This is a genomic window from Pseudoalteromonas sp. 2CM37A (assembly GCF_023161885.1).
Taxonomy (GTDB): Bacteria; Pseudomonadota; Gammaproteobacteria; order Enterobacterales; family Alteromonadaceae; genus Pseudoalteromonas; species Pseudoalteromonas atlantica.
The window spans coordinates 461,372-576,714 of record NZ_JALNTJ010000003.1 but is presented as its reverse complement, the minus strand read 5'-3'; the positions used below and the strand labels follow the sequence as shown (position 1 = coordinate 576,714).

106 protein-coding genes and 1 tRNA gene (2 of these 107 running past the window's edge) are annotated in these 115,343 nt (G+C 41.2%); 34 read left to right on the top strand and 73 right to left on the bottom strand.

What is annotated here, in order from left to right; genetic code table 11:
• A protein-coding gene (gene rlmD / locus MTF68_RS09995; RefSeq protein ID WP_248462368.1) for a 23S rRNA (uracil(1939)-C(5))-methyltransferase RlmD crosses the window boundary here: on the bottom strand, positions 1–63 show its beginning. 1,263 nt of this gene lie to the left of the window's left edge; the window shows 63 of its 1,326 coding nt (coding positions 1–63); it begins with the start codon at positions 61–63; its stop codon lies beyond the left edge, outside the window.
• A 111-nt stretch (positions 64–174) separates the two neighbouring features.
• On the opposite strand from rlmD, the gene barA reads away from it, so the two are divergent.
• Positions 175–2,949 carry a two-component sensor histidine kinase BarA gene (barA, locus tag MTF68_RS09990; protein ID WP_248462367.1) on the top strand — a complete coding sequence of 925 codons (2,775 nt, stop codon included), beginning with the start codon at positions 175–177 and terminating at the stop codon, positions 2,947–2,949.
• Between the two features lie 104 nt (positions 2,950–3,053).
• Here the strand turns inward: barA and pdxJ are convergent, their stop codons facing one another.
• The 10 genes from pdxJ to rpoE form a co-directional block, all read right to left on the bottom strand.
• Positions 3,054–3,785 carry a pyridoxine 5'-phosphate synthase gene (pdxJ, locus tag MTF68_RS09985; RefSeq protein WP_064385222.1) on the bottom strand — a complete coding sequence of 244 codons (732 nt, stop codon included), beginning with the start codon at positions 3,783–3,785 and terminating at the stop codon, positions 3,054–3,056.
• A gap of 21 nt (positions 3,786–3,806) precedes the next feature.
• Positions 3,807–4,499 (bottom strand): DNA repair protein RecO, encoded by a 693-nt coding sequence (gene recO / locus MTF68_RS09980; protein ID WP_024033080.1) that lies wholly within the window; start codon positions 4,497–4,499, stop codon positions 3,807–3,809.
• 20 nt (positions 4,500–4,519) lie between these two features.
• The gene (gene era, locus MTF68_RS09975) at positions 4,520–5,452 is read right to left on the bottom strand and encodes a GTPase Era (RefSeq protein WP_004586229.1); all 933 of its coding nucleotides are present in this window, start codon (positions 5,450–5,452) and stop codon (positions 4,520–4,522) included.
• Complete coding sequence (gene rnc / locus MTF68_RS09970) at positions 5,442–6,119, bottom strand: ribonuclease III (RefSeq protein WP_004586228.1); 678 nt, start codon at positions 6,117–6,119, stop codon at positions 5,442–5,444. The genes era and rnc overlap by 11 nt, the downstream gene beginning before the upstream one ends.
• A 2-nt stretch (positions 6,120–6,121) precedes the next feature.
• Positions 6,122–7,057 (bottom strand): signal peptidase I, encoded by a 936-nt coding sequence (gene lepB / locus MTF68_RS09965; protein ID WP_004586227.1) that lies wholly within the window; start codon positions 7,055–7,057, stop codon positions 6,122–6,124.
• A gap of 16 nt (positions 7,058–7,073) precedes the next feature.
• Positions 7,074–8,861: a translation elongation factor 4 gene (lepA, locus tag MTF68_RS09960; protein WP_029771928.1), complete on the bottom strand. Its 1,788-nt coding sequence runs from the start codon at positions 8,859–8,861 to the stop codon at positions 7,074–7,076.
• 188 nt (positions 8,862–9,049) lie between these two features.
• Positions 9,050–9,499: a SoxR reducing system RseC family protein gene (locus tag MTF68_RS09955; RefSeq protein ID WP_248462365.1), complete on the bottom strand. Its 450-nt coding sequence runs from the start codon at positions 9,497–9,499 to the stop codon at positions 9,050–9,052.
• A gap of 19 nt (positions 9,500–9,518) precedes the next feature.
• Positions 9,519–10,469 (bottom strand): MucB/RseB C-terminal domain-containing protein, encoded by a 951-nt coding sequence (locus MTF68_RS09950; RefSeq protein ID WP_029771929.1) that lies wholly within the window; start codon positions 10,467–10,469, stop codon positions 9,519–9,521.
• Positions 10,470–10,473: 4 nt separating this feature from the next.
• Entirely contained in the window at positions 10,474–11,100 is a 627-nt protein-coding gene (locus MTF68_RS09945) for an RseA family anti-sigma factor (RefSeq protein WP_024033083.1), read from the bottom strand.
• Between the two features lies 1 nt (position 11,101).
• A complete protein-coding gene (gene rpoE, locus MTF68_RS09940) occupies positions 11,102–11,683 on the bottom strand; it encodes an RNA polymerase sigma factor RpoE (RefSeq protein WP_004586222.1) in 582 nt (193 codons plus the stop codon).
• 245 nt (positions 11,684–11,928) lie between these two features.
• Between rpoE and nadB the strand changes: the two genes are divergently transcribed.
• Positions 11,929–13,539: an L-aspartate oxidase gene (gene nadB, locus MTF68_RS09935; RefSeq protein WP_024033085.1), complete on the top strand. Its 1,611-nt coding sequence runs from the start codon at positions 11,929–11,931 to the stop codon at positions 13,537–13,539.
• On the opposite strand, the gene MTF68_RS09930 is transcribed toward nadB, so the two are convergent.
• Both MTF68_RS09930 and MTF68_RS09925 read right to left on the bottom strand, forming a co-directional pair.
• The gene (locus MTF68_RS09930; RefSeq protein WP_248462363.1) at positions 13,514–13,933 is read right to left on the bottom strand and encodes a hypothetical protein; all 420 of its coding nucleotides are present in this window, start codon (positions 13,931–13,933) and stop codon (positions 13,514–13,516) included. The two genes, nadB and MTF68_RS09930, sit on opposite strands and share 26 nt — an antisense overlap.
• Positions 13,926–14,177, bottom strand: coding sequence for a succinate dehydrogenase assembly factor 2 (locus MTF68_RS09925; RefSeq protein ID WP_004586219.1), 252 nt, complete (start codon positions 14,175–14,177; stop codon positions 13,926–13,928). The genes MTF68_RS09930 and MTF68_RS09925 overlap by 8 nt, the downstream gene beginning before the upstream one ends.
• A 162-nt stretch (positions 14,178–14,339) precedes the next feature.
• On the opposite strand from MTF68_RS09925, the gene MTF68_RS09920 reads away from it, so the two are divergent.
• Positions 14,340–15,251, top strand: coding sequence for a transcriptional regulator (locus MTF68_RS09920; protein ID WP_248462361.1), 912 nt, complete (start codon positions 14,340–14,342; stop codon positions 15,249–15,251).
• Positions 15,252–15,263: 12 nt separating this feature from the next.
• Positions 15,264–15,749, top strand: a complete 486-nt coding sequence (locus MTF68_RS09915) for a peptidylprolyl isomerase (RefSeq protein WP_004586217.1) — start codon at positions 15,264–15,266, stop codon at positions 15,747–15,749.
• 40 nt (positions 15,750–15,789) lie between these two features.
• Here the strand turns inward: MTF68_RS09915 and MTF68_RS09910 are convergent, their stop codons facing one another.
• From MTF68_RS09910 to MTF68_RS09900, 3 genes are read right to left on the bottom strand one after another with little or no spacing between them, the layout of a single operon-like run.
• Positions 15,790–16,278 (bottom strand): hypothetical protein, encoded by a 489-nt coding sequence (locus MTF68_RS09910; RefSeq protein WP_248462359.1) that lies wholly within the window; start codon positions 16,276–16,278, stop codon positions 15,790–15,792.
• A 16-nt stretch (positions 16,279–16,294) separates the two neighbouring features.
• Positions 16,295–17,107 carry a DUF481 domain-containing protein gene (locus tag MTF68_RS09905; protein WP_004586215.1) on the bottom strand — a complete coding sequence of 271 codons (813 nt, stop codon included), beginning with the start codon at positions 17,105–17,107 and terminating at the stop codon, positions 16,295–16,297.
• 33 nt (positions 17,108–17,140) lie between these two features.
• A complete protein-coding gene (locus MTF68_RS09900; RefSeq protein WP_029771932.1) occupies positions 17,141–17,470 on the bottom strand; it encodes an HI1450 family dsDNA-mimic protein in 330 nt (109 codons plus the stop codon).
• Positions 17,471–17,719: 249 nt separating this feature from the next.
• On the opposite strand from MTF68_RS09900, the gene MTF68_RS09895 reads away from it, so the two are divergent.
• The 4 genes from MTF68_RS09895 (at position 17,720) to MTF68_RS09880 (ending at position 20,520) form a co-directional block, all read left to right on the top strand.
• The gene (locus tag MTF68_RS09895) at positions 17,720–18,511 is read left to right on the top strand and encodes a crotonase/enoyl-CoA hydratase family protein (RefSeq protein WP_248462357.1); all 792 of its coding nucleotides are present in this window, start codon (positions 17,720–17,722) and stop codon (positions 18,509–18,511) included.
• Positions 18,512–18,583: 72 nt separating this feature from the next.
• The gene (locus MTF68_RS09890) at positions 18,584–18,937 is read left to right on the top strand and encodes a CidA/LrgA family protein (protein ID WP_004586211.1); all 354 of its coding nucleotides are present in this window, start codon (positions 18,584–18,586) and stop codon (positions 18,935–18,937) included.
• A complete protein-coding gene (locus tag MTF68_RS09885) occupies positions 18,930–19,649 on the top strand; it encodes an LrgB family protein (protein ID WP_121637848.1) in 720 nt (239 codons plus the stop codon). The genes MTF68_RS09890 and MTF68_RS09885 overlap by 8 nt, the downstream gene beginning before the upstream one ends.
• 37 nt (positions 19,650–19,686) lie before the next feature.
• Positions 19,687–20,520, top strand: a complete 834-nt coding sequence (locus tag MTF68_RS09880; RefSeq protein ID WP_029774567.1) for a mechanosensitive ion channel family protein — start codon at positions 19,687–19,689, stop codon at positions 20,518–20,520.
• Positions 20,521–20,562: 42 nt separating this feature from the next.
• Here MTF68_RS09880 and MTF68_RS09875 read toward each other — a convergent pair whose 3' ends face one another.
• From MTF68_RS09875 to MTF68_RS09860, 4 genes are all read right to left on the bottom strand, one after another.
• Positions 20,563–21,915, bottom strand: a complete 1,353-nt coding sequence (locus tag MTF68_RS09875) for a magnesium transporter (protein ID WP_024033089.1) — start codon at positions 21,913–21,915, stop codon at positions 20,563–20,565.
• Positions 21,916–22,185: 270 nt separating this feature from the next.
• On the bottom strand, positions 22,186–22,935 hold the full coding sequence (locus tag MTF68_RS09870) for a serine/threonine protein kinase (RefSeq protein ID WP_096041278.1): 750 nt from the start codon (positions 22,933–22,935) through the stop codon (positions 22,186–22,188).
• Positions 22,936–23,081: 146 nt separating this feature from the next.
• Positions 23,082–23,555 (bottom strand): MarR family transcriptional regulator, encoded by a 474-nt coding sequence (locus tag MTF68_RS09865; RefSeq protein ID WP_052026274.1) that lies wholly within the window; start codon positions 23,553–23,555, stop codon positions 23,082–23,084.
• 304 nt (positions 23,556–23,859) lie between these two features.
• Positions 23,860–25,527 (bottom strand): methyl-accepting chemotaxis protein, encoded by a 1,668-nt coding sequence (locus tag MTF68_RS09860; RefSeq protein ID WP_029774564.1) that lies wholly within the window; start codon positions 25,525–25,527, stop codon positions 23,860–23,862.
• A 386-nt stretch (positions 25,528–25,913) separates the two neighbouring features.
• Here MTF68_RS09860 and MTF68_RS09855 point away from each other — a divergent pair, with 386 nt between their 5' ends.
• Positions 25,914–26,231 (top strand): hypothetical protein, encoded by a 318-nt coding sequence (locus tag MTF68_RS09855; RefSeq protein ID WP_138579026.1) that lies wholly within the window; start codon positions 25,914–25,916, stop codon positions 26,229–26,231.
• A 103-nt stretch (positions 26,232–26,334) separates the two neighbouring features.
• Here the strand turns inward: MTF68_RS09855 and MTF68_RS09850 are convergent, their stop codons facing one another.
• The 3 genes from MTF68_RS09850 to MTF68_RS09840 all read right to left on the bottom strand — a co-directional run bounded on the left by MTF68_RS09850 (position 26,335) and on the right by MTF68_RS09840 (position 29,857).
• Positions 26,335–27,336: a D-Ala-D-Ala carboxypeptidase family metallohydrolase gene (locus tag MTF68_RS09850; protein WP_248462356.1), complete on the bottom strand. Its 1,002-nt coding sequence runs from the start codon at positions 27,334–27,336 to the stop codon at positions 26,335–26,337.
• Positions 27,337–27,351: 15 nt separating this feature from the next.
• Complete coding sequence (locus MTF68_RS09845; protein WP_248462354.1) at positions 27,352–28,668, bottom strand: L,D-transpeptidase family protein; 1,317 nt, start codon at positions 28,666–28,668, stop codon at positions 27,352–27,354.
• A gap of 211 nt (positions 28,669–28,879) precedes the next feature.
• Complete coding sequence (locus tag MTF68_RS09840) at positions 28,880–29,857, bottom strand: DNA topoisomerase IB (RefSeq protein WP_138684452.1); 978 nt, start codon at positions 29,855–29,857, stop codon at positions 28,880–28,882.
• Between the two features lie 344 nt (positions 29,858–30,201).
• On the opposite strand from MTF68_RS09840, the gene MTF68_RS09835 reads away from it, so the two are divergent.
• The gene (locus MTF68_RS09835; protein ID WP_248462352.1) at positions 30,202–32,088 is read left to right on the top strand and encodes a hypothetical protein; all 1,887 of its coding nucleotides are present in this window, start codon (positions 30,202–30,204) and stop codon (positions 32,086–32,088) included.
• Positions 32,089–32,385: 297 nt separating this feature from the next.
• Positions 32,386–33,216, top strand: coding sequence for a formyltetrahydrofolate deformylase (gene purU, locus MTF68_RS09830; protein ID WP_248462350.1), 831 nt, complete (start codon positions 32,386–32,388; stop codon positions 33,214–33,216).
• A 144-nt stretch (positions 33,217–33,360) separates the two neighbouring features.
• Here purU and MTF68_RS09825 read toward each other — a convergent pair whose 3' ends face one another.
• From MTF68_RS09825 to acs, 3 genes are all read right to left on the bottom strand, one after another.
• Positions 33,361–34,956 carry an AbgT family transporter gene (locus MTF68_RS09825; RefSeq protein ID WP_054982716.1) on the bottom strand — a complete coding sequence of 532 codons (1,596 nt, stop codon included), beginning with the start codon at positions 34,954–34,956 and terminating at the stop codon, positions 33,361–33,363.
• Positions 34,957–35,264: 308 nt separating this feature from the next.
• Entirely contained in the window at positions 35,265–35,915 is a 651-nt protein-coding gene (locus MTF68_RS09820; protein ID WP_004586197.1) for a response regulator transcription factor, read from the bottom strand.
• A 104-nt stretch (positions 35,916–36,019) separates the two neighbouring features.
• Positions 36,020–37,960 (bottom strand): acetate--CoA ligase, encoded by a 1,941-nt coding sequence (acs, locus tag MTF68_RS09815; RefSeq protein WP_248462348.1) that lies wholly within the window; start codon positions 37,958–37,960, stop codon positions 36,020–36,022.
• 418 nt (positions 37,961–38,378) lie between these two features.
• Here acs and MTF68_RS09810 point away from each other — a divergent pair, with 418 nt between their 5' ends.
• On the top strand, positions 38,379–39,548 hold the full coding sequence (locus MTF68_RS09810) for a DcaP family trimeric outer membrane transporter (RefSeq protein ID WP_004586195.1): 1,170 nt from the start codon (positions 38,379–38,381) through the stop codon (positions 39,546–39,548).
• Between the two features lie 405 nt (positions 39,549–39,953).
• The gene (locus MTF68_RS09805) at positions 39,954–42,080 is read left to right on the top strand and encodes a TonB-dependent siderophore receptor (protein WP_096739201.1); all 2,127 of its coding nucleotides are present in this window, start codon (positions 39,954–39,956) and stop codon (positions 42,078–42,080) included.
• Positions 42,081–42,416: 336 nt separating this feature from the next.
• On the opposite strand, the gene recA is transcribed toward MTF68_RS09805, so the two are convergent.
• Both recA and MTF68_RS09795 read right to left on the bottom strand, forming a co-directional pair.
• A complete protein-coding gene (gene recA, locus MTF68_RS09800; RefSeq protein WP_004586193.1) occupies positions 42,417–43,460 on the bottom strand; it encodes a recombinase RecA in 1,044 nt (347 codons plus the stop codon).
• A gap of 65 nt (positions 43,461–43,525) precedes the next feature.
• Complete coding sequence (locus MTF68_RS09795; protein ID WP_248462346.1) at positions 43,526–44,017, bottom strand: nicotinamide-nucleotide amidohydrolase family protein; 492 nt, start codon at positions 44,015–44,017, stop codon at positions 43,526–43,528.
• A 21-nt stretch (positions 44,018–44,038) separates the two neighbouring features.
• Between MTF68_RS09795 and mutS the strand changes: the two genes are divergently transcribed.
• On the top strand, positions 44,039–46,624 hold the full coding sequence (gene mutS, locus MTF68_RS09790; RefSeq protein WP_248462345.1) for a DNA mismatch repair protein MutS: 2,586 nt from the start codon (positions 44,039–44,041) through the stop codon (positions 46,622–46,624).
• A gap of 132 nt (positions 46,625–46,756) precedes the next feature.
• Here the strand turns inward: mutS and rpoS are convergent, their stop codons facing one another.
• From rpoS to MTF68_RS09735, 11 genes are all read right to left on the bottom strand, one after another.
• Positions 46,757–47,731 (bottom strand): RNA polymerase sigma factor RpoS, encoded by a 975-nt coding sequence (gene rpoS, locus MTF68_RS09785; protein WP_024033114.1) that lies wholly within the window; start codon positions 47,729–47,731, stop codon positions 46,757–46,759.
• Between the two features lie 35 nt (positions 47,732–47,766).
• Complete coding sequence (locus tag MTF68_RS09780) at positions 47,767–48,591, bottom strand: peptidoglycan DD-metalloendopeptidase family protein (protein ID WP_248462344.1); 825 nt, start codon at positions 48,589–48,591, stop codon at positions 47,767–47,769.
• 41 nt (positions 48,592–48,632) lie between these two features.
• On the bottom strand, positions 48,633–49,211 hold the full coding sequence (locus MTF68_RS09775; protein WP_004586188.1) for a YqaA family protein: 579 nt from the start codon (positions 49,209–49,211) through the stop codon (positions 48,633–48,635).
• Positions 49,212–49,220: 9 nt separating this feature from the next.
• Complete coding sequence (locus MTF68_RS09770) at positions 49,221–49,859, bottom strand: protein-L-isoaspartate(D-aspartate) O-methyltransferase (protein WP_004586187.1); 639 nt, start codon at positions 49,857–49,859, stop codon at positions 49,221–49,223.
• Positions 49,849–50,613 carry a 5'/3'-nucleotidase SurE gene (gene surE / locus MTF68_RS09765; protein ID WP_248462343.1) on the bottom strand — a complete coding sequence of 255 codons (765 nt, stop codon included), beginning with the start codon at positions 50,611–50,613 and terminating at the stop codon, positions 49,849–49,851. Before surE ends, MTF68_RS09770 begins: the two co-directional genes overlap by 11 nt.
• A complete protein-coding gene (locus MTF68_RS09760; RefSeq protein WP_248462342.1) occupies positions 50,594–51,643 on the bottom strand; it encodes a tRNA pseudouridine(13) synthase TruD in 1,050 nt (349 codons plus the stop codon). Before MTF68_RS09760 ends, surE begins: the two co-directional genes overlap by 20 nt.
• On the bottom strand, positions 51,640–52,137 hold the full coding sequence (ispF, locus tag MTF68_RS09755) for a 2-C-methyl-D-erythritol 2,4-cyclodiphosphate synthase (RefSeq protein ID WP_248462341.1): 498 nt from the start codon (positions 52,135–52,137) through the stop codon (positions 51,640–51,642). The genes MTF68_RS09760 and ispF overlap by 4 nt, the downstream gene beginning before the upstream one ends.
• Positions 52,134–52,835: a 2-C-methyl-D-erythritol 4-phosphate cytidylyltransferase gene (ispD, locus tag MTF68_RS09750; protein ID WP_248462340.1), complete on the bottom strand. Its 702-nt coding sequence runs from the start codon at positions 52,833–52,835 to the stop codon at positions 52,134–52,136. The genes ispF and ispD overlap by 4 nt, the downstream gene beginning before the upstream one ends.
• A complete protein-coding gene (ftsB, locus tag MTF68_RS09745) occupies positions 52,825–53,112 on the bottom strand; it encodes a cell division protein FtsB (RefSeq protein ID WP_004586182.1) in 288 nt (95 codons plus the stop codon). Before ftsB ends, ispD begins: the two co-directional genes overlap by 11 nt.
• 30 nt (positions 53,113–53,142) lie before the next feature.
• Entirely contained in the window at positions 53,143–53,772 is a 630-nt protein-coding gene (locus tag MTF68_RS09740; RefSeq protein WP_096739193.1) for a hypothetical protein, read from the bottom strand.
• Between the two features lie 75 nt (positions 53,773–53,847).
• Positions 53,848–54,327: a DUF2947 domain-containing protein gene (locus MTF68_RS09735; protein WP_248462339.1), complete on the bottom strand. Its 480-nt coding sequence runs from the start codon at positions 54,325–54,327 to the stop codon at positions 53,848–53,850.
• 60 nt (positions 54,328–54,387) lie between these two features.
• Between MTF68_RS09735 and MTF68_RS09730 the strand changes: the two genes are divergently transcribed.
• From MTF68_RS09730 to MTF68_RS09715, 4 genes are all read left to right on the top strand, one after another.
• A complete protein-coding gene (locus MTF68_RS09730; protein ID WP_029774266.1) occupies positions 54,388–54,627 on the top strand; it encodes a DUF1653 domain-containing protein in 240 nt (79 codons plus the stop codon).
• Between the two features lie 52 nt (positions 54,628–54,679).
• Positions 54,680–55,528 carry a MoxR family ATPase gene (locus MTF68_RS09725; protein ID WP_248462337.1) on the top strand — a complete coding sequence of 283 codons (849 nt, stop codon included), beginning with the start codon at positions 54,680–54,682 and terminating at the stop codon, positions 55,526–55,528.
• Between the two features lies 1 nt (position 55,529).
• Positions 55,530–56,717, top strand: a complete 1,188-nt coding sequence (locus MTF68_RS09720; protein ID WP_248462336.1) for a VWA domain-containing protein — start codon at positions 55,530–55,532, stop codon at positions 56,715–56,717.
• 149 nt (positions 56,718–56,866) lie between these two features.
• Positions 56,867–57,892 (top strand): HEPN domain-containing protein, encoded by a 1,026-nt coding sequence (locus MTF68_RS09715; RefSeq protein WP_248462335.1) that lies wholly within the window; start codon positions 56,867–56,869, stop codon positions 57,890–57,892.
• Between the two features lie 204 nt (positions 57,893–58,096).
• Here MTF68_RS09715 and MTF68_RS09710 read toward each other — a convergent pair whose 3' ends face one another.
• The 5 genes from MTF68_RS09710 to tkt form a co-directional block, all read right to left on the bottom strand.
• The gene (locus MTF68_RS09710) at positions 58,097–58,552 is read right to left on the bottom strand and encodes a GNAT family N-acetyltransferase (RefSeq protein ID WP_248462334.1); all 456 of its coding nucleotides are present in this window, start codon (positions 58,550–58,552) and stop codon (positions 58,097–58,099) included.
• A gap of 71 nt (positions 58,553–58,623) precedes the next feature.
• A complete protein-coding gene (locus MTF68_RS09705) occupies positions 58,624–59,859 on the bottom strand; it encodes a divalent metal cation transporter (RefSeq protein ID WP_248462333.1) in 1,236 nt (411 codons plus the stop codon).
• 142 nt (positions 59,860–60,001) lie between these two features.
• Positions 60,002–60,358, bottom strand: coding sequence for a ribosome-associated translation inhibitor RaiA (raiA, locus tag MTF68_RS09700; RefSeq protein WP_024033129.1), 357 nt, complete (start codon positions 60,356–60,358; stop codon positions 60,002–60,004).
• A gap of 178 nt (positions 60,359–60,536) precedes the next feature.
• On the bottom strand, positions 60,537–60,851 hold the full coding sequence (locus tag MTF68_RS09695; RefSeq protein WP_024033130.1) for a pyrimidine/purine nucleoside phosphorylase: 315 nt from the start codon (positions 60,849–60,851) through the stop codon (positions 60,537–60,539).
• Between the two features lie 257 nt (positions 60,852–61,108).
• Positions 61,109–63,100 carry a transketolase gene (gene tkt / locus MTF68_RS09690; protein WP_029774273.1) on the bottom strand — a complete coding sequence of 664 codons (1,992 nt, stop codon included), beginning with the start codon at positions 63,098–63,100 and terminating at the stop codon, positions 61,109–61,111.
• Between the two features lie 304 nt (positions 63,101–63,404).
• Here tkt and metK point away from each other — a divergent pair, with 304 nt between their 5' ends.
• The 5 genes from metK to serA all read left to right on the top strand — a co-directional run bounded on the left by metK (position 63,405) and on the right by serA (position 67,953).
• Positions 63,405–64,556: a methionine adenosyltransferase gene (metK, locus tag MTF68_RS09685; protein WP_004586168.1), complete on the top strand. Its 1,152-nt coding sequence runs from the start codon at positions 63,405–63,407 to the stop codon at positions 64,554–64,556.
• 308 nt (positions 64,557–64,864) lie between these two features.
• Positions 64,865–65,407, top strand: a complete 543-nt coding sequence (locus tag MTF68_RS09680; RefSeq protein ID WP_248462332.1) for a hypothetical protein — start codon at positions 64,865–64,867, stop codon at positions 65,405–65,407.
• A gap of 19 nt (positions 65,408–65,426) precedes the next feature.
• Positions 65,427–66,023 (top strand): 5-formyltetrahydrofolate cyclo-ligase, encoded by a 597-nt coding sequence (locus MTF68_RS09675; RefSeq protein WP_004586166.1) that lies wholly within the window; start codon positions 65,427–65,429, stop codon positions 66,021–66,023.
• A 37-nt stretch (positions 66,024–66,060) separates the two neighbouring features.
• On the top strand, positions 66,061–66,714 hold the full coding sequence (rpiA, locus tag MTF68_RS09670; protein ID WP_004586165.1) for a ribose-5-phosphate isomerase RpiA: 654 nt from the start codon (positions 66,061–66,063) through the stop codon (positions 66,712–66,714).
• A gap of 9 nt (positions 66,715–66,723) precedes the next feature.
• Positions 66,724–67,953: a phosphoglycerate dehydrogenase gene (serA, locus tag MTF68_RS09665; RefSeq protein ID WP_004586164.1), complete on the top strand. Its 1,230-nt coding sequence runs from the start codon at positions 66,724–66,726 to the stop codon at positions 67,951–67,953.
• A gap of 86 nt (positions 67,954–68,039) precedes the next feature.
• Here serA and MTF68_RS09660 read toward each other — a convergent pair whose 3' ends face one another.
• Together MTF68_RS09660 and radA are read right to left on the bottom strand one after the other, a co-directional pair.
• The gene (locus MTF68_RS09660; protein WP_248462331.1) at positions 68,040–68,972 is read right to left on the bottom strand and encodes a hypothetical protein; all 933 of its coding nucleotides are present in this window, start codon (positions 68,970–68,972) and stop codon (positions 68,040–68,042) included.
• Positions 68,973–69,047: 75 nt separating this feature from the next.
• Positions 69,048–70,433, bottom strand: a complete 1,386-nt coding sequence (gene radA, locus MTF68_RS09655) for a DNA repair protein RadA (protein ID WP_004586161.1) — start codon at positions 70,431–70,433, stop codon at positions 69,048–69,050.
• A gap of 359 nt (positions 70,434–70,792) precedes the next feature.
• On the opposite strand from radA, the gene MTF68_RS09650 reads away from it, so the two are divergent.
• Positions 70,793–73,270, top strand: coding sequence for a PilZ domain-containing protein (locus MTF68_RS09650; RefSeq protein WP_248462330.1), 2,478 nt, complete (start codon positions 70,793–70,795; stop codon positions 73,268–73,270).
• A gap of 190 nt (positions 73,271–73,460) precedes the next feature.
• Here the strand turns inward: MTF68_RS09650 and serB are convergent, their stop codons facing one another.
• The gene (gene serB, locus MTF68_RS09645; RefSeq protein ID WP_024033140.1) at positions 73,461–74,477 is read right to left on the bottom strand and encodes a phosphoserine phosphatase SerB; all 1,017 of its coding nucleotides are present in this window, start codon (positions 74,475–74,477) and stop codon (positions 73,461–73,463) included.
• Between the two features lie 151 nt (positions 74,478–74,628).
• On the opposite strand from serB, the gene MTF68_RS09640 reads away from it, so the two are divergent.
• Positions 74,629–75,249, top strand: coding sequence for an AhpA/YtjB family protein (locus MTF68_RS09640; protein ID WP_004586158.1), 621 nt, complete (start codon positions 74,629–74,631; stop codon positions 75,247–75,249).
• Here MTF68_RS09640 and MTF68_RS09635 read toward each other — a convergent pair.
• The 7 genes from MTF68_RS09635 to MTF68_RS09605 form a co-directional block, all read right to left on the bottom strand.
• Complete coding sequence (locus tag MTF68_RS09635) at positions 75,216–75,983, bottom strand: TatD family hydrolase (protein WP_248462329.1); 768 nt, start codon at positions 75,981–75,983, stop codon at positions 75,216–75,218. The two genes, MTF68_RS09640 and MTF68_RS09635, sit on opposite strands and share 34 nt — an antisense overlap.
• Positions 75,984–75,995: 12 nt before the next feature.
• Complete coding sequence (gene pdxH, locus MTF68_RS09630; RefSeq protein ID WP_004586156.1) at positions 75,996–76,634, bottom strand: pyridoxamine 5'-phosphate oxidase; 639 nt, start codon at positions 76,632–76,634, stop codon at positions 75,996–75,998.
• 405 nt (positions 76,635–77,039) lie between these two features.
• Complete coding sequence (gene argS / locus MTF68_RS09625; protein WP_054982738.1) at positions 77,040–78,782, bottom strand: arginine--tRNA ligase; 1,743 nt, start codon at positions 78,780–78,782, stop codon at positions 77,040–77,042.
• 62 nt (positions 78,783–78,844) lie between these two features.
• Positions 78,845–80,434 carry a peptide chain release factor 3 gene (gene prfC, locus MTF68_RS09620; RefSeq protein ID WP_248462328.1) on the bottom strand — a complete coding sequence of 530 codons (1,590 nt, stop codon included), beginning with the start codon at positions 80,432–80,434 and terminating at the stop codon, positions 78,845–78,847.
• 288 nt (positions 80,435–80,722) lie between these two features.
• On the bottom strand, positions 80,723–81,757 hold the full coding sequence (locus MTF68_RS09615; protein ID WP_248462327.1) for an HlyD family secretion protein: 1,035 nt from the start codon (positions 81,755–81,757) through the stop codon (positions 80,723–80,725).
• 24 nt (positions 81,758–81,781) lie between these two features.
• Positions 81,782–83,326: an MFS transporter gene (locus tag MTF68_RS09610; protein WP_248462326.1), complete on the bottom strand. Its 1,545-nt coding sequence runs from the start codon at positions 83,324–83,326 to the stop codon at positions 81,782–81,784.
• A complete protein-coding gene (locus tag MTF68_RS09605) occupies positions 83,326–84,834 on the bottom strand; it encodes an efflux transporter outer membrane subunit (protein ID WP_248462325.1) in 1,509 nt (502 codons plus the stop codon). The genes MTF68_RS09610 and MTF68_RS09605 overlap by 1 nt, the downstream gene beginning before the upstream one ends.
• A 239-nt stretch (positions 84,835–85,073) precedes the next feature.
• On the opposite strand from MTF68_RS09605, the gene MTF68_RS09600 reads away from it, so the two are divergent.
• Together MTF68_RS09600 and MTF68_RS09595 are read left to right on the top strand one after the other, a co-directional pair.
• Positions 85,074–85,742, top strand: coding sequence for a TetR/AcrR family transcriptional regulator (locus MTF68_RS09600; RefSeq protein WP_064385289.1), 669 nt, complete (start codon positions 85,074–85,076; stop codon positions 85,740–85,742).
• A gap of 428 nt (positions 85,743–86,170) precedes the next feature.
• The gene (locus MTF68_RS09595; RefSeq protein WP_096041250.1) at positions 86,171–88,843 is read left to right on the top strand and encodes an ATP-binding protein; all 2,673 of its coding nucleotides are present in this window, start codon (positions 86,171–86,173) and stop codon (positions 88,841–88,843) included.
• 48 nt (positions 88,844–88,891) lie between these two features.
• On the opposite strand, the gene rimI is transcribed toward MTF68_RS09595, so the two are convergent.
• The 3 genes from rimI to MTF68_RS09580 form a co-directional block, all read right to left on the bottom strand.
• Positions 88,892–89,359, bottom strand: a complete 468-nt coding sequence (rimI, locus tag MTF68_RS09590) for a ribosomal protein S18-alanine N-acetyltransferase (RefSeq protein WP_248462324.1) — start codon at positions 89,357–89,359, stop codon at positions 88,892–88,894.
• Positions 89,346–89,651 (bottom strand): hypothetical protein, encoded by a 306-nt coding sequence (locus MTF68_RS09585; protein ID WP_248462323.1) that lies wholly within the window; start codon positions 89,649–89,651, stop codon positions 89,346–89,348. The genes rimI and MTF68_RS09585 overlap by 14 nt, the downstream gene beginning before the upstream one ends.
• A gap of 64 nt (positions 89,652–89,715) precedes the next feature.
• Positions 89,716–89,792: transfer RNA gene (locus tag MTF68_RS09580), tRNA-Trp, on the bottom strand.
• 543 nt (positions 89,793–90,335) lie between these two features.
• On the opposite strand from MTF68_RS09580, the gene MTF68_RS09575 reads away from it, so the two are divergent.
• The gene (locus tag MTF68_RS09575) at positions 90,336–91,934 is read left to right on the top strand and encodes a BCCT family transporter (RefSeq protein ID WP_248462322.1); all 1,599 of its coding nucleotides are present in this window, start codon (positions 90,336–90,338) and stop codon (positions 91,932–91,934) included.
• A gap of 153 nt (positions 91,935–92,087) precedes the next feature.
• Here MTF68_RS09575 and guaA read toward each other — a convergent pair whose 3' ends face one another.
• Both guaA and guaB read right to left on the bottom strand, forming a co-directional pair.
• Entirely contained in the window at positions 92,088–93,665 is a 1,578-nt protein-coding gene (guaA, locus tag MTF68_RS09570; RefSeq protein WP_024033152.1) for a glutamine-hydrolyzing GMP synthase, read from the bottom strand.
• Between the two features lie 96 nt (positions 93,666–93,761).
• Positions 93,762–95,231: an IMP dehydrogenase gene (guaB, locus tag MTF68_RS09565; protein WP_004586134.1), complete on the bottom strand. Its 1,470-nt coding sequence runs from the start codon at positions 95,229–95,231 to the stop codon at positions 93,762–93,764.
• A gap of 146 nt (positions 95,232–95,377) precedes the next feature.
• Between guaB and xseA the strand changes: the two genes are divergently transcribed.
• Entirely contained in the window at positions 95,378–96,709 is a 1,332-nt protein-coding gene (gene xseA / locus MTF68_RS09560) for an exodeoxyribonuclease VII large subunit (RefSeq protein ID WP_248462321.1), read from the top strand.
• 11 nt (positions 96,710–96,720) lie between these two features.
• On the opposite strand, the gene MTF68_RS09555 is transcribed toward xseA, so the two are convergent.
• The 3 genes from MTF68_RS09555 to MTF68_RS09545 all read right to left on the bottom strand — a co-directional run bounded on the left by MTF68_RS09555 (position 96,721) and on the right by MTF68_RS09545 (position 99,316).
• On the bottom strand, positions 96,721–97,401 hold the full coding sequence (locus MTF68_RS09555) for a hypothetical protein (RefSeq protein ID WP_248462320.1): 681 nt from the start codon (positions 97,399–97,401) through the stop codon (positions 96,721–96,723).
• A gap of 42 nt (positions 97,402–97,443) precedes the next feature.
• Positions 97,444–98,262, bottom strand: coding sequence for a serine O-acetyltransferase (gene cysE / locus MTF68_RS09550; protein ID WP_004586131.1), 819 nt, complete (start codon positions 98,260–98,262; stop codon positions 97,444–97,446).
• Positions 98,263–98,386: 124 nt separating this feature from the next.
• The gene (locus MTF68_RS09545; protein ID WP_126008007.1) at positions 98,387–99,316 is read right to left on the bottom strand and encodes a diguanylate cyclase; all 930 of its coding nucleotides are present in this window, start codon (positions 99,314–99,316) and stop codon (positions 98,387–98,389) included.
• Between the two features lie 296 nt (positions 99,317–99,612).
• Here MTF68_RS09545 and MTF68_RS09540 point away from each other — a divergent pair, with 296 nt between their 5' ends.
• Both MTF68_RS09540 and MTF68_RS09535 read left to right on the top strand, forming a co-directional pair.
• Positions 99,613–100,020: a hypothetical protein gene (locus MTF68_RS09540; protein ID WP_024033156.1), complete on the top strand. Its 408-nt coding sequence runs from the start codon at positions 99,613–99,615 to the stop codon at positions 100,018–100,020.
• A gap of 1 nt (position 100,021) precedes the next feature.
• The gene (locus MTF68_RS09535) at positions 100,022–100,336 is read left to right on the top strand and encodes a helix-turn-helix transcriptional regulator (RefSeq protein WP_248462319.1); all 315 of its coding nucleotides are present in this window, start codon (positions 100,022–100,024) and stop codon (positions 100,334–100,336) included.
• 87 nt (positions 100,337–100,423) lie between these two features.
• On the opposite strand, the gene MTF68_RS09530 is transcribed toward MTF68_RS09535, so the two are convergent.
• On the bottom strand, positions 100,424–103,303 hold the full coding sequence (locus MTF68_RS09530) for a pitrilysin family protein (protein WP_248462318.1): 2,880 nt from the start codon (positions 103,301–103,303) through the stop codon (positions 100,424–100,426).
• 259 nt (positions 103,304–103,562) lie between these two features.
• Here MTF68_RS09530 and MTF68_RS09525 point away from each other — a divergent pair, with 259 nt between their 5' ends.
• A complete protein-coding gene (locus tag MTF68_RS09525; protein WP_024033159.1) occupies positions 103,563–104,519 on the top strand; it encodes a methylenetetrahydrofolate reductase in 957 nt (318 codons plus the stop codon).
• 77 nt (positions 104,520–104,596) lie between these two features.
• On the opposite strand, the gene MTF68_RS09520 is transcribed toward MTF68_RS09525, so the two are convergent.
• The 3 genes from MTF68_RS09520 to MTF68_RS09510 all read right to left on the bottom strand — a co-directional run bounded on the left by MTF68_RS09520 (position 104,597) and on the right by MTF68_RS09510 (position 107,908).
• Complete coding sequence (locus tag MTF68_RS09520; RefSeq protein ID WP_054982752.1) at positions 104,597–105,574, bottom strand: sensor domain-containing diguanylate cyclase; 978 nt, start codon at positions 105,572–105,574, stop codon at positions 104,597–104,599.
• 55 nt (positions 105,575–105,629) lie between these two features.
• The gene (locus MTF68_RS09515) at positions 105,630–106,880 is read right to left on the bottom strand and encodes a DEAD/DEAH box helicase (protein ID WP_004586123.1); all 1,251 of its coding nucleotides are present in this window, start codon (positions 106,878–106,880) and stop codon (positions 105,630–105,632) included.
• 326 nt (positions 106,881–107,206) lie between these two features.
• A complete protein-coding gene (locus MTF68_RS09510; protein ID WP_096739166.1) occupies positions 107,207–107,908 on the bottom strand; it encodes a DUF3581 domain-containing protein in 702 nt (233 codons plus the stop codon).
• Between the two features lie 167 nt (positions 107,909–108,075).
• Here MTF68_RS09510 and MTF68_RS09505 point away from each other — a divergent pair, with 167 nt between their 5' ends.
• Positions 108,076–108,468, top strand: a complete 393-nt coding sequence (locus tag MTF68_RS09505; protein ID WP_248462317.1) for a hypothetical protein — start codon at positions 108,076–108,078, stop codon at positions 108,466–108,468.
• 4 nt (positions 108,469–108,472) lie between these two features.
• Here the strand turns inward: MTF68_RS09505 and MTF68_RS09500 are convergent, their stop codons facing one another.
• The 5 genes from MTF68_RS09500 to proB form a co-directional block, all read right to left on the bottom strand.
• Complete coding sequence (locus tag MTF68_RS09500) at positions 108,473–108,772, bottom strand: hypothetical protein (RefSeq protein ID WP_024033163.1); 300 nt, start codon at positions 108,770–108,772, stop codon at positions 108,473–108,475.
• Positions 108,773–108,933: 161 nt separating this feature from the next.
• Positions 108,934–110,418: a glutamate--tRNA ligase gene (gene gltX / locus MTF68_RS09495; protein WP_248462316.1), complete on the bottom strand. Its 1,485-nt coding sequence runs from the start codon at positions 110,416–110,418 to the stop codon at positions 108,934–108,936.
• 45 nt (positions 110,419–110,463) lie between these two features.
• A complete protein-coding gene (locus MTF68_RS09490) occupies positions 110,464–110,823 on the bottom strand; it encodes a glutaredoxin domain-containing protein (RefSeq protein WP_004586118.1) in 360 nt (119 codons plus the stop codon).
• A gap of 55 nt (positions 110,824–110,878) precedes the next feature.
• Complete coding sequence (locus MTF68_RS09485) at positions 110,879–111,853, bottom strand: GGDEF domain-containing protein (protein ID WP_248462315.1); 975 nt, start codon at positions 111,851–111,853, stop codon at positions 110,879–110,881.
• Between the two features lie 352 nt (positions 111,854–112,205).
• On the bottom strand, positions 112,206–113,309 hold the full coding sequence (gene proB, locus MTF68_RS09480) for a glutamate 5-kinase (protein ID WP_248462314.1): 1,104 nt from the start codon (positions 113,307–113,309) through the stop codon (positions 112,206–112,208).
• A gap of 116 nt (positions 113,310–113,425) precedes the next feature.
• On the opposite strand from proB, the gene MTF68_RS09475 reads away from it, so the two are divergent.
• Positions 113,426–114,391 carry a DMT family transporter gene (locus MTF68_RS09475; RefSeq protein ID WP_004586115.1) on the top strand — a complete coding sequence of 322 codons (966 nt, stop codon included), beginning with the start codon at positions 113,426–113,428 and terminating at the stop codon, positions 114,389–114,391.
• On the opposite strand, the gene MTF68_RS09470 is transcribed toward MTF68_RS09475, so the two are convergent.
• A complete protein-coding gene (locus MTF68_RS09470) occupies positions 114,280–114,879 on the bottom strand; it encodes a class GN sortase (protein ID WP_248462313.1) in 600 nt (199 codons plus the stop codon). The genes MTF68_RS09475 and MTF68_RS09470 overlap by 112 nt on opposite strands.
• On the bottom strand, positions 114,876–115,343 hold the final stretch of the coding sequence (locus MTF68_RS09465; RefSeq protein WP_248462312.1) for a marine proteobacterial sortase target protein. 1,515 nt of this gene lie beyond the right edge of the window; the window shows 468 of its 1,983 coding nt (coding positions 1,516–1,983); its start codon lies beyond the right edge, outside the window; it ends in the stop codon at positions 114,876–114,878. Before MTF68_RS09465 ends, MTF68_RS09470 begins: the two co-directional genes overlap by 4 nt.

Sequence of the window (115,343 nt, the reverse complement as noted above, 5' to 3'; positions counted from 1 at the left end):
AATATTAAGTGTGAGTGTTTGCTGTTTAAGTGGTTTTTTCTTTGCTTTAAAAATTTGCGCCATGCGGCATTACCTTAAATTTTGTATTACGTATAAGCAAATCAGATGCTTTGAGAATAGCCGATGAACCGTATATACTCGATCCATACTAATAATGATAATAACGCTTCCATTATGACCAAATTAGGCTTACGTGATTCTGTTTTAACCTTAACCTTGATCCCCACAGTGATCATTGGTTTGTTACTTGGCGGCTATTTTACAATAAATCGTTACATTGAGCTTGATGAAATTTTATATCAACAAGGCAGCTCAATATCTGAACCCTTAGCAATTGCTTTAGAGCAGCCTTTACTTGAAAAAAATAAAAAGCTGCTCAACCGTCTGATTAGTTACACACACAATAAGCACTCCCCAACCATTAAATCGATTGCTATTTTTGATACCAGCAATCAGCTTATTATGACCAGCAACTATCATCGCTCGTTTGATGAACTAACTCAAAAAGAACAAATTGAAAATCTTCACACAACAAAAATTAATAAATCAGAAGAGTTAATCACGTTCTACACCCCAATTTTTAATCACTCTGCGCCGGTATCAAAATGGGATATTAATGATTTTCAAACCCCGCTTGGCACCGTTATTTTACAACTTAATAAAGACCAAGCGATTATAGGCCAGCAGCGAGCGGTTTTAATTAGCGGCATTGTTATTTTATTTTCAATAATATTGGCATCTATTTTAGCGCTTAAGCTTAGCCGTATGTTTATGAACCCACTTAATAAGTTAGTACTTGCCACCGACAAACTAGTTGAAGGTAAAAGAGACACGGGTTTAAACGACACCATGATGGGCGAATTTGAACTTTTGCGTGAAGGGCTTAATACCATTGCCCACACTATGGTTATGCAAAAAGACGAAATGCAAAAAAATATTGATCAGGCCACGAGTGATTACCGCGAAACCCTAGAGCAATACGAAACCTCAAATATTCAGCTAACCATGGCCAAAAAAGAGGCGCAAGATGCTAACCGCGTTAAGTCCGACTTTTTAGCTAAAATGAGTCACGAGTTACGCACCCCGCTTAATGGGGTTATTGGCTTTACGCGCCAATTGTATAAAACACCTTTAAATAAACATCAAAAAGATTACCTCGATACCATAGAGCTTTCTGCCAATAGCTTATTGACGATTATTAGCGATATTTTAGATTTTTCTAAACTTGAAGCAGGCGCAATGGAGCTTGAATCAATCCAGTTTCAACTACGCGATAGCGTAAACGAGGTTATGACATTATTAGCTCCCTCGGCGCATGAAAAACAACTTGAGCTATCTATTTATATCAACCCACAAGTGCCTGATGATTTAACCGGTGACCCCACTCGCCTTAAACAAGTACTCATTAACTTGTTAAGTAATGCCATTAAGTTTACTGAAAAAGGCTCTATAAAAGTTGATATAAGCTACCGCTTATTAGATGAAGACCGCGCCTCTATTTTAGTATCAGTAACCGATACCGGTGTGGGTATTCCAATGGATAAGCAAGATGCGTTATTTACAGCATTTGGCCAAGCAGATTCATCCATCACCCGAAAATTTGGCGGCACTGGTTTGGGTCTCATTATTACTAAACATATTGTAGAGGCTATGAATGGCCGAATAACGCTAAATTCAGCCCCAGGAAGCGGCACCTGTTTTACCTTTAATGGTGTGTTTAGGTTGCCTGATCATACCTTTAGTAACGACTTACCTTCTAAATCGCTCATTGGTAAACGCATATTATACTTAGAGCCACACGAGCATACGCATCACTCAGTGCTTTCTGTATTAAACGAGTGGGAAACTGTAGTAACCGCTTGTTTTAATGAAGGTGCATTTCGAGACGCTATTAAACATAAAATGTTTAAATACGATATTTGTATTATTGGTGATATGGCATCGGTAGATGACATGCAACGTTTAAAGGGTTATATAAATAGTGTACGTGAGTCAACTGATTATTTATATTTAATGCTTAATACTATTTCTCATAGTATGAGAGAGTCTTTCATTGGTAGTGGTGCAGATGTATGTTTAAGTAAGCCGCTTAATCATCGTAAATTATGTGAAGTACTGGCTGCGCCTTATCGCCTTGATCATCCTACCTTAAATATTGAACCAAGCGATCAAACATTATTGCCATTAAAAGTACTGGTGGTAGATGACAACGATGCAAACTTAAAACTTATTTGCACCTTGTTAAAAGAGCAAGTTGAATTTATAGACACCGCTTATAATGGCTCGCAAGCCTACAGCTTAAGTAAAAGCCATAAGTACGATGTTATTTTTATGGACATACAAATGCCGATTATGGATGGCATTACCGCGTGTAAACTTATTAAGGAGTCTTCTTTAAACGAAGACACACCTATTATTGCGGTAACCGCGCATGCACTGCACAGCGAAAAAGAGCAGCTATTAAAAGATGGCTTTAAAGGCTATTTAACTAAGCCTATTGATGAGGACATGCTGAGCCAAATTATATGCGATCATAGTCCGCAATCGCCCGTAAGCCGCGACAAAATTAAAAGTGTAACGTCACAAAGCCCAGCTCCATTTGAAAGTAACTGCTTAGATTGGTCGCTTGCGCTACAACGTGCAGGGGGCAAAGGTGAGCTGGCGCTGGAAATGCTCAATATGCTATTACAAAGTGTGCCAGAGACGCTCTCGCAGCTCAACGAAGCTATTGAGCAAAACGATTGCCAAACGGTATTAAGTGTTATCCACAAATTCCATGGCGCGTGCTGTTATACCGGTGTGCCTAAGCTTAAATCACTGGCAGAAACCATAGAAACCTCACTTAAAAGTGATTGCGTGCTAGATAACGTTGAGCCTGAACTATTTGAGCTTCAGGATGAGCTGGAAAACCTCATGGCAGATGCAAGTGCTACCGAGCATCAACGCTAAAAAACACGTAATAAAAAAGCGCAGACAATGCGCTTTTAACAGGTTTTAATACCATTTTACTTAATTAAGTATTTCTATGAAATGGTGCCACCGTGGGGTTAAATTTATAACCTTGCCTCAATCATGAGGCGTTTCATGTCGCGTACTGCTTTTTCAAGGCCATCAATAGCTGCGCGCGCAATAATAGCGTGGCCAATGTTAAGCTCATAAATTTCAGGCATTGCAGCAATTGGTTTTACGTTATGATAATGAAGGCCATGCCCTGCATTTACAATTAAGCCTAAGCTCGCCGCGTATTTTACACCCTCTCGTATGTGCTCAAGCTCTTTGTGTAAATCTTCATCATTAGTGGCATCTGCATACGCGCCGGTATGAATTTCTACATACGGTGCACCACACGCTTTAGCTGCATCTAACTGTGCTTTATCGGCATCAATAAATAATGACACTTTAATACCCGCATCAGTCAATGTTTTAGTGGCCGCTTTAATTTTATCTACATTAGCGGCCACATCTAGGCCGCCTTCGGTCGTAAGCTCTTCACGTTTTTCAGGTACTAAACATACGTACTCAGGCTTTACTTCAAGGGCAATATTAATCATTTCATCTGTAACCGCTGTTTCAAGATTCATACGCGTTTGAATCGTTTTAGCCATTACGTATACATCGCGGTCTTGAATATGGCGACGGTCTTCACGCAAGTGAATAGTAATACCATCTGCACCGGCATGCTCTGCCACACTGGCCGCATGTGCTGGGTCTGGGTATGATGTACCACGCGCTTGGCGAAGCGTTGCAATATGATCAACGTTTACGCCTAAAAGAATGTCTTTCATTTTGTTACCTGTAAAATATGTTTATTGAGAGGCCATAAATAATTCACGGCTTTTTAATGGTTTATTACCCAGTAAAGGTTTTAGTAAATAACGGCTTAATTGTTTTGCCATATAGAGTACATCGCTTTGGCTAAAATCATGATTAGCAATCGCTTTGAGCTGCGCGCCGCTAAACCCTGAGCGCGTATCTTGTTGCATCAAAAAACCCAACTCAGGAAAGTAACTATACGTTTGCCTTTCATCAATTGGCTCACCACTGGCATCAAAGCTGAAGTCGACGCCATAGCCCAACAACTCTAATAGTTGAAATTCGTATGAGCGCAGCACCGACTGTAAATCGACATCGCTATTTAAGTTCTCTAAGTGAGTTTTGTAGAGCTCAAACACTTGTTCAAGTGGCTCGTTTACCGGCACAATGCGGTTAGTCAGCTCATTTAAATAAAAGCCACAGTAAAGCTTATCCTTTGTTAAATATAAAGGATTACCATGTAGCTCAAATTTATTAATGTATTTTAAATCGTACTTGCCACTGTAATGAACAAGCAGTGCCTGAAAAGGCTGTAATTGTGCTTTGTGTTTAGTGGCCTGGCGACCACTCACTCTGGCTAGCATTCTAAGCTGGCCTACGCCTTCTACCAGCATATCGAGCATTACTTGGGAGTCGCTATAAGGACGCCGATGTAATAGGTACGCTGTGTAGAAGTCGCTATCCATATTAGTTGGTTAAATGCAGGTTAATCTTCGCCATAGCCTAAACTTCTTAAGGCACGTTCATCATCTGCCCAACCCGATTTAACTTTAACCCAAAGCTCTAAAAACACTTTGTTATCGAGCATTTCTTCAAGGTCTTTACGGGCTTCACGGCCAATCACTTTAAGCTTTTCGCCTTTGTTACCTATTACCATGCGTTTTTGGGTTTCACGCTCAACAAGAATTAACCCGTTGATATGCCAAACACCGTTTTCTTGCCATTTAAACTGCTCAATTTCTACAGTAACAGAATACGGCAGCTCTTCGCCCATAAAGCGCATTAGCTTTTCACGAATAACTTCTGCCGCCATAAAACGCATTGAGCGGTCGGTTACATAGTCATCAGGAAAGTAAAATTCGCACGGTGGTAAGCGTTTAGTTACTTCGGCTTTAATTAAATCAACGTTTTTACCTTGTGTTGCCGATACCGGCATTATGCCCACAAAATCAAATTTGTCGCCAAGCATCTTCATATGCGGTAATACTAAATCGCGGTCTTTTACTTGGTCTATTTTATTAATAACAAGTAAAACAGGCTTACCACTTTGCGATACTTTATTAAGTACCATTTCGTCATCGGCATTCCAGTGAGTGCCCTCAACAACAAAAATAATAAGCTCGACATCACCAATTGAACTCGATGCAGCACGGTTCATCAAGCGGTTAATAGCGCGCTTTTCTTCAACGTGTAAGCCCGGCGTATCAATATAAACAGCTTGGTGTTGCCCTTCGGTATGAATACCCATAATACGGTGGCGAGTTGTTTGTGGCTTGCGCGAGGTAATACTTACTTTTTGCTCAATGATTTCATTAAGCAATGTTGATTTACCTACATTAGGGCGGCCAACAATGGCAACCATGCCACAAAACGTATCAATATCACCTTCATGAGGCTGTATTAAGGTATCAAGATTCATTTTTTAGTATCTTCAATGCTTTTTCGGCAGCTTTTTGTTCGGCTTTACGGCGCGAGCTACCAACAGAAATAATGCTATCCATACCTTCAACTATACATTCAACCGTGAACGTTTGATTGTGCGCTTGACCTTTGGTATCAACAACGGTGTAGCCCGGTAAAGATAACTTACGCGCTTGTAGATACTCTTGCAGCAAGGTCTTAGGATCTTTTTGATTAAGCCCTGGTGAAATAGCATCAAGTCGAGATTCGTACCACGCTAAAATTAGCTCGCCACAGCGGTCTATGTTTGAGTCTAAAAACACAGCCCCTATAATGGCTTCTACAGCATCAGCTAATGTTGATTCACGACGAAAACCACCGCTTTTTAACTCACCCGGCCCAAGGCGCAAGTAGTCACCTAAACCAAACTCTAGCCCAAATTCAGCAAGTGTTTGGCCACGCACAAGCGTAGAGCGCATACGGCTTAAATCGCCTTCACGCGCTTTTGGAAATTTGTCGTACAAAGCATTGGCAATAACAAAGCTCAAAATTGAATCGCCTAAAAACTCTAAGCGTTCGTTGTGTTGACCTTTATGACTGCGGTGCGTCATTGCCTGTTCAAGTAAACCTTGATCAGCAAATTCGTAGCCAATTCGTTTATATAATTCTGTTACATTTTTTTTCATTGTTACTGAATATTACCTAGGCGTTCAAAACGAACACCAGTTGGAACCCATCCTGGTAAAACATCATCTGGGCCATTCTCAAATTCAAAACTCATCCATATAAAGACAGCTTTACCCACCAAGTTTTCTTTTGGTACAAAGCCCCAAAAGCGACTATCTTGGCTGTTGTCGCGGTTATCACCCATCATAAAATAATGATCAGCTGGTACAGTCCATTCATCCGAAGGAGTACCTGGTTGCTGATAGTAACGCCCTTTACGTTCAGGTGCGCGTGGGTTGATTAAAATGTCGTGCTTGAGTGTCGTTAAATCTTCATTTACTCGGGCAAGCGACATTTGGCCTTGTTTAAACTCATTATCGTTAATTAATTTAAAATCAATTTTATTAAACTCATTACAAAGTAGGTCACCCTGCTGGGTCTCGCCTTCTTTACAATTAGGTTGAATATATAAACGTTTATCACGATAAACAATTTTATCGCCCGGTAAACCAATAGCACGTTTTATATAATCTACTCGCTCATCTAACGGGTATTTAAAAACAACAATATCGCCGCGTTCAGGCTCGCCTACATCTACAAGCTGGCTACGCCATACTGGGTCTTTAATCCCGTACGAGTACTTTTGTACTAAAATAAAGTCGCCCACCAACAGGGTTGGCATCATTGAACCTGACGGTATTTGAAAAGGCTCAAAAATAAACGACCTAAAAATAGTAATAGCTGCAATCATCGGAAAAATCGATTTTGCAGTTTCTGTAATTGCCGGCTCAGGTGCTATTAACGCCGCTGTTTCCTCATCAAGCTGGCCACCGGCAGATGTTTGGGCAAGCGCCAAACGCTCTTGCCTTTTTGGCGCATACATTAGGTGGTCAATTAACCATATTAAACCTGAGCCTAACGTTAATAACACCAATAAAACTGAGAAATAACCAGCCATCTATAATCCTTTGTTTTTATTTACCAACTTTCAAAATAGCTAGAAACGCTTCTTGCGGTACTTCTACGTTACCCAATTGCTTCATTCGTTTTTTACCATCTTTTTGCTTTTGCAATAGCTTTTTCTTACGACTCACGTCACCACCGTAACACTTAGCGATTACATTTTTACGTAATTGCTTAACTGTGGTGCGGGCAATAACATGTTGTCCTATTGCAGCTTGAATCGCAATATCAAACATTTGACGCGGAATAAGCTCTTTTAACGCATCAGCAAGTTGGCGGCCGCGTGATTGTGCACTGTCGCGGTGAACAATTATAGCGAGCGCATCAACACGTTCACCATTGATAAGTATATCAACACGTACCATGTCTGATGTTTGAAAGTGCTTAAAGTTGTAATCAAGCGATGCAAAACCACGACTGGTTGACTTTAATTTATCAAAAAAGTCCATAACCACTTCAGCCATAGGTAGCTCATAGGTTACAGCGACTTGCTTGCCGTGATAACTCATTTTAGTTTGCATACCACGCTTTTCTACACACAGAGTAATAACGCTACCTAAAAACTCTTGCGGTACAAGTATGTTTGCCTCTACCACTGGTTCGCGTATTTCAACAATATCATTTACCGCCGGTAAGTCAGACGGGTTATCAATTTGACTCGTACCTTCTTTGGTTACTACTTCGTAGATTACAGTAGGTGCCGTGGTAATTAAATCAATATCGTATTCACGCTCTAAACGCTCTTGAATAATTTCCATGTGTAGCATACCTAAAAAGCCACAGCGGAAACCAAAACCCAGTGCTGTTGAATTTTCAGGTTCAAAAAATAACGACGCATCATTTAAGCTTAGTTTATTAAGTGCATCGCGAAACGATTCATAATCATCAGAGGCAATTGGGAACATACCTGCATATACTTGCGGCTTAATTTTTTGAAAGCCTGGTAAACGCACTGGTGCCGCATTTTTTTGATGCGTAATCGTATCGCCCACTGGGGCGCCGTGTATTTCTTTAATACCGGCAATAACAAACCCTACTTCGCCGGTACGTAAAATACCCGTGTTGGTTTGCTTAGGGGTAAAAATACCCACGTGATCAGCTGTATGTACTTGCTCGTTCGACATTATTTTTATTTTGTCGCCGGCACGTAGTTCACCGTGCTTAATACGCACTAGTGATACAACACCTTGGTATGGGTCAAACCATGAGTCAATAATAAGCGCCTGCAAAGGTTGATCTTTTTCACCTACCGGTGGTGGAATATCCTTTACAATCATTTCAAGTACTTCAGCAATACCAACACCAGTTTTTGCACTACATTGCACAGCGTCTAGGGCATCAATACCAATAATGTCTTCAATTTCTTCTGCTACACGAAGCGGATCGGCTTGCGGTAAATCTATTTTATTTAAAACAGGGATTACTTCTAAATCCATTTCGATGGCGGTATAACAGTTTGCCAGTGTTTGTGCTTCAACACCTTGTCCGGCATCAACAACTAAAAGCGCACCTTCACATGCCGCTAAAGAGCGAGAAACTTCATAAGTAAAGTCAACGTGCCCTGGTGTATCGATAAAGTTAAGTTGGTAGGTCTCGCCATCGTTAGCTGTGTAGTTAAGCGTTACACTTTGCGCTTTAATGGTAATACCGCGCTCACGCTCAATGTCCATTGAATCTAACACTTGCTTTTGCATTTCGCGGTCTGTTAAGCCACCACAAACCTGGATCAAACGATCTGAAAGGGTCGATTTACCATGGTCAATATGGGCGATGATCGAAAAATTACGGATATGCTTCATAAACTGGATTCTAAACTTCTATTTTAATAGGCTAAGTACGAACACCTGAGTGACTTGAAAATACTTATTGGGTATAAGTGCTATATAAGTGGCTAAATGCGCTTTAGATAATCAAATTTTGATTGCCTTTTTACCCTGTATTTCCAAGTTACTCTGGTATAAAACGGCAATTTTACATTTAATTGGCCTTAATCACCATCTATTTGCGTTAAAGGAAGGCTAATTGGATGAATTTTTATCACTTTTACATCATGCCTGAGTGTTTTTACTTTGCTTTTAGCTAAAAAGTAACCACCTACACCGCCCAAAGCGGCGAATAATATTTGCCATCCCTGCGCTAAAAGTAGTAATTCGGCACTAATAAATGCAAGCGTTAATCCTAAAAATAAAGGCAGCATGTATACAGCAAAAGCATGTTTGACTAGATGCGAATCATCTAATGAGAGCGTTACTTTTTGGCCCACTTCTACAGGAGTATCAAATTGATATGGAAAGGTTTTTTTATCGCTACCAAAGAGTTTGGCAAAGACTTGCGAGCCACAGCGACCATTACACCCTTCGCAGGCTTTTTGTTGCTGGGCTTCTAAGTGGGCAGTGGTGCCATCTAGGGCAACCACTGTAAGTGTTTGTTCAATCATAACAACCCTTACGAATTGTTTATAATGCGCGAGTCACTGACTCAGCAATTGCCTTTGCGGTTTGGCTTGGCACATTACCAACAACGGATACATCAAAGTTTCCGCCATTATGCACATAAATTGTCGTTGCGCCAGAAGTTAATGATCCGCTTAAGCGGCGACCTGGTAAGGGGCGCTGTACAAAAACTGAAATTTCAACAAACCCATCAGAATATAAATAATAGTCAGTAAGTTCGTTATTTAAATCAAGTTTATGGCGGTCTGACTTTAGTAATTTAAAGCCATTAGGTAACCAACCAATGCGCCAGTTTGTGGCATTGCTTTTTTCACCTTTCAGTGCGTTACCTGGTAATGGCGTTGGAAAATTACGATTGAGCACTTCTAAAATCATCGGTGCTGGTTGCTCTGTTACGCTAATATGGGTTAACTGTAGCTGCTCTAATGCTTCACCTTGGTGGTTAACATAAGCGGCTTTTAATAACAGCGATGACTCTGTATCAAGCCAAATCCAATAGTTATATTTGTATTCATCTTTTGATTCTATTCTCACCAGTTGCGCCGCTCGCCCTGCAATACGGCCTTTACCACCTAGCACAAAATCATATTGGCTGCTTAATGCTTCAATATCTTTAAATAATACTTCAGGTATTGGCCCAGCAATGGAGTCTGTATTTATAGAATATGGCTGCGATTGCGGTTCAAAGTAGGTTACTTGGTCGTTAATTCTCACCATTTCTAAGCCCGCGCCATTAAGTAAACTTAAATGCTCAAGCTCTGTTTCACCTTGCTTTGCATGCACCCAACGGTAGGGTTCCATGGCTTTACCCTTTACCACCACAAAAGAGGCGTCAAAATTACGGGTATGCACTGCATTCGCCATGTTTAGTAATAAATCTTTGGCGGGATTTGTGTCGTTAGCAAAAACATTAAAGCTTAATACCAACGACAGAACAAAAGTGATTACTTTCATTTAATTAGTTTTTTTCCTCTTGCGCTTTGTCACTATTTTGCGCTGTTTGCAAAGAGTGTGCAACACGTGCTTGACGTTGATGCTCTAAAACTAACGCGCCAATGCGTTGTTGCTGTAATTCGCGTAAACCTTGCTCAGCGTTTTCAAGAGCAGGTTCTGATGAATAACTCACCGGCGACGCCATACCTGTTAATGGGGTAGTTTGTAAAAGCGGAATTTCGCTTTCTTGCTCGCCCGCACCTTGCGGCAAGGTATTTACGCCAACAATGGCAAACATAGCTACGCTTGCAGCAATAGCAAGTTGTGCAACCGGCTTACGCCAATTAAACGCCACTACTTTGTTGTCTTGCTGCGCTTCACTGTGCTCGGTATCTGGAGCTTTGTTTGCTGTCGATTGGGTGAAATCGGCATACACAGGCTCACTTTCAAGTGCTAAGGCGATGTTATCGCTTATATCGATGTGTATGTCGTTGTTATTTTTTTGAGCACGCATCGCATCACCAATTAGCGCATATCGACCAAACGTAGCAACATCCTGATCAGAAATTTTACCCTCTGCAAGGTGTTGTTCGCCGTCAAGTAATGCTGATAACGTTTCGCTATCCAACTTGTTAACGTGTGCTTTTGTCATACTAAGACTCGCCTATTAATGGGTTTAATTTATTATCTATTGCTTCTCGGGCTCTAAAAATACGCGAACGTACTGTCCCAACAGGGCAATCCATTACCACGGCTATTTCTTCATAGCTCATCCCTTCGATTTCTCTTAGGGTAATCGCGGTTTTAAGGTCTTCAGGCAAACTATCAATCGTATTAAAAATAACAGCGCGTACTTCGTCGCTTAACAGTAAGTTTTCAGGCGATGCGTTTGAACGCATCGAATCCGCACCGTCATAAAACTCGGCATCTTCAGCGTCTATATCGTTTGCTGGCGGTTTACGGCCCTGAGCTACTAAATAATTTTTAGCACAATTAACGGCAATACGGTATAACCACGTATAAAAGGCACTATCACCTCTAAAGTTTGGAAGTGCACGGTAGGCCTTAATAAATGCCTCTTGTGCTACATCTGCAATATCGCCTTGGTTAGACACATAACGTGAAATTAACCCTGCAATTTTGTTCTGATACTTCTTTACTAATAGGTTGAAGGCGTTTTTATCTCCTTGCTGGACCCTTTTTACAAGCGCTAAATCTAATTCCTGCTCGCTCATTCGAGCCGGTACTCCTCTGTTTGATTCTTGCTGGTTATTCATAGTGTCGCCATTGTTCACAAATACTCTGACCTCTTTATGAATAAAAAGTTCTGCTTAATATTATTTTTTTATAAAATAGTCGTAAATAACGGCGCTAAGCCATTAAAATCACTACGTAGTAATATGACAAATATGATACAACTACACTATTAAAAACAAATATTGCTCTAATTTGAGCATTGTAACCGCAAAGTACCTCTGACATGAACCAAAATAAACATCATATTGCTGATGTCGCTATTATCGGTAGCGGCGCGGCGGGCTTATCTCTTGCATTGTCTTTAGCTAACTATTGTAATGTTACTGTGATCAGTAAAGGTGCCCTTACCGAAGGCTCTACACTGTATGCACAAGGCGGGATTGCCGCAGTATTTGATAAAAAAAACGACAGCATAGAATCACATGTTGAAGATACCCTTGATGCCGGCGGTGGTTTATGTGACCGAGAAGCTGTGCATTATACTGCAAGTAATGCGCATCAGTGTTTACAATGGCTCATTGAGCAAGGCGTTCCTTTTGATATGGAGTTTGATAGCAAAGGAAAAGAGCGCTTTCATTTAACCCGCGAAGGCGGACACAGCCATCGCCGTATTTTACATGCAGCCGATGCCACTGGTAAGGCCGTACAAACCACGTTAATTAGCCAAGTTAAAGCGCATAAAAACATTACCCTGCTCGAGCAATACAACGCCATCGACTTGATTAGTGATAAAAGCTTAGGTAAGCCGGGTTCGCATATTCATGGCATGTACGTGTGGAATAAAAAAGCAAAAAAAGTAGAAACTATTTCCGCTAAATTTGTAGCGCTCGCAACGGGGGGGGCAAGCAAGGTGTATTTGTACACTTCAAACCCTGATGTATCTAGCGGTGACGGTATTGCCATGGCGTGGCGTGCAGGCTGTAGGGTAGCCAATATGGAATTTAACCAATTTCACCCCACTAGCCTTTATCATCCAGAGCTACAAAACTTCTTAATTACCGAAGCTATGCGCGGTGAAGGAGCGTATTTAAAGCGCCCCGACGGCACTCGCTTTATGAAAGACTTTGACGATAGAGAAGAGCTGGCACCGCGCGACATAGTAGCCCGTGCTATCGACTTTGAAATGAAGCGTTTAGGTGCAAATTGTGTATACCTAGATATTAGCCACAAAGATAAAGACTTTATTATTGAGCACTTCCCTACTATTTACGCAAAGTGTTTAAGTGTAGGGCTTGATATAACCAAAGAAGCCATCCCGGTTGTTCCTGCCGCGCATTATACGTGTGGCGGTGTAATGAGCGACTTTAATGGTAAAACCGATTTAGATAACTTATACGCTGTAGGCGAAGTAGCCTACACAGGTTTGCACGGCGCTAACCGTATGGCGAGCAATTCATTATTAGAGTGCATTGTGTTTGCTCACGCTGCCGCTAAAGATATTTTAAGTAAACTTGAGCATGCGCCAGCACCACTTGCGCTGCCAAGTTGGGATGAAAGCCGAGTCAGTAATTCTGATGAAGAAATTGTTATTACCCATAACTGGCACGAACTGCGGTTATTTATGTGGGATTATGTAGGCATTGTGCGCTCAACTAAACGCCTAGAACGAGCACTGCACCGTGTTGAGTTATTACAACAAGAAATACATGATTATTACGCAAACTTTAGAGTAAGTAATAACTTATTGGAGCTTCGTAATTTAGTACAAGTAGCCGAGCTTATAATTAGAAGTGCAATGCAGCGTAAAGAAAGCCGTGGCCTTCACTATACAATTGACTACCCTGAGCAAAATGAAAACCCAACACCCACTATTTTGATTCCACCTCGCCATTAATGGCAATCAATGCTGCGCGCTTTAAACGTGCGTAGCTTTGCTTATTTACGCCATTAGCTGAAATAATAAGCCATTGGTGTTTATTAAAACCTTTAATGTGTAACCACACACTGGTATTTAATATTTTTGTTTTAGGGGTTATTTGCCCCTGAACTTTTAAACTTTCGTTTTCGAAGCGTATTTGCTTAGGCTCTAAAATAATAACGCCACTTTCAGGGTGAATGGCCACTATTTTTTGCCATACCCAGCATAGCGCAATTGCATTTACAGTTATACAAACAACAATGCTAAAAAAAGAGCTTAAATAAAGCCCCAATACCACACTTAATAAGCAGAAAAACAGCACCACTGGCCGCTGTTCTGCTTTATTATTTACTACTGTAAACCTATACACGAACTCGGTCTAAAATTAGCGATACCATGGTATTAAGCTCAGCATCTTTACATTCTTCATGGCCCATAAACCATGCAAATAAATCAGGGTCTTCTTGGGTTAGCAAACGCTGAAATACAGCCTGTTGCTGTGCATTTAACGAATCATACGCCTGCTCTACAAATGGCATAAACAAAACATCTAACTCTAACATGCCGCGGCGACAAGCCCAGCGTATACGTGCTTTACTATGAATTTCAGTCATTTTAAACCTCATACTTAATTGTCCCGAGTTTAACAAATACCCGCCTAATTAGCAGCTATTAATCTGTGTTCAAATAATAAAAAACTGCCCGCCTTCGTTGCTGTACCCTAGGTTATAACTGCGTTATTATGTCTACTCATTTGTATTGCACAGAAGGTTTTTATGTCGAGCGTTTATGCATGTCCGTTATCTCACCAACTTATTAGCCTAACCGGTGCGGATAAATTGTCTTATCTTCACGGACAAATCACTCAAGATCTCAATAAACTATCTAACAGCAATTATTTATGGGCTGGTCACTGCAGTGCCAAAGGCAAGTTGTGGGGTGTGTTTAAATTATTTTCTCACCAAGATAGCTACTACTTAGCAGGTTCACAGCCTGAGGTAGAGAAGTCGCTCAGTGAGCTAAAAAAATACGCTGTGTTTGCCAAAGTAGATATTGATGTTTCTACGAACAGATTAATCGGGTTGATCAGTGACGATTTAACCCCAGTACTAGAAAAACTTGATATTCGTTTTTCTGATGACCAAACGGCCTGTGACTTCCCAAGTGGTAAAGCCCTTAAGTTAGCGCCAAATCGCGTTTTACTAATGGTTGATAGCCAATTTAGTATGCCAGATGATGTGTCTACATTAGATAACTGCGCACTATGGCAAGAAGCCGCTATAAAAGCGGGCGAGCCACAATTAAATAGTGACGCCATTGGCGAATACGTACCACAAATGGTAAACCTTCAAGCGATTAACGGCATTAGTTTTAAAAAAGGCTGTTACACCGGCCAAGAAACGGTTGCCCGTATGAAGTACCTAGGTAAAAACAAACGCGCTATGTATATTGTTACAGGTAAAAGCGATGGCCTACTTGAAGAGCCTGAGCTTGAAACCCAAGTGGGCGAAAACTGGCGCCGCGCTGGTAAACTAATTGCCCAAAGCTATAACGAAAATAGCCAAACCATATTTGGCCTTGTTGTGCTGCCAAACGATACACCAAGTACACACGTACTTCGTGCAAAGCACATCCCTCAGGTAGAGCTAAGCATTCTGCCTCTACCTTACTCTCTTGAAGATGAATAAATAGGAATGACTATGATCGTTGCACCAAACACAGTAGTAAAAATGCATTATTCAGTACTGGATAACGATGGCAATACCATTGATAACTCTTTTGATGGCGAGCCACTGGTTTTTATTATTGGCACAGGCTACTTAATCCCAGGGCTTGAAAATGCACTCCAAGGCAAGCAAGCCGGTGATACATTAAATGTAAAAGTAGAACCTGAAGAAGGCTACGGCGAACGTCACGATAACCTAATGCAAGCGGTGCCTAAGTCGATGTTTGATGGCATGGAGATTGAAGTGGGTATGCAATTTAGAGCGTCAACTGATGATGGTGATCAATCTGTGATGATTATCGAGATTCAAGATGAAGACGTTATAGTTGATGGCAACCACCCGCTTTCGGGTATTACCCTTAACTTTGATGTAGAAATTTTAGAGGTGCGCGAAGCAACCGAAGAAGAGCTTGCGCACGGCCACGTGCACGGTGAAGGCGGTTGTGGTCACGATCACTAATCATACCGCCGTTTATAAAAAAGCGCCTAAGGCGCTTTTTTTATAACATATTGTTGTAGGTCGCGGTTTTTATTGGCGCCGGTTCCTCTAAAGGGGTTTCACTGGGTGTTATTTTACCCTCAAGCGCACGTAATAAGCCTTGCTGATCGTTTGTTCCCACTCGGTACTTAGTACCGTCTTTTAAGGTTAACTGTAGCGCACTAAACCCTGATACAGAATACACCCACCCATCATGCGTAATACGAATACCAATGCCATGGCGGTAAGAGTTTTGCACCGCTTTAGCCTCTACTATGTCAGTTAGTGCTAATCGTTGCCCCGCAACGCCAGGGCCAAAAGCCCAACTAATTGTTTGCTCGTCAACTTTTACAGTTAAGCCATGAAACAAAAAACCGACTAAAACCAATACACCGGCAAATACCATTAATGGCACATCGGCGCCCATTAAGTTCCAGGCTAAGGCTACAAAGCCGCCTATCCATGCTAAAACAAAAAATATAAACACCGCATATTGTTTATGCTGATACATAACGCTCTCTTTATTATTAAAAACTGTACACCAACGTGGCGCTTAATTCTGAGTCGTATTTAAGGTTATCGTCTTCAGGTTTTGAATTATAACGATACATGTAGGCAAACTTTAACGATACCGCTCCTATGACTTGGCTAATCAAAGCGGTTTCTGACTTCAAACGCGAATTTAACCCCGACAAAGACTGCTCAATACTCACATCTTGATTAAAGCGCGTGCGCTTTGATACCAAACGCTCCCACTGCATTGCAATACGAACTAAATAACCGGTTTTGTTTTCATCTTCTTCGCTTACCTCTGATTCATCATCAGCGACAGAGCGATATAAGCCTGGGCCAATATCAATATCTACTTTATTTTTTACACCTTGGTAAACTCTGGCACCATAGCCGGTAGCCACCGTACTTTTGTAATCTAGGCCACTAAATTTATCTTCTTCGTAGTCACCGTAAATAAAAAATGAAGAGTTTTTAACGCCCACTTTGTAGTTACCCTGTGCAGAGACAAAAATACGGTCTGCCGTTACATCGGTTTGCCCTGTATCTTCGTTTTGATCTCGTTTATACAAGGTGTCTAATTTAAATTGGTTACGCCAATTTTCGAAGTCTTGGTATAAATTTCCTCTAAACTTAAAGCTGGTAGAGTTAGTATTACCCTTACTTAAAATCAAGCCAAATTCCGTATCGCCATAGAGCATTTCGCCTTTATGTAGCTCGTGAATTTCTTCATCAGAGAGTTGTCCATATTCATGAAAGTCTTCAAATGGATCAACAGCCCAACAGCGGCTGCTCATTATTAAAAACACGAATAGTAAATACTTATGCACGGTAAACTCTCTTGCACATACAAACAAAACTGCTTACTCAGCGTGCTCTGTTTCTTTCCACAAAATATGACAAAACGGCGCGTCTTTATCACGGCTAATTAAAATTTTTGCAAATAACACATCTTCGTTTTCAAACTCTAACCCCACTAGCACTTGCACAAATAACTCCGGCTCTATTTCAAGTGCTACAAAGTTTTGCCATTGCTCATCAGGCTCGCCTTCTTCAATAAACCCAAGTTCTTCTCGGTATTCGTTAAAGTCTTCAACATCTTGTTCGCTAAGATTATTTGGCGCCAGCTCTAAAAAAATATCGTACGCTTGATGGGTAACTTCTTCTTCGCTATATAAACGTGGGCCTGACATGGGTAAAACCTCAATGCATTTTAAGTGCGCACATAATATCAAAACTCATCTGTGTTTTGAGAAAAAACAGCTAAAAATAATGACTTTTTTGTTACCAGCTCATGCGCAGTTAAGCTTAAATAAGATTCAAAGTGCTTTGACTAAAAAAGTTAAAAATAATTCAATTTATTTTTTATTATAAAACAAACCGTTACTTTACTTAGTAAGGCGTACATCATAAGCTCAAACACATAATAATAGGAGAGCGCAATGATAAAACTAGAAATACAACAAGGCATTGCTAACGTTATTTTAAGCCGCGCAGAAAAACAAAATGCACTTAGCTTTGATATGTTCATGCAATTAAACAGCACTATTAAACGTATAAAAAAAGATAAAAGTGTTCGCGCCGTAGTAATAAAAGGTGATGGTGAGCATTTTTGCTCAGGGCTTGATGTGGCTGCAGTGATGGCCTCACCATTAAACATTGTTAGGCTGTTGCTAAAATGGCTACCTGGCAATCAAAACCTAGCTCAAAAAGTGGTACTGGGCTGGCAATCGTTAAGCGTACCTGTGATTGCGCAAATAAACGGAAATTGTTTAGGGGGTGGGCTACAAATAGCATTGGGCGCCGACTATAGAGTTGTTGATACCCAAGCAAAACTGGCCATTATGGAAGCACGTTGGGGGCTATGCCCCGATATGGGCGCTAATGTAGTGCTTGCTGGTTTATTAAAGCGCGACCAAGCGCTGTGGCTGGCAAGCCACGCCAACCCTATTAGTGCACACACGGCCTACGAGCTGGGGTTAGTCACAGAGCTTACAGACAATACCGAACAGGCCACACAGCGCATGTTAAATATATTACGTGAACGCTCCCCCGATACACTGGCAGCGATAAAGCGCGTTACTCAGCAAAGCTACACAACAAACCAACGACAAATTTTAGCTAAAGAAACGTTTAGCCAAATTCGCTTGTTACTCAATCCTAATACTAAAAAAGCAATTGCCAAAGCAAAAGGGAAAACAGATATAAGCTATGCAAATTCAAAGCGCTGGTAAGACTAAATTAGCATTTAATAATAGTGCGTATTTGCTAACGTTAATTTCTTTCTATATTAATGAGCCATTATCATGAAGTACTTGCTTAGCAGTGCAATTATTTTACTGTGCTTAGGGTGTGCTAAATTAATAATGCACTTAATTGGTGGCAGCTTCCCTGCACCGCTCCTTGGCATGGTTATTTTACTGAGTTTATTACTGTTAGGTGTAGTGAAAGAGCACCATATTAAACCCTCGGCCTCCCCTATTTTAAATATTATGCCAATATTTTTTATACCCGCGGGGGTAGGATTTATCGAGCACATTGCACTTATTAAGCTACATTGGCCCTATTTGGTTTTGGTTATTTTGCTCGTCCCTGCCAGTACGCTTTTACTGGTAAGCAGCGTTGTTGGCTATGTTAAAGGTAAAAATAACAATGACTGAGCTGCACCTTACACTATGGTACTTAACAACTCCCGCTATTATTTTGCTGTTTTTATTATTAAGAGCGTTTAATAAACACTGGCAGCACAGCATAGTAAAGTCGCTCACCAACCCGGTGTTTTTAAGTATTGCGATTATTGCCTTAGTTCTTGTTAATTTAAAATTACCTTATGCTGATTTTTCCACGCATAGCCAACTACTTAGTTGGCTATTAGAGCCTGCTATAGTGGCACTGGCCTTACCTTTGTATCAGCAGTTTATACATGTCAGAAAAAATCTACTGTTAATAGTAAGCACGTGTAGCTTAGGCATTATTAACGCCACTGTGGTGGCTTTTATTTTAAGTATTTTATTTGATGTACCCGCCAATTTAAGCGCCTCCGTAGCTGCATTAAGTGTAACTACGCCTATTTCGTTAATAGTTACTGAGTCCTTAGGGGGGATTAGCTCTCTTGCCGCAGCATTAGTTATATTTATTGGCTTACTAGGTGCACTCTTTGGGTTAATGCTCATTAAGTGGATAGGTGTTAATAACCAGCAAGCTCAAGGAATAGCAATGGGAACTGCGTGCCATGCTATAGGCACCGCAGCAGCACTAGACGAGCACCCAAAAATAGGCGCGTTTTCCTCGGTTGCGATGGCTTTAAGCGCATTATTAACCGCCATAATAGTCCCCGTGCTATATCCTTTTTTAGTCAACACTTTGCTATAGTTAGCAAAAAATAATTACGCAATATAAAGAGCCCACTATGATCAGTTCTGAAATAGAACAATTTGAAAAATACTACACCATGCTCACTGAGTATTTAGTTACCTACAGCATGCAAATTGTGGGTGCCGTTTTTATTCTTATACTGGGTTTGTGGGTGGCTAAAAAACTCTCAAATTTAGTCGCTAAATTGATGGCTCGTCACAATGTCGATATCACGCTTACCAGCTTTGTCAGTAACGTGGTAAAAGTATTGCTTATTGTGATGGTTGTAGTGATAGCGCTTGGCAAAATAGGCATTAGTGTTACCCCCTTTGTAGCGGCTATAGGTGCTGCTTCTCTGGGTGCGGGTTTAGCCTTACAAGGAATGCTTTCAAACTATGGCGCAGGCCTTGCTATTATTGCCACGCGCCCTTTTGTGGTAGGCGATACCATTGAAGTAAAAGGAGTCAGCGGCCAAGTAAAAACAATTGAGCTGGGTTACACCATTTTAATTGATGAAGAAAAAGTAGAAATCACTATTCCTAACAAGCACATAGTGGGTGAAATTATTCACAACTCGTTTAGCTACTCGTTAGTTAAAGGAGAAATAGACATAGCTTATACTGCCTGCGCTGATACCGCTGTTAGCCTTATTGAAGAAGTGTTAAAGGCTCATGATCAGGTGGCTCAAAACCCTATTTCTCAAGTAGGCATAGAGCGCTTTGCCGATAGCGGCGTAACCATTAGTTATCGCTATTGGGTGCCTACAACCAAAATAATAGAAACCAAGCTTGCTATTAACGCAGGCGTTTATAAAGCCATTAATAGCGCTGAGATAGAAATACCCTTTCCGCAGCGGGTGGTTACTATTAAAGAACGCGACCTTTCTTAATAAAAAACAAAGCCGCTTAATGCGGCTTTGTTGTTTTATAGCTTAAAGCAGTAATAAACTGCCTAACCCTAAAAAGGTCACAAACCCAACTATATCGGTAACCGTGGTTAATATTACCGAGCCAGAAAGCGCAGGGTCTATTTTCATTTTGTCTAAAATAGACGGTATAACAACCCCAGCTAACGACGCAGCCACTAAGTTAAGCAATATAGCAACGGTAATTGTAATGCTTAGCATTATGTCGCTAAACCAAACAAAGGTGAGCGCGCCAATCACTAATGCCCACACTAAGCCGTTCACCGCACCCACCCGTAGCTCCTTTTTTAAAAGTGCATTGCGGTTAGAGTCGGTTACCTGGCCAAGCGCTAAACCGCGCACTATTACTGTTAAAGTTTGACTCCCGGCGATTCCGCCCATAGAGGCCACCACAGGCATAAGTACCGCCAGTGCCACAACTTGCTCTATTGTTGCGCCAAATAAGCCAATAAACCAAGATGCTAAAAACGCAGTAGCTAAATTTATACCCAGCCAAATTCCCCGGTTTTTAGCACTTTTTCTTACACTGGCAAACAGGTCTTCGTCTTCGCGTAAACCACCAGCTTTGGCCGCAGCTTCGTCGGCAATTTCTTGGCGTAGTTCGTATGCCGAGCTAATGGTTAAACGCCCGACTAATTTGTTATCGGTATTAACCACCGGCATGGCCATTTTTTCACTGTGAATAACCACTTCTGCCGCTTCGTATAAATCATCATCTGCATGTAATGATGAAAAATCATAGTTTGCCAGCGCCAATAGGTTATCGCCCTCATCGGCTTTTATTAAATCATTTACTGCAAGTTCACCTATTAGGCTGCCTTGGCGGCTAACTAAATACACAACTTCGCTGTATTGCGGCAAACCTTTGTGCAGTAATTTTTTAACGCCTGCAATTGTTGCTTTTTCAGTTATTTTTAGAAAGTCGAAACCAACCCAGTGACCTAATTGCTCAGGCGGATACTGCTGAGCAAGATCGTATTGTTTCGTTTGTGCTTCATCGAGTTGCTTTTTAGCATAATCAACAAAGCGCTCAGGAATAACCTCTTCAAGCTCAAGTAATTCTTCAACATTCACTTCATCTAATAGCGCGTATGCCTCGCTATCATCTAAGGTTTGTAGTAACCATAAGCAGCTGTCATCACTCAGGGTGACAAATATTTCATGCTGCGTGTCTTTATCTAATAACTGCCAAATTTCTAGACGCTGTTCTTTTGGGATGGCCTCAAAAAGTAGCGATAGGTGCTCAGTAGATAAATTAAGCTGTGCATCGGCTAAAAGCTGGCTTTTTTGCGTGTGTGTTTCGCATTGTAATAAATCGTTTATTAGCTGCGGTAGTTGGTCGACTGGATACTCAATCATCTTGAAACCTTAAATTTAAAAATGCACATTGCTTATAGTTTACTTGAACAATAAAAAATTGCAGAAAAAACCTAAACTTATTAAGACGCTTTAAGCTTTGATGGTTGAAACTGCGCTCATTATTTTTGCGCATTGTAGGGGTAAAAACACCAGCGATACTACTGTTTATTTTAAAAATTAAAATAAGAAATTATTGGCCTTATTTTTAACCAAAAAAAAGCCCATAACGCTAAGCTGTTATGGGCAAAGTCACACAATGAAAAAGGGGAATTAAAATCTATCGGTTAAGTTACGTATTAGGTCAGAGTCCACAAACTGCGTGACCATTGCAGCACCCCATGCATATGCACGTTGTATTGGGTAGCCTTTAAATATCCAGCGTTTACGAACATGGTTAAAACGCTGCAAATACTGCTGCTTAGCACGCGGCAAAGGTGTACTACTTAGCTTATCCCACGCTTTATATACGCCCGACATGTCAGAGCCGCGCATAAAACGTTGCAACCAACGCGAAAAGCGCGAAAAGCTAATGGTTGACTGAAAATCAATGATATAAGGCTTGCCATCGCTACCACATAATATATTGCCCATATTACGTAAATCTAAATGCACAATGCCTAGGCGGTGCATTTTTGCAACTTGGCGTTCAAGCTCAATAAAAAATTCAACAGGCAACGTCTCACCCTGGTGTATTAAGCTTCTAAGCGGCGTGCCTTCTATGTAGTCATACGCCACCGCTATCGGCGATAAACGACTAAACCGATTAGCAACTGCATCAAGCTGTGCTAAGCGGCTCAACCCTTTAAATTCTTGATTTACAGAAAGCTTGGCAAAGGTTTTACGAATAAACCACGGGCTTTGGCTAAAGTCTTTTACTATTAAGTCAAACGTATCATCTTTGTACCTGTATACAATTGCGTTCGCAAAACGCCCTTTATGAACAACACTAAAATACTGTTGCATAAATACATGCTCAGGAAACTGCTGCTGTAATTGTGATAACAACTTATTTTCAATCATAACAAACCTAACAAGATGATAACTTTAATTGCCTAGGCAACTATATTAGCAAAGTTGGATTTGCCGCACAAATAGATCTAGTACTTAGCAGGCTAAGTTTTTATTGAAACAGTATCGCTAAAATGTTGATAATCTTTTTTAGAGATTTATGAAGGTGTATCTAGGTTGTTTATTGCTCGGTTTAGTAAGTCCATAACGCTGTGTTTTTCATTTTCAGAAAAGCCGCTAAGTGCTTTTTCGTACACTTGATTTACTAAGGGCATTATTTGCGGATAAAGCGCTTTGCCTTTATCACTTAAACTTAAAAGTGTAGAGCGCTTATCAAACTCACATTGTGTTTTTTCAATTAAGTCTTTTTCTTCTAAACGCTTTAACAAACGGCTCATCGCGCCTTTATCGTACACCATATGATCGCTCAGTCCGGCTAATGTGTTTACTGAGCCACGCGCTAATAGCACTACCACAATATATTGCGCAGAGGTTAAGTCCATACAATCGAGTTGGGCATCAATGTGTGTAGCAATTTTTGAACGTAAAAACGATATCAACCGGCCTAGGTCTTGCTCTGCTACGAGCGTTTCGGGGTCGGCGTTTTGTACTGAAGGCATACTTTGTTGCATATAAGGGTTACTCTGTTTATTCAAAATGCGTGTAATAGACTACACATAATTAATAAAATTCCCTAGGGTTAGCGTACTTTCAAAAATAAAAATTTGTTCTAGCTAGGGTCTGACATGTTTGGCGTTAATACGCCTATGCCTTTGCAGCAACCTTAAAATATAAGCACAGCTTTACCAAGTAAAGGTACCTTGCTAAAAATTCAACTTCAAAAAGTAAACAGGCCCTAAACTATTTTGTATTTAAAATAAAAAGCCGCAACATAAGTTGCGGCTAGTAGTGGTTTATGCAATGACGTTTTAAATTTTAAACCTTAAACTGCCCTATTAATTGTCCTAAGTTCTCGCCGCGCCCAGCTAAATGCTGGCTAACCTCAGAGGTGGCCTTACTTGCTTGGGTTAGTTCATTAACAATTTCTTGAATGGCAAACACATTACGGTTTATCTCTTCTGTCACTGAGCTTTGCTCTGTTGCAGCGGTTGCAATTTGCGTACTCATGTCGTTAATGGTGGTAACCGACGTAGTCACAGCACCTAAACTTTGCGATATATCGCGCGATGACTCAACTGAGCGATTACAACTTGCTTGGCTCGCCTGCATGGCATTTACCGCGGCGCCTACTAAGTTATGTAATTCACTTAGCATTTCACTAATTTCATGGGTACTAAGTTGTGTACGACTCGCTAAGCTCCTTACTTCATCAGCCACCACGGCAAAACCCCTACCCTGCTCGCCGGCACGTGCGGCTTCTATGGCGGCGTTAAGTGCAAGCAAATTAGTTTGCTCGGCAATGCCACCTATTACACTAAGTACACTGTCTATTTTTTTAGATTGCTCACTTAAAGAGTTTACCTGATCAGCAGCTAGGTTAATTTCGCCCATAAGGTTGGAAACTTCACTTAGTGAAATATCTACGCACTCTTGCGCTTTTGCCACTTCTAGCGTTGCCGTATGAGTAGACTCAGCAACTTGCGTGGTATTTTTAGCCACTTCGTGAGAGGTAGCCGACATTTCGGTAATCGCTGTGGCAACTAGGTCTGTTTCGTGGTTATGATTGAGCAGTTTATTTTCAAACAGTTTTGTTTGCGAATTGATATCGCTTGAGGCATTTTTTACATCATTAGTAACATCAGCCACATTACTTATAATGCTTTGCAGCTTGCTAACAAACACATTAAACGATTCGCCCAACTGCCCTATTTCATCGTGCGTATGTATAGCTAGGCGTTTTGTTAAGTCGCCTTCACCTTTAGCAATATCATCTAAGCTTTGGCCCATTATTTGGATAGGTTTAACCATAGCGTTAGACGCTAAAAGTGCGCCCACTACGCTAACCACAACCCAAAATAAGGCAATTAATAACAAGGTGGTTATTTTTTCGCGAGTATGTGATTGCATAGTCTGTTTATAATTTGCAAGCTCTGTTTGTATATCATCCATATAGGCACCCGTACCAATCATCCAATCGGTACCTGGTATCATTACGGCATACCCTATTTTCTCTACTAACCCGTTGGTATTTGGCTTTTGAAAATGGTAATTAAATGCCCCGCCACCTTTACGTGCTTGCTCTAATAATCCAACAATTATTTTTTTACCATTTGGGTCTGTCATCCCTATTTTATTTTGCCCTTCAATAGCACTTCCTAACAAGGCATGGAACACACTAACGCCGCGTGTGTCGTAAATAAAAAAGTAACCGTCGTCACCAAAAGTAAGCTCCCTAAGGACATTTTTAACACTTTGTGTTGATCCGTTATCTAACTGATGGCGTACCAACTTGCTTGCTATTTCCACTTCGGTGGCAAGTAGCGTGTGTTTGTCTTTAATGAGTTTAGATTTAATTGTTTCAAAATTTTGTTGCTGGTTTTGCGATTCTAAATAGTACGAGCTGGCCATTAAGCTAATTAATAACAAGCTCAACGGTAAAATAGCCAGTAGTAAAAGTTTATTTCTCAAGCTCAAATTACTCATTAACTCTCCGGTGTAAATGCGTAAAGCATTAAATTTAGTAACTTTAATAAATACTTATAGAACAGGTTTAATAAGGTTAAACCCACTATATGGATATAATATTAACGCCCACATATAGTTTTGATAGAAGTGAAGTGTTGCCAAGTTAATGGCGTTATTAGATATATTATAATTTTTATATAAATCTTTGAACATACTAATGATGCGCTACATTAGTCTAATGCTAACTATTTTTATCTATAAAATCAGATTTAATAACCTAAGGTTTTATCAAAACAATTTGAAGAGCTTGAGTACGAAACTTTTATGCTGCAGTAGAACCGTTGTACCATTAATGGTAACTTACAAAAGTAAAGCTAACTTTAATTAAAAAGGACATATCTTTAATGAAAAAAGGAATTACCACGCGCTTTAATATCTTTGCAACCATAGCTTTGTGGGCTATTAGCTTGTTGTGTACGTTAATGACGTTTGATGTAGGGAGTACATATCAAACGAATAGCCTTATTGATATTTATATACAAACATTCACAGTAAAAATGGCGCTATTGCTAGCAATGTGGATTATAAGCGCCTGTATTTTGTCGGCACTATTTAAAGAAGTTTGGAACCGTTTAATTTCAGACATCTTCAACCTTCGCTTAATTGGTTTGAACGAGTCTTATACCTTATGTGTTTTAATAACATGGCTGTTATTGAGTTGAATCTTTGCACTTTAATTTTGAGTAAAGTGACCTGCTTAGTATTGGCAATAAAAAATTGCCAATACTTTTTATGCTAACGTGATTACTAACCATGAAACATATATTACTTACTCACCCAGCGCGCTTTAAAACCACGCGTATCAACATGTATAAATGCACCGCGATGCGATTTTGGCCCGTAAACACCTAAACCGCCAAGTAAGCCTTTAAATGATTCTCGCTTAGCGAGCGACTCCACTATACTAGCCATAGCTTGTGCATCACCAATAGAGTGCTTGCCGTCTTTGTTTATATCATCCATACGGTAGTCGCCGTCGTTATCTATAAATATATCGGCAGCGTCGCCAAACACATGGCGGCTAAGCTTTACGTTACCAATGGCTTTGTTGTAATAAGGGGTGCGGTAGCCGCTCATTACCACCATATTTTTAACCGGTATGTTTTCTAAAATCAGCTCTTTGCGTATTTTTTCAAGTTTAAGTAACAACTTGTTTTGTAAAAATAAGTATTTAGGGTGCTTACTTCGTTGCTTACTCACAAATTCTTTAAGAGAAAAATGCGGTGATATTTTTATATTTTCGTTCTCTGGGGTCACCTTTACAAAACCATCGGGCACTATGTAATGCTTACTATCTTTAATTTGTGAGGGCGTTGGGTAATGGCCAATGTGGTAATATTTAAGCTTTCCACCTTGTACTTCATCTGCAGGTACTTTAACAAACACATTAATTGTCATACGTTGCTTTTTGTCGGGGGATTCAATAATTACCCGTGTTAAGCCAGGCTTTTTAGGCGCCTGCCACTGCCAGCGGTTTGTATCAGTTAAGGTGGCGTTGCTATGGTTATTAAGTAATGAATAGGGTCGTTTTGATTGTGCGTAAAGCACTTCAAATTCAACTGCCTCATTAGGCATCACAAATACAGAAAACACCGAATACGGCATTACTATGTCGTTAATTTTTAGGCTAAACTCTGCATCTTCAAAATTTGCTTTATTTTGAATATCAACGCTTGGGTGTGCTTTTTTCACGGGCTCGGCGGCATAACTACCTACGCTTACGCAAAGCGCTAATATGCAGCCTAAAATACTCGGTATAAACGGCATAAATCCTCTCATAGTCTATTTTATCAATGCAGCAATGACTGACTGATCTTCGTTTTTAAGTAATGCTTTTGCGTCGTGTTGATAAATATCGTCTCTAAAATTAACGAGCATGTCTTCATCAACCCACGCCGTCCAATACACTAAATGAATCGGTAAGGGCTCATTTAAATAAAAAGTTTGAGTGGTATCGGTATCTCTAGCTTTATCCACTTGCTTAAGAGTGCGCTCTTCACCTTGGTGCTTAATTATTTCACGCGCCAATGAAAATGGCTCTTCAACCCTTATACAACCATGTGATAACGCACGCTGCGCTTGGTTAAAACGCTGCTTTGCTGGAGTATCGTGAACATAAATGGCTTCAGGATTTGGAAACAGATATTTCACTTCGCCAAGTGGGTTTTCATCCCCTGCCCGCTTAACTAAAAAGTGATCAAACTGATAGGGCTTAATAGACTGCCAATCAATATTACTGGGGTTAACTGTTTTAGAATCTAGGTAGCTGCTTTTTCTAACTTCGATATTATTTTTAGCAAGGTACTGAGGATCTTTTGCCATCTTTGGTGCTATTTCTTTGGTTGCAATAGAGGTTGGTATACGCCACTCAGGGTTTACTACAAATTTTTCAATTTCGTCACTAAAGGCAGGTGTTTCCCAACTCGGCTTACCCACAATAACGTTATTTTGTAGTTTTACTTCGCCTGCTTTTACATAGCGCAATGTGTACTCAGGTATGTTTACATACACATACTGCGAATCACTTGAGCCTGCGAAGTTAGTTATGCGGTAAAAGTTAAGCTTTAATTTAGCCAATTTTTTCTTAGCGGGTACATTAAGCTTAGCTAAGGTACGCTTTCCTACTCGCCCATCAACCTTTAAACCGTGGCGACGCTGAAACTGCTGCACAGCCTGCTCAATGGTTTTATCAAATGTGCACATTGCGGTGTCACATACATTGCTGGTTAAGTCACGCTCTTGATACAAACGCAGCGCCAACTGACTCACCGCTTTACTAGTGCTGCCAAGTTCAAGCAACTCATTAGTGTATAAAGGGGTAAACCCGCCACTGTTAACTATTTCTGTGTACCAGTTAATTGCTTTTTCGGTGCGCGCTATTAACTGTGCTGCATTTTGATCAAAATAATAATCGCCATTTTGCAATTGTTGTTGCGAGTTGTAAGTGGTCAATGAAGAGTTGGCAAGTGCCACACTTTCAAGATCTGCACTGCCTAGCGCTTGCCCTGTTAGGATGGCGCTAACGCAGCCTGCAAGCGTAGCGTGTAACGTAATGTGCTTTACCTTTGTAGACAATGCCTTTGAAAATAACCCCTTCACTTTGTACCTCCTCGCTAAATATCATTGATAAATGCTTTTGTACTTACTGCTTAACAGTAATTTGAAGGTGCAATGCAGGTGCCAAAATAAAATAAAAACACAAAACACTGAAATTTAATAACTTTTTAAACTTTTACATGGTAATTAAAAAACACTTCAACTACGCAATTATGTAATTTGGTTGCTGTAGTGTGTAAAGTTGCTATAGCAATTAGTCTTTTAAAAAGGCTAAAAAGCCACGCTCATAACGACTCAAGTATTTTGTTTTTCGCGGTAAAGAAAGCGACTCTCGCCACGCTGTTTGGGTTTGTTCATCCTCTTTACACAAGGCAATTAAATCCGGGTGAACATACGATTTACGGGCAATAGCGGGCGTATTACCTAGCTGCTCAGACACGCTCTCGAGCATACTTTTTAAACTAAGTGCGCCTTTTGCTTTTACAAGCTGCTTAAAGGCAATAACACTGGCTCGCCAGGTTCTAAAGTGCTTAGCGCTAAAGTCCTCGCCCATAATTTGTTGAATATACTGGTTAATTTCACTAGAGGTTACGTTTGTGCGCTCTCCATCGCTTATATATTGAAACAAATGCTGACCGGGTAAATCTTGTAGGTCTTTAATTACATGGCTAAGCACTCTGTCGGTTATGTTTACCTCGCGCTCTTTGCCCGATTTAGCCCGATACCGTAGCTGTATATTTTTACCCGTAAGCTTAGCATGGCGATTGCGCAGGGTTGTGGCGCCAAAACTTTTGTTTTGCTTTACATTTCGCTCGTTACCTACCCGCAATGCACCTAAGTCCATAAGCCTAACTACCGCAGCTAATGTGCGCTCTACGCTGAGCTCATCCCCTTGTAAATCGTTTTCTAAACGGGCGCGCAGTAATGGCAGCTTATTGCCAAACACCCCACAGGCTTGGTATTTTTTCGCCTCTTGTTGGGCTCTAAAGTCTTCATGGTAGCGGTATTGCTTACGGCCTTTACTATCTATCCCGGTTGCTAAAATATGGCCATTTTCTTCAGGGCAAAACCAAGCATTTTTGTAGGCGGGCGGAAACGCTAACGCATTTAAACGATCAATCACTTTTTGATCGGTAATTTGCTTTCCTATTGGGTCAAAGTACAGCCACGTTTTGTTTTTACGCTTACGGGTTATACCGGGTAAATTATCATCGACGTAGATTAGTTTCATTTATGCTCCTAGCAACTTAAACCACCATCAATAAATGTATCACTGTAAAATAACCTTAAACTGAACAACGTTATTGATATATAATCAAAAATTGAACAATAATATAAAAATCCGTTTAGTTTAATTACCTGCTTAAGTATATAAACTGCACCTTTTGGTACCGTTTAGCTATGCTCATTTTGGCCAAAATATACACGGATAATAATACCAACTCGCTTAATTAATTAGTCTATTTGAGCCCGGAAAAACATAGCTAACACTAGGTTTGGGCCCGCAAATGATTAAGTATTATTGCAAAACTGGTAACCCCCCTTAAATAATGTGCTGTTTACAAGGAGCATACAATGGCATTTGATTATGGTTCTATTGATCTTGGGTTAAAAAACCCCTTTAAGTTGGAAGGTAAAGTAACCGCGCTAAGAGGTATTATCGAGTCGGTAGCAGGCGTAAGTTTACTTGTTATAGCTGCAAGCTCGGTGAAAGAAAGTACCACCGCAGGCTGGATTTTAATGCTATTTGGCATGTTTATTTTAGCGCTGGGTATTCGATCTTTATCGTCAGGTATTTATGCCACCTTAAAATACTTTGTAGGCAGAAACCACCCTACATCGCTTGCGTATAATTTTAGTAAGTCTGAGAGCTCTACGGCGCAAGAAGAAAAAAAAGAAGTAGCCTATAACGCCCAATCACTCGAAGAAATGCTGGTTGGTCGTAAAAACAGTACCTTTAAAGAGCCTAACGGATTTTTATCTCGTTTGTTACACAGCTTAATTCCCAAACTGTTATTTTTACCTTACCCAATTCGAAATGTAGCGCAGCGATTATTTGGCTCATGGGTGAGCACGCTTGTTGCTTTAGTTGCTTATGGGCTTGTAGCGTTTGTTTCGCTGTCGGGCTTTACTGGGGAAGCTGGCGAATTGGCCTTTCCGGTTTACAGTGCTATTTTAATGTTTTATGTGCTTTTTTCTTGGCGCTCAAGTAGCAAACCTATCTCTCGCAATGCTGAAAGAAACATTGAAGCGCTGGGAGGCGGTACATTAGCTAAAATTATTTCGTTGTCATTTATTTTGCCTATTGTTATTGGCCTTTCTATGTCGTGGCTAATGCAAGAGCAACATATCAGCAAACAAGAAATAGACGCGTGGCTGGCACAACTGCCAAACTTGCATGCTGGCATATACCTCATTGCCATTATTATATTAGCAACGTTAAGCTGCGCATTAGTATTTACAATGATCAAAGCACGCTTAAACGCAGTGACCCCTACCGCCGAAGTGTCAGAATTACGTGAAAACTGGCAAGAGTCTGTTCACCCTGATGAAGTATTTATAAACCTTGATAATCTTGTCATGGCAAATAGACGCTACAAAGAAGTGCCTAATAGAGTTTACCGCGAGCTAGACCCAAAATTGCAAGAGCAAATAGAGGGTAAAGGCGGTTTTAAAGGCGAAATGATTCAAGAGGTTCAGCCTAAACTACACGCTATGGAGCTAGGTAAAAACTTTACCCTAGCCAGGTTAGTCGCGCTAATCAGTGCTAATTTACTTTATATTGTGGCGTTAGCATTAACGGTGTGGTTAGCCTATTCATTAATAGATATTTATTACTACATAGATAGCGCTAATATTAATAATTTACAGCAAGCGTTTAATAACCAAAATGTTATACAGTTTAGTAGCTTACTAATGAGCAGTGTTCATATTTTAATAATAGCAGTGATTATTAAAGCCTTTGCTCGTTTATTGGCTAACTGTGCTCATTTATTTTTTGCCGAAATGCAGTTTGAATCATTACTTGTGTACTTTAAGTGCGAAGGTACATTTACCGAATCTAAAATTTCAACGGGGACAGGTATTCACGACAGCACCCGCTCAGAAAACACCTTAGTGCGCAGCAGTATCACGCCATGGGTCATTGTCTCTCGTGTTATTACGAGCACGTTTGCTGCCACCGGTATGAAAAACCTTGAGCATCCTCGCCATATAATGGAAATGCACAAAGATGAAGGTCAATTACAAGCCATTAAAAATGATGTAATTGCCTTTCTAAAAGACCGCGAATCGATTGCTTCAATTACCAGTGAGCGCGATTTAGGCAATGCATCGCAAATACATCAATTAAACCAACAAACCCGTGCAATACCTACTCAGCAAGCAATAACAAAAGAGGATGAAGAGGCCGCTGGTTACCTAAGGCAAGAAGAGAACTTAACACCAGAGCCTAAAGCTTAATAATCGCTTTGCTATATTTGTAAAAGCTAAACTGCGCCACGGTTTGTCATCTAGGCAACTAGGTTACAAACCGTGTGCGCACTAAATACTTACCGCTAAACCTTTTTTAAATACCAGCTTGTTAAAATTTATGGTGTTTATCTGCCTTATTATTAACGTATTTTTAATTGTCCTTCACTTTATTGAATCATTTATACCTATTTGACCGATTAATTCTAAATTTACGCATAAACCCCTTGCTTTATGCGTTAAAAACCAAATAATGAAGCAATTATAAACTGGGTAAGAATGAGGAAAATGAGCTATATACTAACCACCCAATGTGCCGACGATGTAGGCCTAATTGCCAAAATTACAGGGCTTTGCCACGCGCACAATTTAAATATTACACGTAATAACGAATTTGTAGATAAAGACGCCAAGCGCTTTTTTATGCGCACTGAACTAACCGGCGAGCCACAAAGTGACTTTTTATCGCAATTACGCGCTTTATTACCTGAGGGTGCACAACTTGCTCTACATGATGATACAAAAACTAAAGTGGTACTGCTTGCAACAAAAGAAGCACATTGCTTAGGGTCTGTATTACTTAAACAGTTTGAGCAAGCGTTAAATATTGAAGTATTAGCTGTGATTGCCAACTACCCAGATTTAGAGCCATTAGCAAAAGGCTTTGATGTGCCTTTTCATGTTGTTTCGCACATAGGCCTAAGTCGCGCCGAGCATGATGAAAAAGTAGGTGATTTAATTGCCTCTTATAACCCTGACATTATTGGCTTGGCAAAATACATGCGCATACTAAGTCCTGAGTTTGTGGGTCGCTTTGAGAACAAAATTATTAATATTCACCACTCGTTTTTACCGGCCTTTATTGGCGCTAAACCGTATCATCAAGCATTTGAGCGCGGCGTAAAAATTATTGGTGCTACGGCTCACTTTGTAAATAATGAGCTAGATGAAGGCCCTATTATTTTACAAGACGTTACCAGCGTAACGCACGCTAACACCGCTGAAATGATGGCTAAAATGGGTAAAGACGTAGAAAAAACCGTGTTTAGTAAAGCCTTACAACTAGCTTCTGAACACAAACTATTTATTAACGGTAATAAAACCGTGGTATTTAGCTAAGACCCCTTTTTACATACTATAAAGCCAGCAACAGGGTTTCCCCCTTTTGCTGGCTTTTTATGCCTAACAGCTTAATTAGAGTCAGATATTAGCTGTGCTGTGTTTTATCCGACACCGTATTTAATTGTAAATTGGCATCCACCATTAAGGTGTGTAATAAATAGGTGACTCAGGCCCTACTGGCAAGCCTAAAGCAAACACCCATACGTAAAATAAAATGACCCAACCGATAAAAAACACAATACTGTATGGCAGCATAGTGGCCACTAACGTTCCTATACCCATGTCTTTTTTATATTTAACTGCCACCGCTAAAATTAAGCCAAAATAGCTCATCATTGGGGTGATTAAGTTAGTCACAGAGTCACCAATACGATACGCCGCTTGAATGGTTTCTGGCGCGTAACCAATAAGCATAAGCATAGGCACAAAAATAGGGGCTGTAATCGCCCACTGCGCCGATGACGAGCCTAAACTCAAGTTAACCATTGCACACATTAATATAAACAATACAAATACTTCTGGGCCAGTAAGGTTTAACGCTTGTAATAGTGCTGCACCATTAATTGCCAAAATAGTGCCTAAATTAGTCCATTTAAAAAAGGCCACAAACTGGGCTGCAAAAAATACTAATACTATATATAAACCCATTGAGCTCATGCTTTTGCTCATTGCGTTAATAATGTCTTTATCATTTTTCATGCTGCCAACAACACGCCCGTAAACAAAGCCTGGCACACTAAAAGTTACAAATATAATTGCGACTATTCCTTTTAAAAAAGGCGAGCCTGCCACTTGGCCTGTTTCTGGGTGGCGTAAAATGCCATCGGCAGGAATAATCGTCCAAGCAAATAACGACAGCACCACTAATAGAGCAACGCCCGCCCATTTTAGACCGGTTTTTTCTAACGCGGTAAGTGTATCAATATTGTTTTGTGACAAGTCGATACTGGCTTCATCGGGGTTATATTTACCTAAACGCGGCTCTACTATTTTTTCGGTTACGAGTGTACCCAGTGCGGCAATAAGTAATACTGATATCATCATGAAATACCAGTTAGCCTCGGCGCCAACCTCGTACGTTGGGTCAATCATTTGTGCTGCAGGCGTAGTTATACCTGCTAATAATGGGTCTATTGTGCCAAGTAGTAAATTAGCGCTATAGCCGCCAGAAACACCGGCAAAGGCAGCCGCTAAGCCAGCTAAAGGGTGGCGCCCCAAACTATGAAATATCATGGCTGCAAGCGGAATTAACACCACATAGCCAAGCTCAGAAGCTGTGTTAGACATTATGGCCGCAAACACCACCATAAAGGTAACTAAACGCTTTGACGCGCCCATAACCATGCCTCGCATAGCAGCAGAGAGTAGCCCTGAATGCTCTGCAACACTTACCCCAAGTAGTGCCACTAAAACAGTGCCTAAAGGCGCAAAACCGGTAAAGTTAGTAACCAGGCCAGCCATAATACGCTGTAGCCCCTCAGCACTGAGTAAACTAACAACTTCAATTACTCCATCAGGCGCACGCCCTGCTGCCCCAATCGGTCTTGGGTCAATTGCGCTTAGCCCAAACCAATCGGCAATACCACTTATTAGCACAATTGAAACCGCAAATATCGCAAATAAAGTAATGGGATGAGGAAGCATATTTCCTAAAAACTCAACGGTTGCTAAAAAGCGATTAAATAAGCCGTTATTGTCTTTAGGTTGGTTATTAGGTGAGTGTGTGGAGTCTGTCATACTTGGCTCTATAAATTACAAAATTGCGCTAACCTAGCATTGTTTGCAAAAGAGATCATGTATAAAAGGTAAATGACGTGTAGGTTTTAAGTTTAAAAAGCGCTGCTTGAGTGTATTGGCTTTTGTGGATTGAAGTTTTTTCAGTCTTGCCATATCACCGAGAGCAGCGCATATCTGGTATTTGTAAGCGCTTATCACCTATTAACAGGCAATAAGCTCATTAGCTAGGCATGGCTTTGCCTAAACACCAAACATACGGCTATAAATTTATTTTTAAACGATAAACAAATTCTAGCGCTTTTAATATTTTAAGCTTGCTCTATTGGTTCTAGCTGTAATTTAGCTGCAATAAGAACGGCTTGGGTACGGTTATAAACGCCAAGTTTTCTAAAAATTGCGGTAATGTGTGCTTTGACTGTTGCCTCAGAAATATGTAGTTCGTACGCTATTTGCTTATTTAGTAACCCTTCATGAAGGTATTGCAATACACGATATTGCTGCGGCGTTAACGATGCAACCTGCGCGGCAATTTCTCTGTCTTCTCCTTCTATTTCGGCTACTTTATTTTTTAACTCTTTTGGAAGCCACGTATCGCCTTCTAGTATTTGGTTTATAGCATTAGCAATATCATCTGAAGATGATGACTTAGGAATAAAGCCCATTGCGCCATAACCCATTACCTTAGACACTATGTTTATGTCTTCACTTCCTGAGACAACCGCTATGGGTAAGCTTGGGTAGTCTTCGCGAATGCGGATCAGGCCATATAAATCACCATTACCTGGCATGTGTAAATCTAGCAGTAATATATCAAGATCTTCTTGTTCGCTAAGTACTTGCAGTGTGCTGTCAAAATCTGATGATTCAAATACCTCTAAATCGTCAAACTTAGCACTTAATGCTCCTTTTAGTGCCTCGCGAAATAACGGATGATCATCCGCTATTAAAAACTGACTCATGGTTCGCTCCTAATAAATTCGGCTGCCAATAAGGTATAAGGTACTTACTGACAGCCGATATACTACGTTTAGAATCAACTTGTAATCAAGTTTTTAACGCGCATTTAACGATTTAATCGGTTTTCTATGAGCTCATCTACCACGGTTGGGTCTGCAAGTGTTGATGTATCCCCTAGCTGTTGATGTTCATTTGCGGCTATTTTACGTAAAATTCGACGCATAATCTTACCTGAACGCGTTTTTGGTAGGCCTGGCGACCATTGAATCATATCAGGGGAAGCTATTGGGCTTAGCTCTTTACGTACCCAATTACGTACTTGAGTTGTCAGCTCATCACTTACAGTAACGCCCTCATTTGGCGTAATGTAAACATAAATACCTTGGCCTTTAATATCATGCGGATAACCGACTACGGCGGCCTCTGCTACAGCTTCGTGAGCTACTAGCGCGCTTTCTATTTCAGCGGTGCCTAAGCGATGCCCTGATACATTAAGCACGTCATCAACACGCCCTGTGATCCAGTAATAGCCATCTTCATCACGACGACAGCCGTCACCTGTAAAGTAAACACCGGGGTAAGCACTAAAATAGGTTTGTTCAAAACGTTCGTGGTCGCCATAAACAGTACGCGCTTGTGAAGGCCAGCTATCTAATATCACTAAATTACCGTCAACGGCACCTTCTAGTGTATTACCCTCTGCATCAAATAGAGCCGGCGCAATACCAAAAAACGGATGCGTTGCTGAGCCTGGTTTAGTTTGGGTGGCACCAGGAAGCGGGGTGATCATAATGCCGCCCGTTTCGGTTTGCCACCACGTATCTACGATTGGGCAGTTAGCATTACCAATATTTTCGTAATACCACATCCATGCTTCAGGGTTGATGGGTTCACCCACTGAGCCTAAAATGCGTAAACTTTGACGATTAGATGACGCGGTTGGCTCATCGCCTTTGGCCATTAACGCTCGAATAGCGGTTGGTGCAGTGTATAAAATGGTTACGCCGTGCTTATCAATCACCTCCCCCATGCGCCCTGCGGTTGGGTAGGTAGGCACGCCTTCAAATACCACTTGCGTACAGCCATTAACCAGTGGGCCATAAGCTATATAGCTGTGGCCGGTGATCCAACCTACATCGGCGCTACACCAATATACGTCGTCTTCTTGTAAATCAAATACGTATTCGTGGGTCATTGATGAGTAAACTAAGTAACCCCCTGTAGTATGCACAACCCCTTTTGGTTGGCCGGTAGAGCCCGAAGTATATAAAATAAAGAGTGGATCTTCTGCATTCATTGGCTCCGGTTCGCACTGCGCCGGTTGGTCGGCAACAAGCTCATGCCACCAAATATCGTGCTCGTTCCAATCAACTTCGCCACCGGTTAGCTGATGTACAATAACGTGTTCAATGCTTGTCACCGACTCTTGTGCTACGGCTTCATCAACATTCGCTTTCAAAGGAACACAATTACCAGCTCGGCGGCCTTCATCGGATGTGATCACCACTTTAGCGCCAGAGTCTTTAATTCGATCTGCAATGGCAGAGGGAGAAAAACCACCAAATACAACCGAGTGAATAGCACCTATACGTGCACAGGCCTGCATGGCGTAAATGGCTTGCGGCGTCATCGGCATATAAATAGCAACTCGGTCACCTTTTTGTACGCCCAGTTTTTTTAAACCATTAGCAAAGCGCGCCACTTCATCATGTAATTGTTGGTAGGTAATGTTTTCACTTTGGTTTGGGTTGTCTCCTTCCCAAATAAGCGCAACTTTATCGGCTTTGGTTTTTAAATGGCGGTCAATACAGTTATAAGAGGCATTTAAAGCTCCATCTTCGTACCATTTTATATCGATATGGCCTTTATCAAATGAGGTGTTTTTTACTTTAGTATACGGAGTAAACCAATCTAAGCGCTGGCCATGTTCACGCCAAAACCCTTGTGGGTCATCAATCGACTGTTTGTAGAGTGTATTATATTTTTCGTTATCAACTAACGTCGTTTTTTCAATATGTGCAGGAACAGGATAGATACTTTGTGACATCTCAGTCTCCATTTTAATAACTTGCCATGATTAAAGGATTACTCAGCAGTACTTTATTAAGTATTAGACCTTAGTTGTACAACCCTTCTAATTAACATTTTGTGGTTTATAATCTCGCCGCTCATGACTTTTTTACATAGAAATACAGTATGTTAAATATAAGTAAATGGCCATTGAATTACTCTTAAACCTTCGTCTTATAGACCAATAGGTAATTGAGTAAATTTTGCACATATTTAAAAGTGGTTTTCGGACATTAAAATAATGATGCAGCCATGCAAGTTAAACACTTATTTAACGAACTCATAGCGTGATGCAAGATAAATAAATTTTTATTCGTAAGTAATACCTGTAGCAAGTAATACATTTGAACGTTTAAAAAGCAACAAACAACAAGTAGCCTTTAAAGGACACCACAATGAAATTTACCCCATTAAAAACTCTTGCAGCGAGTGCTGTATTATGTGCTTTAACAAGCACAGCTTATGCGGCAACTGCAGCTAAAGTAGGTAACACCGAATTTACTTACGGCGGATACATTAAGCTAGATACAATGTGGAGTGATTACTCTGCAGGCGCTCCTGATGGTTCAAATGTAGGGCGTGATTTTTACGTACCAAGCACACTGCCAGTAGGCGATGACGATGATTCGGATGCCGTATTTGATATGCATGCACGTGAGTCACGTTTTAACTTTGGTACGTCAACGTTAATGGATAACGGTAAAACAGTTAAAACTAAAATTGAGTTAGACTTTTTAGCATCAGCACCTGGCGGTAACGAGCGCGTATCAAACTCTTATGCACCACGTATTCGCCATGCATTTGTAACTTACGATGGCTGGTTATTTGGTCAAACATGGTCAAACTTTCAAAACGTGGGTGCACTTGCAGAAACACTTGATTTTGTAGGCCCTGCTGAAGGCACTGTTTTTGTTCGCCAAACGCAAATTAAGTACACAACCGGTGCTTGGTCGTTCTCACTAGAAAACCCAGAAAGCACAATTACCACACAAGGTGGCGCACGTGTAGAAACAGATGATGCGTCACTTCCTGATTTTACTGCGCGCTACACACACAATGCCGATTGGGGTAACTTTGTAGTTGCAGCACTTGCTCGCCAACTTACTTATAAAGTAGGCGATGTTGACGCTGATGAAACCTCGTTTGGTATTAGCGCTTCGGGCCGTGTAAATTTTGGCGAAGATTACCTTAAATTTATGCTTACTCAAGGTAAAGGCCTTGGTCGTTACGTGGGCTTAAATGTTGCCCATGGTGCAGTGCTTAATGGCGATGAGCTTGATGCAATAGACTCAACATCTGGTTTTGTTGCTTATCAACATAAATGGACAAGCCAGTGGCGCTCAACTTTCTTATATTCTTTCTTTAGTGCTGACAACAACACCGATCTATTAACAATATCAGGTGACCCTGTTGAATCAAGCCAAAGCTTTAGTGCAAACATTTTATACTCACCGGTTAAGCGTTTAACATTTGGTGCAGAGTTTAAACATGCCGAGCGCGAAACAGAAAGTGGTATTGACGGCGATTTAGAGCGCTTACAATTTTCTGTAAAATACAATTTTTAATTAAACATAATGATCACAATAAAGCGGCTTAGGCCGCTTTTTTTAGCTATACAACGTGAACTCTGCTTAAAAGGTTTAATAGTACTGTGATAGTAATAGTATTTAAGGGTGCTTTTTTGTCTGAGATTTTCGGTAAATAAAATACGGTTAGCACTTAAACAAGCTTAAATAACAGCATTTGGAAGAGCTCAGATAAAAGTTTGTACAGAAATAACACCCTCTTTGCGATTAAGGAATATTACCTTAGCGCTAAACTAAGCGGCTATTTAGTTGCTAAAATCCACTAAATTCCCACAATTTCGGATAACTATTAATTATTTTGCACAAACTACAAGCATGTTATTGAAAATCACTCTCATTTAGATTATGTTATGCACTTCTTTTTTGAACCTATTGGAAAAACACATGTCGTCCCAACAAATTTTGCGTTTATCTAAGCTAAGCCTTATTACTTCACTTGTTTTATCTGGTCATGCATTTGCACAAGAAACTACAACAAATACAGATGACTCATTAGAAAAAATAGCAGTATATGGCCAGCATCATAAAAACTACATCACCGAAGATGCGCAATCTGCTACAAAATTAGGCCTAACAATCAAAGAAACCCCACAAAGTATTTCTGTTGTTTCTCGCGCTTTAATGGATGATTTTTCATTAGATGATATTAACTCAGTGCTAGAGAGCACCCCCGGTGTAACTGTAGAACAAATAGAAACTGACCGTACTTATTTTAAAGCCCGTGGTTTTGAAATAACAAACTTTCAGGTTGATGGTTTAGGCATCCCACAAAGCTCAGGCTCTATTCAGGGCACTTTAGATACGTCTATTTACGACCGTGTAGAAATTGTACGTGGTGCAAACGGCCTTATGACTGGCGCAGGTAACCCATCTGCAACCGTAAATATGGTATTAAAAAAACCAACTTACATAACTCAAGCGCATGCATCTGCATCGTATGGTTCATGGAACAACAAGCGTTTAGAAGTAGATGTTTCAACGCCAATTAACGACGACCACGCTGTACGCGCCGTATTTACCAAGCAAAAAGCGGAGTCATACCTAGATCGTTACGAAACAGATAAAACAATTGCTTATCTTGCTTACGAAGGCAAGCTAACCGACGACACGACATTAAGCATCAACTATGTTAACCAACAAAAAGATGCCGATAGCCCACTTTGGGGCGCACTCCCTCTTTATTACACCGATGGCACAGCAACAAACTACGACGCCTCTACAAGTACGGCATCTGATTGGTCTTACTGGGATAACAGCGCAGAGCAAGTATATGTAACACTTGAGCAAAACCTATCGGCTACGTGGGTTGCAACAGCGCGTTACGCACACATAGAAAACGAGCAAGACTCAGAACTATTTTACGTATATGGCACACCAGATAGCGAAACTGGCCTTGGTTTAACAGGTTACGCAAGCCGTTACGACTACGAAGATAAGCACGATTTATTTGATTTATACGCCAGCGGTAAATTTGATTTATTTGGCCAAGAACACGACCTGTCATTTGGTGTTAGCCAAGCAAAAATGGATTACAACGAGCAGTCGCTTTACGATTACACCACGGGCAACGGCTTCCCAGCCATGCCTTCGCTTGATACGTGGGATGGCGTAGTACCTGAAGCAACCCTTGCTGATGGCTTAAATGGCAGTGATATAGAAAACAAACAGCAATCAGCTTATATGTCTACTCGCATTAAATTAAGCGCTCCGCTAAGCGTATTAGCAGGTGTACGTTACACTGATTGGGAAACATCCGGCACTGCTTATGGTGTAGAACAAACACGTAACGACAGCGAAGTTATCCCGTATGTGGGGGCTGTGTATGACTTTAATGAATCGCTTTCAGCCTATGCAAGTTACACAGAGACCTTTGTGCCACAAAAAGAGCTTGATATTAATGCCGAGCAATTGGCGCCAATTACAGGTAAAAGTAGCGAAATTGGTTTAAAAGCACAGCTTTTAGACGATCAAGTATTTGTAACCTTTGCTTACTTTGATGCAAAACAAGAAAACCTAGCGGTTGCATTACCTGATTCATTACCAAGCGATACTCGTTATTATGGTGCTGATGGTATCACCAGCGACGGTTTTGAAATTGAATTAAGTGGTAAAGTAACCGAGGATTTAAGTGCAAGCATCAGCTTTAGTAATTTAAGTATTGATGGTGATGATTTAGTTGAAGATTACACGCCAGAGAATCAGCTAAAACTGGCTGCAACTTACCAAGTACCTTTTGTTGAAGGCTTAACTTTTGGTGCAAATTATCGTTGGCAAGACTCGGTTAGCCGCGTACAAGTTGAAGATGCAACCGGCGCTGCACTTGTAACCACGAACCAAGATGCTTACGGTATTCTTGATTTAATGGCTAACTACAAAATTACAGAAAACGTTGGGGTTACTTTTAACGTTAATAACACCACAGATGAAAAATACCTACACAGCCTATACTGGGCTCAAGGTTATTACGGTGCGCCGCGTAACTACGCGCTATCTGTAAACTGGCAGCTATAAGTCGCTTTTTTAAAGTACGGCTTTTAAAATTAAACGGCACTTTTTAGTGCCGTTTTTGTTTTAAGCCCCTTTAAGTTAAAGCGCATATCCCCCCTCCTTGCGCTATCTACCTTATGCAAAGTACTAGCAATACCATGCTTTTATTATGCGCCTCAATTAAAACGCGAACTTGTTAGCCAGCCTCACTATAGATATGGCTAAGCGCTATTTAAACTACATCTGTTAAAGCTTGTAAGGTTATAGTTTTAGCGTGCTTTAAACACAAAAAGGCGCTAACCATTGCTGGTTAGCGCCTTTTAAAGCTCGGGTCAAATCAAGCTTAGAGAACGTTTACACTTAAAGGTCAGACTCAGCGCCTAATACGTCTTCGCCATCTTCTGGCTCAACCGTTGCTTTTAATAGCAACATATCACGTAACTTACCTTCAATTTCATCTGCAATTTCTACGTTTTCTTTCAAAAACTTAATAGAGTTTGATTTACCTTGGCCTACTTTATTGCCGTTGTAGCTGTACCAAGCACCTGCTTTTTCAACAATTTTGTGCTTAACACCTAAATCAATTAACTCACCTTGTTTAGAAATACCTTCACCATACATAATGATGAATTCAGCTTGTTTAAACGGTGGTGCAACTTTGTTTTTAACTACTTTAACGCGGGTTTCGTTACCGACTACCTCATCGCCTTCTTTAACAGAGCCAATACGACGAATATCAATACGCACTGATGCGTAAAACTTAAGTGCATTACCACCTGTTGTTGTTTCAGGGTTACCAAACATTACACCAATTTTCATACGAATTTGGTTAATGAAAATACATAGCGTATTTGAGCGTTTAATATTACCTGTAAGCTTACGTAGTGCTTGCGACATTAAACGTGCTTGTAAGCCCATGTGCGAGTCACCCATGTCGCCTTCAATTTCAGCTTTTGGTGTAAGCGCAGCAACAGAATCGACAATAACAACATCTACAGCACTTGAACGTACTAACATGTCACAAATTTCTAGCGCTTGCTCACCGGTATCTGGCTGAGAAACTAACAGCTCATCAATGTTAACACCTAACTTTTGTGCGTATACCGGATCAAGAGCATGCTCAGCATCAACAAAAGCACATGTTTTGCCTTCTTTTTGAGCCTGCGCGATAACTTGCAAAGTAAGCGTTGTTTTACCTGAAGACTCAGGGCCATACACTTCAACAATACGCCCCATAGGCAAACCACCTATGCCTAAAGCAATATCAATCCCAAGTGAGCCTGTAGATACAGCATCAATATTTAGGGCTTTGTTATCGCCCAGTTTCATAATTGATCCTTTACCAAATTGACGCTCAATTTGTGATAGTGCAGCGTCCAGCGCTTTTTGTTTATTATCGTTCATTCTGTTCTCCAAATCCGGCTAATGCGAACAAGTATACTGTATGAAATCACAGTATCAAGTGAAATTTATAAATTTATCTTCTCGATAGTGCTTTTCAATGCAAATTCAATAGCTTGCATTCTAACTTGCGCTCTATCGCCGTTAAATATTTGCTTAAACGTAAATTGTTCATTGGCAATTTGTATGCAAAACCACACAAAGCCAACTGGTTTATCGGACGTAGCGCCACCTGGCCCAGCAATGCCCGAAATTGCCACGGCAACATCAGCTTTGGCAACGCTTGCGGCACCAAAAGCCATCTCTTTTACTGTTTGCTCACTCACCGCACCAAATTGCTCTAGCGTAGTATTGGCCACATTAAGCAGTTCATGCTTAGCTTCATTACTATAAGTAACAAATGCGCGGCCCAAATAACCTGAGCTACCTGGCGTATCTGTAAGCGCATAACTCACTCCGCCACCAGTACATGATTCAGCGGTAGTGATCCATAAGCGTTTATCCGTTAAAATAACGCCCAATTGCGCAGCAAGTGTTTTAATCTCTTGATGTAATTCCATATTCAGCCTTTGGGTAAATACATGTCGTTTGATCTTTATGCACCGCACACTATAAAACAACAAACCCCTATGATGCAGCAGTATCTAAAAATAAAATCAGAGCATCGCGATATTTTATTGTTTTATCGTATGGGGGATTTTTATGAACTCTTTTTTGACGACGCTAAACGCGCGGCCCAACTACTCGATATTTCGCAAACGCATCGCGGTAAAGCCGGCGGCGATCCTATCCCTATGGCGGGTGTCCCTTATCATGCAGTAGAAAACTATTTAGCTCGTTTAGTGCAAATGGGCGAATCGGTTGCTATATGTGAGCAAGTTGGCGATCCTGCAACCAGTAAAGGGCCAGTAGAGCGCAAAGTCGTACGTATCGTTACTCCGGGTACTATTTCAGATGAAGCGCTATTGCAAGAACGCCAAGATAACTTACTCACTAGCGTATGGCAAAATAAAAAAGGGCTATACGGCATTGCCTACCTTGATATAAATTCAGGGCGTTTCAACGTAGTTGAAGTTAACACCGACGAAGCATTTACTTCAACCCTACAGCGCTTAGCACCCGCTGAGCTTTTATACTGTGAAAGCTTTGAAAACACACATTTAATTGAGCATATAAAAGGGGCACGCCGACGCCCTGAGTGGGAGTTTGACCTAGACACCGCGCAACACTTACTGTGCGAGCAGTTTGGCACCAAAGATTTAGTTGGTTTTGGTGTAGATAAAGCGCATGCTGCTTTGGTCGCTGCGGGTTGTTTAATGCAATACGTAAAAGATACACAACGTATTGCGCTACCCCACATTCGCGCTATTACGCTTGAGCATAACGAGCACGCAGTTATATTAGATGCGGCAACACGCAAAAATTTAGAACTAACCGTTAATTTATCGGGCGGCTTTGAAAACACTTTAGCGCAGGTACTTGATAAAACCGCTACGGCCATGGGGTCGCGTTTACTTAAACGCCGCATTCATACACCTGTGCGTAATAAAAATGAGCTTAACTCACGTTTAAATGCCATTAGCGCTATTTTAGATGTGCAGTTATATGGCGAGTTACACGATTCATTAAAAGAAATTGGTGATATAGAGCGCGTAATAGCACGGCTTGCTTTATGCACGGCACGCCCGCGCGATTTAACCCGACTGCGCTGTGCCCTACAAGCACTCGCACCACTGCACGCATTATTAAACGATGCTAATGATGAGCGTATCGCTAGCATTGTTCGCCACTCTCCAGAGCTGCCTGAACTACAAGCTTTACTTGAGCGTGCTGTTATTGATAACCCACCAGTACTAATTCGCGATGGGGGCGTTATTGCACCAGGCTACAACAGCGAACTCGATGAATGGCGAAATTTGAGTAAAGGCGCTACCGATATACTTGAGCAACTAGAACTTAGAGAGCGCGAGCGCACCGGGATCAGCACATTAAAAATTGGCTATAACAAGGTGCATGGCTTTTTTATCGAGGTAAGTCGTGCAAATTCACACTTAGTACCTGCTGATTATATTCGCCGCCAAACGCTTAAAAATAATGAACGCTACATAATACCTGAATTAAAAGAGCACGAAGACAAAGTGCTTGGCAGCCAATCAAAAGCTCTTGCGCTTGAAAAACAATTATATGAAGAGCTATTTGAGTTTATAGCCCCGCATATTGAACAGCTTCAAATGATGGCTGGCGCATTAGCTGATTTAGATGTATTGAATAACTTAGCAGAGCGAGCACAAACGCTTAACTATGCTAAACCACAGCTATGCGATGATGACAATATAAGCATTAAACAAGGTCGCCACCCTGTGGTAGAGCAAGTAATGAAAGAACCTTTTATTGCCAACCCTGTGGAGCTAAATAGCCAGCGTAAAATGTTGATTATCACCGGTCCAAACATGGGTGGTAAATCAACCTATATGCGCCAAACAGCACTTATCGTATTGATGGCGCATATTGGCTGTTATGTCCCTGCTGATAGTGCAAAAATTGGTAATATTGACCGTATATTTACTCGCATTGGTGCAAGCGACGATTTAGCCTCTGGTCGCTCTACTTTTATGGTAGAAATGACCGAAACTGCCACAATATTAAATAATGCAACTGCGCAATCTTTGGTATTAATGGATGAAATTGGCAGAGGCACCAGTACCTACGATGGCTTGTCACTTGCTTATGCAACGGCTGATCATCTGGCACAAAAAATATCTGCTAAAACATTATTTGCTACGCACTACTTTGAATTAACGGAACTTGCCGAGCAAAAAACCGGGCTGGTGAATGTACACCTAGATGCCATAGAGCACAACGACACCATTGCATTTATGCATACTGTGCTTGATGGTGCAGCAAGTAAAAGCTTTGGCTTACAGGTCGCAGCGCTTGCCGGCGTGCCTAAAGCCGTGATAGCCCAAGCAAAACAAAAGCTTAAACTGCTCGAAAACCACCAAAGTGTAACAGCGCCTAATGCTGAGCAGCAGGCGTTTTCATTTGCTAATGAGTTACCTGCGCCTGAGCCTTCAGAGGTTGAGGAGCAGCTCGGTGCCATTGACCCTGATAACCTATCGCCGCGTCAAGCACACGAACTTCTTTATAAATTAAAAGCACTACTTTGAATATAGGTAACTTGAGCGGTGGTTAAGAGGCTGATAACACTGTAAATAGTATTTCTTGGGGGTCGTAAGACATAAAAAAAGCTGAAGGTTTTATCCTTCAGCTTTTAAACACATAGACAGTATAAAAGGGAGCTACGAGAACTGGTCAAACAAACTTTCTGTGCTTAACCCTTCTTGTTGTAAAATATCTTTTAAACGACGTAATGCTTCTACCTGAATTTGTCTTACGCGCTCTCGTGTTAAACCAATTTCGCGGCCAACATCTTCAAGTGTTGATGGCTCATAGCCAAGTAAACCAAAGCGACGCGCTAATACTTCACGTTGTTTAGGGTTTAACTCACCTAACCAATCAACAATATGTTTGTTAATATCATTGTTTTGAACTTCGCCCTCAGGGCCTGCGCTTTTTTCATCGGCAATAATGTCTAACAGTGCGCTGTCGTTCTCACCGCCAATTGGCATATCAACTGAGGCAATTTTTTCGTTTAAGCGTAGCATTTTAGTTACGTCTTCTACGGGTCTACCTAAGCTTTCAGCAATTTCTTCAGCAGTTGGCTCATGGTCTAGCTTTTGTGTCAGCTCGCGTGCTGTACGCAAGTAAACATTTAATTCTTTAACTACATGTATTGGCAGGCGAATTGTGCGCGTTTGATTCATAATGGCGCGTTCAATTGTTTGGCGTATCCACCACGTTGCATAAGTCGAAAATCTAAAACCGCGTTCTGGGTCAAACTTTTCAACAGCGCGAATTAAACCTAGGTTACCTTCTTCAATTAAATCTAGAAGTGCTAAGCCTCGGTTGTTATAACGGCGGGCAATTTTTACAACTAAACGTAGGTTACTTTCAATCATACGCTTGCGAGATGCTTCACATCCACGTAGCGATTTGCGGGCAAAAAAGACTTCTTCTTCAGCGCTAAGTAGGGGAGAAAAACCAATTTCTCCTAAATAAAGTTGGGTTGCATCAAGGTTTTTAGTTACTTCCTCTTTTGCAAATATCTCTTCTTCGTTATCAACCTCTTCAAGTAATGCTGCAGTTTCTTCTACTGCGGTGTCATCAAATTTTTCGTCGGTGGTGTTTTTGTCAAGTTTTGCTGCGTTAGCCATAAGCCTTCTCCCGAGCAATTATCAATACCTAAAAATTAGGGAAGGTATTTAGCAGGATTGACAGCTTGCCCACGGTAGCGAATTTCAAAACGAAGCGCAGTGACCGAAGATTCTGACTTGCCCATTTCTGCTATTTTTTGTCCTGCCTTAACTTTCTGCTTTTCTCTAACAAGTAGTTTCGAGTTATGTGCATAAGCACTTAGGTAATCATCATTATGTTTCAAAATGATTAAATTACCGTACCCTCGAAGCGCATTACCCGCATACACCACCGTTCCTTGTGCTGCGGCTAAAACTGAAGCCCCTGTACGGTTAGTAATCTGTAAACCCTTGTAACCGTTTTCCTTATTAGAAAAGCGTTTAGTCACTTTGCCCTTTGCAGGCCAAAACCACTTTACTTTACTGCTCGACGAAGGTTTAGCATTACTAACTATTTTATTGGCTTGTTTTCGAACATACTCTCGTTGTTTCGGCTGATCAAGATTTTTCTTTAATTTTTTGTTAGTTTTTTGTTTTATTTTAGTGGATGTTATTTTTTGTTTAACGGGTGAATTGCTAGCAAGCGCATGGCTAGTGGTGGCTACAAGCGAAATAACTTGCCCAGGATAAATAACATAAGGTGATGGAATTGAATTGTTTTTTGCAAGTATTTTAAAATCTTTGCCTGCACTAAAGGCAATGGAATATAATGTATCACCCTTTTGTACTGTGTATTTATTGCCATTAATGTTAATAGCTTTTTTAAAATCATTAACATTAGTATTGAGGCTGCTAACAGGAGCAGGAATATGGCGAGATGAACAGCCCGAAATAAAAACAGCAATAAATACAATTACATATAATACGTACTGACTATTCAAGGTGTTTTGCTCCGAAATTTGAAAAGTACTACTTTTGTTTGTTAGCGTAATAAAAAGTAAGCAACCGCTATTAATATAACTAAACCCCAGCCAAGTACTTCAACATATTGACGTAATTTTTGCTCCATTTTAACCCCGCCCCATTTCATTAAAGCAGAAACTAAAAAGAAACGCGCACCACGGCCAACGGCAGACGCTATTAAAAATGGTAAAAATGCCATTTGTAATACCCCTGCACCAATAGTAAATACCTTATATGGTATAGGTGAAAAGCCCGCTAAAAATACCACCCATACGCCGTACTCTTTAAACCATGTAAGCGCTGTTTCAAACTTTTCTTGCCAGTGCATCTGCTCAATAAAGGGCTGTACAACAGGCTCAAATAACCAGTAACCTAAAAAGTAACCTACAATCCCCCCAAGCACTGAGGCAACTGTAGCAAAGCTTGCAAAGCGCCACGCTTTACTTGGCTGAGCAAGCGACATAGGAGCAAGCATTACATCCGGTGGTACCGGAAAAAAAACGGACTCAGCAAAGCTCATGGCTGCTAAATAGCGCTCAGCAAAGCGGTGTTTTGCCCACACTAGGGCCATATCGTATAACTTAGTAAACAATTTCAACGTGAATTCCTATTCAATATCACCAGGGACGAGAGGGACAAACCGAACTGGTGCAATAACATGCTCTGTGAAGCTATCGCCTTGGCGAATAACCATGGTTAATTTTTGTTCTTGCTCTCCAATGGGAGCAAGGAGTACACCGCCATCAGCTAGTTGTGCAAGTAAGTCTTGAGGCACTTTTGATGCGGCCGCGGTAACTATAATACCATTAAACGGGGCCTGCGATTGCCAGCCTTGCCAGCCATCTGCGTGTTTCATGGTTACATTGTATAAATCTAGTTGATGTAAACGGCGTTTAGCCTGCCATTGCAGTGCTTTTATACGCTCGACCGAATACACCTTATTAAAACACTTGGCTAACACTGCGGTTTGATAACCAGAGCCTGTGCCTATTTCTAACACTTTGTCGCGTACACCAGCCAAATGAAGCAGCTCGGTCATACGCGCCACAATATAAGGCTGCGAAATAGTTTGCCCTTGCCCTATTGGCAACGCCGTGTTTTCGTACGCCTTATGTTTTAGTACATCATCAATAAAGGCATGACGAGGTATATCTGCAATGGCTTTTAATACCTGTTTGTCTTCTACCCCTTCTTGCTCTAATAGCTTAGAAAGCGCAATTGCACTGCGCGAGTAATTAGCCAGCACGGTTTATCTCCATTTCAGCTAACCACTGCCCAACCGCTTCAATACTTTCTTTTGCTGTCATATCAACGCTTAACGGTGTAACTGAAGCATAGCCATTATTAACAGCGTAAAAATCAGTGCCCTCACCGGCATCGCTTTCAATACCAAGTGAGCCATACCAAAAAATATCACGCCCCCATGGGTCCGTTTGTTTGGTCATGGTTTCGGCTTTATGTCGAGCGCCTAAACGCGTAACTTGCACCCCTTTTAGCTCATTTAGAGGAATATCGGGTACATTTACGTTGATAATTTGATCTTTAGGCAGGGGGTGCGATGCCAGCCCTTTAATTATATTAACGGTCACAGCTGCTGCGGTTTCAAAGTGCTCACCATGGTGCGAGCAAAGCGACACGGCAATAGCAGGCAAGCCTAAATGGCGCCCTTCGGTCGCCGCTGCCACAGTGCCTGAATACAATGTATCATCGCCCAAATTAGCGCCGTGGTTAATACCTGCTACGACTAAATCAGGCGTTTCATCAACTAACTGATTAACCCCTAAATGAACACAATCAGTAGGTGTGCCATTAACCGATATAAAGCCGTTTTCAAGCGTGGTAGAGCGCAGTGGGTTTATTAACGTTAACGAGTTACTGGCACCACTACAGTTACGATCAGGGGCTACAAGGGTTACATCGGCAATTTGCGTAAGAGCCTGGTATAAAACAGCAATCCCTTTAGCGTTTACACCGTCGTCGTTACTTAGCAGTATCTTCATTTTGACTATCCTTTTCTTTTCGCTCATTAGGGCTTGCATCGGTGTAATCCACCAGCTCACGTAAAAGTGCGGTAGCAAAACACCCTTTAGGCAATCCAAAGCTTAATTTTAAAGTCGTTTCGTCTAGTGTTTCTATGGTTAAATCTTGCGGAATGAGGCGCAGCATACGGCGCTCATTTTTAAGGCCTAATTCGCCTAAGCCCTCACACCATGCTTGGTATGGTTTTAGCCATAATTTTTCTTGTTCAGTTAAGCCCTTTTCGCTTTTACCAACCATAGGAGCCGACATCATAATATCGCCAGAGGCTAAACGTGCTATGTTTTCATCGCTTATTGCATCTTCAAAAAATGCGTTACTACCGCTTAGCATAAATACTTCACGGTGCATGGTTTTAGCTAACCCATGCTCTTTAACACGTAAGCTCACTATTTGATTAAATACATGTGAACGGGCAGCGGAGATAATAATACCGCGTAGTTTTTTATCGCGAATGCGCTCGCCGGCGAACATTTTTTCGGCCATAACTAAATTATGCCCATCGCGGCCAAAGCGCTGCTCGCCAAAGTAGTTAGGCACACCCGCACGTACGGCATTAATGCGGCATAAAATATCAAGCGGCTGGGTTACATTACGAAGCGTAATTGTGAATCGGTTTCCTTTATGGCAACCGGTGCGTAATTTACGTTCGTGGCGCTGTTGCGAAACCACAAAAATGCTGTCGCTATTGAGTTCACTAAAATCAATGTGCTTTTTAATGGGTACTTTTACGCTAAACCATTGGCTACACACGCCGTGGCGGTCTTTCATGCCGGCATAGCTTACTTCGCGCGGTGACACTCCAGCCTTTTGTGCTATTAACTTGGCCACGTACTGCGTGTTTTCACCTTTTTTAACGACCTGTAAGCATACATGCTCACCACTGCCGGTAAATTCTATGCCGAGGTCTTCATCAACCATAAAATCTTCAGTAACGGTTTTAAAGTCTGCTTTTGAAAGCGGTGCACCGTATAGGTAATTTAAATCGCTCATGCGCTTGCTGTACTCTCAGGCGCTTTGCTCATAATAACTACCGCATGGCTAGAAATACCTTCTTTACGCCCTTCAAAGCCGAGCTTTTCGGTGGTGGTCGCTTTAACATTGATTTTTGAAAGCTCGCAATTTAAATCGCTGGCTAAATTAGTGCGCATAGCGTGAATGTGTGGCAACATTTTAGGAGCCTGCGCCACAATAGTGACATCGCCATTGCCCAGTACATAACCTTGCTCTTTGGCAAGGCCTACAACATGGCGAAGTAAAATACGGCTGTCGATATTTTCATATTCGCTCGCCGTATCCGGAAAATGCTTACCAATATCGCCCATTGCCAACGCGCCTAAAATAGCATCGCATAATGCATGAATAGCAACATCGCCATCTGAGTGTGCTAAAAAGCCCTGCGGGTAATCTATTTTTTCGCCGCAAATTGTTATTGGGCCTTCGCCACCAAATTTGTGTACGTCAAAACCATGGCCAATTCGAATCATAATGCTTGCTCGTTTTGTTGTTTGTTTAATAAAAACCCCGCTAGGTCTAAATCCTCCGGCGTGGTTATTTTAATATTGTCGCTGCGCCCTGTAATTAGCTTAACGGGTTTATTTGCCCACTCAATGGCACTGGCTTCATCGGTAATAGTTACGCCCTCACAAAGCGCACGTTGCAACGCATTTTTAAGCTCGTCATATTTAAAAAACTGCGGTGTAAGCGCTTGCCATAAATCATCACGAGGCACGGTTTGCTCGCTATGCGTGTTACCACGCTTTATGGTGTCTTTTACCTTGCTTGCTAAAATACCGCCTTCGTCGTCGGCTATACAATGCGCTATTAAGGTTTCAATATCGTTAATAGTGACTAAGGGCCGGGCTGCGTCGTGCACCAGCACCCATTCAGGAGGGTTATTTTCTAAAAATAATAGGCTATTAAGTACTGAGTGTGCTCGCTCTTGCCCGCCGCTGGCGCGTAAAATTCGCGAGTCTATATGCGCAAGCGAGTCAAAATAAGGGTCAGTTTGACTAACGGCTACAACTATTTGGCTTAAGCTTTGTAATTGCGAAAGCTTACAGAGCGTATGCTCTAAAATAGTTTTTCCTGCCAATTTAATATACTGCTTAGGTGCACTGTGCTGCATTCTGCTGCCTACGCCGGCAGCGGGTACAATGGCAGCTATTGAATTATTATTTTTCATGTTGTTTGCCCGGTAAAACACGTATAAATGTTTCATCCGGTTTAATCATTCCTAATTCGTTACGAGCGCGCTCTTCTATGCCTTCTTGGCCAAGCTTTAAATCTTCTATGTCGGCGGTAAGTACTTTATTGCGCTTAATTAGTTTTTCATTAGTTTGTTGATGAGAAGCCACGGCTGCTTTTAAACGCGTATAGTCTTGCACCCCGTTATGACCAAACCAAAGTCGGTATTGTATAAACAGTGCTAAGCACAACAGGCCAAGCTGAAAAAACCGCATTTAACACTCCCTATTCGTTTTTAAATAAAATTAGGCTCGTGGGCGTTTTATATTACGCCAATTAATATTACCCGCTAATAGCATTTCTCTAAGTGAAAGCAACCTAGGTGCGCAGCGTTTTGAAAATTGCCACTGATGCCCGCAACACGCCGCTGTTAAACTCATTTTACTGGGTTTTACCAACTGCGTATTTGCTTGCTCTAGGCCCTTGCCAAAAAAATCAAACCAGCCTAGTTCATTACAGTGCAGTTTATTGTCGCTTACTTGATCTATGCTGTCTATTCTTAGCCTCACTTGGTCATGGCTATTTATTAACACCGGCACTATTAGCCCCACTTGGGCATATTTTTTATAAAAAAGTTCATTTGCCTGAGCGTTAACCTCTGGCGGTGTTGGCTTTTGTTTTTCAAGCCAAGAGCCATTTTGTGAGTCGAGCGTAAACGGCGAACTCCCATTGGCAACCAAAGTGGCCGCCCGTTCTATATAATACGGTAAGCTTTTTAATTGGCGGCGTAGTTTATCGGCATTAGGCTCAGCAACTAAGCGCTGTACCTCTCGCTGATAAAACGCATTGCACAATTGTGCATACAGCACTTTTTGCGCATCACTTTGCCATATTTCTTGCTGCTGAGCTGCAAGTGGCTGACTCTTCGCTACCAATAGTTATACTCAAAAAACAATTAGGTAGCTGTTTTATAGCACAATAGCGGCTATTTTTTAAGCGCACCAGGCAATTTAAGCGCTTGGCTTTTCACCTAATTTAGCAATGCCGCTTTCTAAAAATTGCACCACGGTATTACGCTTTTTACCAATTAATAAACTGCCATCAGCTAAAAACATAAAGTTTTGCCAATTACGTTTAAATACATCAAAGGTGGTTTCTATAACGTTATCGCGTGCCATACAAAAATAAATGGTGGTATTAGCCTGCCAATCTAAATGATCCAAAATAGCTTGCGGTAAGCTTTCGTCGCCATTTTCCCACGCATCTTCCCAATTTACTTCATCGCTAAAGCTTTCTTCTTTACCGCACCAATCGGTTTTATCAAAAAAATCGGGGTGGTCGAATTCGCGGCTCACCATAGTGCTCCAAAGCACCGCAGCACGTTCGCTGGTCATTGGCTTAATACGCGCAGCGTCTTCTTCAGATACAGGGAGGTCTTTATGACGAAAAACCCAGGCTTTTTTGTGATCATCGAGCGAAATATAATTCATAGTGTTGGTGTATTCTTTGGCATAATAAAAAGCAAACGCAATTATACAAGAGATCAAAACATGACTACAGCAATAAAACCGCTTTCCCTCAAACCAGGCATATATCAACACTACAAAGGCCCACAATACAAAGTATTTTACGTAGCAACACACAGCGAAACCGACGAACAACTAGTTATATACCAAGCCCTGTATGGCGAGTACGGCATGTGGGCACGCCCACTAAGTATGTTTTTAGAAACCGTTGAAAAAGATGGACACACTATTCCACGCTTTGCCTACCTTGGAGCTGCAGATTAACTATGGCATTATAATCACATACAACACTGATCAGACCAGGCAAGGGGAACCCGTGCAATTTAATTCTACCGACAACTACATCGCTAGCAGCTCGCTTAAACAGGCTGTAAATGCCGCTATTATGCTTGAAAAGCCCTTATTAATTAAAGGTGAGCCAGGTACAGGTAAAACCATGCTGGCTGAAGAGCTTGCTAAAAGCTTAGATACCGAGCTTATTCAGTGGCACATTAAATCAACCACTAAAGCACAACAGGGCTTGTACGAATACGACGCGGTATCGCGCCTACGCGACAGCCAATTAGGCGATGAGCGCGTACATAACATTGGCAACTACATTGTTAAAGGTAAGCTGTGGCAAGCGTTTAACTACGCTGAACTTAACGGCAAACGCCCAGTGCTTTTAATCGACGAAATAGACAAAGCCGACATCGAGTTCCCGAACGACTTACTGCTCGAACTTGATAAAATGGAGTTTCATGTTTACGAAACTAACGAGCGCATTGTAGCGAAAGAACGCCCTATTGTGATCATCACGTCAAACAACGAAAAAGAACTACCAGATGCCTTTTTACGCCGCTGCTTTTTTCACTATATTGATTTTCCAAGCAGAGAAGAAATGCAGCAAATTGTTGATGTGCACTACCCTAACGTTAAACAAGATTTAGTACGCCAAGCACTCGAAGTATTTTTTAACTTACGTGAAGCCAACGGTCTTAAAAAGAAACCTTCCACCAGCGAACTGCTGGATTGGTTAAAGCTTTTAATGGCCGAAGATATAGACGCTAAAACACTGCACGATAAAGCCCAAAAAGGCGGCTTAATGCCGATGTTTGGCGCACTGCTTAAAAATGAGCAAGACATAAGCCTCATCGAAAAACTTGCGTTTATGAGCCGTCGCTAACATGTTAGTACAGCTTTTTTTCACGCTACGTAAATACCGTTTACCGGTAAGCCTGCGCGAGCTACTCGATTTAATAAACGCCTTAAAAAAAGGCGTTATATTTGCCGATGTAGATGGCTTTTACCATTTAGCGCGCACCATAATGGTAAAAGACGAAACCCATTTTGACAGGTTCGACAAAGCCTTCAGCGACTATTTTAGCGGTATTGCCGACCTTGATTTGCTCGAAAGTTTAAAACAACAGCACAGCTTACCTAAAGACTGGTTGCGCAAAGAGTTTGAAAAACACCTAAGCGATGAAGAAAAAGCCCAGCTAAAAGCCATGGGTGGGCTCGACGAGCTAATGAAAACCCTAAAAGAGCGTTTAGAAGAGCAACAAAAACGCCACGCTGGCGGCAATAAATGGGTAGGCACTGGTGGTACATCACCTTTTGGTGCATATGGGTATAACCCAGAGGGCGTGCGTATAGGGCAAGAGGGTAACCGTAATCGCCAAGCGGTAAAAGTGTGGGATAAACGTGAATACCGTAATTTAGATTCAGATCGTGAAATAGGCTCACGCACCATAAAACTTGCCCTTAAAAAATTACGTAAATTTGCCCGCACAGGCGCAAGTGACACCCTTGATTTAAACGAGACCATTCGCGCTACCGCCAAACAAGGCGGCATGCTGGATGTAAAAATGGCACCCGAGCACCACAATGCCGTTAAAGTATTAATGCTGTTTGATATTGGCGGCTCAATGGATGACTACATTCATACCTGCGAAGAGCTATTTAGCGCCGCCCACAGCGAGTTTAAACATTTAGAGTTTTACTACTTTCATAACTGCTTATACGAGCACGTTTGGCAAGACAATGCGCGGCGCCATTCAAACATCATCGACACCATGACGCTGATTAATAAATTTACCAGCGACTACAAGGTCATATTTGTAGGTGATGCCACTATGGGCCCATACGAAATAGCGTACCCCGGCGGCTCGGTAGAACATTACAACGAAGAGCCCGGCAGTGCATGGTTGCAACGTATAACAAATCACTTTGATAAAGTCGCCTGGCTCAACCCACAACCTGTTGAACACTGGCCTTACTATCAATCAATTGATTTTATTAAGCAGCTGATGGATAACAGAATGTACCCGCTGAGTTTAGATGGAATAAGTAAGGCAATAAAAGAGCTGAGCTAGTTTGGAATGACAGTTACAGCAGAAGCCTTAAATTATTTACACAGAAGTAAGTCAAGTGTGATTACAAGCTTACCCAAACGATTTCAGCTACTCGACACATTTAGACTAGTTAAGTCAAACTTGGTTTTTAATGCATAAAGGATTAAACAATGCAAAGCAACGGTAAGAGTAAAAAATACAATACTTGTGTTTTAGTAGCCCCTCTATTTGGAATTAAACTTTCAAAAGATGTAAATCACGAATTTGAAATAGAAGGGGTGACTCTAATATCTAAATCGAAGCTAATGAATAGCAGAGTAAGCAAAAGGTTAGGATTACAAAAAAAATTTAAAGAGTATCGTTGTTTTCACGAAGATACAGAGACATTTGCAGTATATAAAAAAAACATTCCAGCATTACAAGATAAAGTAAATGTTATAAACCAATTTAAAGTACTAACTTTAGAATTAACATATATCTTATGTGCTACGCAGATAAGCATCCCTGATATAAAAAGGAGGTCTGTTTTACAGTTATATTATGGGAACGCGGATATTAGAGTTGATACGCTAATAGATAATTTAGATGTTCCTGCTGAAAGTATGACACGTAGCACAAGACCTCGATATTACAACTATTTAACCATTAATAAAAAATTATTAAAAAAAGAAAGTGAACATGGCTTTTTAACAGCATTCATGGGTTTAGCTAAAAGTGATATGAGCCCCAAAATGCGTGCATCAATTAGAAGCTGTATAGTTTTTCTTGGCCATTCTCAAAACTCAATAGAACCATATGTACGCTTCCTGAACAATATGATTGCAATTGATTCAATACTAACTACCTCTGACGCAAAACATAAGGAAACAGCCCAACAAAACTTAGAGTCTTTTTTCGGGTGGAGTGATCTTTGGAATAACGAGTTTCATAGAGAGAAAGTTAATGAAATTTATCGTTTAAGAAGTGGTTTAGTCCACGATGGAAAAATAAGCTGTATAACAGAAAGTGACGTCATTTATACCGAATTTTTACTTAAAAATCTTTTATATAACTTTTGCCGATTTCCAGAAGTATTTAAAAACAAAGAAGTATTATCAATTTTTATCAAGAATATCCAGGCAGAGAGAACACTTGGAATACCTAGTACCAAGTCAAAGTTTTTGCCAAAAAAGTTTAGATACTTTCACACATTTTGACCATAGAACTCCGCCGCGAATGAAAAAGCACGATGACTTTTTACCTAAACAAGATACATGAAGTTCGCGGCTTAACAATATGATTTAGTCTTTCAGGGTATCATCGTTGTAGCAGCTTAAATAAAGTAAACTCTTACTCAGTAAATTCATCCTGTGCTGGAGCTTTCAGTTCAACGTTATAAACCATAATATCCCCTACTCACTTTAAAGCACTTTACTCATAAACAAGCTATACGGATCTTGCTCATAATTCCCAAATGGCTCGCACTCTTTAAAACCAAACTGAGTGTAAAGCTTTTGCGCAGGTAAAAATGCTTTTGCTGTTCCAGTTTCTAGGCTTAACTTTTTATACCCTCGCAGTGTTGCTTGCTCAATAATATGCGTGAGTAACTTAGCGGCTATGCCTTGGCGTAAATAGTTGTTTGAGGTGCGCATTGATTTAATTTCGCCATGCGTTGTATTTAGCACTTTTAATGCGCCAACACCCGCTAAATTATTATCAATCCATAAGCTATAAAAAGTTATATCGGGCTTTGTGAGATTAGTTAAATCAAGTGCATGTACGCTTTCAACAGGTGAGTGTTTTAGCATATCGTCATGATGCGCTTGTAGTAACTTGATAATGTGTGGGTTTGAAAGCGCGTCTGTTCTAATATCCATTTACACCCCATTTAACCCTTGAACTTAATGCTTTAGGGCTTTAATTAAAGCCCTAAAATAAACAGCTATTTTTAGGCTGCTAATTTCCAAACCACAAACGCAACAGCAAAACCAACCAAGTACACTAAGCCTAACCACGTTAAGCTGCGTAATAGTACGCTGTGTTTAATGGCGGTCTCTGAGCGCACTAGGCTAAAGTTAAGCCATGCAAAAACGGGGGTGGTGACAAAAGCAAGTGTCATGGCAAAGGTAAGCATTGGCCCCAGGGCCGATTTAAAAAATAAAATAACGGCCATGCCAGCTAGTGCTTGCAGTACAAGCCAAATATTTAAGCTGTGTTTAGATTGCTTAAAACCAAGTAATTTATGTGACTCGTTAAGTGTACGTGCGTAGCCATCAAGCACGGTGAGTGTAGTGCCAAACATACATAAAAAAGCAATGGCTGATACAAGCGGCCTCGCCCACTCGCCAATAGTCAGTGCATACATATCAATAAGCTGTTTAGCAAAGGCAACACCGCCAAGCTCAATACTGCTGCTTTGCCCGTATTGCACCAGCACACCTAAGCTAAAAAATACCAATGCTAAACAGGCTGTTAGCCAATAGCCTACGTTAAAATCGAATAAGCCTTGTCTTTTAGTAACCGTTTGCTGAGTTTGTTTTTCTTTGAGCCATAGCGAGCTAAGGGCTGAAATTTCAATGGGTGCCGGCATCCAGCCCATTAACGCGACCATAAAGCTCAGCATAGCCAGCTCGTACGGAGACGGGCCAACATAATCAGCTGGCGCCATTGGGCCGTTACTAAACGCGATAACCAGTGCAATAACAGTAGCAAGCGTTAATAGTCCCATAATGCCTTTAGCAACGCTGTCGAGCGCTTTAAAGTGCCCAAGTAATAAAATAGCTAAACACACACCGAGCAATATCCAACACAGTAGCGTGACTTCTATCACTATTGGCAGTGCATAATGAAGCAAGCTTGCAGTCAGTAATAGCACCCCTGCGGTATTAACTATGGCGGCAAGTATATTTAAGCCAATAAAACTATAAAAATAGACAGGGCCTTTATTTTTATAGCCTTCTACTAAACTGTTTTTGGTTGCTAGGGTGTATTCCATACCAAAGCGAAAAAACGGGTACTTTAATACGTTAACAACGAGAATTAGCCAAAACAGTTGCCAGCCAAATAGCGCGCCAGCTTGAGTAGATGCAACTAAGTGAGAGCCGCCAATTGCTGCGGTTGCCATTAAGATACCAGGGCCTAGTGCGCCCAATCGAGATTTCCAAGAAGTGTGTGTTTGCTGCATTAATTTCTCAAATTATGTGTGTTATTCGCTCTGGTTATTAATTTTCATAATTAATAACACCGAAGGCTGCATAACTTACCTAAATTAAAGGCAATAAAAAAGAGCCGTAAGGCTCTTTTTTATTGTACTTTGGGACTAAATCTTATTTTAGTTCCATCTCTTGGATGATTTCGTGCGCTATTTCTGGCGTTGTGCTTACAGGCTTTTCGTGTAAATTTGCTTTTATTTGCCCTTTTCGATGTTTTAGTGCTGCATCGAGTTTTTTAGCTGCGCTTGCAATCGCCGGGTACATAACTTCGTTTTCCCCTTTTACCGATATACGCGCACCTTCGTAATTTGTGCTAATTTCTGCTTGGATTTTGTGATGCTCTTTAGACAAAATAATGTCGAGTGCGATAAGTGATGGAAAGTGGCTCTCGATTTTTGAAAACTTCTCGTTGATATGCTCTCTAATAGAGTTAGTAACGTCTACATGGTGACCAGAAAGATTAATTTTCATAGGGTATCCTTTTATTTGTTACCTCATAAATAGTATTGGGGGCTATTTAGATTAACACAAGGAAAAAGCACTGATTTTTGAAATTAATTTGTTACTTAAACTGATTTAAATTATAAGTTGTGCAAAGTTTATGCAAAGCCCATAAAGTATGGGCTTTCAGACGTCTAGCCTTTAGCGTTTAGTCTGTGTACGAACAGCAATAGTCAGCAAAATCACTCACTTTTACTTTAAAGCTAACATTGGCATCAACGTTAAATGATTCGCCCGCGATAAATGTTTTCCACTGCGTTTCGCCAGGTAATAAAATATCCCATTGGCCGCCTAACAGCTCCATGAGTTCTTTTTTGCTTGTATCAAATACAAATTCGCCTGGTTGCATAAAGCCTAGCGTTTTGGTTGTGCCATCGTTAAATACCACGGTACGGCTTGATACTTTACCGTCAAAATACACGTTCGCTTTTTTAATTACGCTTACATTTTCAAACTGAGACATCCTCACTCCTGTTGTATTATTTTATTTAATCGGCCACCACCTTGCCTGATAGGTCATAGCCTTGCAAGAAAAGCGCTGTGAAAATTACTCATCTGAAATTCAAGCTCAAAAGGCTTTAAGCCAAAAAAGTACTACGTATTACAAGCAGTGTGATTGAAGTATCTTAAGGCTACTACGCCACTTTATAACTCAGTCAGCAAACAAAAAAGCCCGCCCTGTTTTACACAGGGCGGGCTTTTAAATATTAAAGCTAACGGTTAAAACAACGCGTTTGCTTTATTTACAATGTTCTCTACTGTAAAGCCAAAGTACTCAAACAGCTCACCAGCAGGTGCCGACTCACCAAAGGTAGTCATACCTACTACTGCACCATTTAGGCCTACGTACTTGTACCAGTAATCAGCAATACCTGCTTCTACTGCTACGCGGCGTGTAACGGCTGCCGGTAGTACGCTTTCTTTGTACTGTGCGCTTTGCTCTTCAAATACATCAGTACATGGCATAGATACAACACGTACCTTTTTACCTTGGCTGCGTAGCTCTGTTGCAGAGTCTTGTGCTAGTTGCACCTCAGAACCTGTTGCAATAATAATTAGCTCTGGCTCGCCGTCACAGCTAAGGATGTAACCACCCTTTTTAACATCTGCTAATTGCTGAGCGTCACGCGCTTGTTGCTCAAGGCCTTGGCGAGTAAAGATAAGTGATGTAGGACCATCTTTACGCTCAATAGCTTGTTGCCATGCAATTGCCGACTCAACTTGGTCACACGGGCGCCAGTTGTATAAGTTTGGCGTTAAACGCATGCTAGCAATTTGCTCTACCGGTTGGTGAGTTGGACCATCTTCACCTAGGCCGATTGAATCGTGCGTGTAAACAAAAATGCTTGGTTGCTTCATTAGTGCAGCCATACGTACCGCATTTTTTGCGTATTCAACAAACATTAAGAACGTTGCACCGTAAGGAATAAAGCCTTTATGAAGGGCAATACCATTCATAATTGCCGACATACCAAACTCACGTACACCGTAGTAAACGTAGTTACCGCTTGCATCGTCTGCAGTTAGCCCTTTAGAGCCATCCCAAATTGTTAAGTTTGAGCCAGCTAAATCGGCTGAGCCACCCATGAATTCTGGTAATAACGGGCCAAATGCATTTAATGCATTTTGCGACGCTTTACGAGATGCAGGATTTGCAGGGTTTGCTTGTAGTTGCTCTATGTATGCTTGAGATTTTTCAGCCCAATCGCCTGGAAGTTCGTTGTTAATACGGCGCTTATATTCAGCTGCAAGCTCTGGGTATGCTTTTGCGTATGCTGCAAATTTTTCGTCCCAGCTAGATTCAAGCTGTTGACCTTTTTCTTTGCTATCCCACTGTGCGTAAATATCATCAGGGATTTCAAATGCACCACCAGACCAGCCTAAAAATTCGCGAGACGCTGTAATTTCGTCATCACCTAATGGCGCGCCGTGACAATCGTGGCTACCAGATTTATTAGGTGAACCGTAACCAATCACTGTTTTACAACAAATTAGTGATGGTTTGTCAGTAACACTTTGAGCCTCTGCTATTGCAGCACTAACAGCATCGCTGTCGTGGCCATCAACGTCACTTATTACATGCCAGCCGTACGCTTTAAAGCGTGCTGGTGTATCGTCGCTAAACCAACCTTCAACTTCACCATCGATTGAAATACCGTTGTCATCCCAAAAAGCCACTAACTTGCCAAGGCCTAATGTGCCAGCAAGTGAACATGCTTCATGAGAAATACCTTCCATTAAACAACCATCACCCATAAATGCATATGTGTAGTGATCAACAATGTCGTGGCCTTCACGGTTAAATTGTGCGGCAAGCGCTTTTTCAGCAATCGCCATACCTACCGCGTTTGTGATCCCCTGACCTAGTGGACCCGTAGTAGTTTCAATTCCCGGTGCATAACCGTACTCAGGGTGGCCTGGCGTTTTAGAATGCATTTGACGGAAGTTTTTAATTTCATCAAGTGGTAAGTCGTAACCAGTTAGGTGCAATAGAGAATAGATAAGCATTGAACCGTGGCCATTTGAAAGAATAAATCTGTCACGGTCAGCCCACTCTGGATTAGTTGGATTATGCTTTAGATAATCGCGCCATAATACTTCTGCGATATCGGCCATGCCCATAGGGGCTCCAGGGTGGCCAGATTTGGCCTTTTGTACTGCGTCCATTGACAAGACGCGAATAGCATTTGCAAGTTCTTTGCGAGATGGCATGAATTCTCCTACCTTTATGTGTATTTGCGCGGGTACTTATGTGTTCGTTAATACCCTTAAGTAACTTAAGAGCTGTTATAGCAACCATTCTTACTTAATGTGGGTGCAGTGTGCAATTAAAAACCCCATAAAAATGGGCTATTATGAATATTTTTTAAGACCAAAAAGTTATTACTCATTTTATTTAGACGTCTAGGCGTAAAAACACTATGCAAGGTGTTTTGTTTTAGATAAAATACGCCCCTTAATTTTTTAGCGCTAATACCGACGTTTGTGAAGCGCAATATTTGTGAGCAGAAATACAATGGCAAAACATTTATTTACTTCTGAATCTGTTTCTGAAGGTCATCCGGATAAAATCGCCGATCAAATCTCTGATGCGGTACTTGATGCTATCCTAGAGCAAGACTCTCATGCCCGTGTTGCGTGCGAAACTTACGTAAAAACAGGTATGGTTATGGTTGGCGGTGAAATTACCACTAGCGCATGGGTTGATATTGAAGAAATTACACGTAAAACAGTACGTGAAATTGGCTACACGCATTCAGACATGGGTTTCGATGCAGACTCGTGTGCAATTTTAAACACAATTGGTAAGCAGTCTCCTGATATTAACCAAGGTGTTGACCGTACTAGCCCAGAAGAACAAGGTGCTGGCGACCAAGGCCTTATGTTTGGTTATGCATGTAACGAAACAGAAGTACTAATGCCTGCGCCAATTACTTACTCACACCGTTTAGTACAGCGCCAAGCGCAAGTACGTAAAAGCGGCGAGCTTAACTGGTTACGCCCAGATGCAAAATCTCAAGTAACTTTTGCATACGAAAACGGCAAGCCAGTAGGTATTGATGCAGTTGTGCTTTCTACTCAGCACGCTGAAGAAATTTCGCAAAATGACTTAGTAGAAGCCGTGATGGAAACCATCATTAAGCCGGTACTTCCTGCCGAGCTTATTACTAGCGCGACTAAATTTTTCATTAACCCAACGGGTCGTTTTGTAATTGGCGGACCTATGGGCGACTGTGGTTTAACAGGTCGTAAAATCATCGTAGATACATACGGTGGTATGGCACGTCACGGTGGTGGTGCTTTCTCAGGTAAAGATCCATCAAAAGTTGACCGCTCAGCTGCATACGCTGCACGTTACGTAGCTAAAAACGTAGTGGCTGCAGGCCTTGCTGATAAGTGTGAGCTACAAGTATCTTACGCAATTGGTGTAGCAGAGCCTACCTCTATCAGCGTTGAAACCTTTGGTACAAGCAAGCTTGAAGAAGGTCGTTTAATTGAGCTTATCCGTGAGCACTTTGACCTACGCCCTTACGGCTTAATTCAAATGCTTGATTTAGAGCGCCCAATTTACCAACCAACAGCGGCATACGGTCACTTTGGTCGTGACGAATTCCCATGGGAACGTACAGATAAAGCAGACGCACTTCGCGCAGCTGCTGGCCTTTAAGCCAAAATGCATTAAATAATAAACGGCCCTTTTAAGGGCCGTTTTTATATCTAAAGCAAAGGCTAATTATACTATTTATATCAATTGCATTAATTTAGTTGTTTATCGTAGCACCCAATAAATAGTGCAATAACAAAGGAATTTACGGCGTACAGTTATTTTATATAAATAATTTTAACGCAGTCAGTGCGCTATTTAATACGCTAAACTAATCGTGTTTTGAATTAAATTGGTATTAGCTAGCCCTCGAATTTCGTACGGTTTTAGGTATATACTCTTTGCATAATAAAAGCTTAAGGGATAAGTAAATGGCCAATAATTTTCGCGTTATGTTTGTAGGGCTCGCCGAGGGCACTGAGGCTAAAACGGCCTGCGTAAATTTAGCAAGTAAGCTAAAAACGTCTGAAGATAAAGTAACTCAGTTTTTTAATGGCAAAGCACTCTTTGCACCTAGCAATAAAGACAAAGCCTTAAAGCAGGCCAAATTACTGGCAAGCCTAGGCATTAAAAGTAAGTTACAAGCCACAGGTGAGCTACCCACTCAAAGCCCTAGCGCAGCTAGTCAGCGCGATGAACGGATTTTTGATGCCCTTGATTACATAACGAGTAGTCTGATCCGCCTAGAAGAAAAGCTAGAAGAGCTAGAACAAAGGCTTCCAACCAATGAGCTAAAAAGCCCTACAGACGAAAACGATGAGTGGCAAGAAGATGATCTTATGCTTGACGAGCAGCTCGATGAACCCGTTAAAACGCGTAGCAATACTTTGTTATATTCACTGATTGCCACTGCCGTTTTACTACTTATTGTGCTTGCTGTTTACTTAGCTTTTCCTGATTTAGTGTCTAATTAATCAAAGGTGCGTAATTACAATGAGCAATAAACGTACACACATACGCCAATCTATTCGCCAATTACGCAATAATCTATCAAAAAAACAGCAAGAAAAAGCCGCAGCACAGTTAAAGTTGAATTTTACTCAACAGCTAAATAGCGATAAAACAGCCTCAAAAAAACATATAGCCATTTACTTTAGTAACGATGGAGAATTAGATACATCATTGTTAATTAATGAGTTATGGCAACAAGGCCACACCCTTTACTTACCCGTTATACACCCATTTAATGGGGCTACTTTGCTGTTTCAACGCTATGAAAAAAACTCACCCATGAGGGCAAATCGCTATGGTATCTTGGAGCCTAAGCTGAACTGCTCTCAAATATGCCCATTAACTGATTTAGATTACTTACTGATGCCACTTGTAGCATTTGATAATCAAGGTAATCGATTAGGAATGGGGGGTGGATTTTACGATAAAACACTGGCGCAATTACACGCTTACAATTGGCAAAAACCGCAACTTATAGGCTTAGCACACAGCTGCCAAAAAGTAGATGCACTGCCAATTGAATCGTGGGATGTCCCACTTAAAACCATTATTACTCCCGATAAAATTTATCACTGGTAATAAACACCCACTACACATTTGAAATATGAGCATAACAATGACGCAAGACGAATTAAAAAAAGCAGCTGCGTGGGCTGCACTCGAGTTTGTAAAAGAAAACACCATTGTTGGTGTGGGGACAGGCTCTACCGTAAATCATTTTATTGATGCCCTAGGCACAGTAAAAGACACCATAACGGGTGCGGTATCTAGCTCTGAGGCTTCAACAGCGCGTTTACACGCGTTAGGTATTGAAGTGTTTGAGCTAAACGATGTAGATGCTCTTGATGTATACGTAGACGGCGCAGATGAAATTAATGCCCAAAACGAAATGATCAAAGGCGGCGGCGCAGCACTTACCCGCGAAAAAATAGTTGCAGCCGTTGCAAAACAATTTGTTTGTATTGTTGATGACACAAAATTAGTAGATACATTGGGTGACTTCCCGCTTCCGGTAGAAGTTATACCCATGGCACGCAGCTACGTAGCGCGTGAATTATTAAAACTTGGTGGCGACCCTGTGTACCGCCAAGGCGTAGTAACCGATAACGGTAACGTTATTTTAGATGTACACAATTTAAGTATTAGTAATGCCAAACAACTTGAAACACAAATTAATTCAATTGTTGGCGTAGTTACCAACGGCCTATTTGCGATGCGCGGCGCTGATAAAGTGATTATCGGCACTAAAAATGGGCCACAAATTAAATAGGATGAGGTTATGAGTAAGGTATCGTTAGCAAAAGACAAAATTAAAATTCTCTTGCTTGAAGGTGTTCACCAAAGCGCAGTAGAAACGCTTAAACGTAATGGTTACAGCAACATCGACTACGTAAAAACATCGCTACCTGAGGACGAACTTAAAGAGCGTATTAAAGATGTGCACTTTGTAGGGCTTCGTTCTCGTACTCATATTAACCAAGCAGTTTTAGACTCAGCTGAAAAGCTAGTAGCCATTGGTTGTTTTTGTATTGGTACTAACCAAGTTGACTTAAACTCAGCTCGCGAGCGCGGTATTGCAGTATTTAATGCACCGTTTTCAAACACTCGTTCAGTGGCTGAACTTGTACTTGGCGAAATACTATTACTATTACGTGGTATTCCAGAGCGTAATGCAGCAGCGCACCGTGGCGGCTGGTTAAAAACAGCAACCGGCTCGTTTGAAGCGCGCGGTAAAACGCTCGGGATTATTGGTTACGGCCACATAGGTACACAGCTTGGTATTATGGCTGAAAACATAGGTATGAACGTAGAGTATTACGACATTGAAGATAAGCTCTCTTTAGGTAATGCAACACAAATTCATAACCTAACACAGCTTTTACAACGCGCTGATATTATTAGTTTACACGTACCAGAAACACCGCAAACTAAAAACCTAATTGGCACAGCAGAACTTGCCGTAATGAAGCAAGGATCAATACTAATTAACGCTTCACGCGGTACTGTAGTGGATATTGATGCACTTGCCGAAGCACTTAGCGAGAAAAAGCTAAGCGGCGCAGCTATTGATGTATTCCCTGTTGAGCCAAAATCTAACGAAGAAGAATTTGTATCGCCACTGCGTGAATTCGACAACGTTATTTTAACGCCGCACATTGGTGGCTCTACCCAAGAAGCGCAAGAAAACATTGGTATTGAAGTAGCCGGTAAATTAGCTAAATACTCAGATAATGGTTCAACTATTACAGCGGTTAACTTCCCTGAGGTTTCGCTACCAGAGCTTGCTAACCGTAGCCGCTTATTGCACGTACACCACAACCGCCCTGGCGTACTTACACAAATTAACCAAGCGTTTGCCCAGCACGGTATTAATATTGCCGCTCAGTACTTACAAACTGATGAATCAATTGGTTATGTAGTTATTGACGTAGATACCGATCAGTCAGAAGTTGCACTTAAAGAGCTAAGTGCAGTAGAAGGTACAATTAGAGCGCGTATTCTTCACTAAGCTATCAGCTAAAATAATAAAAGCCGTACTTGATTAATCAAGTACGGCTTTTTTGTATTAAACTGGCTGCTGAGAGCTGTTCGCTATTACTCGCCTTTAACTTCTAAGTTAACGAATTTAACTAGCTCTTCTGGCTGGCCAGCTAACATCATTATTTGCTGGTTTACTTCCATCATAGTTTTACCTTCAGGCAATTTTGCCGATATGCTTAATGAGTTTAAACCTTTGGCAAAATCAGTCAGCGCCTGTGCTATTTCTTCAGTTACGGGAGCTTGCTGTAACTGTTGCTGTAGCGTCATTTGCATTTGCTCAAGTGTCATACCTTGTTTTTCAAGCTCGCTCACAAATAGCTCTTTTAATTTGCCTTGGTTATTAAGTACTAAATTAATATTACGTGGCTCAAGCTTGCTCATAGCTTGCATAACTAAGGTTTGCTGTTGTAACTCTTGCTCGTACGTAAGTGGCGTGTCACCTGCTTCTTGCTGCGCTTTGCTTATAGCAAGGGATGCGTCCATTAATGCTTTAGAGTTAGCAAGGCCTACATCCATATTAAAACTAGCAATATCTTTTGCATCTAGTTTTAAAACTACGTCACTGTCGCCAGATTGTTCATCGTAATCGAGTGATGAGCTTAAGTCGTAACTTGCAGAGGCAAGCATTTCGTTTGTATCAGCAGGTAGTTTTGCTACAAAGTCCTTATCAAACTGAAAGCTTTTTACTGTAAACGATGTATGTGGCGATATTTTATCGGTTTCGTAACCGGTTACTTCAATACTTTGAATATGCGCTACGTTATCACCTTCAGGGCTAATTACTTCCATGTTAGTAATTTCAACACTTTTAGAAATAACACTTGCCGATAAACCCGCGTATTTAAATGTTGCACCGGTTTGATCGCTCACTAAAGCAAGCTGCTTGTCTACTTCGGTACGTACTTTTTGAGTTGCTACATAGTTTGCGTAGCTAACACCGCCTACGCCGGCTGCAACGATGGCTATGGCTATTACGAGTTTTTTCATGCTATTTCCTTATTCTGTTCTGTATATAAATTGTGTTTGCTCAAGAGTAACATTGCACAGCAGCCGCTGTAAGCGTTAATTAATTAAACTCAGTAACTCGTGCACGGTTTTTACTGGCGTAATTTTAGCCCCTAGTCCTTCCATCGATTTATGGTAATTACGAAACGGAATAAATATTTCAGTAAACCCATGCTGTGCCGCTTCTTTAACCCGTGGTACACCGCTGTCGATTGGGCGCACATCGCCGTTTAAACTAAGCTCTCCCATAATGCAGGTTGTACGCGGTACAACAAACTCGTTTAAGCTGCTTAAAAGCGCGGTTACTAACGCTAAATCAATACAGGTTTCGGTTTCATCGATTCGTAAGCCGCCCACAATATTAAAAAACGTATCGTGAAATATTTTAGTTTTGGTGTGTTTGCGTAAAATACCAGTGAGCATTTTTATTCGGTTCATGTTTAAACCCACGCACACACGCTGCGGAAATTCGGCTTCGGTTTCGGTGGTTAAACATTGTATTTCGAGCAATAAGTTACGGTTACCTTTTCGGATACACGTAATAGTAGAGCCTGGTGATTCAGTACTTGATCCCGATAAAAAAATCTCGCTGGGGTTATCAACACTTAGCATGCCGCGTTCGCACATTTTAAAAATGCCTACGGTATCAATATCACCAAAACGGTTTTTGTTAGCTCTAAGCGTACGTACCTGTCCATCATTCGTGTCAATGTGCAATAAGGCATCCACTATATGCACTAATGTTTGCGGCCCTGCAATTTCGTTGTTTTTATTTACATGGGCAATAATAAACATAGTGACATCGTTTTGCTTACAATACTGAGTAAGCGCTTGCGCGGCACTTTTTACTTGCGAAGGCGAACCAGGGCTGCCATTTGCAGTGTCGGTTACAACCGCCTGAATAGAGTCGATAACAGCAAACTTAATTTTATTTTTATCAAGCTCTTCAATAATGGTTTCTACGCTAGTTTCAGAAAGTAAATAAAGCTCATCGGCGTTATAGTTAAGCTTTAAGCGGTTTACACGGTTTTTAAACTGCGACAACGACTCCTCAGCAGTACAGTAAAGTGATGGCATACGCTGCGACATTCTGGCTACTAAATCAGATAACAGCGTTGTTTTACCTGCCCCTGGGTCGCCCGATATAATATTAACCGAGCCCGTGGTTACGCCGCCGCTTAGTACACGGTCAAGCTCGCCTATTTCTGTTAGCTGCTTTTCGGCCTCGGTGGTGGCTACATCATCAATTTTTTTAGAGCCACCACCAATACCACCTGCATAACCACCAACCGTTGCTCGCGCAGCGGCTTTTTTACTTTGCCCTGCAGAGGGTTTAAATTCTGCCAACGTGTTCCACGCACCACAGCGACACTGACCTTGCCAACGTTGGTAGTTCATACCACACTCTGTACAAACAAATTCTACTTTTGCCGCCTTAGCCATTTATAACCTTACCTACTATTCTTTAATTTAAAATGCATACATTTAGTTGTTTATTTTATCATGGGGAGAACGACATAGCAGCGCTACATTGCTAAAGCCAATCAAGGACCTATATTAGAAACAAACACATGTAATTTTCTCTTTTACTTTAAGTTAGGGCATACTTATTGCTTTTAAATACTTTAAAGTAACTTGCCAACAAATTGGCATTTAACACATAATAACAAGAGTTAAACTGTACTTACACGAAAAATCGTACCTATATTAATAACATAGCACGATGTTACGTTTATTGAATTTTTCAAATAAATGGACTTTACAGTATACCTACTTTTCAATTAGACGGTGACGATTTATAAATGGCTGAAGACATACTGCTCAAACACGAAGACCTCGTAAATGAGCTAAAAACCTATTTAGGTAACGCAAAGTTCGACCTAATTTTCAAATCTAAAACGGCAGGTTTAACAAAGCCTGAGCAGTTTTTAATGAAAATGGAAATGTCGCGCCTATCTCAGCCAGTTGCCCGTTTTGTTGACCTGCGAGGCTTAGTAACAGGCCAAGTTCGCCCGTATGAGCACAATGGTAAACAACACTTTATGGATGACACCGCCATAGAAGTATTTGAGGCAGCCTTAAAACAACACGGCGGCTATACTTTAGCGGTATACGAAGCGGTAATGAATACCGAAAACAACCATCGCGTACTACAAAAACAAGCACAAGAGCAAAGTGATACACAAGTTGAAAACGACACTCTGACTACCAGCGTAATAAAATTTGCCTCTTATGAAAGCCGCTCTGAGGAGCGAATGAACTACTCTATTAAAGTTAAAATTGAGTACAACGATAAGAAAAACATTGCCGCGAGTACCTCAGATATCTCTTTGAGTGGTTGTAAAATTAAGCTTCCTACCCGCCAAATTATAAAAAAAGGGCAGCTAATTGCCATGCGGCTAGTAGGGCTTGAGCAAGATTTTGAGCTAGGCCTTAAAAATGGCATTCAATATGAAGTAGTTGCAGTTGAAAACATATCTCGTGAATATAACCACATTCGTTTAAAGCGTACTTTTATAGAAAAAAATGAAGCATTCGATAATTTTTTAGATAGCTTTATAAACGGTAATAAACGCCGCTATAAAGTGAACTTAGATAACACCCTAGATGCTTTGGTTTCAAAGGGTTATGAGCAATATTATATTCCGCGCGTTACCTCTTTATACGTATTTTTAAGTAAAAAAGGCGAACAAATTGTTCCTAGTTTAAGCCTAACCACTGAAAATAATATTTTTATTCAGCGCTATTTTACTGATGAACGAAAAGTGCCCTGCTTATATAGCATTTTAAATAATCAACGTATTAGCCAAATGCTTACCCAAGTAAACGCAGTAAAAGAAGATTACTTATATACGTTTACTCATGTTTCTGCAGGAAAAATCTATTACTACTCAGCCACGCGTACAGAGCTTAATAACAACCCTAAATTAAGAAACCTATTTTTAGGGTTTGGTAGCCAAAAAGACAGCTGGCAATGCTTTAAATTACAAGTTATGCCAAGCCACCCAGATGATTCGTTTATTCCATTATCGTTGCCTAATTCGGCGGGTAAAAACATAGAAAAGCTAAATAAGCCACCTTCTCCAAGAGTGGCAGGCCTTATAAAAGATGTAAAATATATTGCGGTTTTAACCACCATTGGCAACAGTGAAGAACAAGCGCATTATAAGAAGCAGCCCTATGATAAGGCGTTAGTTAACCAGCTTAAACATTTTGGCCACGCTAAGCATAATAAGCCTCCTTATTTAGATATTGTGCCACTAGAGTATGTAAATTTACGCTCTCACAAACGATACTTATATAAAACACCTGCCGAGCTTACGTTTGAGGATAAGCAGTATCAGGCTCATACTCGGGATTTTTCGGTTATGGGCTTGCAATTAGAGTCAGACTCGCCGGTTAGCTTTAAAAAAGGTGATATTGTTTTACTGTCTTTCCCCGATTTACAAAAAATAACTAAAAAGCATAATTTAAGTGATCTTAAATACGAAGTGATGGCAATTAGTAAGTCGTTAACGACCATTAATTTAAAAGCCAACAGAGTTGCTGACTTACCACATGCAGGGGTTAACTTTTTTACCCAATTAATTCAAAGTAATAAAGATAAATTAAAAGTGTCTGAAGAAGCCCCTAAAATAGAAGGCCTTTCTACCGCACTGAGAAATATGGTGACCAAAAGTGTGTGCCAATTCCCGCTTTATTTACATAAAGAAGCAAGCCACTTTATTCCTGGTGCCATAGGTTTTGGTTTATATGCCAGCCCAATTCACGTGATTTTACAAAATTTTGGCTTATTAAATAATAAAACTGACCTAAGCCATATTTTAACGCAACAACAAATTATTGATGTGATCACCCCAAGCATTAAAGATCGTAGCCGACAAGACCCGCCTTTGCCGTTTACACTCGCAATTAATTTTGACCCTAAACAAGATAACATTGAAAAGGCTGTGACGAGCCAATGCGTACTAGGCGAAACCTATTCGAGCTTTAGTGAGCAAATTAGCGCAGGCGTTAAGTCTGAGCTGGTATTTGTTATGCGCTTGTACTTATCGCGAACGGGTCGCCCAGATACAGACTACCTATCAAACGAACTTAAATATGTAAGCCAATATGCAATGCACAAAGCAAAAGACATAGAAGAAGCGCTGTGGGCAGTATCTGGGGTGGGTGATATTGTAGATATAACCGACGAAGCGCTTAGCCATTTAGAGTTAGATCAAAAGCAGGTCGCTCAAATGGGCCGCAGAAAGCTGTTATGGTTAAACCGCTTGCGCTAAGCGACTTAATACCAATCGACTTAAAAGTTTATAGCGTGCTAAATAAAGCGTTAATAGCGTTATAAATTTCTCATGTAGAACAACTACATGTCGAAATTTATGTCTTGTTATCACGCTATTTATCTATCGCTATAAATGTCTAAATAACTTAACCCGATTGGTATAATTTATTTTGGTGGATATTCTCAGGTTACTTATTTAAGGGAATAGCCAACATATACAACAATTGCAGTAATGAACCCTGACATATAGCCGCTTGAGCTTGCTCCACCACTTTTGGTTTACCGTGTACGGCAACGCCTAATCCTGCTTTTTCCATCATGAGCAAATCATTTGCGCCATCGCCAATGGCTACCGTTTGCGTATTTTCTAAGCCCAGCTTTTGCTGCAGTGTTTCTAAAACAACCGCTTTTTGCTGCGCATCAACAATGGCACCAGAGACTTTTCCTGTGAGTTTATCGTTTGCAAATTCAAGCACATTAGCATGTACTTCATCTAAATTAATCAGCTGCTGCACACGCTCGGCAAAGGGTACAAACCCGCCTGATGCTATAGCAAGATACCAATTATGCTGCTTTAATATTTGGCATAACGCTTTAATACCTGGCATTAATGGTAAGGTGCTTTTTAGATCTTCAATTAAACTTTGCTCTATGCCGGCTAACTTTGCTACACGCTGATTTAAACTTTCGCTAAAATCTAGTTTGCCTGCCATTGCAAGCGCGGTCACCGAAGCCACATCGTCATATACATCTGCTAAACGTGCAATTTCATCAATGCACTCTATGGTGATGGCGGTAGAGTCCATATCCATAACCAGCAGCCCTGGCTCATATAGGTTTGGTGGCGTTGTAACTTGCACTAGCTGAAAATCAAGCGTGTTTGCAAACTCTCTTAGCGCAAGCGGGTTAATTTTTTGCTCTGCCTCTGGGCTATAAAAACACAGAGCTGGGGCTAACCCTAAGTCGGGCTGATATTGACATACAGCGCTTACTTTAAGCGCGTGCGTTTTTAGAAAGTCGATAATACTCGTTACATGCTTTAGTTCGAAATCGCCCGCAAACGCAATACTAAATAACCCAACGGTTTTATCTGGTATTGTTTGAGCAGGAGTAAAACTCCCTTCTTTGTAATCAAACCATGTGTTTAGCGTTAAAGAATGTAATGCTTGCTCAGCAGCTGGCTGTGCCATGTTCATTTGCGACATGGGTTCTCCGTGTTTGTTATTTATTTTTCTAATTTGGCGTATCAATTAGGGTATTCATAACGCTAAATTCGCCATCGGGGTAGATTTAAGGTTATAGTTAGCGTAGTTGTAACATCAAATCAAAATGCTGTCAGTAGCATATGCGGTGACTATGAAAAATAACCATATAAAAAGCCCTTTGTCTGCATCACAAAGAAAGCGAATCGTTCGCTTGTTATTGGCTGCGGGCTGTTTTGTATTACTGAGTTTTGTAGGTGTTAACAGTAGCTTTGAAAGCCACCAACTACTTTATAATAGTGCCGATAATACTGCCAAAAGCTTAACCTCATTTATGGCTCTTAATGCTAAAGAGCCTCTGCTTGCTAAAAATAAGCCACAGCTTAGAGCTTTGTGTAATGATATAAGCAAAGACGAGTTTGTACTTTCAGCCACAATTTACGATCAGCAAGGCGTACTTATAGCCAGCAGCGATCACTGGCAATCGCACCATATATTTGGCCAATTGCCAGAGTCCACCCCAGGGATTAGTAAACTAAAAACCCCGTTTGTTGAGCCTGTTGTAAGCGACATAGATAAGCCTTTAGGCTTTGTATCTATTACTTATTTAACCCGCGCGGCAATATCTGACAGCCACAATCACTTTCATGATTTAGGCAGGCAAGTTTTATTAATGCTAGTAATAGCCTGTATTTTTACATGGCAGCTAGGGCGAGGCCTAAAACGTTGGCAGGTAAATCGCTATATGCAAAAAACCTCAGAGCAAGAATCGTAAAGCTGCTGAGCAAGTTCGGCTTTATTACTATTTGGCTTTAAGCTGCATAAAACTTCAAATACAGCAGGAATATGCGCAGGGGTGTTAATTTCTCCCTGATGGCCACTTAATGGCATTGAGGGCGCATCCGTCTCAAGTACTAAATGCTGCGGTTCTATTTGAGCAATTACATCACGGGTTTTAGCTGCCCGTTCATAAGTAATAACGCCACCTACACCTAATTTAAAGCCCTGTTTAATATAATACTGTGCTTGTTGCATGGAGCCTGAGTATGCATGTATCACCCCGCCATATTTTGGCTTGCAGCGCTTAAACGCATGCGCAATTAAATCATGGCTTTGCCTGTGATGCACAATAAGCGGCAGCTTGAGCTCATTAGCAAGGGTAATGTGTTGCTCAAATAGGCTGGTTTGTTTTTCAAGGTCATCAATACTCCTATCAAGCCCGCACTCCCCTATTGCCACCAGCTGCTTTTTATTGACTTTTGCAAAATCGAATAACTGCGCTAAGTGAGCATCTTTATGCTCATCTAAAAAGTAAGGGTGAAGCCCTGCGGCAATATGTACTTGTGGGTATTTAGCTTTAAATTCAATTAGTTGCTTAGATTGCGCCAAGCTAATTCCTGGCACAACAAAGCGCTCAACACCTTTAGCCATACACTCTTTTATGAGTGCTTCGCGGTTTGCGTCAAACTCAGTAAAATCGAGGTGGCAGTGGGAGTCTATAAACTTCACAGCGTAAACCGGTTAAGGGTTTAAACGTGTTATTTGCCAGCTATTATCAGTTTGGCGCTGATATATAAAGCGGTCATGTAAACGATGTGCGCCACCTTGCCAAAACTCAATTTTAGAAGGGACTACGCAGTAACCACCCCAAAAATCAGGCAGTGGAATTTCACCATTAGCAAATTTACTCTTCATGTTGGCAAAGGTTTCCATAAGTACTTTGCGCGATGAGACTGGCCTGCTTTGCGCTGAGGCCCATGCTGCTAATTGGCTTTCTTTAGGGCGCGATAAAAAATACTTAGCGACTGCAGCCGTCGGTAATGGTTTTGCCTCGCCGTATACAATCACTTGGCGCTCCATATGATGCCACGGAAAATGCAGCGATATTTTGTTATTGCCTTTTAGCTCTTGCGCTTTACGTGAGCCGGTATTAGTAAAAAATACAAACCCGTTATCATCTAAATGTTTTAGCAATACAATACGCTGTGAAGGTTGCCCGGTTTCATCAACCGTTGCCACAACCATGGCCGTTGGGTCTGGAATATTACTGCCCACAGCATGCTCAAGCCAAGTTTCAAATTGTTTGAATGGATCATCTTGCAAGTTATCTTCGCTTAGCGCGTCTTGCAGGTATTCACGGCGGATGTCTTCGAGTTTCATAAACAAATCCTTCTCTGTTTATTAAAGCGTATGTGGGTAAGTTAAGGTCAGGCTGTTAATCGTTATAAGAGCAAAAATAAAAATGTTTTGTTTAATGTTAGTTTAGTGTTGGGTTTCGTTTCACTCTACCCAACCTACGGTGCAAACCTATATATCTGCAAGTGTAGGAGTGCTGACAAGGCGAAGTGCTTTTTTATGCCAAAGAGCATACAGTTAGTATGTGACTTAGGCTAAAAAAGCACGACAACGTAGTCAAAGCAAACTACATGAGGCAGAAGGTTCACCTAAGTAGTTTAGCCTAAGACAAGGCATTCACCCCTACTTATCCCTATGAGCATACGGTTTGTATGTGATTAGGGTAAGTTGGGGTGGATAACGCAGTATTAGGTTAAAATACGACGGTGATTACATTTGCTCCATGACTTCAATGCCAAGCAAATCCAATCCTGTTTTTAGCGTATCTGCCACTAAATTACATAACACTAAACGGCTGTCACGTACGCTTGGCTCTACGCCTTCTTTTAGTACTGGGCAGGCTTCGTAGAATGTCATGTATAGGCTAGCTAGCTCGTATAAGTAGCTACATAGTACGTGCGGAGTAGCCTCAGAGATCATTAAATCAAGGACTTCTTCAAGCTGTAACAGTTTAAGCGCGAGTGCTTTTTCTTGCGGCTCGGCTATGGCTACATCTGCATTTAGCGTAGCGGCATCGACACCTGATTTACGGAAAATACTGCGCACACGAGTATAAGCATATTGTAAGTAAGGTGCTGTTGCGCCTTCAAAGCTTAACATGGTGTCCCAGTTGAATATGTAATCGCTGGTACGATGCTTAGAAAGATCAGCGTATTTAACAGCGCCAATACCTACTTTACGCGCAATTTCGCTGCGATCATGATCTGATAAATCAGACTCACGCTCAGCAAGTTTTGTTGCTGCACGACTAATTGATTCTTCAAGTAAATCAGCAAGTTTTACTGTACCACCTGTACGGGTTTTAAATGGTTTACCATCGGCGCCCATCATGGTGCCAAACGGGCAAAACTCGTAGCTGGTTTCATCGCGTAAAAGGCCTGCTTTACGTGCGGTAAGCTCCACCTGATTAAAGTGAAGGCTTTGGCGTGCATCAACAAATATTAAAATACGCTCAGCACCTAAGGTGTTTGAGCGGTAGTTACACGCGGCTAAATCGGTGGTTGCATATAAAAAGCCGCCGCCAGATTTTTGCACGATAAACGCCGATGGCTCACCATCTTTATTGGCAAGTTCATCTAAAAACACCACTTGTGCGCCTTGCGACTCTACCGCTATGTTTTTATCTTTTAATAGGCTAATAATATCGTTAAGCTCACTGTTGTAAGCACTTTCAGCCATAATATCGTCTTGGGTAAGCGTTACGTTTAGACGTTTGTAAACTTCTTCAGAGTGCTTAACAGAGGTCGCTATAAATAGCTTCCATAACTTTTCACAGTGCGCGTCGCCGCCTTGTAGTTTAACTACATAGTCACGGGCTTTATCGGCAAAGCCTTCTTCATCGTCAAAACGCTTTTTAGCATCGCGGTAAAACGTTTCTAAATCAGCAAGCGCTACCGACTCTAAGTCTACGCCTTGGCTAATTTGATCTTCTAAATGCGCAATTAGCATACCAAATTGTGTGCCCCAATCGCCCATGTGGTTTTGACGAATGACTTTGTCGCCTCTAAATTCAAGCGCACGTACAATGGCATCGCCAATAATGGTTGAACGCAAATGGCCTACGTGCATTTCTTTTGCAAGGTTAGGTGATGAGTAATCTACCACGACAGTTTGCGGATTTGCGTGCTCGTTTACAGCCAGTTTTGCATCGTTGTTTGCTGCTTTTACACTATTGGCTAAAAACTCAGGCTTTAAATGAATATTAATAAAACCCGGGCCGGCAATTTCTGTTTTTTCAGCGATGTCGGTTACATCTAGGTTATCAATAATTTTTTGCGCAAGCTCACGTGGGTTGCTTTTCATTTTTTTAGCGGCGCCCATTGCACCATTAATTTGGTAATCACCAAACTGTGGGCGTGTGCTTTGTGTAACAGCTGGGTTTGTGTCTTCTGGTAGGCCTGCTGCGGTCATGGCGGCAATGGCTTTTTCTACTAAAATAGTACGAATGTTCATTATATTATTTACCTTTGTAAGCCCGCCATAGCAGGCTTTCAGTTAACTTTAGTCAGTCGATTCTAGTTTTCGCGCGTATGGTTAAAGGTTACCTCTGGGTAACGCTCTACCGATAAGTTAAGGTTTACACGGCTCGGTGCTATGTAAGTTAAGTTATCGCCACCATCGAGTGCTAAGTTGCTTTCGCACTTACGTTTAAACTCTTCAAACTTTTTAACATCGTCGCTGCTTACCCAACGTGCCGTATTTACATTTACGCCTTCGTAAATTGCATCTACGTTGTACTCAGCTTTTAAGCGGGCTACAACTACGTCAAACTGTAGTACACCTACCGCGCCTACAATTAAATCGTTGTTAGTAAGCGGTCTAAATACCTGTACAGCACCTTCTTCAGAAAGTTGTACTAAGCCTTTTAATAATTGCTTTTGTTTAAGCGGATCGCGCAAACGAATACGACGAAATAGCTCAGGCGCAAAGTTAGGAATACCGCTAAATTTAAGCTTTTCGCCTTGCGTAAAGGTATCACCAATTTGAATGGTACCGTGGTTATGCAAACCAATAATATCGCCCGCATATGCATCTGCTGCGCGCTCACGATCGCCCGCCATAAAGGTTACCGCATCAGAAATACTAATTTGCTTACCAAGGCGTACGTGGTTCATTTTCATGCCTTGGCTGTATTTGCCCGACACAATACGCATAAAGGCAATGCGGTCACGGTGTTTAGGGTCCATGTTTGCCTGAATTTTAAACACAAAACCGGTAAAGTTTTCTTCTGTTGCGATTACTTGGCGGTCATCTGTTTCGCGCGGTAATGGCGTTGGTGCCCATTGCGTTAAACCATCAAGTACATGGTCTACACCAAAGTTACCAAGGGCTGTACCAAAGTACACCGGTGAAAGCTCACCTGCTAAAAACAATTCAAGATCAAACTCATTTGAGGCACCAATTACCAGCTCTAGCTCTTCACGTAATTGCTCAGCGAGTTCTTCACCAATGGCGATATCAAGCTCAGGGTTATCTAGGCCTTTTACAGTGCGAACTTCTTGAATAGTATGACCTTGGCCTGTTTTGTATAAAACCGCCTCGTCGTTATGAATGTGATAAACACCTTTAAACTCTTTACCACAACCAATTGGCCAGGTAATAGGCGCACAGGCAATATTTAGCTCTGTTTCTACTTCATCAAGTAGTTCCATTGGGTCACGAATATCACGGTCACACTTATTCATGAAGGTAACAATAGGCGTGGTACGTAGGCGCGTAACTTCCATTAGCTTACGGGTACGTTCTTCTACACCTTTTGCGGCATCAATAACCATTAAACACGAATCTACCGCAGTCAATGTACGGTAAGTATCTTCTGAGAAGTCTTCGTGTCCAGGGGTATCAAGTAAATTAACCAGCGCATTGTTATACGGAAACTGCATTACAGAGGTAGTAACCGATATACCACGCTCTTTTTCCATCTCCATCCAGTCAGACTTTGCATGCTGATTAGAGCCACGGCCTTTTACAGTACCGGCTTTTTGAATCGCTTGTCCGAACAAAAGTACTTTTTCGGTGATGGTGGTTTTACCAGCATCCGGGTGCGATATGATTGCAAAAGTCCTTCGCTTGCTAATTTCGTTGATAATATTCTGGTCTGCCATTAATAAGTTCTTTTAGTTTGATGCCAAGTTACATGCATAACATTGAGTGTATGCAAGGCAACCCGTTAAGTTGATCGTTATTAACTGGGCTTTGAGCAATTTAGTGTGAATAAATTGACAACAATTAACGCCATATAGCTAATTTTTTAATAGTGGCAATTGTAACAGGAGTCGGTATAAAAGTGTGCTATCTAACTAAAAATATCTTGGCTTTATATGCAAAAGGAAGGAGTAACTAATTTTAAGGGCCAGCAACATGGTTACTGGCCCTGTAATTAACGCAATGTGCTACTGCGTTATTGAAATACTGGGTACCACCGACATACCTACTCGTAACTGCTTAAGCGCCGGCTGGTTTGCATCTAAGCTAATTTTAACCGGTAAGCGCTGCACAATTTTGGTGAAGTTTCCCGTGGCGTTATGTGCACCAATGGCTGAGTAGCTCACGCCACTGGCAGGGCTTAGGCTATCAACGTGGCCACGTAAAATTTGCCCTGCTAGTGCATCAACTTTTATTTCAACTTCTTGGCCTACTTTTACATTAGCTAGCTGAGTTTCACGGTAGTTTGCACTAACAAACACTTTATCAAGAGGTACAACAACCAATAGCGGGCTGCCTGGGTTTACATACGCCCCTACACGCACCGATTTTTGGCCAACTATGCCATCAATAGGCGCTGTAATTTGGGTGTACGATAACTTAAGTTCGGCATCTACTACACGTGCTTTAGCTTGTACAAGCACGGCTTTGGCTTTTTCGATATCGGCACGTAAAATTTCAATCTGCTGCTTTGCTGCTGCAAGGCCTGCTTGGTTTTTATGCAAGTTTGCTTTTTGAATAGCCAGCTTTGCTTGTGCTTCTTCTCGTGCTTGCACAGTGCCTGAGCCATCGGTTGCTAAGTTGGTATAACGCTTTAAATTTAACTGCGCTAATTTAAGTGATGCAGTGTCGGCTTCTACCGCAGCTTGCGCTTGTTGTACCAGCGAATCTTGATAAGTTAGCTTAGCTTGCAAGCTAGCTACACTAGCTTTAGCACTATTAGCTTGGGCTTTAGCGGAATCTAGGGCCACTACAAAATCGCGATTATCTATGGTGGCAATTAAATCGCCTTTTTGTACTCGTTGGTTATCTTTAATGAGTACTTGATCTACCGTGCCAGATACCTGAGGCGCCACAAAGGTAAAGTCGGCTTGCACGTAGGCATCGTCAGTTGTTTGAGTTGCACTTTGCGACTCCGGTTTATTAAGATAAATAATACTGCCTGCAACAACGGCAAGTATAGTTGCTGCAACGGTTAATTTAACTACTTTTGGTAAGGCCATAATATATTACTCAACGATTAAAATTTAAGATTTACTAAGATTCGGGGCTGGTACAAAGTTCATACATAGCGCCAGCGGAATTAATACAAGTGCTAACACACCAAGCACCAAGTAGGCATCACCTACCGACATCACTAACGATTGCTGGGCAATAACGCCACCTAATTGATCATTAGGTATGGTGTTTGCCAATGAATTACCGACCAGTGAGGCGCGATCTAATAGCATTTCGTTATGAAAATGACTGCGCACCGTTAATAGCTGCCCCACAACAGCCCCGCCAATAAGCGAGCCAAACACACGTAATGTGTTTATGGTTCCCGAAAAAAACGGCCCTTCGCTTGGGTCTAGTACACTGGTCATTAAAAATAAAATAGAGACCACTGCCATGGGCTGGCCAAATGCTTGCAACAGCTGCGCTGTGATAAATTGATCCCGATGCCATAAAGGCGTAATTTGTGCGCCGCTAAAACAGGCCAGCGCAATTAAAAATAATCCAATTGACATCACAATGCGGGCGTCTACCCATTTTTTGTATAAAAGCAGTGCCACTACCGAGCCAAGTACAAGTTGTGGTAGCGCAATTAATAACCCTACTGGCGCTAGCTGTAATGCTCTATAGCTATGCAAATTGGCTAAATGGGTTGAGGGCAACATTGAGCCCGACATCAACACCACTAACAACATGGTAAGTAGTACAGAGCCAATACCTAAATTGCGACGGCCTAATAACTGCGGTCTCATAAATGGCGCTTTGTGATGCCACTCGGTTAGTACGTAGCAGCCAAATAAAATTAGCCCACCAAAAAAACACACACTAATAAGCGATGAATTAAACCAATCTAAACGCACACCTTGATCAAGCGCGATGGCAATTAACGTCAAAGACGATACGCCGCATACTAGGCCTAACCAGTTTCCTTCTTTAAAGCGCGCATATTTAACGCCCTCTTTTGGGAGCCCCCACGCAGTTAGTGAGCCTGCAATAATACAAAGCGGAATAACTTGCCAGTAAATCCAGCGCCAGTCCGATAACACATCAGCCCACTGCCCGCTTAGCCAAATAGCTAAATTTGGAGCGAATGTAGCGGTCATGGCGTAAAGCGCTAAACCGTGTAAACGTATGTTAGGGGGTAAAAATTTAAGTGCAGCCATCATTAATATAGGTATGAGTGCGCCACTACTTACCCCTTGCACAAAACGCAGTGCAATTAATAAGTTTAAATCATTAATAAAAGGCAAAATAGCCGCAATAACACCACATATAGTCACCATAGAAATATGAAAGCGTCTAACCGATAACGTAATGGCAAACCACGAAGCAAAAGGCATAGCGATTAGCTCCCCAACGGTATAGGCGCTTGAAAGCCAAGAGGCATCATCTAAACTTGCCCCCATTACGCCCCTCACATCTGCTAATCCAAGTGCCCCTACTCGGTTATTTAATCCCGCCATCATAGCGGCAATAAAAATGCCTAATAACCCAGCCAGTGCTTGTTTTGATGGCCCTGCGGGCTTAGCAACAGGTGCTGCATTTTGTACAGGCACATTAATCGTGACTGCATTCATTACTCGCCCTCCGCCTTGGCTGACATTGGCGTAAGCGCACTCTCAGGTAGCGCGTCTGGGTTCCAGCCACCACCGAGAGATTTATACAAATTTACAACCGCAATCGAGGCATTGGTTGCACTGTTATTTAACTTAGTTTGGCTTGCTAATAAATTACGTTGCGCCGTTAAAACACTAAGGTAGTCGGCTGCCCCTTGCTGGTAGGCTCTTTCAACGGTTTGTAAAGCCTGCTTATTAAAGTCGTGGGCAATTTCAACTTTGTGATGGTGATTTTGCTGCGCAGCCCAACCATCTACTGCGTTATCAACTTCGTGCCACGCTTTTAGTACAGTTTGACGATACGTTAATGCCGCGTTTTTCTCGCGCTCTTTAGTAAGCTTAAGCTGTGACTTTAAGCGCCCACCCTGAAAAATAGGCAAATAAACATTTGGCCCAACTGAAAAAACACGTGAATCCCAGGTTGATAAATCACTCTGCGCATACCCTTCAACCCCTAATGAGCCCGTTAAAGTAATGCGCGGGTAAAAATTTGCTTCAGCCGCGCCAATAGCGGCAACAGCACTGTGTAAGTTTGCTTGCGCTTGTAAAATATCTGGGCGGCGTTTCACAAACTCTGATGGAATAGCCGAAGGGATTTCGCTTGGCATAACAGGCGCAGCAATACGCTCGGCTAACAAAGTATTTAAGGCACGTGGTTTTTCACCTACTAGCAACGCAAGCGCGTTCATTAACACATTACGGCGCTGCGTTTGCTCTGGTAGCGCAGCATTAATTGTTGCCAGCTCTGCTTTTGCACTAATTGTTTCAAAACGTGTACTTACACCGTTTTTTTCGCGGCTTTGTGCAAGCTTTAACACACGCTCTGCAATGGTTTTGTTTTCGTGTGTTATGTTGAGCTGCGTTTGCGCACTGCGCAGTAACAAATACGTTTTAGCCACCTCCCCAGCTAAGCTAACACGCACGGCTTCACGCGCATACAAAGAGGCCTGCAGCATAGCGACGGCCCCTTCTTCAACACGTTTATTACGGCCCCATAAATCAAGTTCCCAGCTGGCATCAAAACCAAGCTGCCAAAAGTTATCAGGGTCTGAGGGCGCACCGAGTGCAACAAACTTACCATTTTCGCTCAGCCCTTCGCGCTTGTAATCAAACCCAGCAGATACACTGGGTAAGCGGTCTGCCGATGCAATACCCAATGCCGCGCGGCTTTGGGCAATTCGGCTTGATGCTAGCTGTAAGTCAAGATTACCTAACTGTGCTTTGCGCTCTAGCTCCGTTAAAATAGGATCGTTTAAAATTGTCCACCAATTCCACGCCAATTCGGCATTACCGCTTTGTAGCTGAGTAAATTCGGGAGTTGGCTTTATAGCATCGTTGTTTATATTTGTATTAGGCTCTTCAAAGTTAGGACCCACTACACAACCCGACAAAGCCGCAGCTAATGTAAGCGCAATAGCTGAATGCCGCGAATAATTAAAAAGTCTTTTATTAAGACACTGATTAGCCATTTTTAAATCCTAAATTAATAACACAATTATTTATGTACTGTACCGCTCGGTTCGAGTGATAAGCAAAAAAAAGCTAAGTACGCTAATTGCTGCCTAGTCACACCTTAAATACATTTAAACAGGGTAATACCGATAGTTAACAGCTGCTAAAAACACCCTTAACTTAAAGCTCAAATTGAACTGTACCGCTCGGTTTGATATGCTAGGCGTAATTTAACATTATGTCAAGGTGAAATGTAATGACAAAAACGCTTACTGATGCCCAGAACACTTTGCCTCCAAGTGAATTAGAGCTTGGCGCAAAAGCACGAACGGTATTACACGCTGCACGTAAAATATTTTTAATTCATGGTTTTAACGGTGCAACCACCGACATGATCCAACGTGAGGCAGGCGTATCAAAATCGACGGTTTACGCTCACTTTGCAAATAAAGAAATTTTATTTTTAGCGGTCATTAAAAGTGAATGCGAAATATTTACAGCATCAATCGATAATATAACGTTTAAGCCAGGCAACTTAACAGAAAACTTACGCCGCCTTGGGCATGCTTATTTACAAATCGCTCTATCAGAGTCGGCCATGGCTTTATACCGAATTGTTGTTGCTGAAGCCCCCCGCTTACCCGCCCTAGGTCATATGTTTTATAACTCTGGCCCGCGGGTGGTAAAAGACAAGGTCTCTAATTATTTAAAAGCGGCAGTGGAATCTAAAGAACTTGATTTTGAAGAATTAAACATTGAAGAAGCCACTAACCTATTTGTTGCCTTAATGCGCAGTGAGCTACATTTAATGTACTTAACTCACCCCGATCAGCCGGTGCTTAAAAAAGATATAGACCGCTGGGTAGAAGTAGCAATAAACTTTTTAGTGCGCTCTTACGGTACGGCTCACACTCAAAAGAACTAATTTTTAAATGTGTAATACTTTAAATAAATAGCATTTTAAAGCCACGCATTAATTTTAAGCGTGGCTAAATTACCCTTAATGCCAATGCCCTAACAACGCATATTTTAATGCATTGTGCTAAACACTAATAAATATAAAAATAGCGCTACAGGTTTGCCCCTTGCGCTCAATTTATGACAGGCATTGATACTGCACTGTTAGCTATATAATTAAAAAACCAAGCAGCGCAGCCGCTAACTTATTTAAAACAAAGCTAAATATAGCGCCTTAAAATATAATCTTGCTTTCGGTGCTCACTAGCCGTATTTAAACCAATTATATACACACTTTTTTTACGCTAAATTAACCCAAATCAGCTTACGCTTCTTGTGTAATAAAGTCGTAACGCATATCATTGCTAGATTGCACGGAGGATAAGTAGTTTGGTCATGAAAACCAGTAAGTTAAGTATTCGATTATTATGGTATATAACCCCGCTTGTTATATTACCCTTGTTGTTTTTAGGTGGTTTTACATTAACTAACGTAACCAACTCAACACAAAAGCAGGCTGATCTTATAATGAGTCGCTTTGTTGAGCAGCAACAGCAAAAGGTTTTCAACTACATAGACTCGTTTCATTCAACAGCAAAACTACTGTCTACCTCGCCTGTTTTAAACGATTTTTTATCAAACGACATTCATGCTGATGGCAGCTATACCCGCCGCTTAGGGGCACTAATGGATGTTTTTGCCAGTTACAGCGAAGCCTACCCAGATATAATTAGTATTAACTTAGTCTCGGCCAGTGGTAAAAGTGACGCGTATTATTCTAATAATTTAACTACCGCACCGCAGTCATACCCATTTTTTAAGCAAGTACTGCAAAGTAATTTGCGCCAACAACAATTTATGGTGCAAAACAACGACGGCACCACCAACTTATTTTTTGTACAGCGCGTACAAAGTGTTGATTACTATTTAAAACGCCCACAACAACTTGGCTTTATAGTATTGCAAGTTGAACCCTCTATATTAAACACCAGTATTTTAGAGGCACCTTATAACAACACCCTTAATTTACTGCTAACCAACGACGGGCAAATTTTATTTAGCTCAGACTACAGCTTACGCGGGCAATATATTACCGAGCACGAGCTTGAACAGGTTCACGATTTAGCCGATGTAGGCACCCTTTCGACTATTGAGCTTTCGAGCATAGATAAAATAGAAAGAATGATATTTGCTGTACAAATGAGTGGCGGTTATTACTTTGTATCAACCATTCCAAAAGGCGTGCTTTATCAGTCGGGTAAGGCAATTAGCTTAATCACAGGCTTAATTGTGATAATTTCGGTGATCACCCTGCCTATCCTTATTTTTGTGGTTGTGCGCAATTTACTGCTAAACCCAATCGAGCTTTTAGGGGCCGCCAGCCACCGTGTAGGTGATGGTGATTTATCGGTAAATTTACCTGCTCATACAAATGATGAAGTTGGCGTGTTGTTTAACGATTTTAACCACATGATCAACCAAATTAGACACTACCAAGAACAGCTAGAAGAATATAAGCACCACCTAGAAGACAAAGTAGAAAGCCGTACTAAAGCGCTCGAAGCGATGAACAGCCAGCTTGAACTTGCCATAGCTCAAGCAGAGCAAGCTAACCAGCTTAAAAGCCGTTTTTTAGCAAATATGAGTCACGAGATTCGCACCCCACTTACGGCCATTATGGGCTTTACCGAGCAGTTATTAATTAACGATAAAGTGGTTAACGACAAACAGCATTTAAATACCATTTTACGAAACTCTAAACACTTATTAGAGCTAATAAACAACATACTCGATTTATCTAAAATAGAAGCAGAAAAGCTCGCTGTAGAGCAAGCACCCCTTAATGTAGTACAGCTGGTTCACGATATAGAATCAATTATTGAACCGCTAGCACACGAAAAACAACTGGCGTTTAGCATTCATTACGAGCTGCCATTACCGCGCACTATTTATAGTGATATGACGCGCTTAAAACAAATTTTGATAAACATAGCCAGCAATGCCGTTAAATTTACCGAACAAGGCAAAGTATCAATTTGTGTGCATTATTTGCAAAGTAAGCAGCAGCTTGAATTTGTGGTTAAAGACACCGGTATTGGTATGTCTGAGCACCAAATAGAGCGTATATTTAAACCTTTTGAACAAGCCGATGCCACCACCACGCGCCGCTTTGGAGGCACAGGATTAGGTTTATGTATTTCTAAAAACTTAGCGCAGTTATTGGGTGGCGATGTTACTTTAAAAAGCGAAATTGGCATAGGCAGTCGCTTTGCTATTACCGTTGATTGCCATATTAACGAGCCTAAACAGTCACTAGAGCTTTTAACTGAGCAAGCACAGCTTATTCCAGAAAAAGACCCTTTCTTGTCGTTTGCCACTTCTAGTTTTGATGCCAACATATTAGTTGCCGAAGATAACCCCGATAACCAGCTACTTATAAAACTGCTTTTACAAACCTGGGGCCTAGAGCCAGATATGGCTAACAATGGTGCACAAGCAGTAGAAATGGCGTTAGTAAACGACTACCAGCTAATTATTATGGATATGCAAATGCCTGTAATGGGCGGCCTTGAGGCAACTAAAATGCTACGTCATGCAGCCTACGATGGGCCCATTATCGCGCTTACTGCCAATGTAATGAACCATGATATAGACACATACATTGAGGCAGGTTGCGATAAAGCGCTGGCAAAACCCATTGATAAAGACGCGCTTGAAAACGTGCTAGTTAGTTACTTAAACCTTGAAAAAGATAATCAGAACAAGTGGGATAGTTTACTAAAAAGTGAAAAGTTTCAGCAAATTAACGATAACTATGTGGCTAACCTGCCAAGTTACTTACAAAAGGTAAACAGCTTAAAAGCCAGTAACGATGCAGAGGCGCTTCGAAGTGTAGCTCATAGCTTAAAAGGCAGTGCGGGTTGCTTTAATTTTGACGATATTTACCACAGTGCAGCGCTACTAGAAGAAAACCTGCTTAGTAATGACCAAGCGCAGCGCCCCACATTAATTGTAAATTTAATTAATGCTATTGAGCAAACCATAGCTAAAAGTAAAGAAACAGCCTAAAAGCGCGTGTTTTACTTTAAACGTTTATTTAGCGCTTAATTTAACCCTTTAACTAAACCCTAAGTTAAGCGCCATACCCATTAGTATGGCGTCTTCATAGCCATTTTTAGAGGGTTCATCGCTTGGGTAATAGTTTTTACGTACCGACATTTGCGTAAAGCCAGCATGTTCGTAAAGCGTTATTGCACGCGCGTTTGATTCGCGTACTTCTAAAAAAAGGTTTTCAGCATTTTGCTGCTCGCCATATTCAATAAACTGGCTAAGTAACTGCCTTGCAATGCCTTTACCTTGCTCACTGGGCGTTACACATATATCCATAAGGGTAAAGTCAGGCCCTGCCTTTTCACCTATATAAAAACCTACCAGGGTATTTTCATCAAACGCCGCTAAATTAAAGTAACGGCCGCCCATGCAAGAGTTCATTGTTTTAAGAGACCAAGGATGAGAGTGGCAGGCAGTTTCAATAGCCATTAATTGTGCTATTGCGCTTTCGTTTACAGGTTTAAAGTTTATCAAGGTGTGTGCTCATTAAAGCCCATAAAGCGCGCTTATCAGAAGCACTGAGCTGTGAGGTTGGTAGTGTAAGCTTATCGTCGGCTAACTGTATGTCAGCCCCTTTTAAAACATGATTAATTGTTAAAGAAGGTGCACTTAAACGTATATCACTTAATAACTGTTTGCTCAGCGCTAAAGGCTCAGCTGGAGTGCTTTGTGAAACGGCTAAAGTAGGATCAGTATTTTTAGGACGATAATGCTGATTTAGTTCAAGGTTTTCTATACCAAAAATAGCTGCGTAACGTGGATGCATAACAACTCAGTAGATTAAACACTAGAACAATATATGAAGTAATAAAAACGATGTAAAGAAGAAATGGCAGGGGCGGAGAGATTCGAACTCCCAACCGTCGGTTTTGGAGACCGCTGTTCTACCAATTGGAACTACGCCCCTGCAATGTCGACGAATTATAGAGACCTTTTAGAAAAGGTAAAGTAAAAAATTAACTTTTTAGTTTAACTGCTTTTTAATTATACAAAACGCTGAATTAGCAAGCTAAATAGCGCTGTAAAGCCACTTTAGCTTTAGCAGCACTCACCTTTAAAAAAATAAATGCTGCTCAGCTTAGCGTAATTAAAACTGCAGTATGTGCTTTAAAACCGTACGGGCTTAATAACCGCGGTACTGTTTCTGCCTACGCTTAGCCCTAGCGCTATGCTGTAAATTTCTTCTTAAGTGTTAAATACTTTAGCTAGCATAGTGGATTTACACTTGCTGTTAGTTATTTTTATAGCGGTTTAGCTTGGTGGAGTTGCTGTATACATAAACAAGTCAATAACATTGGCAGCATTTATGATACAATTTAGCGTCTAGGGGATCCGCGCCTTACCACCTAATTGCATATTTCATCATGTATCTTACTTACGCGGGTCATTCACAATGCAAATATGGAGGAGCTTTACTATTAGCAGTTGCTGGTAGTTCACGCCGTGTTATATGAAGTTTAAATCAAAAAAATACAGTATCGATTCAACCGATTACCAAGTAGGACAAGATAACGTTAGCAAATGGGGCATGGATATTCATACTAATGTATTTTCTGTTTCTATTGGCCTATCTCTACTTTTTATAATTACTCTACTTGCACTCTCGCCTAACGAAGCTAAAGAGGCGATTAACTCAATAAAAAATGCCGCACTAACTAATTTTGACTACGTATTTATGTGGGGCGCCAATATATTACTGCTGTTTGCAGTGGGTATTGCCGCTTCACCGTTGGGTAAAATTCGCCTTGGCGGCGATAAAGCAACTACAGACTATTCAACCTTATCGTGGGTGTCTATGCTCTTTGCTGCAGGCATGGGTATAGGCCTTATTTTTTGGGGCGTGGCAGAGCCCACCGCCTTTTACACCGACTGGTTTGGCACGCCTCTCAATGCAGAAGCCTTTACCGAACAAGGCCGAGAAATGGCTTTAGGGGCTACTGTATTCCATTGGGGTCTGCACGCGTGGGCAATTTACGGTATGACCGCTTTATGCCTAGCCTATTTTGTTTACAACAAAGGCTTACCGCTTTCTATGCGCTCAATATTTTATCCGCTTTTAGGAGATAGAGTATGGGGCAAGTTAGGTGATGTTATCGATGTAATGGCGGTATTAGTAACCCTTTTTGGTCTTGCTACGTCGTTAGGCTTAGGCGGGGCACAAGCTGCCAGTGGTATTAGCCACGTGCTCGGCTTTAAAAGCTCTTTATTATTACAACAAGGCATTATTTTATTAATTATGAGCTTGGCTATCCTCTCTATTGTGCGCGGTATGGATGGTGGCGTTAAACTCCTAAGTAATATAAATATGGGCATAGCCTTTGTGTTTCTGGGGTTAGTGTTTATTTTAAACTTTACCACGGTACTTGATTCTGCCTACACGGCCGTAATAGGTTATGTTAAAAATATCATTCCTCTAAGCTACAGCACCGGCCGAGAAGATACACAGTGGTTACATGGCTGGACTGTGTTTTATTGGGCGTGGTGGGTTGCATACGCACCTTGCTTTGGTATGTTTGTAGCGCGTATTTCAAAAGGGCGCACCATACGCGAATTTTTAGTGTATGTATTACTCATTCCTACTCTTGTGACTACTGCTTGGATGTCGGTTTTTGGTGGTGTTGCGATTGATCAAATTATAAATGAAGTTGGTGTACTTGGCGCAAACCAAGGTATTACAGATGTAACGCTTAGCTTGTTTTATATGCTAGATGCTTATGCATTCGGTACGCTGCTTTCTCTTTTAGCTGTGGCGCTAATAATTATCTTTTTTGTTACCACCCTCGACTCCGGCTCTATTGTAATAGATAGCCTTACATCAGGCGGAAAGCTAGAAGTACCTATAAAGCAAAAGCTAGTATGGGCCGTTATTGCCAGTATTATTGCTATGTTAATGCTGTGGATTGGTGGCACCGATTCAATTCAAGCATTGCAATACATTACTATTATTGCCGCCCTGCCCTTTACTATTATTTTAATTTTAGGCTGTATTAGCCTAGTTAAAGGGCTACTTACAGAAACCGAGCAACTTACACCAATCCCTGCAAAATAAACCCACCTAGCCCACTTCACTTAATGAGTTTAGTGGGCAAGAGCTAACGGTTTTTAGGCATAAAAAAAGTCCGTGTAAGCGGACTTTTTATTATTTAGATAACAAAACTATGTTTGCTATCTAAAAGGCATTAACCATTAGTAAAAACGGGTGCTATTCCCACTCAATAGTGGCCGGTGGTTTACCAGAAATATCGTAAACAACACGTGAGATACCGTCAATTTCGTTGATGATACGGTTAGAAACCACACCTAAAAACTCATACGGTAAATGTGACCAACGCGCCGTCATAAAGTCGATAGTTTCAACACAACGTAGTGATACAACCCAATCATATTTACGTGCATCGCCCATAACCCCTACCGACTTAACAGGTAAGAATACAGTAAACGCTTGGCTTACTTTATGATAAAGCTCAGCTTTGTGTAGCTCTTCAATAAAGATAGCATCAGCACGACGTAGTAAATCACAGTACTCTTTTTTAATTTCGCCAAGTACACGTACACCTAAACCTGGCCCTGGGAACGGGTGGCGATAAAGCATGTCGTACGGTAAACCAAGCTCTAAGCCAATTTTACGTACTTCATCTTTAAATAATTCACGTAATGGCTCAACTAAGCCCATTTTCATGTCATCTGGTAAGCCGCCCACGTTGTGGTGAGATTTAATTACGTGTGCTTTACCTGTCGCTGAAGCGGCTGATTCTATTACGTCTGGGTAAATAGTCCCTTGACCTAACCACTTCGCATTTTTAAGCTTTTTAGCTTGCTCATCAAATACATTAATAAACGTATGGCCAATGGCTTTACGTTTTTCTTCTGGATCTGATTTGCCCGCAAGGTCAGCTAAAAATTGCTCCTCAGCGTCTACTTTAACAATGTTTAAGCCAAATTTATTGCCAAACATGTCCATAACTTGCTGACCTTCGTTTAAACGAAGTAAGCCATTATCAACAAATACGCATGTTAGGTTTTCGCCAATTGCACGGTGAATCAGCATTGCTACAACAGATGAATCAACACCTCCTGATAAGCCTAAAATAACTTCATCATCGCCAACGGTTTCTTTAATGCGCTCAATAGCATCATCAATAATTTTGGCAGGTGTCCATAGCTTTTCACATCCACAAATATCAATTGCAAAACGCTCTAATAAACGTTGCCCTTGATGAGTGTGCGTTACTTCTGGGTGAAATTGTACGCCGTAAAAACGTTTTTCTTCGTTAGACATAGCAGCGTGCGGACACGTTGGTGTTTTAGCTGTGGTGCTAAAGCTTGCCGGCACTTCCATTACTTTGTCGCCGTGGCTCATCCACACGTCTAAAACGCCGTTGCCGCCATCGGTAATATGATCTTCAATTGCATCGAATAATGCACAGTTACCCACTTTTTCTACTTGTGCATAACCAAACTCTTTTTTATCTGAGCTGTGTACACTGCCGCCAAGTTGAGCTGCCATGGTTTGCATGCCGTAACAAATACCCAGCACTGGCACGCCAGCGTTAAACACGTATTCAGGTGCACGCGGGCTGTTCTCTAGTGTGGTTGACTCAGGGCCACCAGATAAAATAATACCTTGTGGATTAAATTCGCGAATTTGCTCTTCGGTCACATCCCATGCCCACAGCTCACAGTAAACGCCAATTTCGCGGATACGACGCGCGATTAATTGAGTGTATTGCGAACCAAAATCTAAAATTAGAATTCGTGAATCGTGAATATCTTTGCTCATGAAGGATCTCGTAAAGTAGATGCTAGATTCCACTAATTTGCTTAGTGGCTATAAAAGAGGGCTGGTAATTCCAGCCCCGTAATTTAAACGTGTTGTTTAACCTAAGCGGTAGTTAGGCGCTTCTTTAGTAATTTGCACATCGTGAACGTGCGACTCACCCATACCTGCAGATGTAACACGTACAAACTGCGGTTTAGTATTTAGCTCTTCAATGGTGGCACAACCCGTTAATCCCATTGCGCTACGAAGGCCACCCACTTGCTGATGAATAATCGTTGCAATTGGGCCTTTATAAGCGACGCGACCTTCAATACCTTCAGGTACTAATTTGTCAGCTTGGTTAGATTTTTGGAAGTAACGATCCGACGAACCTTCTTTTTGATCCATCGCACCTAATGAGCCCATACCACGGTAAGATTTGTAGTAACGGCCTTGGTAAAGTTCAACTTCGCCTGGCGCCTCTTCTGTACCAGCAAGCATTGAGCCCACCATTACACACGATGCACCCGCAACCAATGCTTTAACAATATCGCCAGAAAAACGAATACCGCCATCAGCAATAACTGGAATGTCACGCCCTTGTAAGCCATCTACCGCATCAGAAATAGCCGTAATTTGTGGCACACCACAACCTGTAACAATACGCGTAGTACAAATTGAACCTGGGCCAATACCTACTTTAACCGCATCCACACCTGCATCAGCAAGGGCAATTGCGCCTTCGGCTGTAGCAACGTTACCGGCAATAATTTGTAAATCTGGGTAAGTTTCACGAGTTTGAGAAACACGGTCAATAACACCTTGCGAGTGGCCGTGTGAAGTATCGATAAGTAAAACATCAACACCCGCCTCTACTAATGCAGCAATTCGCTCATCAGTACCTGCGCCAACACCAACTGCAGCACCTACACGTAAACGACCTAGCTCGTCTTTACATGCATGTGGTTTGTCTTGCGCTTTTTGGTAATCTTTTACGGTGATCATGCCTTTTAGTTTAAACGCATCATCAACCACTAATATTTTTTCAATGCGGTGTTCGTGCATTAAACCTAAAATTTCTTCGCGCGATGCGCCTTCTTGAACCGTTACCAGTTTGTCTTTTTTAGTCATAACGCTAGAAACAGGCTGTTCAAGCTTCGTTTCAAAACGCATGTCACGACCAGTAACAATACCTAGTAGGTTATTTTCGCTATCAGTAACCGGGAAACCCGAGAACCCTTTTTCTTGCGAAAGAAGCGTCGCATCTGCAATGGTTAAATCGGCAGACACAGTAACAGGGAATGACACAATACCTGCTTCATAGGTTTTAACTTTACGTACGTTTCTCGCTTGTTCTTCAATGGTCATGTTTTTATGAATAAAACCAAGACCACCTTCCTGCGCGAGGGCAATAGCTAAACGAGCTTCTGTAACAGTATCCATAGATGCTGAAATAAGCGGCAAGTTAAGTTTGATACCACGCGTTAAGCGAGTTGAAATATTTGCCGTGTGTGGCAAAACAGTAGAATGACCAGGTACTAAAAGTACGTCATCAAAGGTAAGAGCTTCTTTAGCGATTCTAAGCATTTTGGCAACTTCTCACATGTGGATCTAAGATAAGGAATTGCGGCCAAATTTTAACAGCGTTGTGGGCATTCGTAAATAATATTTCGCAAATATTTATGATAAACTTGCCTTATAACTTGCCTCATAATAGTTTTAGGTTGTTTTTTATGTTTTCGAAGCCTTCGCAAACGGTTTACACCGTATCGCGCCTTAACAGAGAGATTCGTACAGTTCTTGAGCAGGGCTTTGCATCGCTAATTTTAACAGGCGAAATTTCTAACTTTATTACCCCTGCTTCTGGGCACTGGTACTTTTCGTTAAAAGATGAAAAAGCACAAATTAAAGCGGCTATGTGGCGCGGCAATAACCGCTCTCAAAGTTACCGCCCCGAAAACGGCGCACAAGTAACAGTAAGAGCCCGTGTTTCACTTTACGAACCACGCGGTGATTATCAGCTTATTGTTGAGCATATGGAACCTGCCGGTGAAGGCCAGCTTAAGCAAGAGTTTGATGCATTAAAAATGCGCCTAGCCGCTGAGGGCTTGTTTAGTTCGGCCTATAAAAAACCACTGCCGCAAAATATAAACCGTGTAGGTGTAATAACCTCAGCAACGGGCGCTGCTATAAAAGATATATTAACCGTACTTAAACGCCGCGCACCGCAATTAGAAGTCATTATTTACCCAGCCATGGTGCAAGGCAAAGAAGCCCATGTGCACTTAATTAACCAAATACAGTTAGCCAATGCACGCAATGAAGTCGACGTACTTATTGTAGGGCGAGGCGGTGGCTCGTTAGAAGATTTATGGTGCTTTAACCATGAGCAGCTTGCGCGTGCTATTTATCAAAGTGAATTACCCATAGTCAGTGCGGTAGGCCACGAAATAGACACAACCATCAGTGACTACGTAGCCGATGTACGCGCAGCAACGCCTTCAGCAGCTGCTGAGCTTGTCAGCCCTAACACGCAAGAGCTACATAGTAAGGTTATTGAGCTCATTAACCGGTTAAATAATGCCTTTAAACACGATATGGCCAATAAGCGCGCACTAGCAACACAGTTACAGCATCGGCTTAACTTGTGTCATCCGCGCAATCAACTTAATCAAAAAGCGCAGCGATTAGATGAGCTAACTATTGCCTTACAACAGGGCATGCGCAATCGCCTTTACCAACAAGAGCGCACGCTTAATAATTTAACCCCGCGTTTAATGCGTCAATCGCCCGATAAAAAGTTATCACAAGCCAGCCATCAGCTTATGCAGATACAAACTCGGCTTGAGCAAGCAATGCAGCACAAGTTGCAACACGCGCAAAATAGTTTAGCGCTGCAAGCGAGTAGGCTCGACTCGGTAAGTCCACTTAATGTTTTAGCGCGCGGTTACAGCATAACCAAAACCCCGCAAGGCAAAGTGGTTAAATCGGTAGATCACATTAAAACGGGTGACGTGCTAATTACAGAGCTGGCCGATGGCGCTATAAAATCAACGGTGTTGTAAAGCTCTTTCAGTTAAAGCTCTGTGGCCATTAGTAAGGTTAGTTCGGTGTCGCTTGACGTTGAGGTTGTTCTTTTAAATTGCAACCAAAACTCTTGCTTCATTAACTTATCGTTTAGCTCTCGCCATTGGGTATGATCAAACGAGTCGTTATCAGTAGGTGCAGCAAGTTCAAATTTACATACGGTGGTTTTACACGCTGCACTAACAATCTCTGGGATAGAGCTTAGATCAGAGGTAAGTAAAAAATCTTGTAAAGCTATTTCTGTTTGATAAGCCCACTCTTCATTACGTATTTGCTCATCAAATTGCGCTTGCAAAACGGCTTGTGCATCAGAGGGGTCACGCAGCTGCTGCGCCGCGTTTTTCATCAAAGCTTTTTGCGCTGCTAATTGCTGTTTAAGCTGCGATACTTGCTCTTCTAAAGGAAGCTCATCTAGCGGTTGTGGTTCTGGTTTAGGGGGATTATCTTTTTGCTTTATACGAGCGCTTTGCTTAGGGGCTGCTGGTATAACACGCTTTGCTGTTGCTTCACTGCTTTTAACTGGCTGAACAAAAGGTGCCTGCTGCTTTGTATCAGCATGTTGTAACTTTGCGGGGTTTGCGTCACTTGAAGATAAATTAAAGTAGCTCCACGTTAAACCTACACCCGCAATAAATCCTATCCCTAGTGTTAATAAGCTATTTTTGTTCATTTTAATTCCTTTTAAAATTATTTTTATTTATACAGGCTGCTATTACAGCATGGCGCTGGTGTGTGATTCGTTTTCAGGCTCTGGTGTGGTTAAAAAGTTTTGGTTCATACTTTGCGCCGGACACGGACAATCCGGTCTGCCAATAATTTTAGCCGGTACGCCTACAGCGGTGGTATGTGGCGGTACCGCAGTTAAAACGACTGAACCTGCGCCAATACGTGCGCCCTCGCCTACTTCAATATTACCCAGCACTTTAGCGCCTGCACCAATAAGCACACCGGCTCTAATTTTAGGATGACGGTCGCCCTGCTCGTTACCCGTACCACCAAGCGTGACCGATTGCAGTATTGATACGTTATCTTCAATTACCGCCGTTTCACCAATAACAATACCGGTGGCGTGGTCAAACATTATCCCTTTACCAACCTGACACGCAGGGTGAATATCAACCCCAAACACTTCTGAGGTTCGGCTTTGAATAAAACGAGCAAGCTCTTTACGGTTTTGCTGCCACAAGCAGTTAGCTAAACGATGCGCTTGAATAGCATGAAACCCTTTTAGGTTTAAAATAACCGTAAGGTAGGTTTCGGCTGCCGGGTCTCTGTCTTTAACGGCTTTAATATCTTCGGCCACATAGGTAAGCATACGGTCGCACTTTACAAACGCTTGGTCGAATAACTCACGTATTGTAAAAGCCGATACAACAGCATCTGCCAACTTATTAGCAACAATAAAGCTTAACGCCGAACCTAAACACTCATGATTTAAAATGCATGAATACACATGACTTGCTAAAAGTGGTTCGCGAGTTACAACTTCATTCGCTTCACTACGAAGCTGTTGCCAAATTTCATGACGCATAATACTACACTGCCTTAAATTGATATAAAAAGAGCCTTTTCCTAAGTTTAACGGATTTAAAGCCTAAGGTGTTAACGCCTTAGTTATTTGTTCTGGTTATTAGGTATAACTAAGAATAAAAAAATTATATGAGTGCTAAATCACTCACACACAAAGCATCTTTTCCTTTATCTTTTGCTTTATAAAGTAAATCGTCTGCTTCTTTGATTAAATACGCACAGGTAAAGTCACTACTGGGTGTAATAGTAGTGAGGCCTACACTCACTGTAAGGGTTTGGCTGGGTAATGAATGTTTATTTTCAATGTTTAACTGTTTTAATTTTTCTAAAATATCGTTCAATACTAACAAGGCCTGATCTGAGTTTGTATTTCCATACACTAAAACAAATTCTTCACCACCAAAACGGGCACATAAATCACCTGGGCGTTTAGTAAATTCATTGAGTACTTTTGCCACCCTTTTTAAGCATGTATCGCCTTGTTGGTGGCCGTAAGTATCATTGAGTAATTTAAAATCATCTATATCAATAATAGCCAACGAAAGCGGCATACCTAAACGCTGACAACGATTCCACTCTTGCTCTAAAAAAGTATCAAAAAAGCCTCGGTTAGCAATATCAGTTAAGCCATCAATAGCGGCAAGTTTTTGTACTTGCTCTTCTGCCAGTTTACGCTCGGTAATATTTTGATGGCTAATAGCGTAATACGCTTTATCGGTATGGCTAAACGACACTACTCGCATCATAAACCAACGTTTTTCATCTTCACTATGGCATGGATATTCTAAATAGAAGTCGTCATTAGCCCCCGAAATAACTGATTTAATGCCGTTAAATGCCTTTAAACCAAAGCTATCTCCTTTTTTAGCAGCTTTTTCACACTCTGCTAAGTAATTTTGCTGCTCCCACATATCACAGCAGGCACAGTCGTTTTGCTCACCAAAGTTTTGCCAGCTTCGGTTTATATAAACTATGTCGCCGTTAGAATTAATAACCACTACTTGGTCGGGCGTGGTATCTAGTACCAACTTAAAAAACGCTTTATCGTCAATCACGAGCTTTCCATTTTAGCTTTGTTGTTAATCAGTATAATCAATAACAATTTTTTAACACAATATTGTTACTTTACTTCACGCTAGCTGCATAATTTATTAATGTGAAGTAATACTCCGTATGACAGCTAAGTAGTCTATAAAAAATATAAAAAATTTACTTTTACATTAAAAATCAGATACTAAAGCAGCATGACAGGGTTACTGTCATATGCCAAACTAGCTACTGGCATACTACTGACGGCGTAAAAAATAAAAACAAACGCTAAATTAGCATCATCAACTCAACAAGGATAACGATGATGAAAAACGATATATTGAATACAAAAAAGCTTGGTTATAAATTTTACTTTCAAGATGGTGACAATCAAATAGCCTGTTTTGGAAGCTACTTTACTGGTAAAGAAGAAGTATTTGTAAACGATGACCTATTTAGTAAAAAACGAACTATCTACTGTGCAAGCACGCACTCTTTTGCTTTTGAGGGCTCACAGTACCAAGTAAAATTTGACATGCTTAATATACTTACGGGGCGTCTGGAGTGCACTCTTTATAAAAATAGCAGTGTGATAGCCAAACAAGTTCAAAGTAGTCTTTCAGACGATCCTAAAAAGGCAGCATTTTTTCTTGCTGGCTGTACATTGGGTGGGGCGGTGTTTGGCTATACAACGGCAACAATTGTTGAACTATTTGTAGGGAAGCTTTAACGTGCAATTAAATCCTACAACAGTTAAATCGCTTAGAAGTAAGTTAGATTGGACGCAGCAACAGCTCGCAGATGCCTGCGATGTAAGTTTGCGGACCATTCAACGGGTAGAAAAAGAAGGCGCCGCTTCTAAAGAAACCACTATGGCGCTTTGCGCGGTACTTGAAGTACGCCAAGGCGAGCTAATTAAACTTGATGACCCTATAAATAATGACGTTAAAAGTACGCCAACTAAAAGCTTTTTAGCGGGAGTGGTTATTAGCTCCTTAATAAGCTTTGCTCTGGGCGCAGGCTCAGTGCTTTTAGCGACTAACTAATATTACGTTTTAATAGCACTAATTAAATAAAAATGCCCCAGGCTATAAGCACTGGGGCATTTTTTATATGTTAGAAAAAGAGATTAATTACTGAAACACTTTTTCAACAGCCATTACTTCAATGTTGTTAGCTGGAATAGCTAATTTATAATCGGCAATGACTTTATCCTCAGCAACAAGCGCTGCTGGTTTTTCTGTGTTGTAAACCATTGGCGATGTTTGCTCTGACACTAAACGTTTTTTCATGTCTTCGCCGTCACCGGTAATAAACACGTACTGTACGTTATCTGTTTGCAGATTATCTTTAATCACGCGATTAACATCAGCAAGCGTTAGCTTTTCAAGTTTACTTGTCACGTATTTTACAAACGACTCTGTGTTATAAAATTCACTATCAAGTGCATAACCTAATTGGCGGTTTTGACTTGCGACAAGCTGCGGTACGTAGTTAATTAAAAAGTTACGTGTTGCTTCAAAGTCTTTTTCGGTTAAGCCATTTTTAATAAGCTTATCCAGCTCAAACAACGCGGTACGTGTTGCAAAGTGTGCATCGTTATTAGAGCGCAGCGGGCGTAACCAAATTTGGAATATTTGCTCAGAGCGCCCTAAGTTTGCATCAGGCTTAGTTTGAAACATGCCACGTGGGAAGTACTCAATGTAGGCGTAATCGCCGTAGTTCATACCACGTGTTTGACGAATTCGCTCATACAGGTATGAGTTAGAACTGCGGTGCTCACCAAAGTACGAACGCATCAGCCAAAGGGCTGTCCAATCTTCACTACTACGAATAGTATCAATTGGGAAACCAAACGATACCGCAGTAGATTGCGCCGACTTTTCTACAATCGTGGCATGGTGACCTTTAAGCTCTGGCGCATCAGGAATACTTAAACGGCTTTGCTCGCCTTTAGGTAAGGTTGCTAAGTCGCTCATGATTTCTGCTTTAAGCGCTTTTGGCACAGCGCCAATTAAACCCAGTGTTAGTTTAGATTGGGTAAGCTCTGTGTTGTAAAATGCTTTTACATCATCAAGCGTTAGTGCTTCTAAATCCGAAATATCCCCGTAATTGTAGCTTTCGTATGGGTGACCTTTGTAAAGTGCGCTGTAAAGCACTTCTTTACCTAGCTCTTCATCATTAGAGGCTTTTAAGCCCGATTTAATACCGTCGATCATTTCTTTTTTAAGGCGCTTAAAGTCATCGTCTCTAAAGCCTGGGTTAAGTAACTGATCGCTTACAAGCGCATACCATGTGGCAGCGTTATCTTTATGAATGCGCCCTTGGAATGACAGCATTTCTTTATCTATTTGATAACCAAAGCTGCCAGCAAGCGGATAAAGCGCTTTTTGTATGTCTTTGTAACTCGTACTTTGCGAGCCACCTTGAGCAAGCATAGCGGCGGTGAGCGCAGCAACCCCTTTTTTACCTTGCGGGTCTGCAGCAGCCCCTGTATTGAATAAAAAGTTTACATCAATCAGCGGCGAGCTATTCGTTTTATCAAGCACTTTAAATACGGGTGCCTCGGGCGCTTTATCATGCTTAGCGACTAATGCATTTAAGCTTGTTTCTTGTTCAAAGCCTGGCGCTTTATCAAGTGCAGACATAGTTACGGTAGTACGCGCGTCATCTACAAAATATTTATTAGCCACAGCTTTAATATCTTGTGCTGTGATGTTGTCGGCCGATTTATAAAGCTGGTTGATAACCTCTGGGTCGCGCTCAAAATGCATATAACTTGCAAGGGTTGATGCAATCGCTTGCGATGAGTCTAAGCCGTTAATAAAGCTGTATTTAAGGTTAGACTTTAAATCACTTAGTTTTTGCTCATCAACAAGTTCGGTACGTGCTTTTGCATAAGTGCGGTTAATAGCATCGCGTGCTTTTGCTAAATCATCTTCGTTTTCTACTTTTACAAACACATGTAGTAAGCCAGGATCTTTTGTCTCTGGATTGTAGGTAAACATTTGACTCGCTATTTGTTTATCAACAACTAGCTCTTGGTATAAATCGGAGTTATTAGAAAAATAAAGCTGTGAGATTAAATCAAGTGCGGCTCTGTCCTTTTTAGCAGGCTCCCATGCAGCCCCCTTGTAAGATACAAGCAACCAATGACCAGGCAAACCTTCGTTTTTCTCATGTACATATTTAGGTGCTTGCTGCTTTGGCTCAGCTTTAATATCGGCAACGTAATCGCCTTTTTTCCAGCCACCCCAATGTTTTTTAACCATAGCCATTGTGGCTTGTGGGTCAACATCGCCCACAATCACTAGCGATACATATTCAGGCTTATAAAACTTATCAAAAAATTCTTTACCGTAAGCCATTTGATCTGGCATGGCTTCTATATCTTCAAAAAAGCCCATGGTGGTATGTTTATAAGTGTGCGTATCAAACGCTTCTTCGCGTACTGCGCTCAATAACTTACGAATTGGGCTGGCGTTATTTTTTAAATATTCCCCTTTAACCGTTAGCGCTTCGGTTCTAAATTGCTCTTCGGTGTAGGTTAAGTTTTGAAAAATATCGGCTTCAATTTCAAGTACTTTATCAAGGTGCTGCTTTGAAAAGTTTAAATGGTAGTTTGTGTAATCGTTAGTGGTGTAAGCACGGTTATCGACCCCTGCATTTTTAAATATGGCAGTGTATTCGTCTTGCGGAAATTTTTTAGAGCCTTTAAACATCATGTGCTCAAAAAAGTGAGCAAAACCGGTTTTACCTGCTTTTACTTCATTACGTGAGCCAACCGATACCGGAATTTGCAGCGAGACGACATCGGGGTAATCGGTTTTAACAACCATTACACGTAAGCCGTTATCAAGCTCTTCGATTAAGTACTCTTGCGAAAATACACGTTCGTCAGCTTTTGTTGTTTGCTGTTGTTGTGCCGTTTGGGTGTTTTCGCTTTGCTGTGTTGCGCAGCCTGTTAGTGCCAGCGATACCGCTAAGCTTGTTGCTAGTAATTTAAATTTCATTGCTGTCCCTTTTTAAATTGAGCAAATTTGTTATTAGGTTTAATGCTAACTCGCTTAGATTATGCCCCAAAGCCACTAAATATAAGAGCCCATCGGCTATTTATAATGTAAACAACTGTGTCAATTCCCTATTTTAAAAACATTTAAGTATGAAAAAAACTCAAGTTGATTGAAAAACTTTCATTAAATAAATCTATCTAGACGTCTAAATGGCTGTTATATTAAGTTACATACATTGGACTAAGCTGGAATGAGGATTATGGCTTTATCACTACAAGAAAAAATAGAAGACACCAATCAAGGTGTTTATCTTATTGGTACTACTCCACCTAAAATTGGTACTGATAAAGCGCAACTAAAAATCATTGCAGAAAAACTACTTGCTCGCTTACACGAAATTGAATACGACGGCGTGATAATTTACGACATTCAAGATGAAAGTAGCCGTACAGATAAAGCACGCCCATTTCCGTTTAAACAAACTGTAGACCCACGTGAATACAGCCACTTACTACGTAATTTATCTGCTCCAGATGTCATTACTTACAAAAGTGTGGCACAACGTGGTGTAGAGGAATTTAAAGGCTGGTTGGATGAAACTAAAAACGACTACGATTTAAAAAATGTCGTTTTAGTGGGTAGCCCCTCATCGGTAGGTGATATAAAACTAAGCTTGCCCGATGCCTATAAAACATTGGCAGAGCAAAGTGATGACTTCTTTTTAGGGGGCGTTACCATTGCTGAGCGACATTCAAGTAAGCGAAATGAACACGAGCGCCTTATAGAAAAAACAGCACAAGGTTGTCAGTTTTTTATATCGCAAGCGGTTTACGACGCGCAAGCAACTATAGAGCTAATCACAAGTTACGCGCGTACCTGTAAAGCACAAGGTATTACACCAAAACGGATTATTTTAACGTTTACGCCATGCGGTGGCGATAAAACCTTAGAGTTTATGCAATGGTTGGGGATCTCAGTGCCAGAGGCCACTAAATGGCGCATGCTTGATGCAGACAATACCTTAAGTGAATCTGTACGTATTTGCCGAGAAAATCTCGACCTAATACTCAAAAGCTGTGCGCACCTAGATGTGCCACTAGGCTTAAATATTGAAAGCTTAACAAACCGTAAAGAAGAAATTGACGCATCAATAAACTTATACCGTTTATTAAAAGCCATTATGGAATTAAACCTAGCCGAAAAACAAATCGCTTAAAGCCTAATTCACACCGTTTATAGCAAGCCTAATGGCTTGCTTTTTTGTTGCTATGTTTAAGTGTATTACTTTTATTATTATGCTTTTTTAGCCAATTTGTACGCTTGTTTATTTTTATACATTTGGTGATCGGCCAAATTTAATAACGTATCAAAAGGTTGCTTTTGTTTATTAGTAAAACTTTCGCCTATGCTAAGTGTCAGCGCGCACACGTTGTTTTCTAATAGTGCGTTTTTATACTCAATTTTTATTTTATCAATAATATGGCTAAGCTTACTTCTATCACTAATTTGCATCACAGCTACAAATTCATCGCCGCCTAAACGCCCTACTATATCAGCCTCTCTTAAATGTGTTTTTAAGGTATTTGCTAAGAGGATTAACGCTTGGTCGCCTATTTCATGGCCATAAGTGTCGTTTAGTTTTTTAAAGTCGTTTACATCAATAAACAAGCAACACACATCAAAACCTAAACGCAGCGCTAAATTAAGTTTGTGTTGGGCAAGTAAGCTAAGTGCACGGCGATTATAAATATTGGTAAGCGGGTCGAGCATGGCTATTTCGCGCATTTGCTCAAAGCTATAAATAAGGGCTAAATCGTCTTCAATTAAATCACGAAGCTGCTCTATTAGCTCAAAATATTCATCGGTGTAACTGGTTTTTTTTGAATCTTTTAAACACAAGGTGCCAAATACTTCACCTTCAGGCCAGTGAATTGGCAAGCCTAGGTAGGATTCAACGCCATCTTCAATAACCTCGGGCATGGTATTCCACTGCGTATCGCTGCGGGTATCGCTAACATACAAAGTGTTGTTGTTTTCGGCTACATATTTACAAAATAAGGGAGTTTCGGGAGGGAGTATAGGGTTGGTTTCAAAGTGTGAGCCACCTTCATTAGCTCTAATAACTACACGATAACCTTTACTAGTAGCCTGAACTATATAACCAGAGGGGGCCGAAAAAAGCCCCGTAATAAGATCAATGGTTTTTTGCCATTTATGTAATGATATTTGGCCATCGATACCAGAAAACGCCCACTGATCTGTTTCAAACATAACTATACCTCAGCTATTTAGTGGCCTTAGTATAGCCAAATAAATATGTCTAAGGCTACTTTCTGCGGCGTTTACTTGGTGCTCTTTGCCCGGTAATGCGCTTTTTATCGCGATCTTTACGCGCTTTGTTGGTGTTTTTACGGTTATCTTTAGGTGGCTTATTTAAATCTGGCTCGTAACCTTCTAGCCATTGTGGTGCTAAACGGGTATCCAGTAGTACTTCAATTTCTTCCAGTAACCACTGCTCGTCAATACTTACCAGCGACATGGCAAGGCCTTGCTCGCCAGCGCGCCCCGTACGGCCAATTCGGTGTACGTAATCTTCTGCTATGTAAGGTAGCTCAAAGTTTATTACATATTTAAGCGCCGGAATATCTAAACCGCGGGCAGCTACATCGGTGGCAACTAAAACCCGCGTTGTGCCTTCTTTAAAGTTTTGTAATGCACGGTCGCGCGCACCTTGTGATTTATCGCCATGGATAGACTCTGTTTTTAAGCCGTCTTTACACATTTCTTTGGCAAGTTTATCGGCCATTTGTTTGGTACGTGTAAATATAAGTACTTGGCGCCAGTTTTTCATGCCAATCATGTGCGATACAAGCTCACGCTTTCGCTCTTCATCAACTGCGTAAATAACTTGCTCTACTTCAACGGCGGCTGAGTTACGTTTATCAACTTCAATCAGCTCGGGGTTTTTAAGTAGTTTTTTACTCAGCTCAAACACGCTGTCATCGAATGTGGCTGAGAACAATAAGGTTTGGCGATCGCCTGGAATGTGGCGCAAAATACGTTTTATTTCATCAATAAAGCCCATATCCAGCATGCGGTCGGCTTCATCAAATACTAACGAATCAACACTTGAAAGCACCACACTGCCTTTAACGATATGATCAAGTAAACGCCCAGGCGTTGCGACTATCACTTGCGCCGTTTTAAGCGCTTTAATTTGCGGGCCAATACTTGCACCGCCATACGCTAAAGCGCCTTGAATATTTGTGCCTTGGGCGTATTTTTCAAAGCTTGCAAACACTTGCTGAGCAAGCTCACGCGTGGGCGTTAAAATAACCACTCGGGCTATGCCTGGCTCATCTTTTTTTGGTGTATTTAAAAGCTTATGTAGTAGTGGTAATACAAAGGCGGCTGTTTTACCTGTGCCTGTTTGCGCGCTGCCCATTACATCGCTGCCCGCTAATATGTGCGGAATAGTTTTAACCTGAATTGCGGTAGGCGTGGTGTAATTATTTTGCTCAATTGCGGTTAGTAATAACGAATCGAGTTTAAGAGATGAGAACGATGTAGCAGACATAAGCTTAGCTTTAAAATAACAAAGAGCGCTATTGTACGCATATTACGGTACTGCGTAAATTAACCAGCTCAGAAAAGTATTCAGCCTAGCTGCATTCGCTAATCAATAAAAAAGGCGCTAAATAACAATGCATTTAGCGCCTTTTTTATACCAATCCGCTTAATTAAGTGATCTATTTTGAGGACAGATAAACGTGTTGATAGCTAGGCAAAAAATTCGCTATTTAGTTGTTCTAAATGAGAATTTTTTAACGCAGATAGCAACACTTTTAGCCCCTAAAAATGATTAAGTATTATTGCGGATTGGTATTATAATTTAATAACGTTTTAAACCGGTTTTAAGGTGGCTTTTCGCTCATTATAAAACGCGATTAAGTCATCAACCGTTGCTTGGCAGTATTCACGAATACCCGACACCACCATGTGCTTTTCACCAAAACCCACTTTTTCGCCGTTTTCTAGTAAATTAAAGCGCAAGGTAATTTTGCCGCGCTTACCCGTGTACTCAAAACTTGGCTCAGCAAACTCAAGCGTTGGCGTTTGAATATTAATGTTATCAAGGTTAATGATCATCGACTCGTAAATAACCATAGGGCGCGCTGGGTTAATCATTACATTTTGCTTACCCATTAGCGGAATAATTACGTGCGGAAATGCAGCACCAGAAAACTCAACATAATTTTTTATTAAGCTATTAGTAAGTGTTGGGCATTTGCTGGTTTTACCTTCGCGTTTTACCTTTAAAATTACTTTGTCGCCGTTGGTTACATCAAACTCATCATCCCCTTCTGGGAAGTTAAGTTTGGTGTTTTCGTCAACCATACCGGCAAAGGTAAATTCCATTCGCTCACTTATACCGTAGCGGTCTAACACTAAAGAAAAAAGTAAGTCTCCTGGCGCGCAAAACTTTTTGGCATCTTTGTCATGAAGTGGGTTGTAATCATCGGCAACGCACTTTGCGAAACGACACCCTTGCTCACGAGAGATAGAAACATAATCAGCATGCTGCTGAAAGTAAGGACTTAACATAGATTGTTCACTGCTTAAACTGCTTATAACCTGCCCATACTACCAGAAAAAATTTAAAGAGAGGTCGAATCACTTACAAATTCATACAATTAACTTAAGAGTAAATGTTGCGCACACCTGTTTTAGTTAGTAATTTAGGTACCAAACTAAATAAGGGACTAATTATTATGTTACGTGTTTTTGCAGTAATAAGCGTACTCACTACTTTGGCTGGATGTTCTAGCGTGACTTTTCATACCGATATAGATAACGATGTTTTATCTGAGGAAATTGGTACGTACGTTAAAAAACGAGATTTACAACAGTTTTATAGCGACCAAGAAGCACACGAAAGTGGCGCCACACTTTTAGGCCGAATTGAAGGCGAAAGCTGCAATGGCGACGGTAGAGGCGACAATAATATAAGCTACAATCGCTTAAAATCAAATGCTATAGATTTACTTAAAGCAGATACAATGCGCAGAGGCGGTAACGCCTTTACTATAAATTCTTGTAGCGAAATCTCTGTATCGTATTGTGACCTGTCTGTTTTATGCAGCGGACAGGCCTACGACTATTAATAAATTATATATTAAGCGCAAAGCTAAGTAGTACGCGCTTTCCCGACTCAATTTTAGATACGCTATGCTCGTATTTGTCGGGTCTAAATAAATACACCCGGTTAAACCAATTAATAATGCATTTTGAGCATTTAAAAACCCCACCAGCTTTAGGTTTTACTAGTACAAAATTAAGTTTGTAGTAGCGCCCTTGCTGTACTGGATCTATATGGTTCATCACACTGTGATGTGTAGGGTAAGTAACTAGGTTTATTGAAAAGGCATTACTGCTAAATAAAGCTTTGTTTTTTACAGGTGCAATCATGCTGCCTCCTTTTAATTTACATGCAGCATTATAGCATTTGCTAAAGCGCCACGGCTTGCGCTAAACAAGATCAAAACGCGATGACATATAGCCAAACGGCCTGAAACAAAAAAGCCGAGCTTAATTAATAAGCTCGGCTTTTTATAAAGTACGACTAAAGATTATGCACTTGGGTATGTGCGGTACGCACGCTCAATATTTTTAGCCTGCTTTTTAGAAATGCCTAAATGAGCAAGCGCTACACGTAAACGCGCACGTGATAAGTCTGAGCCTAAAATTTCCATTGCATCAAGTACTGACGTTGAAGACGTTTTACCCGTGATTGCTACAAATATTGGCTCTAAAAAGTCTTTAATTTTAAGCTCGTGGAATGTAGCAACTTCTTTTGCAATGGCAAAAATAGCTGGCTTATCAAAACTACGTAAACCTTCAAGCTGCCATACAAAAAACTGTAGCGCTTGGCGTATTACGTTTTCGTCAGCTTTGCCCGCCGTTAACAGTGCTGGGTCGTAAGTTGGAATACCGCCTACAAAATGCCCTGCTAAATCAACCATGTCCGAAAGTGTATTAATACGCGTTTTAGCTTCTGGTAATACTTTAGCTAGCATTTCGCCATTAAACTTCCAATCAACAAAGCGCTGTACAAGCTCTTCATCTGTTAGGTTTTCGCGGATCCACATGCCGTTTAACCAGCTTAGCTTATCAACATCAAATACTGGGCCACCAAGTGATACACGCTTCATATCGAAGTGTTCAATCATCTCGTTAAGAGTGAATTTTTCACGCTCATCTGGCATTGACCAACCCATACGGCCTAAGTAGTTAAGCACGGCCTCTGGTAGGTAACCCATTTCTTTATAGTAATTAATAGACGTTGGGTTTTTACGCTTAGAAAGCTTTGATTTATCAGGATTACGCAGTAGTGGTAAGTGCCCTAGTACGGGTGCTTCCCAACCTAAATCTTCGTAAAGTTTTAATAGTTTAGGTGCTGAGTTAATCCACTCTTCGCCACGGAAAATATGGCTTATTTGCATGTGGTGGTCATCCACTACATTTGCTAAAAAATACGTAGGGTAACCATCGGCTTTTAATAGCACTTGCATGTCTACGTTTTCCCACGGGATCTCAATTTCGTCGCGTAGGTAGTCGTTAAATTTAAAAGTGCCTTCGCTTGGTATTTTCATACGTATAACGTAAGGCTTGCCTGCGGCTAGGTTTGCTTTAATTTCATCTTCGGTGAGGTTTAAGCCACGGCCGTCGTATTTAGGGCGCAGACCTTCTGCCATTTGCTCTTCACGCATTTGGTCAAGCTCTTCGCTGGTTGCAAAACAGTAAAATGCTTTACCTTGCTCAACTAATTGGTGTGCGTATTTTTTGTATAAATCGCTACGCTCTGATTGACGGTAAGGGCCAAATTCGCCACCTACGTCAGGGCCATGATCCCACTCAAGACCTAACCAACGTAAGCTATCCATAATCGCTTGTTCTGACTCTGGCGTGCTACGAACTTGGTCTGTATCTTCAATACGAAGCACAAACTCGCCGCCTTGTTGTTTAGCAAAACAGTAGTTAAATAAAGCAATATAAGCGGTGCCAAGATGCGGGTCACCTGTTGGAGATGGGGCAACACGAGTACGGATTGTCATGATAATGTCTCTTTTAATAAGTGAGATAAAAATTAAGGGGGTCGTTTAAGCCGCTACTTTGTTTAAGTAAGCAATAATATCGTTAGATTCGTATAGCCACTCTACTTGGCCATTTTTTTCTATACGAAGGCATGGCACTTTAATTTTGCCGCCTTGCTCTAACAGCTCTTGACGAAATTGTTGATTATTTTTTGCATCACGCGTTTCTATTTTTAAGCCTTCGCGCTTAATTGCACGGCGTACTTTTACGCAAAACGGGCATGCTTTAAATTGATAAAGTTTAAATTGTGAGGTTTGCTGATCAAGCTGCGCTTGCACATCGCTTGCACGCTTTTTACTGCGAGGAGTAAATACAAAATTAAAGAATAAAATTATACAACCTAAAAACCAACGAACGAATTTCATGTTTTGTGCCTGCCTACAACAATTTAAGGAGCCAGATTTTAGCACAAATTTACAATCAAAAAAGCTCAATACTATTATCGGTGGTCACTTCTTCATTTACCTCAAGCTCGCTATAAGCAGTCACTTTATTACGGCCGCTATTTTTAGAATGATACAGCGCCATATCGGCTTGGTTTACGATACTAGATACAGTATCAATACTTGCCAGCTCTAAAAAGCCAATACTTATTGTAAGCTGCCCAACTTGCGGAAAAGGATACTCAGCAATATTTGAGCGTAAACGGTTAAGTGCTATATGTGCTTGTGCCTCGGTTTTGGTTTGAAATAACACCGCAAACTCTTCGCCTCCATACCTAAAAACGTAGTCTTCTAGCCTAAAGTTATTTTTTAACAGCCGCGCCACAAGTAAAATAACTTCATCGCCTATTACATGGCCGTAGCTGTCGTTTACGCGTTTAAAGTGATCGATATCTGCAATGGCTAAATACCATCGTCGCTTTTCGTTGGTATCATCACGGGGTAATAAAAAGCCTTTGCCTGAGACAATTTCGATCACTTTTTTATCAAAGGTTTGTCTATTTAAAAGCTCGGTTAAAGGGTCTAATCGCGATTTATGTAATAGCCCTAGCTGGTTGGCATAAATATTTAAAATATGCACGGCGAGCATTGTGGTGGTTTGCGCTAACTCTTTTGTGGTTTCTATTAGTAATATGCCAATTACTTTACCAAAGTAATACACTGGCACATACGTAGTTACTACACCTAAGGCACGGCTTACTCTTATTTTGTTTTGGGTTACTTTATTAAGCAGCGCTAAGGCTTCGTTAGACTCTAATACTTTAAGGCGGGTGTGGGTGTTTATTAGCGTAGGCGGTAATTGCGCACTAAAGTGTTTATTAATGTAAATAGCAAAATTTTCAACTTCGAGTAGGTCGCCAATAATCTGCACTAATGATGCATCTAAATCACTTTCTTCTTCTTGCTGAGTTAGACTGATTATCCATTCGTGCCCGCAATTGTTTGCCTTCATTAGTTTGCCTAAACTGTTTTAACTTCAATCAGTTTAGACAAAATCATCAACTTTGCTAATTAATTAACCAATACTTTTTAATTAGGTCGCATTGAGCTATGTGGATTAAAGTTTGTTTTAGCTAAGCGTTATTAAATCATAGCGCGAGCTTTGTAACTTAGTGAGCTCAATAACTACTACGCTGTTATTTAATAACTTACATACAGCAGAACCTAAAACAGCCTATGCTTTGCATTTATGTTTTTGTACAACCAGTTATTCTAAACACAACATAGGCTCTTCCTTGCTTAAATACCGAATATACGGCCGCAACACGCGCTATTTAAAAAGCTAAAGCAAAACCAAAATAAAACTAAAGCAAAACTAAGTCGTCTCTGTGTAGCACCACAGCGCCACTATCAAAGTCGAGTAGCTCACCTATTTGCTCTGAATGAGCACCTTTAATTTTATTTACTTCAACCTGGTTAAAACGTGTTAACCCTCGTGCAATAACTTGGTTGTTGGCGTCTATTAAATCTATTAAGTCGCCCCGCTCAAAACGGCCAAATGCATTGGTTATGCCTTTGGCCAGCAGGCTTGCCCCTTTGTTTTGTAGCGCCGAAATAGCCCCTTTATCAATCATAATTTGGCCGGTACTTTTAGGCCCTGCCATTAGCCATTTTTTACGGCCATCTTTTGGCGCAGTAAGTTTTAAAAACCGCGTACCGGGTAATTGCTCACTCATGCATTTTAAAATAACGTTGTTGCCAGCGCCTTTTGCAATAATTACCTCTACCCCTGCGCGCCTTGCTACGTCGGCGGCTTGTAGTTTTGTGGCCATACCGCCGGTGCCTAAACTTGTACCGCTACCACCAGCCAGTTGGCGTAACTCATCGTTTATATGAGTGACTTCGTCAATCAGTTTTGCATCGGTATTTGTGCGTGGATCGCTGGTAAATAAACCTTCTTGATCGGTAAGCAGTAATAGCTTGTTGGCATTAGCTAAAATAGCCACCAGCGCCGATAAATTATCGTTATCGCCTACTTTTATTTCAGCGGTTGCTACTGCGTCGTTTTCATTAATAATAGGCACCACATTGTGGCTTAATAACGCATTTAAGGTATCGCGCGCATTTAAATAGCGTTCGCGGTCATCTACGTCGGCACGGGTAAGCAGCATTTGCCCTACGTTTATGCCATACAAGGCAAATAAGCTTTGCCAAATATGTATAAGCTGGCCTTGTCCAACGGCTGCCAACATTTGTTTATCTATTAGGCCGCGGCCACAGGGTTTAATAAGTTGTTCGCGACCCGCAGCAACCGCGCCACTTGATACTAATATAACTTGGTGGCCTTGCTTTTTAAGTTCGCTACATTGGCGAACCAGCTCAACCATATGGGCTTTATCTAACTTATCGGTGCCGCCGGTTAGTACACTTGTACCAAGCTTAACAACAATTACCTGTTCCCTACGCATTATTATTTACTATTAAAATGAAAGATAAATAAACTTATACCAGCTCGGTATTTTTGAACAAGTTAAAATTATTCATGCTAGGATCGGCGTTAATTTAATTTGATAAAATTTCATTTATGCCAGCCAGTTTATGCTTAATTATTGCCACCTTTTTATGGGGTAGCTCCTTTATTGCACTTAAGTATGCTATTGCCGTTTACGACCCTGCACTAGTTATATTTTTACGCATGCTAACCACTTTAGTTTTATCGCTTTGTTTATGGCGTTATGTAATTAGGTTTGAGTATTTAAAAGGCGATTGGAAGTACTTATTAGGTATGTCGCTCGCAGAGCCATGCTTGTACTTTTTATTTGAAGGCCACGCAATGGAATACACCTCGGCCTCTCAGGCGGGAGTTATTGTTTCGTGCTTGCCTATTATTGTGGCGTTGATGGCGTTTTTTATGCTTAAAGAGTATATAAGTAAAGCCATTGTGATTGGGTTTACCCTGTGTATTGGCGGCAGTATTTTACTTACTTTGCTTTCACCAAATACCGATCAGGCCCCTAATCCATTATTGGGTAACTTTTTAGAGCTTATGGCCATGGTATGCGCGGCGTTTTACACCATTAGCATTAAGCACTTAGCCAATCGCTACTCGCCGTTAACGCTAATTGCTTTACAAGGCATAAGCGGCAGTGTGTTTTTTGCACCGTTTTTGTTTTTTATCGACTTACCAAGCGAAAACCAGCATGACCTAACCGCCCTTATGAGCATTTTGTATTTAGGCTCGTTTGTCACCTTAGGTGGCTATGGTATGTATAACTATGCAATTGGCAAAGTGTCGGTATTAACGGCTGCGGCTTATTCAAATTTAATTCCTATTTTTACACTTATTTTATCGGCCATTATTTTGGGTGAGGTACTCGATTTTTGGCAATGGGTAAGTATATTTGTTGTTTTTGCAGGGGTGATGATAAGCCAACGACATCAAGAGCTGGTGGTAGACATACCGCTTAATGACGCTGGCGATGACCCTATCAACTCAGCCGATACAAGCCATCTTAAATCAGTACCTGATGCCAGCGAGTCAAAAGGGTAACAGGTTAATAAATAAAGGCCTGGGGTTTGTAAAAATGCCTGCTGGGATTGATGAATAACCTCAATCCCCTTCACTTTATAATGCTGTATTACGCCACTTTGCAGCTGCAGCGTAAACGTTTCACCCACTTTGGTGTGTTTTAAAAATGCAAAGTGGGTATCGTTGTGACCCGCTATTAACGCACCGCCATGTTTATCTCCAAGCTTTGCCCCTGGTAAAAAGTGGCTTGGTGCAAAGGCTAAATTACGACCACTTGCCCCAGCTAAAACGCTAAGCACTTTATTATGCACAGGCCAGTTAAGCTGCGCGGTTACAAAGCTGTCGGCGTAAAACCACGGTTTAACACGAGCGTGTGGCGTAATAAGTGCCTCTTGCCAGGCCTGCTCTATTAATACTTGGGCAAGCCATGCCTTGGCTTGCATATAGGCACCATGAGAAAACAGCCCCAGCCCGGCGATTAATAAGCCCGCACTTAGCCACTTTTTCATTTAAGCCCTCGGTTTATTTTAACCACGCCATAGCCAAGTAATAAAATGCAGCCCAGCAATATGTACAGTCGGCTTTGCCCATCAGTTTGTGGTAAACGCATAGCCAGTCCTTGTGGCGCTGCGTTCTTAGCCAGTGCAGTTTGCTTTGCAGGCTCGTTAATTTGAGTGTGTTCAATAGCTATAAAAGCAGTAAACGGGCTAAGTAGTTGATGTGTGAGCGCAAGCCCCTGCACCTCATTTTTAACTGACTGTCGGTCATTATACAAAAGCAACGATTTAATTTTTTGGCGCGCCCACAGCTTATCAATCCCTTTTGCGCTGGCGCTATTTTGTGCGCTTAGTTTTATATTTAAAGGGCCTTGAGCGGTTTGCCCACTAAGCGTAATTTGATTTGTATCATTTAGTTTTATAGCCACCATTATTGGCTCGCCAAAATATAAATCAGGCAAAGGAGATGGCCAAAA

Excerpts from the sequence above, each read along its gene's own strand:
- barA (WP_248462367.1), top strand. The coding sequence starts at position 175 with ATGACCAAATTAGGCTTACGTGATTCTGTTTTAACCTTAACCTTGATC.
- pdxJ (WP_064385222.1), bottom strand. The coding sequence starts at position 3,785 with ATGAAAGACATTCTTTTAGGCGTAAACGTTGATCATATTGCAACGCTT.
- recO (WP_024033080.1), bottom strand. The coding sequence starts at position 4,499 with ATGGATAGCGACTTCTACACAGCGTACCTATTACATCGGCGTCCTTAT.
- era (WP_004586229.1), bottom strand. The coding sequence starts at position 5,452 with ATGAATCTTGATACCTTAATACAGCCTCATGAAGGTGATATTGATACG.
- rnc (WP_004586228.1), bottom strand. The coding sequence starts at position 6,119 with ATGAAAAAAAATGTAACAGAATTATATAAACGAATTGGCTACGAATTT.
- lepB (WP_004586227.1), bottom strand. The coding sequence starts at position 7,057 with ATGGCTGGTTATTTCTCAGTTTTATTGGTGTTATTAACGTTAGGCTCA.
- lepA (WP_029771928.1), bottom strand. The coding sequence starts at position 8,861 with ATGAAGCATATCCGTAATTTTTCGATCATCGCCCATATTGACCATGGT.
- MTF68_RS09955 (WP_248462365.1), bottom strand. The coding sequence starts at position 9,499 with ATGATTGAACAAACACTTACAGTGGTTGCCCTAGATGGCACCACTGCC.
- MTF68_RS09950 (WP_029771929.1), bottom strand. The coding sequence starts at position 10,469 with ATGAAAGTAATCACTTTTGTTCTGTCGTTGGTATTAAGCTTTAATGTT.
- MTF68_RS09945 (WP_024033083.1), bottom strand. The coding sequence starts at position 11,100 with ATGACAAAAGCACACGTTAACAAGTTGGATAGCGAAACGTTATCAGCA.
- rpoE (WP_004586222.1), bottom strand. The coding sequence starts at position 11,683 with ATGAGCGAGCAGGAATTAGATTTAGCGCTTGTAAAAAGGGTCCAGCAA.
- nadB (WP_024033085.1), top strand. The coding sequence starts at position 11,929 with ATGAACCAAAATAAACATCATATTGCTGATGTCGCTATTATCGGTAGC.
- MTF68_RS09925 (WP_004586219.1), bottom strand. The coding sequence starts at position 14,177 with ATGACTGAAATTCATAGTAAAGCACGTATACGCTGGGCTTGTCGCCGC.
- MTF68_RS09920 (WP_248462361.1), top strand. The coding sequence starts at position 14,340 with ATGTCGAGCGTTTATGCATGTCCGTTATCTCACCAACTTATTAGCCTA.
- MTF68_RS09915 (WP_004586217.1), top strand. The coding sequence starts at position 15,264 with ATGATCGTTGCACCAAACACAGTAGTAAAAATGCATTATTCAGTACTG.
- MTF68_RS09910 (WP_248462359.1), bottom strand. The coding sequence starts at position 16,278 with ATGTATCAGCATAAACAATATGCGGTGTTTATATTTTTTGTTTTAGCA.
- MTF68_RS09900 (WP_029771932.1), bottom strand. The coding sequence starts at position 17,470 with ATGTCAGGCCCACGTTTATATAGCGAAGAAGAAGTTACCCATCAAGCG.
- MTF68_RS09895 (WP_248462357.1), top strand. The coding sequence starts at position 17,720 with ATGATAAAACTAGAAATACAACAAGGCATTGCTAACGTTATTTTAAGC.
- MTF68_RS09890 (WP_004586211.1), top strand. The coding sequence starts at position 18,584 with ATGAAGTACTTGCTTAGCAGTGCAATTATTTTACTGTGCTTAGGGTGT.
- MTF68_RS09885 (WP_121637848.1), top strand. The coding sequence starts at position 18,930 with ATGACTGAGCTGCACCTTACACTATGGTACTTAACAACTCCCGCTATT.
- MTF68_RS09880 (WP_029774567.1), top strand. The coding sequence starts at position 19,687 with ATGATCAGTTCTGAAATAGAACAATTTGAAAAATACTACACCATGCTC.
- MTF68_RS09875 (WP_024033089.1), bottom strand. The coding sequence starts at position 21,915 with ATGATTGAGTATCCAGTCGACCAACTACCGCAGCTAATAAACGATTTA.
- MTF68_RS09870 (WP_096041278.1), bottom strand. The coding sequence starts at position 22,935 with ATGATTGAAAATAAGTTGTTATCACAATTACAGCAGCAGTTTCCTGAG.
- MTF68_RS09865 (WP_052026274.1), bottom strand. The coding sequence starts at position 23,555 with ATGCAACAAAGTATGCCTTCAGTACAAAACGCCGACCCCGAAACGCTC.
- MTF68_RS09860 (WP_029774564.1), bottom strand. The coding sequence starts at position 25,527 with ATGAGTAATTTGAGCTTGAGAAATAAACTTTTACTACTGGCTATTTTA.
- MTF68_RS09855 (WP_138579026.1), top strand. The coding sequence starts at position 25,914 with ATGAAAAAAGGAATTACCACGCGCTTTAATATCTTTGCAACCATAGCT.
- MTF68_RS09850 (WP_248462356.1), bottom strand. The coding sequence starts at position 27,336 with ATGCCGTTTATACCGAGTATTTTAGGCTGCATATTAGCGCTTTGCGTA.
- MTF68_RS09840 (WP_138684452.1), bottom strand. The coding sequence starts at position 29,857 with ATGAAACTAATCTACGTCGATGATAATTTACCCGGTATAACCCGTAAG.
- MTF68_RS09835 (WP_248462352.1), top strand. The coding sequence starts at position 30,202 with ATGGCATTTGATTATGGTTCTATTGATCTTGGGTTAAAAAACCCCTTT.
- purU (WP_248462350.1), top strand. The coding sequence starts at position 32,386 with ATGAGCTATATACTAACCACCCAATGTGCCGACGATGTAGGCCTAATT.
- MTF68_RS09825 (WP_054982716.1), bottom strand. The coding sequence starts at position 34,956 with ATGACAGACTCCACACACTCACCTAATAACCAACCTAAAGACAATAAC.
- MTF68_RS09820 (WP_004586197.1), bottom strand. The coding sequence starts at position 35,915 with ATGAGTCAGTTTTTAATAGCGGATGATCATCCGTTATTTCGCGAGGCA.
- acs (WP_248462348.1), bottom strand. The coding sequence starts at position 37,960 with ATGTCACAAAGTATCTATCCTGTTCCTGCACATATTGAAAAAACGACG.
- MTF68_RS09810 (WP_004586195.1), top strand. The coding sequence starts at position 38,379 with ATGAAATTTACCCCATTAAAAACTCTTGCAGCGAGTGCTGTATTATGT.
- MTF68_RS09805 (WP_096739201.1), top strand. The coding sequence starts at position 39,954 with ATGTCGTCCCAACAAATTTTGCGTTTATCTAAGCTAAGCCTTATTACT.
- recA (WP_004586193.1), bottom strand. The coding sequence starts at position 43,460 with ATGAACGATAATAAACAAAAAGCGCTGGACGCTGCACTATCACAAATT.
- MTF68_RS09795 (WP_248462346.1), bottom strand. The coding sequence starts at position 44,017 with ATGGAATTACATCAAGAGATTAAAACACTTGCTGCGCAATTGGGCGTT.
- mutS (WP_248462345.1), top strand. The coding sequence starts at position 44,039 with ATGTCGTTTGATCTTTATGCACCGCACACTATAAAACAACAAACCCCT.
- rpoS (WP_024033114.1), bottom strand. The coding sequence starts at position 47,731 with ATGGCTAACGCAGCAAAACTTGACAAAAACACCACCGACGAAAAATTT.
- surE (WP_248462343.1), bottom strand. The coding sequence starts at position 50,613 with ATGAAGATACTGCTAAGTAACGACGACGGTGTAAACGCTAAAGGGATT.
- MTF68_RS09760 (WP_248462342.1), bottom strand. The coding sequence starts at position 51,643 with ATGAGCGATTTAAATTACCTATACGGTGCACCGCTTTCAAAAGCAGAC.
- ispF (WP_248462341.1), bottom strand. The coding sequence starts at position 52,137 with ATGATTCGAATTGGCCATGGTTTTGACGTACACAAATTTGGTGGCGAA.
- ispD (WP_248462340.1), bottom strand. The coding sequence starts at position 52,835 with ATGAAAAATAATAATTCAATAGCTGCCATTGTACCCGCTGCCGGCGTA.
- ftsB (WP_004586182.1), bottom strand. The coding sequence starts at position 53,112 with ATGCGGTTTTTTCAGCTTGGCCTGTTGTGCTTAGCACTGTTTATACAA.
- MTF68_RS09735 (WP_248462339.1), bottom strand. The coding sequence starts at position 54,327 with ATGAATTATATTTCGCTCGATGATCACAAAAAAGCCTGGGTTTTTCGT.
- MTF68_RS09730 (WP_029774266.1), top strand. The coding sequence starts at position 54,388 with ATGACTACAGCAATAAAACCGCTTTCCCTCAAACCAGGCATATATCAA.
- MTF68_RS09720 (WP_248462336.1), top strand. The coding sequence starts at position 55,530 with ATGTTAGTACAGCTTTTTTTCACGCTACGTAAATACCGTTTACCGGTA.
- MTF68_RS09715 (WP_248462335.1), top strand. The coding sequence starts at position 56,867 with ATGCAAAGCAACGGTAAGAGTAAAAAATACAATACTTGTGTTTTAGTA.
- MTF68_RS09710 (WP_248462334.1), bottom strand. The coding sequence starts at position 58,552 with ATGGATATTAGAACAGACGCGCTTTCAAACCCACACATTATCAAGTTA.
- MTF68_RS09705 (WP_248462333.1), bottom strand. The coding sequence starts at position 59,859 with ATGCAGCAAACACACACTTCTTGGAAATCTCGATTGGGCGCACTAGGC.
- raiA (WP_024033129.1), bottom strand. The coding sequence starts at position 60,358 with ATGAAAATTAATCTTTCTGGTCACCATGTAGACGTTACTAACTCTATT.
- MTF68_RS09695 (WP_024033130.1), bottom strand. The coding sequence starts at position 60,851 with ATGTCTCAGTTTGAAAATGTAAGCGTAATTAAAAAAGCGAACGTGTAT.
- tkt (WP_029774273.1), bottom strand. The coding sequence starts at position 63,100 with ATGCCATCTCGCAAAGAACTTGCAAATGCTATTCGCGTCTTGTCAATG.
- metK (WP_004586168.1), top strand. The coding sequence starts at position 63,405 with ATGGCAAAACATTTATTTACTTCTGAATCTGTTTCTGAAGGTCATCCG.
- MTF68_RS09680 (WP_248462332.1), top strand. The coding sequence starts at position 64,865 with ATGGCCAATAATTTTCGCGTTATGTTTGTAGGGCTCGCCGAGGGCACT.
- MTF68_RS09675 (WP_004586166.1), top strand. The coding sequence starts at position 65,427 with ATGAGCAATAAACGTACACACATACGCCAATCTATTCGCCAATTACGC.
- rpiA (WP_004586165.1), top strand. The coding sequence starts at position 66,061 with ATGACGCAAGACGAATTAAAAAAAGCAGCTGCGTGGGCTGCACTCGAG.
- serA (WP_004586164.1), top strand. The coding sequence starts at position 66,724 with ATGAGTAAGGTATCGTTAGCAAAAGACAAAATTAAAATTCTCTTGCTT.
- MTF68_RS09660 (WP_248462331.1), bottom strand. The coding sequence starts at position 68,972 with ATGAAAAAACTCGTAATAGCCATAGCCATCGTTGCAGCCGGCGTAGGC.
- radA (WP_004586161.1), bottom strand. The coding sequence starts at position 70,433 with ATGGCTAAGGCGGCAAAAGTAGAATTTGTTTGTACAGAGTGTGGTATG.
- MTF68_RS09650 (WP_248462330.1), top strand. The coding sequence starts at position 70,793 with ATGGCTGAAGACATACTGCTCAAACACGAAGACCTCGTAAATGAGCTA.
- serB (WP_024033140.1), bottom strand. The coding sequence starts at position 74,477 with ATGTCGCAAATGAACATGGCACAGCCAGCTGCTGAGCAAGCATTACAT.
- MTF68_RS09640 (WP_004586158.1), top strand. The coding sequence starts at position 74,629 with ATGAAAAATAACCATATAAAAAGCCCTTTGTCTGCATCACAAAGAAAG.
- pdxH (WP_004586156.1), bottom strand. The coding sequence starts at position 76,634 with ATGAAACTCGAAGACATCCGCCGTGAATACCTGCAAGACGCGCTAAGC.
- argS (WP_054982738.1), bottom strand. The coding sequence starts at position 78,782 with ATGAACATTCGTACTATTTTAGTAGAAAAAGCCATTGCCGCCATGACC.
- prfC (WP_248462328.1), bottom strand. The coding sequence starts at position 80,434 with ATGGCAGACCAGAATATTATCAACGAAATTAGCAAGCGAAGGACTTTT.
- MTF68_RS09615 (WP_248462327.1), bottom strand. The coding sequence starts at position 81,757 with ATGGCCTTACCAAAAGTAGTTAAATTAACCGTTGCAGCAACTATACTT.
- MTF68_RS09610 (WP_248462326.1), bottom strand. The coding sequence starts at position 83,326 with ATGAATGCAGTCACGATTAATGTGCCTGTACAAAATGCAGCACCTGTT.
- MTF68_RS09605 (WP_248462325.1), bottom strand. The coding sequence starts at position 84,834 with ATGGCTAATCAGTGTCTTAATAAAAGACTTTTTAATTATTCGCGGCAT.
- MTF68_RS09600 (WP_064385289.1), top strand. The coding sequence starts at position 85,074 with ATGACAAAAACGCTTACTGATGCCCAGAACACTTTGCCTCCAAGTGAA.
- MTF68_RS09595 (WP_096041250.1), top strand. The coding sequence starts at position 86,171 with ATGAAAACCAGTAAGTTAAGTATTCGATTATTATGGTATATAACCCCG.
- MTF68_RS09585 (WP_248462323.1), bottom strand. The coding sequence starts at position 89,651 with ATGCATCCACGTTACGCAGCTATTTTTGGTATAGAAAACCTTGAACTA.
- MTF68_RS09575 (WP_248462322.1), top strand. The coding sequence starts at position 90,336 with ATGAAGTTTAAATCAAAAAAATACAGTATCGATTCAACCGATTACCAA.
- guaA (WP_024033152.1), bottom strand. The coding sequence starts at position 93,665 with ATGAGCAAAGATATTCACGATTCACGAATTCTAATTTTAGATTTTGGT.
- guaB (WP_004586134.1), bottom strand. The coding sequence starts at position 95,231 with ATGCTTAGAATCGCTAAAGAAGCTCTTACCTTTGATGACGTACTTTTA.
- xseA (WP_248462321.1), top strand. The coding sequence starts at position 95,378 with ATGTTTTCGAAGCCTTCGCAAACGGTTTACACCGTATCGCGCCTTAAC.
- MTF68_RS09555 (WP_248462320.1), bottom strand. The coding sequence starts at position 97,401 with ATGAACAAAAATAGCTTATTAACACTAGGGATAGGATTTATTGCGGGT.
- cysE (WP_004586131.1), bottom strand. The coding sequence starts at position 98,262 with ATGCGTCATGAAATTTGGCAACAGCTTCGTAGTGAAGCGAATGAAGTT.
- MTF68_RS09540 (WP_024033156.1), top strand. The coding sequence starts at position 99,613 with ATGATGAAAAACGATATATTGAATACAAAAAAGCTTGGTTATAAATTT.
- MTF68_RS09530 (WP_248462318.1), bottom strand. The coding sequence starts at position 103,303 with ATGAAATTTAAATTACTAGCAACAAGCTTAGCGGTATCGCTGGCACTA.
- MTF68_RS09525 (WP_024033159.1), top strand. The coding sequence starts at position 103,563 with ATGGCTTTATCACTACAAGAAAAAATAGAAGACACCAATCAAGGTGTT.
- MTF68_RS09520 (WP_054982752.1), bottom strand. The coding sequence starts at position 105,574 with ATGTTTGAAACAGATCAGTGGGCGTTTTCTGGTATCGATGGCCAAATA.
- MTF68_RS09515 (WP_004586123.1), bottom strand. The coding sequence starts at position 106,880 with ATGTCTGCTACATCGTTCTCATCTCTTAAACTCGATTCGTTATTACTA.
- MTF68_RS09510 (WP_096739166.1), bottom strand. The coding sequence starts at position 107,908 with ATGTTAAGTCCTTACTTTCAGCAGCATGCTGATTATGTTTCTATCTCT.
- MTF68_RS09505 (WP_248462317.1), top strand. The coding sequence starts at position 108,076 with ATGTTACGTGTTTTTGCAGTAATAAGCGTACTCACTACTTTGGCTGGA.
- MTF68_RS09500 (WP_024033163.1), bottom strand. The coding sequence starts at position 108,772 with ATGATTGCACCTGTAAAAAACAAAGCTTTATTTAGCAGTAATGCCTTT.
- gltX (WP_248462316.1), bottom strand. The coding sequence starts at position 110,418 with ATGACAATCCGTACTCGTGTTGCCCCATCTCCAACAGGTGACCCGCAT.
- MTF68_RS09490 (WP_004586118.1), bottom strand. The coding sequence starts at position 110,823 with ATGAAATTCGTTCGTTGGTTTTTAGGTTGTATAATTTTATTCTTTAAT.
- MTF68_RS09485 (WP_248462315.1), bottom strand. The coding sequence starts at position 111,853 with ATGAAGGCAAACAATTGCGGGCACGAATGGATAATCAGTCTAACTCAG.
- proB (WP_248462314.1), bottom strand. The coding sequence starts at position 113,309 with ATGCGTAGGGAACAGGTAATTGTTGTTAAGCTTGGTACAAGTGTACTA.
- MTF68_RS09475 (WP_004586115.1), top strand. The coding sequence starts at position 113,426 with ATGCCAGCCAGTTTATGCTTAATTATTGCCACCTTTTTATGGGGTAGC.
- MTF68_RS09470 (WP_248462313.1), bottom strand. The coding sequence starts at position 114,879 with ATGAAAAAGTGGCTAAGTGCGGGCTTATTAATCGCCGGGCTGGGGCTG.